The organism is Pseudomonas syringae KCTC 12500 (assembly GCF_000507185.2).
Classification (GTDB): Bacteria; Pseudomonadota; Gammaproteobacteria; order Pseudomonadales; family Pseudomonadaceae; genus Aquipseudomonas; species Aquipseudomonas syringae.
Genome location: NZ_AYTM02000002.1, coordinates 3,507,501 through 3,622,843, shown reverse-complemented (window position 1 = coordinate 3,622,843; position 115,343 = coordinate 3,507,501). Strand labels below are relative to the sequence as shown.

Here is a 115,343-nt window from a genome sequence, read left to right as displayed (position 1 = left end):
CCGACTCGCCCTCGGTAAACGCATGGCGCGCAGCGAATCGTCGAATAAGGACGCGCAATGAAGATCGCAGTCATTGGCAGCGGGATCGCTGGCCTGACCAGTGCCTACCTGCTCAACCGCGCGCATGAGGTGACCGTGTTCGAGTCTTCGGACTGGATCGGCGGGCACACTCACACGGTGGACGTGCAGGTCGAGGGCCGCGCCTACGCCATTGACACCGGTTTCATTGTCTTCAACGACTGGACCTACCCCAACTTCATTCGCCTGCTAGGCCAGCTGGGTGTCGGCTTCCAGCCTGCGGAAATGAGCTTTTCGGTGCATGATCCGCGCACTGGCGTGGAATATAACGGCAATAACCTCAACAGCCTGTTCGCCCAGCGCAGCAATCTGCTGTCGCCGCGGTTCTGGGGCATGCTGCGCGATATCCTGCGTTTCAATCGCCAATCGGTCGATGATCTGGAAAACCAGCGCATAGCGGCAGATACCACGCTGGGCGAGTACCTGAAGACCGGCGGTTATGGCCAGCGCTTCATCGATCATTACATCGTGCCCATGGGCGCGGCGATCTGGTCGATGTCGCTGGCCGACATGCTCGGCTTCCCGCTGCAGTTCTTCGTGCGCTTTTTCAAGAATCACGGTCTGCTCTCGGTCACGCATAGGCCGCAATGGTGCGTGATTCAGGGCGGCTCCCGCAGTTATGTGGAACCGCTGACAGCCTCGTTCCGCGAGCGCATTCGTCTGTCGTGCCCGGTCACACGTGTCGAGCGTGACCGCGAAGGTGTGACGCTGCACAGCACCATGGGCAGCGAACGTTTCGACAAGGTGGTGTTTGCCTGCCACAGCGATCAGGCCCTGGCCCTGCTGGCGCAGCCATCGAGTGCCGAGCAGTCGATTCTCGGCGCGCTGCGCTATGCCGAAAACGATGTGGTGATGCACACCGACGCGCGACTGCTGCCCAAGCGCAAACTGGCCTGGGCGAGCTGGAACTATCGCTTGGGCGGCGGCGAACAGCAGTCGGCCGCCGTCACCTATGACATGAACATTCTGCAAGGGATCGAGAGCGACACGACGTTCTGCGTCAGCCTCAACCAGACTGCGGCCATTGACCCGGCCAAAATCCTCGGCCGCTACCGCTACGCCCATCCGCAATACAGCCTCGATGCGATCGCTGCACAGGCGCGCTGGGAGGAAATCAATGGTGTGGATAACACCTGGTACTGCGGCGCCTACTGGGCCAATGGCTTTCACGAAGACGGCGTGGTCAGCGGCCTGCGTGTCGCCCAGGCCTTTGGTGAAACGCTGTGAACAGCGCCCTCTACAGTGGCTGGATCAGCCACCGGCGGTTTGCACCGCGCGCCCATGAGTTCACCTATCGGATAGGCCTGCTCTATCTGGATCTGGATGAACAGGACAGCGTGTTGGGGCTCTCCCCACTGGCAGGCCGGGGGCGTTTTGCGCCGTTCTCGTTTCGTGAGCGAGACTATCTGCCAGAGCTGACCGGGCAAGGGCTGACGCTCATCGAGGCGGTCCGCGAGCGGGTCAGCAAAGCATTGGGGCGCACTCCCTCGGGTCGCGTCTGCCTGCTGACCCAGGCACGCAGCTGGGGCCTGTCGTTCAACCCGGTGAGTTTTTTCTACTGCCATGAGGCCGACGGCACACTGGCCGGCATTCTGTGTGAAGTCACCAATACCCCGTGGGGCGAGCGCTACAGCTACGTGCTGCCCGCCACGGGTGAAGGCCATCAGCATTTTGCCGTGGCCAAGGCCTTTCATGTTTCACCGTTCCTGCCACGTGATCTCGAATACCGCATGAGCTTCAGCCAGCCCGCCGAACGGATCGGTGTGCACATGGCTGACTGGCAAGGCGAGTTGAAGATGTTTGACGCCACGCTCAATCTGACCCGCCAGAATCTGAACCGCAAGACGCTGCATCGCTATCTGATCGCTTATCCATGGATGACCGCGAAAACCTGTCTGGCCATTTATTGGCAGGCCATGCGCCTGTTGGTCAAACGCATACCGATCTTTTCCCATCAGGCCGCTGACGGCGAGTACCGTGCTGCCGCCGTGCAATCCAAGGACTCACTCCATGAAAAGCAGTAGCAGTAGTTTTTCTGCCAATCTGGGCACCAATGGTTTGACTGCCAACCTCCTGCGCCGAGGTGTGCTGCGGCAACTCGCAGGACTGCGCAACGGCCAGTTGGTGATTGTCGAACGGGGTGAGCGCCATGTGTTCGGCAAGAACGGCGCGCTGATTCAGGCTGAAATCCATATTCTGGACTCGGCAGCCTGGGGCATGGTCGCCAGCAACGGTTCCATCGGTGCGGGCGAGGCCTTCATTCACGGCTACTGGACGACACCAGACCTGACGGCGGTGGTCCGGGTGTTTGTCAGCAATCTGGATGTGCTGGATGCGATGGAGGGCGGAATGGCGCGCCTGACCCGCCCGCTGATTCACGCACTGCACTGGCTCAACCGCAACACACGCGAAGGCTCGCAGAAAAACATCGCGGCCCACTACGACCTGGGCAACACGTTGTTCGAGCAGTTTCTCGACCCGACGATGATGTACTCAGCTGCGCAGTTCCTCAGCGAAGACGACACGCTGGAGCAGGCGCAATTGAACAAGCTCGAGCGCATCTGTCAGAAACTCGCCCTGAAACCCACCGATCACCTGCTGGAAATCGGCACCGGCTGGGGCAGCATGGCTATTTACGCTGCGCAGCACTACGGCTGCCAGGTGACCACCACGACCCTGTCCAAGGAACAGTTCGCCTACACCGAGCGACGGTTGATCGAACTGGGCCTGCAGGATCGGGTGACGCTGATGCTGACCGACTACCGTGACCTGACCGGTGAGTACGACAAGCTGGTGTCCATCGAGATGATCGAGGCGGTCGGCCATCGCTTCCTGCCCACCTACTTCAAGCAATGCGCGAACCTGCTGAAAAGCAACGGCATGATGCTGCTGCAGGCGATCACCATCCGCGAGCAGCGTTACGCACAAGCCAAAAGCAATGTGGACTTCATCCAGCGTTACATTTTTCCCGGTGGCGCGCTGCCCTCGGTGGCGAAGATGCTCGACATCGTCGGCAGCGATACCGACATGAACCTGCTGCACATGGAAGATTTCGGCTTGCACTACGCGCGCACCCTGCGCCTGTGGCACGACAACTTCAAAGACGCTCACGGCAAACTCGCCGAACTGGGTTACGACGAGCATTTCCTGCGCCTGTGGGAGTTTTACCTGTGTTACTGCGAAGGCGGCTTCCTGGAGCGGACCATTGGCACCGCACAACTGCTGCTCGCCAAACCCGAAGCGCTGCGCGAACCCTTGCTTGGCCGCTTCAATGCTTAAATCTATCGCCAATGCGCTGTTGTTTCAGATCGGCTGGTTCGCCTGCGTATTGGGCGGCAACAGTTTCTGGCTGCTGATCGCTGTCGGCGTCCTGGCCGTGCATTTTCTGTGGATCAGCTCATGGGCAGCCGAAGGCCGGCTGATTCTGACCGTGACCTTGATCGGAATCGTGCTGGACAGTGCCTTGATGACACTCGGCGTTTTTGATTTCGGCACGGGCGGCTATCTCTTGCCACTGTGGCTGGCGCTGTTGTGGGCGGTGCTGGGCACCACGCTCAATCATTGCCTGGCCTGGACAGCGAAGCCGCTATGGCGCGCAGTCGTGCTGGGCGCTATTGGCGGTCCGATGTCGTACTATGCCGGCTCGCAATTGGCACAGGTCCACCTTCCCCTCGGAGTGTGGCCAGGCATGCTGGTGCTGGGCCTGGTCTGGGCGGGTGTATTTCCCCTGCTGCAATGGCTGGCAGCCCGCGCCGCCAGACACTCGGGAGAACCGCTCTGAACGCTACACTCATTCCGCTCGCAGTGATCCACGGCGAAGAACCGGCAGTCACTTGTTCGACCTGCGCAGCCTGCTGCTGCCAGCTGGAAGTGATGCTGATCACCGACACGGGCGTGCCTGAGCGTTACATCGATACCGATGAGTGGGGTGGCGAGGTCATGCTGCGTCTGGATGACGGCTGGTGCGCTGCGCTGGATCGCAACACGATGATGTGTACGATCTACGAGAAACGCCCGTTGATCTGTCGTGAATTCGAAGCGGGTGCGGAAGATTGCCTGAACGAGCGCAAAGGGATTGCGACGGCTTATCTTTGATTCATCACTATCGTCCCCACGCGCTGTGCTAAGCGTTATACACAAATCTGTTCTTGATTCTGGCCGAAGGCCGTAGGAGCGGACCGGGCGACGCTTCGCTTGTTCGCGAAGGCGTCAGTTCAGACGAAGTATTTTCGGTGAATATACCGGCCCTTTCGCGAACAAGTTCGCTCCTACGCCCTGCGGGCAGAAGCCTGAAAGCGCCGTCACCCGGGCTCTTCTGCGGGGGGGGGGGGGATGGTCCGGAGCGGAGCGTCACGAAATGCATGCCAACGCGGGGCGCTGGCATGAGAGGCAGCTGTTTTATCAGAACGGCATCTTGTAGTGCAGTGCGTAGCTTTCTATACCATCGTTCGGCTCTTTGATGCCGGCGTTGGAGTAGTGGGTCGCACGGATACCGACTTCATGCCCGCCCGCGAAGCGCAGACCAAAACCGATACGGTCTTCGAAGTTGAAGGCAGAGCCGAATTTGCGGTCTTCAACCTGAGTGTTGGAGAACACCGAGACGCCGATACCGGCTTCTAAGTATGGCTTGACGTTGCCGTTGCCGAACTCGTAGACCAGAACCGGGGAGAACGACAGGCTGTGGTTATCCTTGTAGTCCTTGCCATCCCAGTAGGTGTAAGCGCCATCCCAGTAGCCGGTCAGACGACCGATGTCGCTTTGTAGCCAGGTTTTATCCCAATCAAACTGCACGCCCAGACGATAAGTCATGGTCGACTCGCCGGTCTGACCGACCGAAAACTCAACACCATCAGCCTGCGCGATTGAAGCTTGCCCTGCCAAAGCGGCCGCAATCACGGCCAGGCAAAAGAGTCTCTTCATGAGAAACGTCCTAAATATATTAAATTGTACGAAAAGTGTTGGAATTCATCAGCCGCTTTTATAGAAGCCGCGGGGGCAACGTTAGTTCACCCTAAAAGCGCCTTTTTCACGTTTTTTTTACAAACGGAAGCTTCTCACATTGCCGACGCTTTGCGACAAAAAAGGTAGGATTTTTCTGAAATTGTCCGGTATGTCACTAGACCAATACACAGTATCTCGGGAGACACCACTGGCAAGCAGGCCGGACCGCGCCAAAAGACGCCGCAGTTGCCGCGCCACCGCGGCTCCGGTATCGATCAGGGTGACCGATTCGGGGAGCATTTCGCGCAGCAATGGCTTGAGAAACGGATAGTGCGTGCAGCCCAGAATGATCGTGTCACAGCGCGCTGCCAGTAATGGCTCGACATAGTGCTGCAGCAACTGACGGATTTGCGGGCTTAACAGGTCGCCGGTTTCGATCAGTTCGACCAGCCCGGGACACGGCTGGGTCACGACCCGCACATCGTTGGCAAAACGGTCCAGCAAGGCCGCAAAGCGGGCGCTTTGTAGCGTTCCGGTGGTCGCCAGCACACCGACAACGCCGCTGCGGGTCGCCTCGGCAGCCGGTTTGACCGCTGGCTCCATGCCGACAATCGGCCAATCCGGGTAGCGCTGACGTAGGTGCGACACACCTGCTGCCGTGGCCGTGTTGCAGGCGACGACCAGCGCCTTGGCACCCTGCTCGCGGAAAAACCCGGCAATCGTCAGGCACCGCTCGATGATGAATTCGGGAGTCTTTTCGCCGTAGGGAATGTGTCCGCAGTCCGCCAGATACAGGAGCGACTCACTGGGCAACAACTGACGGACTTCATTGAGCACTGACAGACCACCGACCCCGGAATCGAAGATTCCGACCGGTGCATCGCTGCCATGGCTCATATGCACGTCAAACATCCTCGTCCTGCACGCTGGCCGGACCGCAGACGCTGCACGCCGGGTCACGCTTGACCTTCAGTTCACGGAAACGCGTGCTCAAGGCGTCGATCAATAACAGCCGACCGACCATGGGCTCGCCGAAGCCGGCCAGCAGTTTCAACGCCTCCAGCGCCTGCAGGCTGCCAACCAGACCGACCAGCGGCCCGATGACACCGGCCTCGCTGCAGGTCAGTTCGGCTTCGCTGCCATGCCCGTACAGACAATGGTAACAAGGGCTGTCCGCACGACGCGGATCGAACACCGACAACTGCCCTTCGAGCTGGATGGCCGCCCCGCTGACCAACGGCTTGCCGGCAGCGACACAGGCGGCATTGACCGCTTCGCGGGTGGCGAAATTATCCGAGCAGTCCAGCACCAGATCGACAGCCTGCACCGCCGCGCCCAGTGAGTCGGTATCCAGCGCCGTACGATGAGCGACAAGGGTGATCTCGGGATTGATCGCGGTGAGCCGGGCGATGGCCGAGTCTACCTTGGCCTGTCCGATGCTCTGAGTGTCGTGGATGATCTGGCGTTGCAGGTTGGTCAGGTCGACGTGATCGAAATCCGCCAGATGCAGTTCGCCGACCCCTGCGGCGGCTAGATACAGAGCCACCGGCGAGCCAAGCCCGCCGACGCCCACGATCAGCGCACGACTTTGCTTGAGTCGCAGCTGGCCGTCGATATCAACGTGTTGCAGCAGAATCTGGCGACTGTAGCGCAGCAGCTCCTGGTCACTCAGCACGGCTTGCATCCGAAGGTGATGCGCTCATGCTCGCCCAGATCACGGCGGGTCTGAATGCGCTCGAAGCCCTGGCGAATCAGCAGCTCACGCACCGCAGGCCCCTGATCGTAGCCGTGCTCCAGCAGCAGCCAGCCATCCGCGTTGAGGTGTGCAGGCGCCTGTTCGATGATCGTGCGCAAGTCATCCAGCCCGTCGGAACCGGCCACCAGCGCACTGCTCGGCTCAAAACGCACGTCGCCAGCCGACAGATGCGGATCGGCGTCGGAGATGTACGGCGGGTTGCTGATGATCAGGTCGAACTGTCGACCTTGCAGGCCACTGAACCAGTGGCTTTCGAAGACTTCGGCGTTGTTCAGTTGCAAGCGCTGCCGATTGCGTTCGGCCAAGGCGACGGCCTCTGGCACACGGTCAACCGCGGTGACCTTCCATTGCTGGCGTTCGTTGGCCAACGCCAGCGCAATCGCGCCGGTGCCGGTGCCGAGGTCCAGCACCTGAGCCGGCGCGAAGGCAGGCACCAGTTCCAGTGCCGCCTCGACCAGCATTTCGGTCTCGGGGCGCGGGATCAACGTGTGCGGAGCGACTTCTAGGTCAAGTTTCCAGAAGCCCTGCTGGCCGAGGATGTAAGCGACCGGCTCGCCTTTGCGGCGGCGCTCCATGTAGCCGGCGAATGCCACTGCGGCTTCGGTGCTGACGATGCGCTCGGGCCAGGTGTGCAGGAAACTGCGCGGTTTGCCCAGCGCTGCCGCCAGCAGCAACTCGGCATCAAGCCGTGCAGTGGGTGAATCGGGAAGCTCGGCGCTTCTGAGTACACTTGCGATGATGGTCATTTACTCACCCAGTGCCGCAAGTTGATCAGCCTGATATTCAGCGAGTAGCGGCTCTATCACTGCATCGACTCCGCCCGCCAGAACTTCATCCAGCGAATACAAAGTCAGGTTCACGCGGTGATCCGTCACTCGCCCCTGAGGGAAGTTATACGTACGTATGCGCTCGGACCGATCGCCCGAGCCGACCAGCAGCTTGCGTTCGCTGGCAATGGCATTGGCCGCCGCGCTGGTCTGCTGATCATTCAGTTTGGCAGATAGCCAGGACATTGCCCGGGCTCTGTTCTTGTGCTGCGAACGCTCTTCCTGGCACTCGACGACAATACCCGACGGCAAGTGGGTGATGCGGATCGCCGAGTCGGTCTTGTTGACGTGCTGACCACCGGCACCCGAAGAACGATAGGTGTCGACCCGCAGGTCGGCAGGGTTGATCTCGATCGCCTGCTGCTCGTCAGGCTCCGGCAACACCGCCACCGTACAGGCAGAGGTATGGATGCGACCCTGGGATTCGGTCTCCGGAACACGCTGCACACGGTGCGCGCCGGACTCGAATTTCAGCTTGCCGTAGACGCTGTCACCCTCGACGCGCGCAATGACTTCCTTGTAGCCGCCATGCTCGCCTTCGTTTTCGGAAAGAATCTCGACCCGCCAGCCACGCCGCTCGGCGTAACGCGAATACATGCGGAACAGGTCGCCGGAGAAGATCGCCGCTTCGTCACCGCCGGTGCCCGCGCGGATTTCCAGAAACACGTTACGACCGTCATTCGGGTCCTTGGGCAGCAGCATGCGCTGCAATTGCGCTTCCAGCTCGACCAGTTGCTGCTTGGTTTCGCGAACTTCCTCGACGGCCATTTCGCGCATGTCCGGATCACTGTCCTTGAGCAGCGCCTGTGCGCCCTCCAGATCACCCTGCACCCTGAGCAACTGCGCATAGAGCGTAACGACCGGCTCCACTTCGGCGTATTCACGGGAATAGGCGCGAAAGCGTGTCTGATCGCTGATGACTTCCGCGTCGCCAAGCAGCGCGGTCAGTTCCTCGAAACGGTCGCTGAGCACATCCAGCTTATTGAGCAGTGAAGCTTTCATTGCGGGGTTTTATCCGTCGAGCCCTCACCGAGGGCAAATAGTTCCTGGGCCATGGCCAGCGCATCGACGCGGCCTTCGGCAGACAGCTTCTTGAGCTGCACGCTGGGTGCATGCAGCAATTTGTTGGTCAGGCCACGCGCCAGCTGGATCAGTACGTCCTCGGCATTGCTGCCGTTGGCCAGCATACGTTGCGCCTTGCTCAGCTCTTCGTCACGCAGCCGTTCGCTTTGCTGACGATAGGCGCGCAGCACGTCGACTGCAGCCAGTTCGCGCAGGCGCGACATGAAGTCCTCGGCACCCACGCTGACCAGTTGCTCGGCGGCCAGCGCCGCGCCCTGACGGCTCTTGAGATTCTCTGCCACCACTTCATGCAGGTCATCGACGCTGTACAGGTAAACATCGTCCAGCTCGCCGACTTCAGGCTCGATATCCCGCGGTACGGCGATATCGACCATGAAAATCGGTTTGTGCTTGCGCAGCTTCAGCGCACTTTCCACGGCGCCCTTGCCCAGAATCGGCAACTGGCTGGCCGTCGAGCTGATCACGATATCGCTGTTGACCAGTTCCGCCGGGATGTCCGACAACAGCACCGCGTGCGCACCGAACTCGGCGGCAAGCATGCTGGCGCGTTCCAGCGTACGGTTGGCAACCACGATACGCTTGACGCCCAGATCATGCAGATGCCGGGCGACCAGCGTAATGGTCTCGCCTGCACCGATCAACAAGGCCTGGCTGCGTTGCAAGTCACTGAAAATCTGTTTCGCCAGGCTGACTGCGGCAAAGGCCACAGAGACCGGGTTTTCGCCGATGGCGGTGTCGGTACGCACCTGTTTGGCGGCGCTGAACGTCGCCTGGAACAGTCGACCGAGCAATGGCCCGACCGTGCCAGCTTCGCGGGCAACGGCGTAGGCGGACTTCATCTGGCCGAGAATCTGCGGCTCGCCGAGCACCAGCGAATCGAGCCCCGAGGCTACACGCATCATGTGCCGCACGGCAGCGTCATCTTCATGCACGTAGGCACTGGCGCGCAGCTCTTCAAGGCTGAGGTGATGATAATTGGCGAGCCAGGCAAGAATACTGTCCGCGCCGAGGTGCTCGTGTTCGATGTACAACTCGCTGCGGTTGCAGGTCGAAAGGATCGCAGCCTCGCGGCTTTCCGTCAGTTGGCAGAGCTGCTGCAATGCCTCGACCAGCTGTTCCGGGGTAAATGCCACACGCTCGCGAACGTCGACCGAGGCGGTCTTATGGTTGATACCGAGTGCAAGGAAGGCCATTCAGGGTCGCAGGTGGTGACGTGAAGCCGGTAATTGTCCTACTTCGATAAGCTCAGAACAACCACCACATATTATTGTCCCACTACAATCGCTCGTCGCAGACCGTGCTTTTGGGTCCGCGACACTGCAAACACACGCATTGCATCAGTTTTTCCGACGGCTGTGGGTTTTGCCAACAGCCTTGTGTCATGATGCTCCCACCGCAGGTAAGCCGCCCTTCTTATATATGAATAGATCCTCCGCGTTGTTCCTTGCTCTTGCCTTTCTAGGCGGCTGTCAGTCCATGACCCCCGCCTCGTCACAGCCTGTGCCCGCTCAAAAGGACGCCCCGCCCGCGCCTGAAGCCAAGCCGCAGGTCTATGGCTCGTTCACTCAGGACACCCTGGTCAGCCTGTTGAGTGCGGAGCTGGCTGGCCAGCGCAACCGCTTCGACATCGCCCTGGACAACTACGTGACCCAGGCGATCAAGACTCAGGACCCGGGGGTCTCGGAGCGCGCTTATCAGATTGCCGAGTACATGGGTGCCGATCAGTCGGCGCTGGATACCGCACTGATCTGGGCGAGGAACGCACCGGGCAATCTTGAAGCGCAACGAGCCGCCGCCATCCAACTGGCGCGCGCCGGGCGTTACGACGACTCCCTTGTGTACATGGAGAGGGTCCTGCAAGGCCAGGGCGACACGCACTTCGATTTTCTGGCCCTGTCGGCGGCCGAAACAGATCCGGACACCCGCAATGGTCTGCTCAAGAGCTTTGACCGACTGCTGGGCAAATACCCGAACAACGGCCAGCTGATTTTCGGCAAGGCGCTGTTGCTACAACAGAACGGCGATTCCGAACAGTCGCTGAAACTGCTCGAAGACAACCCGCCCAAAGAAGGCGAAATCGCGCCGATCCTGCTCCACGCCCGTCTGCTGCAAAGCATGAACCGAGGCAAGGAAGCGGTGCCCCTGCTGGAAAAAAGCATCAAGAAATACCCCGACGACAAGCGTCTGCGCCTGACCTATGCGCGCATGCTCGTCGAGCAGAACCGTATGGAAGACGCCAAAGTGCAGTTTTCTGCGCTCTTGCAGCAGTATCCGGATGATGACGAACTGCGCTTCTCGCTGGCCCTGGTGTGCCTTGAAGCCAAGGCCTGGGACGAAGCGGCAGGTTATCTGGAGGAACTGATCGCCCGTGGCGCGCATGTCGATTCGGCGCACTTGAATCTGGGCCGCATCCACGAAGAGCGCGATGACCCGCAAAGCGCGCTCAACGAATACGCTCAGGTAGGCCCCGGCCCGGACTTCCTGGCAGCGCAATTGCGCCAGGCCGATATTCTGGTCAGCAACGGTAACGGTGCCGAAGCCGCCAAACGGCTGTCCGAAGCCCGCGCCGAAGAGCCCGATTATGCTGTGCAGTTGTACCTGATCGAAGCCGAAACACTGACCAGCAATGATCAGCTGGATCGTGGCTGGCAGGTATTGAATCAGGCGCTCAAGCAATACCCGGACGACGCCAACCTGCTGTACACCCGCGCCATGCTGGCTGAAAAACGCAATGATCTGGCGCAGATGGAAAAAGACCTGCGGACCATCATCAAGCGCGAACCGGAAAATGCCATGGCGCTGAATGCGCTGGGCTACACGCTTTCCGATCGGACCACGCGTTATACCGAAGCCCGCGAACTGATCGAAAAAGCCCACAAGATCAGCCCTGACGATCCGGCAGTGCTCGACAGCCTTGGCTGGGTGAACTACCGCCTGGGCAATCTGGACGATGCCGAGCGCTACCTGCGTCAGGCACTCGAGCGCTTCCCCGACCACGAAGTCGCCGCCCACCTGGGCGAAGTACTCTGGGCCAAGGGCGAGCAACGCGAAGCCAAAAAAGTCTGGGCCAAGGCCCTGGAACAACAACCCGACAGTACCGTCCTGCGCAGCACACTGCGACGCCTGACCGGATCAGAGACCCTTTGACGTTATGTTTTTGCGCCACGTATTAGTATTCAGCCTCATCGCCCTGCTCACCGGCTGCGCCGGCCTCACCTCCCGCGAAGCCGTTCAGGGCAAGGGTGACCCCGCGCAATGGCGCGAGCACAAACAACAACTGAGCAGCCTCGATGGCTGGCAGATCAACGGCAAGGTCGGTATCCGCGCCCCGAAAGACTCCGGCAGCGGCACCCTGTTCTGGCTGCAGCGCCAGGATTACTACGATATCCGCCTGTCCGGCCCGCTCGGTCGTGGCGCAGCGCGCCTGACCGGCAGGCCCGGCGCAGTGGTGCTCGAAGTCGCCAATCAGGGCCGTTACGAAGCCACCTCGCCAGAATCACTGCTGCAGGATCAACTGGGCTGGAAACTGCCCGTGTCTCACCTTGTATGGTGGGTACGCGGTCTGCCCGCACCGGATAGCAAAAGCAACCTGACACTCGATGGCGACAGCCGGCTGGCCAGCCTTGAACAGGATGGCTGGCAGGTGGAATACCTCAGCTATGTCGAGCAGAACGGTTATTGGCTGCCGGAGCGCGTCAAGCTGCACGGGCAGGACCTGGATGTCACGCTGGTCATCAAGGACTGGCAGCCTCGCAAACTGGGGCAATGAGCATGAGCACGCCACAACTGGTTTTGCCTGCCCCGGCAAAACTCAACCTCATGCTGCACATTCTGGGACGTCGTCCTGACGGTTATCACGAACTGCAGACCCTGTTTCAGTTTCTCGATTACGGCGACGAACTGGGTTTTACCGTTCGCGAAGATGGCGAGATCCGCCTGCAGACCGATGTTCCCGGCGTCCCGCACGACAGCAACCTGATCGTCAAAGCCGCCCGCGCCCTGCAAAAACAGTCCGGCTGCACACTGGGCATGGACATCTGGCTGGAAAAACGCCTGCCCATGGGTGGCGGCATCGGTGGCGGCAGCTCGGATGCAGCGACCACCCTGCTCGCCCTGAATCATTTATGGCAGCTCGGCTGGGATGAGGATCGTCTGGCGCAACTGGGGCTGACGCTGGGCGCCGATGTACCGGTTTTCGTGCGTGGACATGCCGCTTTTGCTGAGGGCGTCGGCGAAATTCTCACCCCGGTTGACCCGGAAGAACCCTGGTATTTGGTGCTCGTCCCGCAAGTATCTGTAAGTACAGCAGAAATTTTTTCAGATCCGTTGTTGACACGCGACACGCCGCCCATTAAAGTGCGCCCCGTTCCCAAGGGAAACAGTCGAAATGACTGTAAGGCGGTTGTAGAGAGGCGTTACCCAGAAGTACGTAACGCTTTGAATTTGTTAGGTAAATTTACCGAAGCAAAATTAACCGGAACTGGAAGTTGTGTGTTTGGGGCCTTCCCAAACAAAGCTGAAGCTGATAAAGTCTCGGCCCTTCTTACAGAGACCCTTACGGGGTTCGTAGCGAAAGGAAGCAACATCTCGATGTTGCATCGCAAGCTGCAAATTCTGTAGCAGGAATTGAGTGCCAGGCACTCGATTGATTCAATACAGGGGCGTCGCCAAGCGGTAAGGCAGCAGGTTTTGATCCTGCCATGCGTTGGTTCGAATCCAGCCGCCCCTGCCATTTTCTATACTCATCCAGGTTACCCTCAGCCTCTAGGTACTGCGCGTGTCCAAGATGATGGTCTTTACGGGGAATGCCAACCCCGATCTCGCTCGGCGTGTAGTACGTCAGCTGCATATCCCACTGGGTGATGTTTCTGTTGGAAAATTCTCCGACGGCGAAATCAGCACTGAGATTAATGAAAACGTCCGCGGTAAAGACGTCTTTATCATTCAGCCGACCTGCGCACCCACGAACGACAACCTGATGGAACTCGTCGTGATGGCTGATGCCTTCCGTCGCTCCTCAGCGTCCCGAATCACTGCTGTGATTCCCTACTTTGGTTATGCCCGCCAGGATCGCCGTCCGCGCTCCGCACGTGTGGCCATCAGCGCAAAAGTTGTCGCTGATATGCTGACCGTAGTGGGAATCGACCGTGTGCTCACGGTTGATCTTCATGCTGACCAGATTCAGGGCTTCTTCGACATTCCGGTAGATAACATCTACGGCTCCCCCGTTCTGGTGGATGACATCGAAGATCAGCGCTTTGAAAACCTGATGATCGTTTCCCCGGATATCGGCGGTGTCGTGCGTGCACGTGCTGTCGCCAAATCCCTGGGTGTCGATCTCGGTATCATCGACAAACGCCGTGAGAAAGCCAATCACTCCGAAGTGATGCATATCATTGGTGATGTCGAAGGGCGTACCTGCATTCTGGTCGATGACATGGTCGATACCGCCGGCACGCTGTGCCACGCGGCCAAGGCCCTGAAAGAGCATGGTGCTGCCAAGGTCTTCGCCTACTGCACACACCCTGTGCTGTCGGGTCGGGCGATCGAAAACATTGAAAATTCCGTGCTGGACGAACTGGTGGTGACCAACACCATCCCGCTGTCCGCTGCTGCTCAAGCCTGTGGCCGTATCCGTCAACTGGATATTGCCCCGGTAGTCGCCGAAGCGGTTCGCCGCATCAGCAACGAAGAATCGATCAGCGCGATGTTCCGTTAACTGACATCACGCAGACGAAAAGCGCCCCGCCCTGACATCCGGTCAGGGCGGGGCTTTTTTGCCCATACCATCCGAGCGCTGGTCGCAAACGCAACGGTGGATGTGGTTAATTTGGAGATACAACATGAACGAATTTACCCTGAATGCAGAACAGCGTTCCGACCTGGGGAAAGGTGCGAGCCGCCGCCTGCGTCGTCTCGCTAGCCTGGTTCCAGCTGTCGTCTACGGTGGCGACAAAGCCCCTGAGTCCATCAGCATGCTGGCCAAAGAAGTTGCCAAACTGCTCGAAAACGATGCGGCCTACAGCCACATCATCGAGCTGAACGTTGGTGGCAAGAAGCAAAACGTCATCATCAAGGCGCTGCAACGTCACCCGGCCAAAGGCCACGTGATGCACGCTGACTTCGTGCGCGTTATTGCCGGCCAGAAACTGACCGCAATCGTGCCGATCCACTTCCTGAACGAAGAAGCTCCGGTCAAGAAAGGCGGCGAGATCTCGCACACTACCACTGAACTGGAAGTGACCTGCCTGCCGAAAGACCTGCCTGAGTTCATCGAAGTTGATCTGGGCGCGCTGGAAGTAGGTGACAACGTTCACCTGTCCGAACTGAAAGCCCCTAAAGGCGTTGAGTTCGTCGCTTTGGCACACGGTACTGACCTGGCAATCGCCAACGTCCACGCACCGCGTATCGTCAAAGACGAAGAAGAAGGTGAAGCTGAAGAAGGCGCTGCCGAGTAATTCATTACTTGGTAACGTCGGAGTTGCTCAGGGAACATCGCGAGCGATAGCAGGCAAAGCGGGCGAGATCGCTGAGTTTACATCATGGTAAATGAGCAGTTTTCGTCCACATTGCCGCTGTCGCCAGCGGTTCAACCCTCAACTCCAAAGGAAGAGCCCCTGTCGTGACCGCCATACAACTGATCGTGGGCCTGGGAAATCCAGGCGCCGAATACGAACAGACCCGGCATAACGCAGGGGCTTTTTTTGTTGAGCGTATTGCTGCGGCGCAACGAGTCAACCTCGTTCCCGAGCGCAAATTCTTTGGCCTGACCGGGCGCTTCACGCACCAGGGTCAGGATGTTCGTCTGCTGATTCCCACCACGTACATGAACCGCAGCGGCCAGGCTGTCGCGGCACTCGCCGGCTTTTATCGCATCCCGGTCGAGTCGATTCTGGTGGCGCATGACGAACTTGACCTGCCTCCGGGCGTTGCCAAACTCAAAGTGGGCGGCGGCCATGGCGGTCATAACGGGCTGCGCGACATCATTGCGCAGCTCGGCAACCAGAACACATTTCATCGCTTGCGGCTTGGCATTGGCCACCCGGGCGATGCCAGCAAGGTATCCGGCTTTGTCTTGGGTCGAGCGCCACGCGCCGAACAGGAAAAACTGGACGCCAGTATCGACTTTGCCCTCGGCGTGCTGCCGGATATCTTCGCCGGTGAATGGAACCGGGCGATGAAAAACCTGCACAGCCAGAAGGCCTGACATCACTCGAGGGGAAACACCATGGGATTCAATTGCGGCATCGTCGGCCTGCCTAACGTCGGCAAGTCCACCCTGTTCAACGCCCTGACCAAATCTGGTATCGCGGCCGAGAACTTCCCCTTCTGCACCATCGAACCGAACAGCGGTATCGTGCCGATGCCCGATCCGCGCCTGGCGGCCCTGGCAGCCATCGTCAACCCGAAACGCATCCTGCCGACCACCATGGAGTTCGTCGACATCGCCGGCCTCGTGGCAGGCGCCTCGAAGGGCGAAGGCCTGGGCAACAAGTTTCTCGCCAACATCCGCGAGACCGATGCCATCGCCCACGTGGTGCGCTGCTTTGAAGACGAGAACGTGATTCACGTTTCCAACAGCGTCGACCCCAAGCGCGACATCGAGATCATCGATCTGGAACTGATCTTCGCCGACCTCGACAGCTGCGAGAAGCAACTGCAAAAGGTCACTCGCAACGCCAAGGGCGGCGACAAGGAAGCAGTGGTCCAGAAAGGCCTGCTGGAACAGTTGATTGCACACTTCAGCGAAGGCAAGCCTGCACGCAGCCTGATGAAGAGCATGAGCAACGACGAGAAAACCACCATCCGTGGCTTCCACCTGCTGACCACCAAGCCGGTCATGTACATCGCCAACGTCGCCGAAGACGGTTTCGAGAACAACCCGCTGCTGGACGTGGTCCGTGCCATCGCCGAAGAAGAAGGCGCAATGCTGGTGCCGGTCTGCAACAAGATCGAAGCCGAAATCGCCGAGCTCGATGACGGCGAAGAGAAGGACATGTTCCTCGAAGCCCTGGGCCTCGAAGAACCCGGCCTGAACCGCGTGATTCGCGCTGGCTACGAAATGCTCCACCTGCAGACCTACTTCACCGCAGGCGTCGAAGAAGTCCGCGCCTGGACCGTCCGCGTCGGTGCCACCGCACCACAAGCCGCAGGCGTGATCCACACCGACTTCGAAAAAGGCTTCATCCGCGCCGAAGTGGTGGCGTATGACGACTTCATCCAGTTCAAGGGTGAGTCAGGCGCCAAGGAAGCCGGCAAGTGGCGTCTGGAAGGCAAGGAATACATCGTTAAAGACGGTGATGTGATGCATTTCCGGTTTAACGTGTAAGCATCACGCACACCCAGGGGGCGCTCGGCAAGAGCGCGCTCCGATTACCGCGAAAGCCCCATTATCTGGGGCTTTCGCGTTTTTATGCACTGCCATGCTCAAACGCTCCACACTATCGCAGGCACCCTCAAATTTTTTGATGGGGATGTCTGTTTTTATATGTAAAATGTCGTTTTTTAACTGTCGCTCATCCACGTCATTTAAACATTCCTGTTTAACGCAGCAGATGTCTGAAAGACGGAGGCCGATCAGCGATTGTTTCCACGGACCGGGCAGAGCCTTGTCACAACTCAAGGTAGATACTCTTTTGAAGATCTTAGTAACAGGCGGTGCAGGCTTCATCGGTTCGGCGGTCATCCGGCACATCATTGCCAACACAACCGATTCCGTCGTTAACGTCGACAAGCTGACCTATGCAGGCAACCTTGAGTCACTGCAGTCGGCCGATCAAAGCGATCGCTACGCATTTGAGCATGTCGATATCTGCAACCGTGAGGACGTGGATCGGGTGTTCAAAGAACATCAGCCCGATGCCGTCATGCACCTGGCAGCTGAATCGCATGTCGATCGCTCGATCACCGGCCCTTCGGAGTTTATCCAGACCAACATCATCGGCACCTATACGCTGCTTGAAGCTGCGCGTGGCTACTGGAGCCAACTGGACGAAACACGCAAGGCCAACTTCCGCTTTCATCATATTTCCACCGATGAAGTGTACGGCGATCTGGAAGGTCCGGAAGATCTCTTCACCGAGACAACCCCTTACCAGCCAAGCTCACCCTACTCGGCCAGCAAGGCCAGCTCTGACCACCTGGTACGCGCCTGGAGCCGCACTTACGGCTTGCCCACGCTGGTAACCAACTGCTCCAACAATTACGGCCCGTGCCACTTCCCCGAGAAGCTGATCCCGCTGATCATTCTCAATGCACTGGAAGGCAAACCGCTGCCTATCTACGGCAAAGGCGATCAGGTTCGTGACTGGCTCTACGTAGAAGACCACGCCCGCGCATTGTACAAAGTCGTCACCGAAGGCGAGATCGGCGAGACCTATAACATCGGTGGTCACAACGAGAAGCAGAACCTCGAAGTGGTCAACACTGTCTGCGCCCTGCTGGACCAACTGCGTCCGGATTCAGCCCATCGCCCGCATGCCAGCCTGATCACTTATGTGCAGGACCGCCCGGGCCATGACCTGCGCTACGCTATCGATGCCAGCAAGATTCAGCGCGAACTGGGCTGGGTACCGGAAGAAAGCTTCGAATCCGGCATCCGCAAGACCGTGCAATGGTATCTCGATAACCCGGAATGGGTTGCTCACGTCAAGAGCGGAAGCTACCAGCAATGGATCGACAAGAACTACACAGCGCGCGCCGATAAATGATGAAAATTCTTCTGCTGGGCAAAAACGGCCAGGTAGGTTGGGAGCTGCAGCGCTCGCTCGCGGTATTGGGCGAAGTAGTGGCTCTTGACCGCCATAACGTATCAACAGCCTATGGCGACCTTTGTGGCGATCTGTCTGACCTGGAAAGCCTGCGCAATACCATTCGCAGCGTGAAACCTCAGGTTATCGTCAACGCCGCAGCCTATACCGCTGTCGACAAGGCCGAAACCGAGCGTGAGCTCGCGCACAGGGTCAATGCCCTGGCCAGCCAGGTCCTTGCAGAAGAAGCGCGCACGCTGGACGCGCTATTGGTTCATTACTCGACCGACTATGTGTTCGACGGTTCGGGCAACACCGCATGGAAAGAAAGCGATGCCGTGTCGCCGGTCAACTATTACGGCGCAACCAAACTTGAAGGCGAGCAACTTATCGCTGCCTCAGGCTGCAAGCACCTGATCTTCCGTACCAGCTGGGTTTATGCGGCACGGGGCAACAACTTTGCCAAAACCATGTTGCGCCTCGCAAAAGATCGCCCGACGCTCAATGTGATCGCCGATCAGATTGGAGCGCCTACAGGTGCGGAGCTGCTGGCCGACATAGCGACGGCTGCCCTGCTTCAAACGCTGGCGAAGCCGGAGTTGTGTGGCATTTACAACCTGGCACCGGCCGGCGAAGTGTCATGGCATGCCTACGCGCAGTATGTGATTGATTTCGCCCGCGCCAACGGGGAACCCCTGGCGGTAGAAACGATCAATCCCATCGGCACGATCGAATACCCTACACCCGCGCAACGCCCTCTGAATTCGCGTCTGAACACAGAAAAGCTGCGCCACAATTTTTCTCTGCACCTGCCTGACTGGCAAAGTGGTGTAGCCCGAATGCTCATGGAAACCTTGAACAAATGACCACCATTAATCGTAAAGGCATCATCCTGGCCGGCGGCTCGGGCACTCGTCTGCACCCGCTCACCCTTGGCGTATCCAAGCAGATGCTGCCTATCTACGACAAGCCGATGATTTTTTACCCTCTTTCAGTGCTGATGCTGGCGGGGATGCGTGAAGTCCTGATCATCTCGACACCAGAAGACTTGCCAAGCTTCCGTAAGCTGTTGGGCGATGGCAGCCAGTACGGTATTCAGCTGACTTATGCTGAACAACCTACACCTGACGGTCTGGCACAGGCGTTCATCATCGGCGAAGAGTTCATCGGTGAAGATCCTTGCTGCCTGATTCTGGGCGACAACATCTTTTACGGTCAGCACTTCTCCGACAACCTGCGCTCGGCCAGCCAGCAGACCCACGGTGCGACCGTCTTCGGTTACCACGTTTCCGATCCTGAGCGATTTGGCGTTGTCGAGTTCGACGAAACCGGCCGCGCCTTGAGCATCGAAGAGAAGCCTGAAGCACCGAAGTCGAGCTATGCAGTCACCGGCCTGTACTTCTACGACAATCAGGTCGTCGAAATCGCGAAGAATATCAAGCCTTCCGAGCGCGGCGAGCTGGAAATCACTGATGTAAACCGTGCTTACCTCGAGCAGAAGAGCCTGACCGTAGAAATTCTCGGTCGTGGCTTTGCGTGGCTGGACACGGGCACTCATGAGTCGCTGCTGGAAGCGAGCCATTTCGTGCACACCATCGAGCAGCGTCAGGGCTGGAAAGTTGCCTGCCTGGAAGAGATCGCCTACACCAACGGCTGGATCACCGCCGCTCAGTTGGGTGAACAGGCTAAGAAGCTGAAGAAGACCGGCTACGGCCAGTATCTGCAGAAGCTGCTGGATCTGGGCTCGTTCTAAGACTGCAAACCTCTATCCCATACCGCAAGGCTGCGAACAGTATGTCATCTGTTTTTCCCAAGGTAGCCGTGCTGTTGGCAGCCTATAACGGTATGGCGTGGATAGAGGCGCAACTTGATTCAATCCTGACGCAGACAAACGTCTGCGTCAGCGTGTTCATCAGTGTCGATACCTCCACGGACGGCACTGAAGCATGGTGTGCTGACTACGCGCAGCGTCATGCGAATATCACCCTGCTACCGCCTGCCGGACAATTTGGCGGAGCGTCACGCAACTTCTTTCGCTTGATCCGGGATGTCGATTTCTCGACATTCGATTACGTAGCGTTCTCAGATCAGGATGATATCTGGCATCCGGACAAGCTTCAGCGCGCCGTAGCGGCTTTGGCGCCGGGTCATCATGATGCCTATTCCAGCAATGTCACCGCATTCTGGCCGGATGGTCAGCGTGTCCTGCTGGACAAGGCTCAGCCTCAGGTCCAGTGGGACTATCTGTTCGAAGCTGCAGGCCCAGGCTGCACCTATGTGATGAATCGCCGGCTTGCAGATGCCTTCAAGTCATCCCTCCTTTCCCACTGGGATGCAGCTCAGGCCGTCAGCCTGCACGACTGGTACTGTTACGCATTTGCTCGCAGTCACGGCTTCCGATGGCTTATCGATCCGGTTCCCGGCATGGACTACCGTCAACACGCCAACAATCAGGTTGGCGCCAACACCGGGCTTGCCTCACTCATCAGTCGACTGAAAAAGATTGCTGACGGTTGGTGGGCCGGGCAGGTAGTGCTGATTGGCCGGTTGATCGGAGACAGCCAACTGCATCCTGCGGGGAAACACGTGAGTACGCGGCTGTCGTTCCTGAAGCTCGCGTTCAAGGCACCGCAATGCCGCAGGAGACCGAGAGACAAGATCTTCTTCATTATTGCCTGCCTTACAGCAATGCTAAGCAAGCGTTGACTGCCAGATAGCCACTCGCGCCCTTCTGGCCCAGCCACAGCGATGCTGCCTGATTAAACCGATGTTCAGGCATCGCAACCTTCTGAAAATACGGGTTTCCAACATCTGCGCCCAAAGCCACAGAGAACTTTAGCCGCCGCATGGCCGGGCATCGGTCACAGTACCGAAACCGCTTAATTTCGCAGGGCGCCGAATGTTCTCCGGCGGTGGCTTATGTTAATGTGCAGGCCTTTGTTTTCGGTATCAAAAGCGCAAAGAAGCCGGTGTAACCGGGGTGAGCGGAACCAGCCTCGGAAGGTGGGGTCACTTGTACCGCCCAACCAAGGATGACAAGGCTCGAGTCACCCATACGGCCATGAGCTCAGATACCGGACGCGCTTCAATTCGTAAAACCGTCCTGCAATGAAGACCTTGTGTTGCTCATCGTCGGAACCTACGTCGGAAAACTACAAATAGACGATGCATGCCCCGCGCCCCACAGTCATAACAGAACTACCCCCTTATCCAGCGCAGACATTTTCCGCCCAGGTGGACAGCCTATGGGGCACCCGACGCCCATGAGCCTCGATATCGTAAAACGCGTTTTAATGGCGCAATCAAATTCCATGGCGCAGGCTTTTTTCAACACACGCCTGCCCCAGCCAGGGCCTTATGAGCAGACCCTGATGAGCATCCCGGAGATACGTTACCTATGAATGCAACACGCCTCGCCATTCCAGACGTCATCGTATTCGAGCCCAAGACCTTCGGCGACGATCGCGGTTTTTTCTTTGAAAGCTTCAACCAGAAGGCATTCGAAGAGGTCGTTGGACGGCCTGTAACGTTCGTTCAGGACAACCACTCGCGTTCGGTGAAAGGCGTTCTTCGCGGTTTGCATTACCAAATTCAACAGCCACAGGGCAAGCTTGTCCGAGTCACCGTCGGAGAAGTCTTTGACGTTGCGGTCGACCTGCGCAAGAGCTCCCCGACCTTCGGCAAATGGGTGGGACTGCATCTCACCGCCGAAAACAAAAAACAACTGTGGATTCCGGAAGGCTTTGCGCACGGCTTCGTTGTTCTGTCCGAAAGCGCCGAGTTCCTTTACAAGACCACCGATTACTGGGCGCCGGAACATGAACGCAGCCTTGCCTGGAACGACGCCACCGTGGGCATCGACTGGCCATTCGGCGAAGCACCTTCCCTGTCTGCCAAAGATCAGAAAGCCGTCGTATTCGAAGACGCCGAGGTGTTCGCTTAATGAACCCTCATAAAACCCCCTCGGCGGGCCCTTTGCGGCTCGTCAGCAGCCTGTGGACCAATCGCTCATTGATCTCGCAAATGACCAAGCGAGAAGTCATCGGGCGCTACCGTGGCTCGGTGATGGGCCTGGCGTGGTCATTCTTCAACCCGGTGTTGATGCTGGCGGTATATACCTTCGTGTTCTCTGAAATCTTCAGCGCGCGTTGGGTCGGAGTCGACACTGGCAAAGGCGGCTTCGCTATTCTGCTGTTCGTCGGGATGATCGTGCATGGCTTGTTTGCAGAGTGTGCCAACAGAGCACCTTCTTTGGTGATGAGTAACAGCAACTACGTCAAGAAGGTGGTGTTTCCTCTGGAAATTCTGCCGGTTATCACCTTGGGTTCGGCGCTCTTCCACAGTTGCATCAGCCTGATAGTGCTGGTGATCGCACAACTGCTGATCTCGCATACGCTTTTCTGGACGGCGCTGTTGTTCCCGCTGATTCTGGTGCCGCTGATTTTGGGCACACTGGGTATCAGCTGGTTTCTCGCATCCCTGGGCGTTTACTTACGCGATGTCGGCCATGTCATTACGGTTCTGACCACTGTCCTGCTGTTTCTGTCGCCGGTTCTTTACCCGGTGGCGGCGCTTCCTGAGGTCTATCGCCCTTGGCTGCAGATGAACCCGCTTACCTACATTATCGAAGAGAGCCGTAGCGTACTGCTGTTCGGCAACCTCCCTCACTGGGACAGCCTGGGTATCGCCATTGTGATTGGCGCGGTCATTGCTGCCATGGGGTTCTGGTTTTTCCAAAAAACACGTAAAGGATTCGCTGATGTCATCTGATCAACCGGTTATCAGCGTACAAAACGTCTCGAAGTGTTTTTACACGTACGACAAACCACACGACCGCTTGAAGCAAGCACTTGTGCCCAGACTTCAGCGCTGGTCGGGGCAGGAAACCACTACCACCTATGGTAAAGAGTTTTGGGCGCTACGCGACGTCAGCTTCAATGTTGCCAAAGGCGAAACAGTCGGTATCGTCGGCCGTAATGGTTCGGGCAAGTCAACCTTGCTGCAGATCATCTGCGGAACATTGAGCCCGACTGTCGGCGAGATTCACACACGTGGCCGGGTAGCGGCCTTGCTGGAGCTGGGGTCTGGCTTCAACCCCGAGTTTACCGGCCGCGAAAACGTTTATCTGAACGCAGCTGTGCTTGGGCTGACGCGTGACGAAGTGGACGAGCGCTTTGACGCGATCGCCGGCTTTGCCGACATAGGCGAATTCCTCGATCAGCCGGTCAAGTCCTACTCGAGCGGCATGGCCGTACGCCTGGCGTTTGCAGTCCAGGCCCAGGTCGATCCGGAAATCCTTGTCGTGGATGAGGCACTTTCCGTTGGCGATGCACGATTCCAGGCCAAGTGCTTCGAACGCCTCAGGCAGCTAAAAGAAAATGGCACCAGCATCCTGCTGGTCACGCACTCCAGCGAACAAGTGGTCACCCACTGTAATCGCGCGATTTTGCTGGAAAAGAGCAGGATCGAAATGATTGGCGAATCACGCCCGGTCATCAACCGCTACACTGACCTTCTGTTCGGGCGTGAAAAGAGCGCTCTCACCGACAAGAGCCTGGACCTCGCCGAAGCAGAACGAGTGGAAACCGCCCCAGTCGAAACCGACAAGATAGCGCTGCGTTTTGATGAAGACGTATACGCCAGCAGGCCTGGTTACAACCCCCATGAGTACCGCTGGGGGGATGGAGCTGCAACACTGCTCGACTTCCATATGAATGCATCGGGTAGGGAGTTTCCCAACAGCGTTGAATCAGGCGAGGAAATCGTTCTTGATCTGGCCCTGCAATTCAATCGCACTGTGGTCAACCCGATTATCGGCTTTACGATCAAGACCAAAGAGGGTGTGACCGTTTATGGCACTAACTCTTACATGCAGGATTGCGAGGGCACAGGCCTGATAGGCAGCGCTGGCAAACAGGCAAAAGCGCGAGTGAAATTCAGAAACGCGCTGGCGACCGGTGATTACTTCATTTCCATCGGTATCGCCTCTCGGCAAAGTGAAGACATCGTGCCTCACGACCGGCGCTACGATTCGATACATTTCGTCGTAGAACCTACTCCGAAGCTTCTGGGCTTGATAGACCTGGGCGCCTCCATGGAAATTGAACCGGTACTTGTTGATGTTTGAGCTTGATAAATACGGCTATAACCTGGATGCGGACACAGGTGTCTGGGTGCGTTCCGATTACCAGGGCATCGCCTACAGCGATGGCGATAACTCCGAGAACGAACTGGCAAAAATCGTACGTGAGGCGAAGGATGTATCAGTACTGTCCAGCGAGCTTCCGCAATATTGCACCGATTGGCCGAAGCTTTATCACCTGACCTCCAGCCGTGGAAATATCTTTCGCCCCTTCGAGAGCCTTATCAAAGGCAAATCAATTCTTGAAATAGGTGCCGGATGCGGCGCAATCAGCCGTTACCTCGGCGAAGCAGGCGCCACGGTTCTGTCTTTAGAGGGTAGCCCGCGCCGCGCCGCGATTGCTTCCAGCAGAACCAGAGATCTGGATAACGTTACGGTACTGGCCGAACGTTTTGACGATTTCAAGCTTGATCAGCAGTTCGACGTCGTAACACTCATCGGCGTTCTTGAATACGCCAGTATGTTCAGCGCAGATGCCGACCCAGCCTTCGGCATGTTGAATCGCGTTCGAAAACTGCTGAAGCCCGACGGCCATTTGTTTATCGCCATCGAAAATCAGCTCGGCCTGAAATATTTTGCAGGCGCGCCGGAAGATCATGTCGGCGTCGCCATGTATGGCATCGAAGGACGATATGTAGATCGGCAGCCGAAAACATTTGGCCGTAAAGAGCTACAAGCGCTTATTGCCCGCGCAGGGTTCATGGCGTCGGACTTCCTATCGCCCTACCCCGATTACAAGATTCCGAACTCGATCATTACTGAAAGCGGCTTCAGGTCTCAAGACTTCGACGCGGCTGCGCTGGCCTGCCAGAACACTCGTAAAGATCCACAACTACCTGCTAGCACGACGTTCAACCTGGAAAGAGCCTGGCCCGTTGTCATTGATAACCATCTGGGTATGGACCTCGCCAACTCTTTCCTCGTCGTCGCTTCATGCAAGCCGGAACAGGTAGTGCCAGGTAATACCCTTGCGTACCACTACAGCACGGGGCGCAATGCCGAATATTGTAAAGCGACCGTGTTCGTCGAGACACCAGAAGGTATCGAGGTTCGCTACCACCGCCTTAGTGACAATCCGGTTCCGGAAAGCCCGGAAGATGCGCATCGGTTCATTCTGCCGGACGCTCATGGTTACGCCAAAGGCTCGCTGCTCAGCCTGAAATTCTATGAAGCTGCGTCAACTCACAACTGGGACGTGGCCACCTTCACACCGTATCTTTCACTGTATGTAAACAGCCTCAAACAGCTGCTTGCATCAGAAGGCCATGATCTTGCACTTGATCATGTAGACGAACGTCTGCCAGGCCACTATATCGATGCCGTTGCACAGAACATCATCCTTGATAGCGAAGGCCAGCCGCACCTGATAGACATCGAATGGGAAATGGTCGAAGGTGTGGAGCTGGGGCATTTGCTGATGCGTGGTTTGCTGCTGCTGATTGCCAGCGCAGTTCCGTTCCATCCCACAGCAACCATGATCAGCAGGCGCGACTTCATCATTCAATTGATGGCCAGCGTCGGCCTGACTGTGACGGATCAAGACCTCAATCGCTTTGCCGCGCTGGAAGCCATCTTCCAGGAAAGAGTCACCGGTCGTGAAGCTGCCAGCTTTCTGAATTGGGCGCCCGATGCGACGATCCAGAAAACAGGTTCGCAACCGAACGAAGTGCCTAAACGGGCGACGCTTTATCTGGGCGATGCTGCAGGCGCGTTCTCTGAAGACCGGACGAAAAACCAGCGTGTTCATGATGGTTTTCAGACGGTTATTTTCGACGTCCCCGCTTCAGCCCGGTGCGCCTCGTTACGTTTCGATCCAACGAACGTCAGACAGTCATTTTCGATCAGCGTCATCAAGGTCTATAGCGCGAACTCAGAACTGTGGGCGTGGCACGATAATACGCATGCCCCCCTTGCCGCCGCAGGTATCACAGCATTTTCCAGCGATGCCAATGGCACGTTGTTCATGGCGCTCAATGATGATCCGCACGTGATGTTACCTGCCGATCTCAATATGCTGATTACCGGTAAATCATTCAAAGTCCAGATATCGTTCACCTTGCTCACAGAAGGTCAGGTCGCTGAACGACTTCTTCAACAGGAAGAAGAGCTCAAACAGGCACTTGAAACGACGGCGGATCAGAACCTCAAGGAACACTCGGCGCTGGAAGCGATCGAGGCGGCAAATCTGGCCGAGCAAGAGAGCCATCGCCAGGCATTGGCTCACATAGAAAATGAAAACCTGTCCATTCAGGAAAGCCATCGCCTGGAAGTGATGGAGCTCGATGCCGCACACGCGACGCTTCAGGAAAGTTGTCGTCTGGCCGTCCAGGAACTCGAGGCTGCGAATGCTGCACTTCAGGAGAGTCATAGCCAGGTGCTGGCGACTCTTGAAGCTGAAAGGCTGGCTGCGCAAGAAGCTCACCAGCAAGAGCGGGAGGATCTGGAAGCTCAAAACCTCGCTCTGCAGGAAAATCTTCGATTCAAGTTAATCGAGGTCGAAGGCGAGCGTTTGGCAGCGCTGGACGCTCACCACACCGCGATCAGGGAGCTTGAAGCCGAAAATCTGTCCTTGAAAGAAAGCCATCACCGGGCACTGACAAGCCTTGAAACGGAAACGCTGGCTCTGAAACAGAACCAGCGCCGTGAACTGACGGGGCTTGAAAGCAAAAACCTGACGTTGTTGGAGAATCATCGGCTTGAGCTGGAAGCCAAAGATACTCATATTCATAACCTGAATCTGAATATCATCTCTATGCAGTCCTCTTATAGCTGGCTGGTAACAGCGCCACTCAGGAAAGTGACAAGGACGCTTTACAGAGCGAAAAGCAACATCACCTCGCTACCGATGATCATTCGACGCGGTGGTGGTTTGCTCAGCACCGCCAAGAAAGCCTACCAGGTATGGCAGGTGCGGGGGCTTGCTGGCGTCATTGCTCAAGCACGATGGGCCAAAGGTGACGCAGCGCAAGCGTTGCACGGCAACAGGCATGATTACGTACTCTGGGTTCAGAAGTACGACACCCTGGACGATGCAAAAATCAGTCGTATCAACGACGACATCGTTGGTTGGGGTGACGGGCCGGTTATCTCCATCATCATGCCCGTCTACAACCCGCCGCTGGAGTTACTGCGTGAAGCGGTAGAAAGTGTCTGCGCCCAGTTATATCCGCGTTGGGAGCTTTGCCTGGCTGACGACGCCTCGACTGATCAGGGCGTGATCGACTACCTGACGTCTCTGAGCGCTCAGGATGAGCGGATCAAAGTCGTCTTCCGCGAACACAACGGACATATATCCGCGGCCAGCAACTCGGCCCTGGAGGTCGCCACGGGCGAATTCGTCGCGTTGATGGATAACGATGACTTGCTGCCAAGGCATGCGCTCTACTGGGTGGCACGCACCATTCGCGAGAATCCGGACGCGGGGCTCATCTACTCCGATGAAGACAAGATCAGCACAGACGGTACGCGCAGCTCGCCTCACTTCAAGTCAGACTGGAATGAGTTCCTGTTCCGCTCACAGAATATGGTTTGCCACCTGGGCGCCTATCGTCGAGATCTTGTCAACGAAGTCGGGCAATTCCGGGTCGGCTTTGAAGGTGCACAGGATTATGACCTGGCATTGCGCTGCGTAGAAAAGCTTGAGCGAAACCAGATTATTCATATCCCGCGCGTGCTCTACCACTGGCGCATACACTCCGGCAGCACAGCCATGGCGGGTGACGAAAAGCCTTATGCAGCACTGGCCGGAGTCAAGGCACTGGATGAGCACCTGCAACGTCAAGGGGACGTCGGCGTTGCCGAGCTCTCCTCTCTGGGCATGTACCGTGTTCACTACAAGCTCCCGGCTTCCCAGCCGCTGGTCAGCCTGGTAATCCCGACTCGAAATGCCCATGCACTGGTCAAACAGTGCATCGACAGTATCAAGCGACTCACTACGTACACGCATTACGAAATCATTCTGATCGACAACGGCTCTGATGAGCCAGAATCGCTTGAGTATTTTGCTCTGCTTGATCAGGAAGAGAACATTCGCGTCATGCGCGATGAAGGTCCATTCAATTACTCTGCACTCAATAATGCGGCCGTACGCATTGCGAATGGCGAACTGATCGGACTTATCAATAACGATATTGAGGTCATCTCGCCGGAGTGGCTGAGCGAGATGGTATCGATAGCACTGCAACCGGGTGTGGGCGCCGTGGGTGCGCGTCTCTGGTATCCAGATGACCGCTTGCAGCACGGCGGCGTTATCACCGGCCTGGGTGGGGTAGCAGGTCATTCCCACAAGAATCTGCCTAAAGGCGCACCTGGCTATTTTTGCAGGGCGGAGCTGATTCAGGAGCTGTCAGCGGTGACGGCGGCCTGCCTGATTATCAGAAAATCGACTTTTGAACAGGTCGGTGGTCTGGAAGAGGAGCATTTGAAAATTGCCTTCAACGACGTGGACTTCTGCCTGAAAGTCAAAGAGGCAGGCTATGTAAACGTCTGGACGCCTTTTGCAGAGCTCTACCATCACGAGTCCGCCACGCGTGGGCTGGAAGACACACCGCAAAAACAGGCACGCTTCACGAAAGAAATCGAATACATCAAGTCGCGTTGGCCTGATATTCAAGCTGACTATGCCTATAGTCCGAACCTGACGCTGGATTATGAAGATTTTAGTATGGCGTGGCCTCCGAGGATCATTAATTGATCGACTTCAGGTGCACATTACTGAATCAAAAAACAAGGAAAACCAGAAGCCTAGGAGCTTTGCGTGCCTGAGAACACTATTCATCATAACGACACAGAAATATCAAAACCCCGCTACCAATTGATTTTAGCTGTCGTCTACTTTTTCGTCCTGATCCTATGGTCGATTGGTATCTCGTTCCACGGCGGACCTGATGAGTCAACGCACTTTTTTTTATTAGAATACCTCAAGACATTTCATGAGTTACCTAGCGCTGCGGAACCATTACAGCCATTTACCGGTAACCTTTCCGGTTATACATGGCACCCCGGAGAGTTCTGGTACCACGGCTTGCCCTTTCCTCATGTGATAGGCGCAATGATCAGCTCTTACGGACTAAGCTGGTTACTACCAGATGATTTGGCGTATCTTTCAGCACGGTGCTTCAACTGGATACTCGGCGCAGTATTTATCTGCGCATTGTACCGAATCGCGCACAGAGCTGGAATGACGGAAAAAAGTGCAGCTTTTTGCGCACTCATCATAGCCCTCATCCCTCAAGTATCTTTCGTATTCTCGTACTTCAATAGTGACGCCTATGGACTCACCAGTATTGCACTGCTTTTAAGCAGTCTTATGGGGTATGTAAAAAGGCCGACAAAGTACAGTGCGATTTGTTTCGGCATTGCACTCGGCCTGATGTTCCTGGCAAAACTTTACTTTCTTCCCGCCCTCGTTTTTGCTGGTGTTATGCTCATTGCCTATCGTTATAGCGGAGAGCGTAAAGTCACACAACTCCTTCCATTTGCGTCATTGATAGCTGTGCTTATCTCAGCCCCTATGCTTGTAATTACCTACATCAAGTACGGCGAAATTACCGGGATTTCAGGCCAATTAGAATTTGTCGCGATGCATAAGCTCAGCCCGGCACAAGGTTTTGGAACATGCTATATAAGGTGTCCGGATCACTTGTTCGACATGACGACGATCGTGCCATGGTTAAGCCTGGCTACGAAGAGTTATTTCTCGGTCACGGGCTGGATGAATGTATACATACCCGATTCCTATTACATGGGAGCTGCTTTCCTTCTGATATTAGTCACACTGACTGCAATCTTCCAGACGGCTCGCGCCTGCGCTTTGCCAGACAAGAAAAAACTTATACTGGACAAACTGCTTCCTCTGATCATGATTCTTGGCTTATTTCCATCAATCATAATCCTTAGCCTGATTGCCTCTCAAAACACCCTACCTCAGCCTCAGGGTCGATATCTCTTCGTCACCATACCTTTCCTCGCATTCATTATTGCGATCGCAACTACAACGTATACTAGCAACCTAACATCAGCCTCTTTAGCGCGAGCTGAAAAATCTCGTCAATTCCACATGAAGTGGCTGTTTTTAGTTACCGTATGGATGGCGTGGACTAATCTTGTTGCTTGGAGCGCAAATACCTTAAGCCAGCCTAATCTTCAGAAGTCAGCCATTGGTAGACCTTTGTCTGAAGCTGTACAAGAGACAAGCGGTTCAATCCATTCAACTGATGCTTTCATCAGGGCCCCCGAGTTGCCGAAACGTCTCTTTGTAGAGGGTGATGAGTTTTCTCTAAGAGCGCCTGTTTCGCCAGCGACTCCAAGGGGCAACATCGACGTTATACGCCAGACTTCAGACGGTTTATTCATAAGAGGCTGGAGCTATATTGAACCCCATGATGGAGTACCTCTATATATAATCGCCGTAAAAGGAGGTAAAATTGCAGGTGCTCTCAATATTGAAGGTAAAAGGCAGGATGTCGCCGAAGCCATTGGGGATAAATCAGCGCTCCGTACCGGTTACGAAGGGATCATTCTGCCGCCATCTCCAGCCGACAAGTGCGACCTGAAGCTATACACTGTCAGCTCTTCATTTAAAATTTTCGCAATGCCTGATGTATGCGAGTTCATCAGCCGTTCGTCTCATTGATCATGGAACCCCCAATGGAAAATATTCCGCTTTTCTCGGCCATCAAAGCTAACGCAGGACTTGATTTCGCGACTCCGTTGAAGGCCGTGCTGGACAGCCACTGGTACGTTTTAGGTAACGAAGTGAAGCTGTTCGAGGAAGAGTTTGCCGCCTACGTAGGTGTGCAGCATTGCATCAGCGTGGCTAACGGTTCGGACGCATTGGAACTCGCCCTCAAAGGCCTGGACGTTGTTGTAGGCGACCGGGTTGTCGCCGTGGCAAATGCAGGCTTCTATGGCAGTACAGCGATCCACGCAGTAGGCGCAACGCCTGTTTATGCAGATGTCGATCCTGGAACATTGACCCTTTGCAAAAACTCTCTGGAAACTGTAATTGCCAAGGAAAAGCCGGCGGCCATCATCGTTACGCACTTGTACGGTCAACTGGCGAACATCGAAGAGATCGTTCAGATCGCTTCCGCAGCAGGCATTCCGGTTCTTGAAGATTGCGCGCAATCCCACGGCGCTCGACGCAATGGCAAGCAAGCAGGCAGCTTTGGCACCATCGCCTGCTTCAGCTTCTACCCGACTAAAAACCTGGGCGCTCTCGGTGACGGCGGCGCAGTAGTTACCGGTGATGACGCTCTGGCCTCACGTATCCGCCAGCTTCGGCAGTATGGCTGGGACCAGAAATATCGCGTTGCAATCCCGGGTGGCCGCAACAGCCGCCTGGACGAGATGCAAGCGGCAATTCTGCGTATCAAATTGCCGCATCTGGACACCTGGAACGAACAGCGCCGCTCCATCGCCAAGCGCTATAACGAAGCGTTCGCGGGACTGGATATCGAGCTTCCATCCTCGGTTTCGGATGATTACGTCGCCCATCTATATGTGATTCGCGCGAAAGATCGGGCGGCTCTGGCTGCGGCACTCAAAGAGAAGTCAGTCAGTACGGATATTCACTACCCCATCGCCGACCATAAACAACCAGCGTACTCATCTGCGCCGTCCGTCGCTCTGGACGTGACCGAGCGTACATGTGATACCGTCATCTCCCTCCCCTGCTTCCCGGGCCTGAGTGACGACGAGGTTGAACGCGTCATCGCAGCGGTCACTGCGCACTTTTCCAAGGAGATATGACTTTGCTGACGTTGGTCATTCCCGTCTATCGCAACGAGAGCAATCTTCCCGACTTGCTCGTCGCTGTGACGGCGCTTGATAAGCAGCTCGGACACGACCTGGAAGTTGTGTTCGTTGTGGATGGCAGCCCTGACCGCTGTTACGAACTACTCAGGGAACAACTACCGGCACAATCGTTCAAGTCCAAGCTGATCCTGCTGTCCAGAAACTTCGGATCATTCATGGCGATCCGCACGGGCTTACAGCATGGCACTGGCGACCGTTTTGCGGTAATGGCTGCAGATCTTCAAGAGCCGCCGGAACTGGTTCTGGAAATGAATACGGTACTGATGCGCGGCGATATCGACGTTGTGGTTGGTGTACGTGAAGGTCGTCAGGACCCATGGGCAACGCGGACTGCTTCAAAGATTTTCTGGGGCTTTTACCGTCGCTATGTCATCCCTGAAATACCGCCAGGCGGCGTTGATATGTTCGCCTGCAACAAGGCTTTTCGGGATACTCTGCTGACTCTTGAAGAGCGTCACAGCTCTCTCATCGCGCAGATCTTCTGGATGGGCTATCGCCGCGAAGTAGTTACCTATACCCGGCAGGAACGGGTTCACGGTACGTCTGCATGGACGCTGCGTAAAAAAGTCAATTACCTGATGGACAGCGTATTCTCCTTCACGGATATGCCTATACGTATATTGACCCGCGTCGGCGCGTTCGGCTCTACATTTGCGGCGCTGTTCGGTGTGTTCACACTCATCGCCAAGCTCGAAGGCAGAATTGAAGTACCCGGCTACGCAATGATCATGCTGGCCATCACCTTCCTCGGCTGTTTGAACCTGCTGGGATTGGGCATCGTCGGTTCTTATGCATGGCGCACTTACGAAAATACAAAGAATAGACCCTTGGCCATCCCGATGCGGATCGAGGGATTTGGAGAAACACATGAGCAGCGCTAAGGATTTCTTTGTTCACAGCCATGCGCTGTGCGAGTCCGAGAATATCGGGAAAGATTCGCGTGTATGGGCGTTCGCGCATATCCTGCCAGGCGCACGCCTGGGCAGCGAGTGCAACGTGTGCGATAACGTTTTCATCGAAAACGACGTTATCATCGGCGATCGCGTGACGCTGAAATGCGGTGTACAGGTATGGGACGGCATTACCATTGAAGACGATGTCTTCATCGGTCCTAACGCCACATTTACCAATGACCTGTTCCCACGCAGCAAAGTCTATCCACAGAGTTTCGCGCGTACCATTATCAGAAAAGGCGCCTCACTGGGTGCTAACTGCACGATTCTTCCGGGCATTACCATCGGCATCAACGCCATGGTCGGCGCAGGTGCTGTCGTGACCCGCTCTGTACCGCCTAACGCTATAGTCGTAGGTAACCCGGCCAAGATCATTGGTTACGTGGACGCCAAGCCTGTCAACGCCAGTAGCGAGACACGCCCGGAAAAGGCTGCGCCAGGCGTAACCGCCACGTCAGTGAAGAACGTAACCTTGCACACCATGAATGAAGTCGCGGATATTCGCGGTAGTTTGTCGGCGGGCGAATTCGAGCGTTCGGTACCCTTCAAGTCCGAACGTTACTTCTTGGTCTACGACGTACCGACCGCCGAGACCCGGGGCGAACACGCGCACCGTATCTGTCACCAGTTTCTGGTGGCAGTGAAGGGCTCGGTTCATGTTGTAGCGGATGATGGTGTCAATCGTGAAGAGTTTATTCTCGACAAGCCGAATCAGGGCATCCACCTGCCACCGATGACCTGGGGTATTCAGTATCGCTATTCACAGGATGCCGTACTGTTGGTGTTTGCATCGCATTACTATGATGCCGGGGACTACATTCGTAACTACGAAGAATTCAAATCCCTGATCGCAAACGCTGAATAACGGCACCATGATGAATCGGGCTTTTTCAAAATTCTTAAAACAGGATTTTGCTCGATTCCTGATGTCAGGCGGTTTCAACACCGCCTTGACCTATGGAATCTATCTCATTCTGTTGATGTTCCTGTCCTATAAAATCAGTTACACGATTTCTTATGTGACCGGAATATTGCTGGCCTATGTTCTGAATCGATTCTTTGTCTTCAAGAGCCATCAGGGCCTGCGTTCTGTGATCCTGCTGCCGCTTATTTACGCGATTCAGTATTGCTTGAGTCTGGTCATACTCTGGTGCTGGGTCGAAAAGCTGCAGTTTGACGAAAGACTTGCGCCTTTGGCCGCTATTGCATTAACTCTGCCTGTGACGTTCATCCTGTCAAAACTTGCGTTCGCCGCCAAGGCCGAGAAGAGCCAGTAACCTGCATGGTTACGCGGGACAAACGTCTTGCTTGATCAGTATGAGGCAGGTGTCGGTGACCACCGACACCTGCCTCAACCATAGCTCTTAGCAGGCTACATGCCACCCGCCAAATCAGTAACACGTGGTGGGAACGCTACCGAAAAGTCTTCTGCAGATATAGTCAGGTTAGGGTTGTAGTAAGGGTCGTGCTTTATAATCGCACGCCACTTGTTCTGCATGTACTCGACTTCACTAATAAACCGCTTAATTTTTTCAGGCGTATCCTCAAAGCCACGCGTCGCCGACTCATGATGGTAAAGGTCTGCATTTGGGGTCCAGATATTCTGATACCCGGCCTGCATGATCTTCAGGCACAAGTCCACATCATTGAAGGCAATCTTCAGATCCTTGGCGTTGAGCCCGCCTACTTCCTGGAAGACTGATTTTTTAACGACCAAACACGCTGCTGTCACCGCAGACATCCCCTGAATCAGAGATGCCCTTCCGAAATAGCCGTGGTGCCCCCTGGGCAGCATTTTATGAGCGTGCCCGGCGAGAGTGAGTGGCCCCATGATGACGCCACCATGCTGTAGCCGCTCATCGGGATACCACAACCGTGCACCAATAGCTCCAGCGTTAGGCTGCAACGCCAGGGACACCATTTCATCCAGCCACTCAGGATTGATGACTTCGATATCGTTGTTGATCAACCCGATAAGCTCACCCTTGGCGTGCTCTACCGCGTTGTTATTCAGTGCGGAGTAGTTGAATTCACCATCGTCACGAAGCACGGTGACACCCGTCAGGCGTGAGAGCATCTCGAAATACTGCAGCGACTGCGGATCATCAGAACCGTTATCAACCAGAATGATTTCGTAGTTGGGATAAAGCGTCTTGTGACGAATACTCTCAATGCATTGCTTCACCAACGCGTAAGCGTTCCGCGTCGGAATGATCAAACTCACCAAAGGCTTCACAGCAGGCAAGTCGTAATGAACACGGTACATGCCAAAATCCAGTAGCTCGGCATGCCCGGCTATTCCAGATCTTTTCAGGTGTTCATCAAGTGCCTTTTGCCCGGCATTTTGTGCATAGGGCTTTTCATCGGTGGACATTGCAGTGCTGCCTGCATGCATGCGCCAATGATAAAGTACGCGAGGGATATGAATGATCTGGGCAGCCTCGACTTGCTCAACGCAACGAAGCGCCAGATCATAATCCTGGGATCCTTCCATACCGATCCGAAACCCCCCGACTCTATCAACGAGTTCTTTCCGGTACACGCCAAGATGGCTGATCATGTTGTGCGAGCGGAAGAGGTAAGGGTTCCAGTCGGTTTTAAAATAGGGAGCCGATCTGATGCCCTGCTCGTCTATCTTGTCTTCATCCGAATAAATTACAGCCGCATCAGGATGGTTATTGATTGTTTTGGCCACCCAGAACAAGGCGTGCTCAGGAAGCGTGTCATCGTTATCCATCAGGACAATGAACTCACCTGTTGCGACGTCGAGTGCAGAATTGCTGGCCTTCGAAATGTGACCATTCTGTTCACGATAGGTGACTTTTATCCGGTGGTCTGATTTGACACTCTGTTCAAGAAACAGCCGAACACGGTGATCGGTTGACGCATCGTCGGCTATGCACAATTCCCAGTTGAAATAAACTTGGGTTTTTATGCTTTCGATGGCTTCTCTCAGCATGTCGATAGGCGGATTGTAAACAGGCATGATGATCGACAGCAGCGGCTTGGTTTTCCAAGCTCCCATTTCCTCATACATGCAAAGGCGATCAATATCGTCAATGGTGTCAAACTCTTCGACCCATTGCGTGTACGTATTGACATGCTCTGGCACGTGTTCAGAGTGAATGAGCTCTGTCTCTTCTGGCTCCACGGTATGCGGAAGCGAGCCATGTGCAGGAAATGGCGCAGCTGCCTGCTCTCCGCCGCGCGCGCGTCGAATGGCAGCAACTATTTTTCTAAGCGGAGATGTTATCTTCCAGCTGGTCGAGCCTTGTAGCTCCATAATGGTCAGGTTCAAATTATGGATATGCGTATCTCGCTCGATCAAAGCCGCCGTGAACACTGCTTCCTTTCTTGCCAGTTTTTGCTGCTCTAAAACCAGCTCTCGCTGCAGCTTCTCTATGGCAGCAGAAGATTGCTTTTTCTGAAGCGAGTTCTCGTGGCGGAGACGCTTAAGCATGACTCGATGACCTCGTAATTTCTTTAAATTCTTCCGAATACACCACGTTGCTCTTACGGCAAGACGGTCACTCGCACTCCTTTCGACACTCCGTATATTACACGACTTGTCTGTGACGGTTTAGCTTCTGGCATCACTTCAACACTATGTCAACTATTCACAGGCGTCCTCATCAAGCCGGCACATGCTGACTTCGAAGACATGAGCCCTGAGGATTCGTAGGCATCTACCTCGTATTGCAGGCAGATTCGCCATCGCCAGCCCAAAATGACGCCCAATATCAAGCATAACCATGACAGGATACGTTTATGCAGGTGCAAAAAAAAGAAATTTGGGCGGCCGTCCGACGGAGTCATCTGCCTCACCACACAGAGCCCCGACATGCCATCCATCTAGATTTCAGCTCCTCCCATCTTGGACGGCGTGGGAGCTGGCGACTCCACTGCCCTTTAGGTATCGGACAGGAATTAGCTCCTTTGGCAAAAAAAATGACTTAGCAGTCTGATTTAGACCATGGATTACCCGAGAAGCTACATGTCTTTGGGAGACGCAAAAGTCGAAAACTGGAAAGAACCGAGTTACACGTGGAGCATGTTTATCGTCGATCGCCAGTGCGCAAGTGACAACAACGAAAAATCAGATTCGAGCATAGATATATGAACCCCAGACTGGACGACGATAAACTAGAGGTCAGAAAAAGTCCGCACCGTATACGGCCAAGATAAAAGGCTAATGACAATTGAGCTCATGATCATTGCAATACCTTCAAATTCTTCCCAGACCACGTCCAGAATGAGACTTAAACTTCCTAGCACTACTTACCTTTAGATACGAAATCTGCGAAGAATCAACAACCTTTTAACCCCAACCTGTCGACGGCGGTGATCAACATCCCTCAAAACAGCACGATTCCCATAGCGAGCAAACTGCACCCCACTCCGAATCGTCACGTTAACGTCGTTCCATTCTACAAATCGCCCTGAACGCATTTTTGCGAAAACACATCAGCCTGTCATGACCGATCAGCTGAGATCACTTAGGCAACCGAACTAATCGTGCACGAGCAGCCTGATTGACCAGCGTGGTATTGAGATCTGTCAGGTTTTGAAACAACTTTGCTCCATAAGACGAGATTTACTGTACAACGGTGAAACACCGATCATTTTCAGATCGGCATCTACCAGTAATATTTTGGAACAATAGAGCGCAGCTGTACCGGAGTCTGAAAAATCAAGACGAGAAATACTTCTTTCCAACTTGCCGCTGAAGCAGGCATTATCCACCCCATTGTACCGTGCACATTTCCGTCAGAGACCATGACTTGGTCAGCCAATGCGGCCGGATAGCTTGCTCGCCAACCTCTGTGAGCGAGGCGGACGAAGGGTACGTAACACTTTTGGATTTACTACGTTCGCGCATAATTAGGAAGTTTTCTGGCAGCGCCAGCTTTCGCATATTTAGCAGATCGTAGCCATCGTCAGATACCACTATAAAAAAAAACAACGGAGCCACATGAAACAACTCACTTACAGCAAGTCGTTTTTACAGCATGTTCGAGAAGGATTACTTGTCAGGCGTCAAGAAGTTGCTGCCTTTATGGCGATCGCTTTGACTTTCATGATTCTTCATAAAATCATGGGCGTGGCTGCATTCCCTTGGGACGCTGGTTATTATTGGAATTTGAGCAAAGTAGAACATCTGTTCAATTTTCCTCATACCATCCGGGGATACTTCTACCCAGCCTTGCTCGCACCAGCCAGATACCTCTCTGACACGTTTACGGTACTTGGATACAGTCCATTTAGAATTACCTCGTCTTTGGTATACGCCTATTTCTTTGCCATTCTTCTTCCAGGGTTTTATCTGAGGGTATTTGGTGGGCAGGTTTCGTTCCTGCGTCGAATGATCATCCCAATGCTCGTAGCAATTTTATTTCCTGGCGTAATCGCCTATCCCTTGAGCGATCTACCAGCATTGGCAATGATGGTCGGCTCATCGTTCTGCATGCTTTCTTCCGCTGCTACAACCTCTCGCTTGAAACGTTTCACATTATTAGTACTGTCAGGTTTCCTTGCATATGGGGCCTACAACACGCGTACCATTTATCTGTTCCCTGCTGCCCTATTGGCACTAGGCGCAGTATTCATTATTTATGACAAGCACTCAGTACCTACTAAGATCTCTGTACTCTTGATTTTTTTATCAGGCGCGTTGATCGCAGCCATACCACAGACGGCCATCAACTTAAAACACCACGAAATCCTAACCCCATTCGTTATAACTTCGCCCGCCGCATTAGTGAAAACCTCACCAACACAATCATTGTTCGTTAGCCAATTACTTTGGGGCATTACGCTGCAGCGTTACGAAACCTCGGTGGATACAGCATCGCCTGGCCCAGCCGTCTTTTATATGGACAGCGCTGGTGAGCGCTTCTTTGCCGACAAGAACATCGGTAGTGAACCGTTTGAACTGAGCACCTATTTCAAGCTACTTCTGCAAAACCCGCTGGACTTTTTAGGGATTTATGGTAGACACATCATCAATGGTCTCGATTTGCGCGACGGCGAAGTGTATACGATAGGGCAGTCAAGAGACAGGAACACCCTTGCCCTCTTCAACTTCCTCATTATATTTTCTGGCCTGCTAATCATCAGCATATCTATCGCGGCGCAACGTGCAACGACTGGCGAAAGGGTGAAAACTGTCTTTTGGGCGTTGACGTGTTTATTGCCGACAATTGCCATAATTCCATCGGCAGTGGAGACACGATTCTTCCTCGCACTGCACCTTGCCTTCTATTGTGCAATTGCGTTTACCAGCGACCTTGGCTCAGTAAAGAATTTGCTGCGCCAGCATGGGGTCTTAATCGGTGCCGCACTGGGAGTATCAGCAATTCTGTTTTTCTCTGTCACCACTACAACAATGACAGATCCGAAATATGTTTACTCCGATCTCTATAGAGGCAACTGGTAAAAAGAAACTGGACCAATATCCGGGCCAACGTGTCTGATGCAAGACACATTGGCCCATGTGCAAATAGTTCGAAATGATACATGGGGAGGAAACCTGTGTCAGCGGTGATGCTGGCTACACCCGCGTTGACAAGCGTGCGGAGCATCATGATGATCTAGTCGATCGCTGCACGGCATGGCGAGAAAAGTCTGATTATCTGATATGGCGGGCGCCTTTTGAAGTCCAGGCCGAGAGGGCATCAAAAATTGATGCATACTTCAGACCTTCTAAAGGAGCCCAATACAATCGAATGAATTATCTCGCTTAATCACATGCGACTCCACGCACCGTAAACTTTCTATTGAAGGTGCTTTGACGAATACCTTCCGTTTGATCATTATCAAGCGTCTTGCGTAAACAACGCAAAATTGATCGCCTGCTACACTCGCCCCACACATATTGCCAATATCAGACTTAGATTGCCCTGCACCGTCTGCCGGTAGATCCCGGCCTTTCGCAGAGTCAAGACGCGCTTTAAAAAAACTTCTCTTCGACCGGTGTCGAAATACGCCAGTACGCTCCTGCTTTCTTCAGTAAGCGCAGACTCCATCCCCTTCAGAATGGCCACGTTCGCATCGTTCCACTCTATAAATCGCCCCGAGAGCATTTTACGAAACCGTACCAGCCTTTCTCGAGTACTCGCATTGGCCCCGATCAAGTTTCCTCGGTGCTGGCGATAGTAGAGGCAGGGGTCGGCATCATAGAAAACCTGACCACCGCACCCCGTAACAAGAAGATAGGTCAGCCAGTCATGGGCGATCAGTGGGGCGTGTTCAGGCAATTTGACCAAAAGATCTCGCGCCGCCTGGTTGATCAGCATGGTATTGGCACCTGCCAGGCTCTGAACCAGGGCGTTTTTAAAAGACGGCTCTTTTTTGAACAGCGGAGAAACCCCGATTACCTTCAAGTCCGCATCGACCAGCCTGGTTCTGGAGCAGTAAAGCGCCGGTTTATCGGGCTTCAATAGCTCAAGGCGCCCCACGCTTCTCTCCAGCTTGTCGCTGAACCAGACGTCATCCTGATCACTGAACGCAAAATAGTCGGCGTCTATTTCAGGGCGTCGAACCAGCGAGACAAAGTTCTCCGCAAAGCCCTTGCAGGGGCCGCTGAAAATGACTAGTCGCTCCGCACCCCAGCGAACCTGGTATTCGGACAAAATGCGAAGAGTGTCATCGGTCGATGCATCATCGGAAACATAAAGAACCCAGTTGCGAAAGGTCTGAGCAAAAAACGATTCGAGCTGCTCACGAAGGTACACAGCCCCGTTATACGTGCACATCAAAATGGCGACGCGTGGGCGGCCGGACGCGTCGGATAAACCTCGACGCCGTAGCGGGCTGGCACCGTCTGCCCTGTGTTTTTCGGTGAGCTGCGTTCTCAAGAAACCTTTCGCCTGCAAAAACCGCGCATTTTACGCCTTGTGTCGACTCCCGTCAGTTATCAAATGATTGAATGTATATCCGTTGATCCAACTTTTACACGTCCTCCCACAAAAACGGACAGTCCGGCGGGTTTCACCACGCAGGTTCTTCGGTCTGATGCGGCAAACTGCCCAGTTATCCCAAGCGAAACCGCGCCGTATTGTCATTCAGCGCCCGACTGCCCTGACTCAAGGTATCCGCCGCCTGATTGACCGCACGGGCACCTTCCAGCAAACGCCCTGCGGCCTGATCGACCTGCTGGATGTTGCTGCTCACTTCATCAGCGGTCGTCGCCTGTTCTTCCACGGCGGTCGATATCTGCGCCAGCGTATCGGTCACACCCTGCACTGCTATGGCGATTTCGCCCAGGCGGACGCCCAGACCGGTCACCGACTGCGCATCGTTGACGGCTTGTCCACAGGCCGCCTCCATCAGGTTGACTGCCTGCGTCACGGTGGAGCGCAAGCTGTCGACCGTGCCGGCGATCTGGGCGGTCGAGGCCTGGGTGCGCTGGGACAGGCTGCGCACTTCATCGGCAACCACGGCGAACCCGCGGCCTTGCTCACCGGCGCGTGCCGCCTCGATGGCTGCGTTGAGGGCCAGCAGGTTGGTCTGTTCGGCGATACCGCGAATGGCATCCACCACCGATTGAATCTGCTGGCCCTGCTCGCTGACCCGGCCCAGCGCGGCGGCAGTTTCGGTCAGCCGCTGATTGAGTTGCTGAATGCTGTCAGTGGTGCGCTGGCTGTCCTGGCTGCTTTGCTGAGCAATCTGACGCGTCTGCCTGGCGCTCTCCGATGCCTGCTCACAGCTTCTGGCCACGCCCTGGGAAGTGGCAGCCAGTTCGGTGGCTGCTGCAGCGATCTGACTGATCTGCTGTTGCTGGTCCTCGACTTCGGTGAGCGTCCCGCTGGACTGAGCACTGAGCGTCAGCACGGCGTCGCCGACGCGAACCGTTTCCTGATTGACGCCCAGCAGGCTGGTGCGCAATTGCACCACCGCGACGTTCAGCGCGCGGCTGATGGCAGCCAGCTCGTCACGGCCCTGCACAGCCACTTCCACACACAGATTGCCGTCACGCAGGGATTCAGCCAGCGTGGTGATGCCTCTGGCGCTGTTGCGAATCGAGGATTGCAGACAGGCGAACAGATAGATCGCCATGATCACCAGAACACAGAAGACCAACGCCATCGGGATGAACTCCGTGTTGGAGCTCTCATGGTAGTAATCGAGGCGTCCGTTGAGCGCCTCAAGCGACTGCCTGCGCAACTCCGTCGTGCTGCCGGTCAGGGTGTCGATGCTCTTCTCGAACTCTTCCGGCTTGAGCTTGATACTGCCGCCGAAAACACCGTCATCAATCACCTTAACCTGTGCTTCCAGCACTTGCATTACTGCAGCGTACTTGTCGGCCCACGGCTGCAACTGCTCGGGAAGCTTGGACAGCAGCAGGCCGGCAGCCTTTTGCATCTGGTCCTTGGAGTCATCGATGCGACCACGCAGGTCGCGCATTTGCAGACGGCTCTGCAAGCTGAACTGACCCGATGCCACCGACGTCTGCCCCACACTCGACAGACGACCGATACGCTCGATCAGGTCCGGCACTTGCTGGGTGGAGAGCTGCATGAGCATGTAGGTTTCAAGCCAGGGATCGAGAATCAAACCGCTGTCCATCGCGATCTGCTCGCGCAGTGCCTGAACCAGGTTAAGCACCGTAGTGAATCGGTCGTAGCCATCAGGCCACCAGCCCACCGTGCGCAATGATGCCGTGTCCAGACCGGTGACGGCGGCTTGAAGCGCCTTGAAACGGTTCATGGTATCGGCAGGTGCTTTTTCTTCGACCAGTACCGCCTGAACGCCCTCAAGCGCCTTGGCAATGCGAGGGATGCCTGCATCGACGCTGGCCATGGCAGCCTTTGCAGCCGGAGTCGGCTCGCGCAGGATGTCGGCGGCTTTCCAGCGTGCGGCATGATCGCGCTGGGCGGACAACTCGATGTTCAGATCGTCGAGCGCCAGCAACTGACGCACGCCGGATTGCTCCCCGGAAATGACATCGAGCTTGTTGCTGTACTCCTTGGTGATGACCCATGCGCTGCCCGCCAGCGGCAACATGAACAGCAGGAACAAGACCTGAAACTTGCGAGCAAAACCAAAATGTCCCATCAGGCGCATGCCTGGTGACAAAAGACTGTTCATGTCCTGCGACTCCCGGTGAACACCTGCCAGATCTGCAAAAACAGAGGCGATGCCTTTTGTTGGAAAAACACTAACAGCAAAATGCCATGTTCTTGTTTCAATGGCGATACGCGTCGCCTCAGATTGGTACGCAAAGTGTCGCCATTCATTGTTTTTGGCGTCAAAAAGCTTCTCAAACGAGCTATCAGGCACATCCAAGCAAGAACCGGACCGCTCGGCAGACGAAAAGAGTGCTTTACGACAGCCATTTATTCATCCCGCAAAAAGGTCGAAAAAAGTAGACTGGAGAACGACAATCGACCACCACGCAGCAGTGCTCTCGCCATCAAGGAGGTCTTCATGACCACCCCACCCGCCTCGCCACGTATCGTCGCGCAACCGTCCAGGCCGCAATTGAGCGCCGGTCAGAAGAAATTCAACACGCTGATGGAAAAGCTCGAAACCAGGCGCAAGCTTTTGCAGCAGTGGCTCTCGATTTCAGCCACCTGCGAAAAGCTGTGGATCGAAGAACTGGTTCCGATGCTCAGTGAGCAGGCCGCGAACGAGATGAACAAGCTGCGCTTGCTTGACGTAGCTTTCGATCAGTTCCGCCTGGCCAAAAAAGACAGGCACACGCTGCTCGAGATTATCTGCGTCCTGACCACATCGCTCATTGGCGGCGAACACGATGAAGAACTGAAGCAGCTCTACCTCAAATACACCGGTAACGACTACGACGAGGAGGAGCGCCTGCAAAGACAGCGGTTCAAATCATCGCTGGAAGAAGATCTGGGCGTGGAACTGGACGACGATGTCGACCTGGACTCTCTCGAAGACGTGACCCGGCATGTTGAAGAGAAGCTGAGAGAACAGGCCGAGCAGGCGCAAGGCGCACAGAAGCCGAAAAAGCCGACGGCCAGCGAACTGCGTCGTGAGCAGGAAGAGGCTGAAGGCAGCCAGTCACTGCGCGAAATTTACCGCAAGCTGGCCAGCGCGCTGCACCCGGACCGTGAACAGGATGCCGATGAGCGCGAGCGGAAAACGGCGCTCATGCAACGGGTCAACGAGGCCTATGAAAATGACAACCTGCTGGCGCTGCTACAGATGCAAATGGAGATTGAGCAAATCGATCAGAGCCACATCGACAGCATCTCCGACAAGCGCCTCAAGCATTTCAACCGGATCCTGAGCGAACAGCTCAGAGAGCTGGAAGACGAGATCCACGATCGCAAGATGCTGATCCGGGAACAATTCCTGATGGACCCGTACGAGGACCTCAAACCCAAGACTGCCAACACAAAATGTGCCAGGCAGGTCAAAGCCATACGGGAGCATCTCGACGAGGAACAGGACGAACTGCAGTTACTGACCGACCCGAAAAGCCTTAAAGCCTGGCTCAGGGATCAACGGGGGATGGCCGAGATGCTGGAGAGAGTAGAAGAATTCGATGACCTGGAAATGCTGGAGACCCTGTTGCGCTGAAAGCCCGAAAAACCTGACTCCAACCCGGGCTTCGACCTAACCGGTTGATCGCACGCAATTATTTTTCACAACAACGCTTGACACATATGCGTTCTCCGAGAATAATGCGCGCCACTTGGCTACATAGCTCAGTTGGTTAGAGCATAGCATTCATAATGCTGGGGTCCGGGGTTCAAGTCCCTGTGTAGCCACCAAGTACCGATTCACAGTTTTCTTCTGATAACTGTGAATCAACAAGAAGCCCGCCTCGTGCGGGTTTTCTTGTTTCTGGCCTTCCCGTTTTGTCATCACTCTTATGCCTCCCTGCGCATGCTTCAATCATGCCTCCTGGATGATCCGCGCAAATTCAGGACGTCGTCGGAAGACGGGTTTCCCTGGCGAGGGTCAACCAGGCCTCGGCCGCAGGTGACAAGTGCGCGTTCTTGCGCCATGCCAACACCATATGCCAATCCGTATCCGGCTCGTTCAGCGCAACCAATCGAATCCCGTCGTGATAGTGCTTCTGCGCCAGCATTCTCGGCAAGAATGCGACACCCAACCCTGCCGAGACCAGATCTACAATAAAGTCGACCTGACCACTGCGTGCAGTCACTTTGGGCGTAACGCCCTTGCGGTCGCATGCCAGTTTAATCATGGTGTTCAGTGCAAACCCCGCCTCGAAGAGGATAAACGGCGTTTCGGCCAGGTCTTCAATGACGACTCGTTTGCGCTTGGCCAATGGATGGTTCGCTGCCATGACCACCACTACGGGCTCGATACGCACATCCTGGTAATCAAACTCTTCACTGAACGAGTTCATCTTCAGCAGTGCTGCCAGCTCTACTTCTCCCGAAGCCAGGCACTCATGCAGTTTGCTCGCGCCGTGTTCGGTGAGCTGAATATCGATATCCGGATAGCGGGCGCGGTATTGAGTGAACATGGCGGCGAAAAGCGCACCACTGCCCACGGGAGGCAGACCGATGCGCAACACGCCGCCCTTCAAACCACGCAGGTCGTTGAGCTCGGTCAGCAGATCGTTGCGCTCGGCCAACAGGGTCAAGGCGCGGCGGTAGACGATTTCGCCGGCGGCGGTCAGTTCGCTGCGGTGGCCAATACGGCTCAACAGCGGCGTGCCCAATTCGTCTTCAAGGGTCTTGACGGCCTTGCTGACGGTGGACTGGGTGAGCGATACCACATCAGCGGCCTGGGAGAAGCTACCCTGACGTACCACTTCGACAAAAGTGCGTAATGTTCGAAGGTTCACAAGTATTCGATTTCCGACTGAATTCAAGTTGTATTAGTTGTTTTGATCATAGTCGGTTTTTCCGTAATCTGAACCTGCCGCTCCCCCCTGGCGGCCTTGGTTCGTAGATTTATTCGCTCAGGAAAACGTCATGATTATTTCTTCGGCATCCGATTACCGTGCAGCGGCCAAACGCAAACTCCCGCGTTTTCTGTTTGATTACATTGACGGCGGTGCGTATGCAGAGCACACGCTGCGTGCCAATGGTTCGGACCTGGCCGATATCAGCCTGCGCCAGCGCGTCCTGAAAAATGTCGATAACGTGAGTCTTGAAACCAGGCTGTTTGGCGAATCCCTGGCCATGCCGATTGTCCTCAGCCCCGTGGGCCTGAGCGGAATGTATGCGCGCCGGGGTGAAGTGCAGGCAGCCAAGGCCGCGGCGAACAAGCGGATTCCATTCTGCCTGTCGACAGTGTCGGTGTGTTCGATTGAAGAGGTAGCGTCGCAGAGCAAGCAGGCGATCTGGTTTCAGCTCTACGTGCTCAAAGACCGTGGCTTTATGAAAAACGCTCTGGAGCGTGCCAAGGCGGCGGGCGTCACGACGCTGGTCTTTACCGTCGACATGCCAACGCCCGGCGCGCGTTATCGCGATGCGCACTCGGGCATGTCCGGGCCTTATGCCGCGCCTCGACGCATTCTGCAAGCCATGACCAAGCCGGACTGGGCGCTGAATGTCGGCCTGCTCGGTCGCCCTCATGATCTGGGCAATATCTCCAGATACCTGGGCAAGGCCACCACGCTGGAAGATTATGTGGGCTGGCTGGCGAATAACTTCGACCCGTCCATAAGCTGGAAGGATCTGGAGTGGATTCGTGAGTTCTGGCAAGGCCCGATGATCATCAAGGGCATTCTCGATCCGCAGGATGCCAGGGATGCGCTGAGTTTTGGCGCGGACGGCATTGTGGTATCCAACCACGGCGGACGCCAGCTGGATGGCGCGCTGTCCACCGCCAAGGCCTTGCCGCCTATTGTTCAGGCGGTCGGCAGTGACCTGACGGTGCTGGCCGACTCCGGCATTCGCTCGGGTCTTGATGTGGTGCGCATGCTCGCCCTCGGAGCCAAGGGCGTATTGCTCGGACGTTCGATGGCCTATGCGCTGGGCGCCGATGGGCAGCGTGGCGTCGAGAATATGCTGGATATTTTCGCCAGGGAAATGCATGTGGCGATGACGTTGACCGGGGTGACTTCGATTGAACAGATCGACGAAAGCATTCTGGTTAAATCAGCTGTTTGACAGCCGCGGCTGGACTTGATCGTGACTCGAGTCGGCCTTTCGACGAACTGCATTTTTCACTTTGAATGTCTGGTCTATGCTCGAAAATGATGGTTCAAGACGAGCCAGCATTTCTCATGACGGAGCAAAGCATGCGTAAACTTGTACTCTCAATGACTGCCGCCCTCTTCCTGACAGGTGCTGTAGCGCCAGTCGCCTTTGCAGAGAGTGAACTGGAAAAGGGTGTCCGGCACGATAACCGTGAGCTGGATAAAGGTGTCGATCATGACGCCAAGGAAGTGGACAAGGGCGTGAAGCACGACGCCGACGAAGTCGACAAAGGTGCGAAGCATGACGACAAAGAGCGTCACAAGGCCGACAAGCACATCGATAAAGAGGTTAAAAAGGATCTCTGACCAAAAAGCCTGCCACCGAGCAGGCTTTTTTCATGGGCGGATTGCGCTGGACGGTCCAGCAGGGCCGCTGAAACATCCACGCACTGGTGCTTTTACTCTTTCGCTTTTGAAGACCGGGCCAACTACCAAGTGTCAGTGGCCCGACCTCTGTTACTGGATATACGGTCAGATCTTGAAACTGTCGACCAGTTGTTTCAAACGCCCGGCTTGTTGCGAAAGCGCAGCACAATCCTTGAGCGTTTCATTAAGGTTGGCCACGCCTTGTTGATTAAGCGTGTTGATCTGATTGATATCGATATTGAGTGTTTCCACAACAGCAGTCTGCTCTTCTGTCGCAGCGGCGACCGATTGATTCATGCCATCAATATCGCCGATGCGCCGTGTTACCTCGCGCAGCCGACTGCCCGCCTGATTGGCAACTTCGACACTTTCCTGACTCGACGTCTGGCTTTCATTCATGTTGAGCACTGCATGCTGAGAACCGGTCTGCAGACCGCCAATCATCTTGTGAATCTCGTCGGCAGAGGTCTGGGTACGATGCGCGAGGTTGCGTACCTCGTCGGCAACTACCGCAAAACCGCGTCCGGCCTCACCCGCGCGGGCGGCTTCGATGGCGGCGTTAAGGGCCAGCAGGTTGGTCTGTTGCGAGATGCCTTTGATGACATCCAGAATATGGCCGATGTTTTCGGTGCTGGCGTTGAGTTGCTCGATCTGCGTGCAGGAATCACTGATCTTGGCCGACAGCGCGCTCATGGCGTGGATCGTTTTCTCGACCACTACCTGACCGTCTTCTGCCTGGTTGCGGGCCTCACTGGCCTGGATCGAGGCGTCAGATGCGTTGCGGGCAATCTCCTGGGTTGCAGCACCCAGCTCGTTGATCGCTGCAGCGACGTTGTTGGTTCGGGCACTCTGCTCATCGAAACCGACGATGGACGAGTTGGAGGAGTTGACCACCCGTTGCGACAGGTCATGCACCTGAAGCGTCGCGGAGGACACTTCTACGATGGACGCGTGCACGCGCTCCACGAACTGATTGAACGAACCGCCCAGTGCGGCGAACTCGTCCTTGCCCTGAATACTCAGGCGCCGAGTCAAATCACCCTCGCCCTGGGCGATGTCCTGCATCGCACGGCCCATGTCGGTCAGCGGGCGCATCAGCGCACGAATGAGCAGGCTCAACAGCAACGCAATCACGGCGACTGCAATCAGCACGGCAACCATCGCCGAGCTGCGAAACTGGCTTAACGGCGCATAGGCCTTTTCCTTGTCGATCGACAGACCAATGTACCAGTCAGCCGAGGGCAGCCCGGTGATGGGGGTGAATGACAGCAGCCTTTGCTGACCATTAAGGGTCACCTCACGCAGGCGCGCGTCCAGGCTAATGGTCTGGCCAGGGTAGACGTCCTTGAGGTTTTTCATTACCTGTTCCTTGTCCGGACTGACGATGATCTGTCCGTCGCCACTGACCAGAAAGGCATAACCCAGGCCGCCGAACTCGACCGAGTTGATGATCTTGACCAGCGTGTCGAGGCTCAGGTCGCCGCCGACGATACCCGTGACTTGACCTTCCGCCTTGACCGGGCTGGCGATCGTTACCACCAGGCCACCCACGGAAGCCAGATACGGCGCGCTGAGAATGGTCTTGCCTGCGTCGACGGTGGACTTGTACCACGGCCGCTGGCGAGGGTCGTAACCCGCAGGCATCTCCACATTGGGCCGTTGGGTGAACGCGCCTTTGCTGTCACCGACATAGGTGAACTGAAAGGTCGATACCAGCGCAGACTGCGATACCAGCCCGCTGAGGTCGGAATTGACGCCCTGAAAAGCTACGTTCTGGGTGAGATTTTCCAGCACCAGAATGCGCCCGCTGAGCCAGTTCTGGACGCTGCTGGCAGTCAGTTGACCCGCTTGGCCCACGGAAGACTCGAGGTTCTGGTTGATGGTCTTGCGTTGCAGGTAATCGTTGTAAAAGGTGAACAAGGCGAACGCCAGCACCACTACACCGGCCGCGGCCAGCAGAATCTTATGACGAAACTTCAAATTCATGACAAGGCATCTCAACAGGACTGCTGGAAGCAGGCTCGAATGTCAAAGCAAGTTACGACACAAAAAATGTCATGCCCTGCACCCACAATGAGCCTGCAACGGATAGGGTTTTAATCTCGCAAACACAGCCGACAGTGTGCCGCTCCTCCTGGAATGCGGCGTTTCTAATTCAATGACTTACGCGTTGCTTTATAACGCTGTGCCGGCGCAAATGATATGCCCGGGGAAAAATATTCGGAGCGTGTAGGAACTTTCTTTATTTTTTATTTCAGCTTGGCCATTCCCTGCCGATAGTGTCTGTGTACCTCACCTCACCCTGACCTGTATGCCGTGCCTTTCAGGGATAAAACCGTTTTAATGGCAGTTGTTGGAGAATTTAATGAGTAGCTGGTTTGCAAACATCAGCGTGAATATGAAACTGGCTCTTGGCTTCGGTCTGGTACTTGTTTTCACAGCCATTCTTGCACTGACTGGCTGGACCAGCATGGGCGGGCTGATCAATCGCAGCAACTGGATGAGTGACATTACTTCACTCAATGCACAGTTGACCAAACTGCGCGTAACGCGCCTGCAGTACATGGTGGCCGACGGCGACGAGAAGGTTGCAGAAACCGTGCAGACCTCGCTGGACAGCTTCAAGGCGTATCAGGAAAAACTGCGGGCCTCGTTCAAAAGTCCCGAAAACCTGAAAATGCTCGATCAGTTGGGCATCGTGATCGCTGACTACCAGAAGTCCCTCAACAACATGCGCAGTGGCTATAAGGCCAGCACCGCTGCACGCGATGAACTGACCACCCACGCGAGCAAAAGCCTCGCGGTGTTCGAGCAGCTCGTGACTGAAGTCAGAAACATGGACCCGGCTGACGCCAACCGATTCGAGCAGTACCGCCTCGTCACCGATGCCAAAGATGACTTGAGAGTCGCGCGCTATGAAGTGCGCGGCTACACCACCAATGCCACGCCCGAGACCGAGCAGGCAGCTGTTTCGAAACTGGATTCGGCCATCAAGGATCTGGACGCGCTCAAGACGACCTTCAGTGGCACTCAGGCCGATCAGCTCAGGCAGCTGGAAACCTCGTTGATGGCCTATCGGACGACCTTGCAAAGCTTCAAGGCGGCCACGGGCACGATTGTCCAGGCGCGCAAGGAAATGACCACGCAAGGGCAGGATATCGTCAAGATCAGCGAGGACATGTACAAGCTGCAACTGGATCGCCGCGATCAGGAAAGCGCACAGGCGCGTACCACGCAGATCGTCTGCACATTGCTGGCTATGATTCTGGGCATCATTGCCGCAGTGATCATCACCCGGCAGATTACCCGTCCCCTGCAGGAAACCCTGGCGGTGGTCGACCGTATTGCCTCCGGTGACCTGACCCAGACCCTGGCCGTGACGCGCCGTGATGAGCTCGGCGTTCTGCAGCAAGGCATCCAGCGCATGGGCAGCACCCTGCGCGAGCTGATTGGCGGTATTCGCGACAGCGTCGTACAGATCGCCAGTGCCGCCGAAGAACTGTCGGCGGTTACCGAACAGACCAGCGCTGGCGTCAACAGCCAGAAAGTCGAAACCGATCAGGTCGCCACCGCCATGCACGAGATGTCGGCGACGGTTGCAGAAGTGGCGCGCAACGCCGAACAGGCCTCGCAGGCCGCCTCCAACGCTGACCGCGAAGCGCGTGACGGTGACAAGGTGGTAGGTGAAGCGATCGCCCAGATCGAGCGTCTGGCCAACGAAGTGGGTCGCTCCGCCGATGCCATGACTCAGCTGGAGCAGGAAAGCGACAAGATCGGCAAGGTCATGGACGTCATCAAGGCGGTGGCCGAACAGACCAACCTGCTGGCGCTCAACGCCGCCATCGAAGCGGCCCGTGCGGGTGAAGCCGGACGTGGTTTTGCGGTGGTTGCCGACGAAGTCCGCGGCCTGGCACAACGTACGCAGCAATCCACCGTGGAGATCGAAACACTGGTCGCTGCGTTGCAGAGCGGTACGCGCCAGGTGTCCAGCATCATGCTTAACAGCCGCGAACTGACCGTCAGCAGCGTGACCCTTAGCCGTAAGGCTGGCACGTCGCTGGGCAGCATCACGCAAACGGTGTCGAGCATTCAGGCGATGAACCAGCAGATTGCCGCCGCCGCTGAAGAGCAAAGCGCGGTCGCTGAAGAAATCAGCCGCAGCATCGTCAACGTGCGCGATGTGTCCGAGCAGACCGCTTCGGCCAGCGAAGAAACCGCCGCGTCCAGCGTCGAGCTGGCGCGCCTGGGCGGGCAGTTGCAGACGATGGTCAGCCACTTCCGGATCTGATCACCCTGTGTTGACATCAAGCCCGGTCTTTACCGGGCTTGATTGTTTCTGCCCCCCCTGACAGTCACGCCTGTGGCGGCTGCCCGTTGGACGCCGACAGGCCACCGTCTACCGGCAGGTTGACGCCGGTCACGAAGCGCGCGTCATCGCTGGCCAGGAAGGCGATCACGTCGCCGACGTCTTCGGCTTCGCCCGGGCGACCCAATGGGATGCGCTCCATGAATTTGGCCATCAATGCTTTGTCACCCAGCATATCTTCAGTCAGCTCGCTGCGGGTCAGTGAGGGGCAGACGGCATTCACGCGCACGCCGTCAGCACCATGGTCCATGGCCAGCGAACGGGTGAAGTTGGTGATGGCGCCCTTGGCCGCGTTATAGAAGCTCATGCCCCAGTCGCCGCCCAGACCGGACACCGACGAGACATTGATGATGTTGCCTTGGCTGGCGATCAGTGCCGGCATGGCGGTGCGGGTGCAATAGAACACGCCGTCCAGGTCCACCGACATCAGCTCTTTCCAGTCCTCTATGCCCAGCTCGGTCACTTTGCCGGACTTGACGATGCCGGCATTGTTGACCAGCACATCCAGGCGCCCAAAGCGGGTCGCCACTTCCTTGAACAGCGCTTCCACGTCGCTCGGGTCGGCCACATCCGTAGCTCTGACCAAGTGCCCTTCGCCTTTCAGTTGTGCCGCCACCTTGGCCAGCTTGTCGTGATTGCGGCCGACCAGCACGACGCTTGCGCCTTCCTCGGCAAAACGTTTGGCGGTCGCTTCGCCGATTCCGGAACCGGCACCTGTGACGACGATGACTTTCTGGGTGAAACGATTCATTCGGCAGTCTCCAAAAAATGAACGGGATTACCGGGTGGACTGCACACCCGCCCGCAGCGTTCACTTGCATTTAATTTTGCTTTCAGGAGCGCGGTAAATGACCGGTGAATCGTTAAACCTCGACCATGGGTGCGTTGACAACGCGGCGATGGTCTGCAAATAATCCTCGAAGTTGTACGACAACCTATAACGCCAAAAATAAAAACAACACCGAGGCCAGTCCATCATGAACACTCACGCCGCGCCTGCCCGCTCGATCAGCAAGGGCTCAATCATCGAAGCCTTGATCAGTGACGCCTCGTTTACTGAACACTCTCACGACCAGACACCCTTCTCGATTCACAACATTCGCTGAAACACAGCGAACGGTACTCGGCCGCCTGCAGGTCGAGGCCATGCCTGGCGACAGGCATCACGTAATCCTCGAAGGTGTCGGCCGCCGCTCGCGCGCGGCCAGGAAAGGGGACGGTTTCACTAAACAAGGGAGCACAACAATAATGACATCTCACACTACCCGCTCACGCATCCTGCTGGGCGTCGGCGGCATGACGCTGATTTTCCCGATGCTCGGCATGGCCGAGGGTTTCGTCGACGACACCAAGGCCACGCTCAACCTGCGTAATGCCTACTTCAACCGCAACTTCACCAACCCGGCTTTCCCGAACAGTGCGGCCCCACAGAACAAGGCCGAGGAATGGACGCAAAGCTTCATTCTCGACGCCAAGTCGGGCTTCACCCAGGGTGTGGTGGGTTTCGGGGTTGACGTGCTGGGCCTGTATTCGCTCAAGCTCGATGGCGGCAAGGGTACGGGTGGCACTCAGTTGCTGCCGATCCACAGCGACGGTCGTCCGGCCGATGATTTCGGGCGTCTGGGCGTGGCGGGCAAGGCGCGGATTTCCAAGACCGAACTGAAGGTCGGCGAGTGGATGCCGGTGCTGCCGATCCTGCGCTCCGATGACGGTCGTTCGTTGCCGCAGACGTTTCGCGGCGGCCAGGTCACCTCCAAGGAAATCGACGGCCTGACGCTGTACGGCGGGCAATTCCGCGGCAACAGCCCACGCAACGATGCGAGCATGGAAGACATGTCGCTGAACGGGCGAGGCGCATTCACCTCGGATCGCTTCAACTTCGGCGGCGGCGAGTACGTCTTCAACGACAAGCGCACTCAGGTAGGCGTCTGGTACTCGGAACTGCAGGACATCTACCAACAGCAATTCTTCAACCTGCTGCACAGCCAGCCGCTCGGCGACTGGACCCTGGGCGCGAACCTGGGTTACTTCATCGGCAAGGAAGACGGCAACAAACTGGCCGGCGATCTGGATAACAAGACGGCCTACGCGCTGCTCTCTGCCCGCTACGGCGGCAGCACCTTCTATGTCGGTCTGCAGAAGCTGACGGGCGACACGGCGTGGATGCGCGTCAACGGCACCAGTGGCGGTACGCTGGCCAACGACAGTTACAACTCCAGCTACGACAACGCCAAAGAGAAATCCTGGCAGCTGCGTCATGACTACAACTTCGCGACGCTGGGCTTACCCGGTCTGACCCTGATGAACCGCTACATCAGCGGCGACAATGTACACACCGGCAACATCACTGACGGCAAGGAGTGGGGTCGGGAGTCTGAACTGGCCTATACCGTACAAAGCGGTGCGCTGAAGAATCTGAACGTCAAATGGCGCAACTCCAGCCTGCGTCGTGATTTCAGCACCAACGAATTCGACGAGAACCGCGTGTTCGCCAGCTACCCTATTTCGTTGCTCTGAAACCGGTGGTAGAGCCTGTCGGCAGCGGCAGGTTTTGCCTTGTTACAAATGTATCCGGCCAAGTGCGTGCCCAGCCCGTTTTTAGACCTTGGCCGCGTTGACAATCAGCGTATGCGGTGCCGATAATCCGGCAAGTCATACGACAACAGATGACAAAAATAACAATCGGGACTTCTCTCATGGCATCGGCTCATACCACTCAAACTCCCTTCAATCGCCTCCTGCTGACCGGCGCGGCAGGTGGCCTGGGCAAGGTATTGCGCGAAACACTGCGCCCTTACACCAACGTGCTGCGGCTTTCCGACATTGCCGAAATGGCGCCCGCTGTCGACGACCGTGAAGAAGTTCAGGTCTGCGACCTGGCCGACAAGGATGCCGTACACCAGTTGGTAGAAGGCGTCGACGCGATCGTGCATTTCGGCGGTGTATCGGTCGAGCGACCGTTCGAGGAGATCCTCGGCGCCAATATCTGCGGCGTGTTCCACATCTACGAAGCCGCCCGCCGGCACGGCGTGAAACGCGTGATCTTCGCCAGCTCCAACCACGTGATCGGTTTCTATAAGCAGACCGAGACCATCGACGCGCACTCCCCTCGCCGCCCGGACAGCTACTACGGTCTGTCCAAGTCCTACGGCGAAGACATGGCCAGCTTCTACTTCGATCGCTACGGCATCGAAACCGTGAGCATCCGCATTGGCTCGTCGTTTGCCGAACCGCAAAACCGCCGAATGATGAGCACCTGGCTGAGCTTTGCTGACCTGACCCAGTTGATCGAGCGCTCGCTGTACACGCCAGACGTGGGCCATACCGTGGTCTACGGCGTCTCGGACAACAAGACCGTCTGGTGGGACAACCGCCTGGCCAGCAAACTGGACTACACCCCGAAAGACAGCTCGGAAGTTTTTCGCGAGAAGGTCGAAGCACAGCCTCTGCCGGCAGCCGATGACCCGGCAATGCTGTACCAGGGCGGAGCCTTTGTGGCGTCAGGACCGTTCGGCGACCAATAAGCAGCGCTTTCCTCTCGCAGCACTCTGGAGACACGAACCGTCATGGATGCCGAACTGATTGTCGATGCACAGAACGCCACCGGCGAAAGCCCGGTCTGGAGCGTGCGTGATCAAGCGTTGTACTGGGTGGATATTCCCAAGGGCGAGTTGCATCGCTGGGATTTCAAGCAGAACAGCACACGCAGTTGGAAAGCGCCGCAAATGCTTGCCTGTATCGCCGCCGATAGCCGGGGCGGCTGGGTGGCGGGGATGGAGAACGGAATCTTTCATTTGCAGCCCTGCGAAGATGGCAGCCTGATCAGCACGCTTCTGGCCAGCGTCGAACACGCGCAGGCTGGCATGCGCTTCAATGACGGCCGCTGCGACCGACAGGGTCGTTTCTGGGCGGGTACCATGTTCATGGACATGGCCGCCGGTGCGAGGGTGGGGGCGTTATATCGCTACAGCGCCAGCCAGACCACGCTGGACGCGCAGCTCAAGGATTTCATCGTCCCCAACGGCCTGGCGTTCAGCCCCGACGGCAAGACCATGTACCTGTCCGACTCGCACCCCAGCGTGCAGCAGATCTGGGCGTTCGATTACGACACTGACAGCGGCACGCCGCGCAATCGCCGCCTGTTCGTCGACATGAACCAATACCTGGGTCGTCCCGACGGCGCGGCGATCGACACCGACGGCTGCTACTGGATCTGTGGCAACGACGAAGGTCTGGTTCATCGCTTCACCCCCGCCGGCAAACTCGACCACTCTCTGGTCGTGCCGGTGAAAAAGCCAGCCATGTGCGCCTTTGGCGGCCCTAACCTGGACACCCTGTTCGTGACGTCCATCCGCCCAGGTGGCGACATCGGCGATCAGCCGCTAGCCGGTGGCGTATTCGCCCTGCGACCTGGCGTCCAGGGCCTGGAGGAACCCACGTTTCAGGGCTGACAGCGCCCTACCGAAAATCCCGTAGCTCGACCAAAAATAACAAAATCGGAGATATCCATGGATTTCAAACGCACGCTTCTCATCGCAGCACTTCCGCTGGCCTTCTGTGTGTCAGGCATGGCCCAGGCAGACGTCAAAATCAAATTCGCCGAGGTTCACCCTGCTGGTTATGCGCCGGTCGTGGCAGAGCAGAACATGGGCAAGAAACTCGAAGAACAGTCCAAGGGCGAGATCAGTTTCAAGATGTACGCAGGCGGTGTGCTCGGCTCCGAGAAGGAGGTCGTCGAGCAGGTTCAGAGCGGCGCCGTGCAGATGACCCGCGTCAGCCTCGGCATCGTCGGCCCGGTAGTGCCGGACGTCAACGTCTTCAACCTGCCGTTCGTGTTCCGTGATCAGGCGCACATGCGCACCATCATCGATGGCGAGATCGGTCAGGAAATCCTCGACAAGATCACCAACTCCGAATTCAACATGGTCGCCCTGGCCTGGATGGATGGCGGCACCCGCAACCTGTACACCAAGAAGCCGGTACGCCAGATTTCCGACCTCAAAGGCATGAAAATCCGCGTTCAGGGCAACCCGGTGTTCATCGAAACCATCAACGACATGGGCGGCAACGGCATCGCCATGGCCACCGGCGAGATCTTCAGCGCCCTGCAGACCGGCGTCATTGACGGTGCGGAAAACAACCCGCCGACGTATTTCCAGCACAACCACTACCAGAACGCCAAGTTCTTCACCATGACCGAACACCTGATTCTGCCCGAGCCCATCGTGATGTCGAAAACCACGTGGCAAAAGCTCAATCCCGAGCAGCAGGCGCTGGTGAAAAAGCTGGCGCGTGAAGCGCAGATGGAAGAACGCGTGCTCTGGGACAAGTCGTCGGCCGAAGCCGAGACCAAGCTCAAGGCTGCTGGCGTGGAGTTCATCACGCTGACGCCTGAGCAGAAGAAAGCCTTCTACGACGCGACCCAGCCGGTACGCGACAAATTCGGCGCGCCTTACAAGGATCTGATCAGCCGCATCGAAGCGGTCCAGACCAATCCTGCACTGGCGGCGAGCACCCCCCAAGCGGCCCAATAAGCCTGTCCCGATCAAGCAGCGGGAACGAGCTGCAGCTCGTTCGCCGCCGCAGTGGTGAGCCTTATGAAAAATACGCTATTGCGCATCAACGACACGCTCTATCGGGTCTGCATCGGCATTGCCGGTCTGTCGGTGTTGATCATGACCCTGATCATCCCCTGGGGCATCTTTGCCCGCTACATACTTGGCAGCGGCTCCAGCTGGCCGGAACCCACCGCCATCCTGCTGATGGTGGTGTTTACCTTCTTCGGCGCAGCGGCCAGTTACCGTGCAGGTGCGCACATGGCCGTGTCGATGGCCGTGGACCGCATGCCGCTGCAGGTGCGCAGAGTCGCCAGTGTGGTGGTGCAGATTCTGATGGCGATCGTCGCCCTGTTCATGATCTTCAAGGGCTTCAAGCTGTGCGCCACCACCTGGAATCAATTCGTCGGCGAACTGCCGTTTCTGCGTGTCGGCATCTCTTATCTGCCGATTCCCCTCGGCGGCCTCGTAACCCTGGTCTTCGTCCTGGAAAGGTTATTGCTGGGTGACCAGAGTCATCGCGCGGTCATGCGTTTCGACGTTATTGAAGAAAGCGAAGGTGCCGCATAAATGGACGCTTTTATACTGTTGGGCAGCTTTATTGCGTTGATCCTGATCGGCATGCCGGTGGCCTACGCGCTGGGCCTTTCAGCCCTGATCGGTGCCTGGTGGATCGACATCCCGGCCGATGCACTGATGATCCAGATTGCGGGTGGCGTGAACAAATTCTCGCTGTTGGCGATTCCGTTCTTCGTGCTGGCCGGTGCGATCATGGCCGAAGGCGGCATGTCGCGACGCCTGGTCGCCTTTGCCGCGGTGCTAGTGGGCTTCGTGCGGGGCGGCCTGTCGCTGGTCAATATCGTGGCTTCGACCTTCTTCGGCGCGATTTCGGGTTCCTCGGTGGCCGACACGGCCTCGGTGGGCTCGGTGCTGATCCCGGAAATGGAACGCAACGGCTACCCGCGGGACTTCTCGACGGCAGTGACCGTCAGCGGCTCGGTGCAGGCGCTGCTGACGCCACCCAGTCACAACTCGGTGCTCTATTCGCTGGCGGCAGGTGGCACGGTGTCGATCGCGTCGCTGTTCATGGCCGGCATCCTCCCGGGCCTGCTGCTCAGCGCAGTGATGATGGGCCTGTGCATGATCTTCGCGCGCAGGCGCAATTATCCCAAGGGTGAAGTTATCCCACTGCGCCAGGCACTGAAAATTGCCGGTGAAGCGCTTTGGGGCATGATGGCCATGGTCATTATTCTCGGCGGCATTCTGTCGGGGATTTTCACGGCCACCGAGTCGGCGGCCATTGCCGTGCTCTGGTCGTTCTTCGTCACCATGTTCATCTACCGCGATTACAAATGGCGCGATCTGCCCAAACTGATGCACCGGGCGGCACGCACCATTTCCATCGTGATGATCCTGATCGGTTTTGCCGCCAGCTTCGGTTACATCCTGACGCTGATGGAAATCCCGATGAAGATCACCACCGCGTTCCTGACCCTGTCGGACAACCGCTACGTGATCCTGATGTGCATCAACGTGATGTTGCTGCTGCTCGGCACGGTCATGGACATGGCGCCGCTGATTCTGATCCTGACCCCGATTCTGTTGCCGGTCATCGTTGGCGTCGGTATCGATCCGGTGCACTTTGGCATGATCATGCTGGTCAATCTGGGGATCGGGCTGATTACCCCGCCAGTGGGCGCGGTGCTGTTTGTCGGTGCCGCGGTGGGTAAAGTCACCATCGAAGCCACGGTAAAAGCACTGGTGCCGTTCTATGTCGCGCTGTTCCTGGTGCTGATGCTGGTGACCTACATTCCTGCCATCTCGTTGTGGCTGCCGAGCGTCGTGCTCTGACGTCTCCCGTTGCAAGGCTGCCGGAGCGCTTGAAAGCGCTCCGGCATGCACCTCTGTTATCCAGCCAAGGAGGCTGGTTTGCGTATGTCCGCCCCTACCCTGTTTCCGCGCCACATCGCCGTGCTGATCCTCGCGCTGCTGGCCTGCTCGTTTGCCGGCAACCACATCGCGGCACGCATTGCCTTCGATCATGACACCGGCCTGCTGCTGGCTATTCTCTGTCGCTCCGGTGGGACCTTGCTGGTGCTGACCAGTCTGGTGCTCTGGCAGCGTGAAAGGCTCAGTCTGCCCGCCAGCACCTGGCGCTGGCAGCTGCTTCTGGGGTTGCTGATCGCCACTCAGAGCTTTTGCATCTACTCGGCGGTGGCGCGTATTCCGGTGGCTCTGGCCTTGCTGGTGGTCAATGTCTCGCCGATCCTGCTGGCGTTGCTGACCTGGGCGCTGGGCGGTGCCCGGCCAACGCGGCGTGCCGCAGGCCTGATGGGCCTGATTCTGTTTGGCCTGACGCTGGCGCTGGACGTGCCACAGCGCCTGTCGAACCCCGGCAGCAGCGAGCCGCAATGGCTGGAAGGTGTCGCCTACGCATCGACTGCTGCGGTGGTGTTCGCCTTTGCGCTGTGGATTACCGATAACAAACTGGCGGGCATGCGCGGCAGCGTGCGCAGCATGCTGACCATGGCCGTGGTGTTCGTCGTCGCGGCCATCGCCGGCAGCAGCGGCGTGCTGCCCGGCGGCGTGGGTCTGCCGACGAGTTCTGTCGGCTGGACCGCACTGGCCAGCCTGGTGGTTTTGTACGGGCTGGGTTTCTCGCTGCTGTTCATCTGCATGGCACGGCTGGACATCGCCCGCCACGCGCCAGTGATGAACATCGAACCGGTAGCGAGCCTGCTGTTTGGCTGGCTGATTCTCGATCAATTGCTCAGCAGCGGTCAGGTGGTCGGCGGGCTGATCGTCGTCAGCGGTATCGTGCTGTTGACCTGGCGTCGCGCCCAGTCGCCTGACTCTCAATCATCCAGAAAGGCTTTGAAGCATGTCCACGAACGTACTGACCCTTGAAGATGGCCTGACCCGTCTGACACTGGCCCCCGGCATCGGCGGCAGTATCGTCAACTGGACCGTCCTGGCCAGCGGGCAACCGCTGCTGCGCCCAAGTGACGAACAGGCTCTGGCGGCCGGGACGCCCCGTCGGCTGGCCTGCTATCCGCTGGCGCCGTGGTCGAACCGGATCGGCAACGGCGGTTTCGAGACACCAGACGGCTGGCTGGCTCTGGAGCCAAACAGCGCCAACGACCCGCTGCCGATCCATGGCAGCGCCTGGCAGCAAACATGGACCGTCATCGAACAGAGCGCAGAGCAGGTCTGCCTGCAACTCGACAGCCAGACGCCCTTCGCCTACCGCGCGCACCTGCGCTACACCCTGCGTGGGGGCACGCTGAGCATCGAACTGACCACCACCCATCAGGGCAGCCGCGCCGTCTGGCACGGGCTGGGCCTGCACCCGTACTTGCCGCGCACCTCCCACACTCGCTTGCAGGCCAAGGCTGCGCAGGTCTGGCTGTGCGACGAAGCCGGTTTGCCCAGCGCCTTGCAGGACCTGCCCGCCGAGTGGGACTTCCGTCACGGCAACGCTTTGCCCGACACACGTCTGGACAACGGTTTCACCGGCTGGGATGGCCAGAGCATCATCAGCCAGCCGGATCTGGGCTACGAATTGCACTGCCAGGCCACCGGCAGCGAATACTTTCTGGTGTTTTGCCCGCCGGGGCTGGATTTCTTTTGCTTCGAGCCGGTGAGCCACCCGGTCAACGCCCATCATTTGCCAGGACGGCCGGGGTTGAAGCTGTTGCGGCAGGGGGAGTCAGTGACGCTGGAGTTCAGTCTTCGTTACAAAGACCTGAAGCGGGGGTCATGAATAAGTGTCCTGGTGCCTCATTTCAAGTTACAGAACGGGCCGGGATATCCCGTTGACATATCCCAAAAAAACATATTCTTATTCATCCGATACATCAGCCAAGGATGAATCACTCATGGAACAATCCACAGTCTTCAAAAGCAATCGAAGCCAGGCTGTCCGACTGCCAAAAGCGGTGGCCTTGCCCGACGACGTGAAACGTGTCGATGTCGTAGCCGTGGGCAGAACCCGCATTATTTCCCCCGCTGGTGAAATGTGGAACAGCTGGTTCGATGGTGAAAGTGTCAGTGATGATTTCATGGCAGAGCGCGGACAACCAGCCGAACAGCAGCGCGAATCGCTCTGATGCTCAAGTACATGCTTGACACCAACATTTGCATTTTCACTATAAAGAACAAGCCAACTTCGGTGCGTGAAGCCTTCAACCTCCATCACGGACAGCTATGTATCAGCGCGATCACGTTGATGGAGCTTGTCTACGGCGCAGAAAAGTCTTTGAGCCCTGAAAGAAACCTTGCCGTTGTAGAGGGTTTCACAGCGCGTCTTGAAGTGCTCCCTTACGACAGCGACGCTGCGGCTCATACCGGCATGATCAGAGCCGAACTGGCTAGATCGGGCACACCGATCGACCCGTACGATCAAATGATTGCAGGGCACGCCCGCTCTCTAGGCCTGGTGGTGATCACTAATAATCAGCGTCAATTCCGACGCGTCGAGGGGCTGAGGGTAGAAGACTGGGTAAGCCAGTAACGCCGTCCATAAACGCAACATCTGCCACATCCTTCGCAACAGCCCCCCTGTGATCCACTCCCCATCCCGCTACGTAACACCTATGCATCGCGAACCAAACCCACACAATGGTGATCAGAAGGTGGATCATGCGCATAACTGCCAGTCTCAGGACCTTCTGTCACTTGTCCCCCTCTCACAGCGAATCGACAATCACCCGACTTTGGATCGATGAAGTCACCGCCGTGGCCCGCCAGAGGGACCGCGACAGCTTCATGCGCATTTACGATCACTTCGCTCCGCGCCTGTTGCGCTACCTCACCGGGCTGAATGTGCCAGAAGGTCAGGCCGAAGAGTTGGTGCAGGAGGTGCTGCTCAAACTGTGGCACAAGGCCGATTCGTTCGACCCGGCCAAGGCCAGCCTGGGGACATGGTTGTTTCGCATCGCACGCAACCTGTACATCGACAGTGTGCGCAAGGACCGTGGCTGGGTGCAGGTGCAGAACTCACTGGAACAACTCGAGCGTCTGGAAGCTCCGGTAGATCGAACACTCGATTACAGCCAGCGCCAGGAGCAACAACTCAACATCGCCATCCAGAACCTGCCCGCCGATCAGGCCCGAGTGTTGCGAATGTCGTATTTCGAAGCGCTCAGTCACCGGGAGATTTCCGAACGCCTGGGTATGCCGCTCGGCACGGTGAAGTCCTGCCTGCGACTGGCGTTTCAAAAATTGCGCTCGCGGATAGAGGAATCATGATGGGTCCACAACATCATCCGGACGACGCCACGCTGGTCAGTTATGCCGCAGGGGCGCTGTCGCAGGTCATCTCGTTAGTCACTGCCGCGCATCTGGAGCGCTGCGCCGAGTGCCGGGCGCGGCTCAGGCAGGCCGAGGCGATTGGCGGTGTGTTGATGCAGCAGCACACCAGCAGTGTGGTGCCGCTCAAGGGTAGATCGGCCATGCTGGCGCGGCTTGACGAGCAGCAAGCGGGGCTCGTGCCTGCCCTGCACTCGATGCCGGCGGCCAATCAGGACCCGGACCTGATGCCGGTCTGCATGCAGGCGCATTTTGGTCGACACCTGAGTACGTTGAAGTGGAAGACCCTGATCCCCGGCGTACAACGAGTACGCGCCGAAGGCATCGAACAGGGCAACCTGATGCTGCTGAAGATCGCCCCCGGCGTGAGCATGCCGGTCCACACCCACGAAAGCGGCGAGATGACCATGGTCCTCAAGGGTGCGTATTACGACGTACAGGGAGAGTTCGGACTCAACGATGTGGCCGACCTGGACAGCCATATCCATCACCAGCCCATCGCCTACCCTGACCGGGAATGCATTTGCGTACTGGCCACTGAATCGAAGCTGCGTTTTCAGGGACTGCTGGCGCGGATGATGCAGCCGTTTTTCGGGATTTGAAAAACGGCCGCTGCGCCTGCGGTCAACGCTGAACGGTGACGCCCAATGAGGCCAGCGCATCCCAGTAGCCCGGGTAGGTCTTGCCGACGCAATCAGGGTCGAGAATGCGGATGCCGGCGATCTTCAGGCCCGCCAGCGCAAAGCACATGGCGATACGATGGTCGGAGTGGGTGTCGATCAAGGCATCGACCGTAGTGCCTGCCAGCGCCGGGTTGGCGTTGACGATCAGATCGTCACCCTCTTCGACCGCCAGGCCGGGTGCGATGGCGCACAGGCCGTGGGACAGTGCCGAGATGCGGTCACACTCCTTGACCCGCAGGTTGGCGATGCCGACAAAGCGCACCGGTTGACGATTGAAGGCGGCCAGTACGGCCAGCGTCGGAATCGCGTCCTGCATCTGCGAACCGTCGATCACGGCCGGCATGTTCGGGAAGCTGGCGATGATCTGGCTGGCCAGCGCATCGGGCTGAGTGAACGCATCGCTGGCCACGCCCAGGTCGATAGCGCCCTCGGTCAGGGCCTGCGCAGCCCACAGGTAAGTGGCCGCCGAGGCATCCGGCTCGATGTGGAAATCCGTAGCGCGATAACCGCTAGCCGAGACTTTCCAGGCGGCGTCGCCGATGGCCTGAACCTCGGCACCGAACGCCTGCATCGCCGCCAGCGTGAGGTCGAGGTAACCACGCGCACCGATCTCGCTGCCTGTCAGTGCAACCTCCACAGGCCCCTTGCCACAGGCACCGGCCATCAGCAGTGCCGACACGTACTGGCTGGACAGGTTGCCGTCGATTTCGATACGACCGGCCTCAAGACCGCCCTTGCCCTTGATCGCCACCGGCGGGCAACCGCTGGGTGCGCTGACCTCCACGCCCATGCGCTGCAAGGCATCGACCAGCGGGCCGATCGGGCGCTTGCGCATGTATTCGTCGCCATCGACCACGAAGTCGCCTTCGAAGTTGGCCAGTGCCGCGGTCAGAAAGCGTGTCGCAGTTCCGGCATTGCCGAGGAACAGCGCCTGCTGTGGCGCCTGCCAATGCCCGCTGCTGGTGACCACGAAGGTGCTGTCATCCGGCTCGTCGACCTGCACGCCCATCAGTCGCAAGGCTTCGGACATCACGCGCGTGTCGTCACTCTTCAGCGCGCCGGTCAGGCGGCTGGTGCCTTTGGCCAGCCCGGCCAGCAACAATGCGCGGTTGGTGATCGACTTGGAGCCCGGCGGGCTGACACGCCCGACCAGCGGGCGCTCGACAGGCAAAACAGTGAGGGTGGCTTGAGGTCGCATGATGTCCCTGAGCGTCAGCGGAAAAATCGCGATCCTAGCACGAGCGGGATCAAGCCCGCAGTGCCGGTTTCATTCATCGCCGAGCCCGGGCGCGGGTCAGCTTTTCGCTGAGCCCGACAGTTGCTGCAGCTTGTCGTTGGCGGCCAGCAACTGATTGCGGTTGGCCGCCACGTCGGTGACGTCATAGATCACCAGACACACATGGCTGATCGCCCCGGTGGTCGAACGCAGCGGGAACAGGGTGGTGTTCTGATACATGAACTCCTCCTGCCCGGTAATCGGCTGATAGTTCTTGAAGCGCACCAGATACGGCCGCTGCTCCCAGATGGTGAACGCCGGCGTGCCGAGGGTCACGACATTGTCGATTTTCTTGCTGAACCACTTCGCGTTGACCTCCGGAAAAATCTCGAAAAAGGTCTTGTCGACTGCCACGTAGGGCACCACGCCGGAGCGGTTTTCCATGAAGGTATTCCAGACCGTCACGCGGTAGTTCAGGTCCAGCACCACGATGCCTACGTCAATGTTTTGCGTGACGGCCAGCAACCAATGAAGCTCGTTGATTTCAATAGCGTTGCTCATGGGTCAGCTCATCATGTAGGCGAGTTTTTTGGTAAGCAGCTCGACCGAATCTTCGGTGAACAGCATCAGCAGATCGAAATGCAGATTGTGGCCTTCCACGCTGTAACTGATTTCGACCGCCAGGGTCTTTTTCCAGCGCTGTTGATTGATGCGGATAAGCTCGTCGATGCCGCCCTGCGCACCCAGCAACTGTGGATGGCCCTGCGAAAAGGCAATGTCGATCTGTTCGGCAATGCCGCTCAGGCAGGCGCCGATCAGGATCGTGGACAGGTCGAGCAGCATCTCCATGTCGGAACTGTCGGAGTGATCGCCGCCCATCAGTTGCGAGATACCGGAAATTTCCGAGTCGTGGAAAATCAGCAACGCCTCACCTGCAATACCGCCACCGATGTAGCCCTGACACACCGCAGTCAGGCGCTGATCGCTGTGCGCATCGGCCAGCGCCATGTGCAGCTCGCCAACTTCAAGCATGTTGACGTTGGGCACCGGCAACTGCACGAACACACCCAGTACCTTGGCCAGCAACGCTGCTGCACGGCCCATGGCGACGTTGACGGTTTCGCGGAAGGCATCCTGAAAGCTGATCACCCCGCCCTTGTTGTTAAGAGCCGGCAGTGCAACCGGTGACGCCGCAGGCTTGCCCAGCAGGCCAAGGCGCTCCAGTGTGCTTTTCAGTTCGTCCGGGTCGGCAGGTTTTTTCAGAAACGCCAGCGCGCCCAGCTCCATGACCCGACGCACGGCTTCGTCCTGCACGTCGCCCGACACCACAATCACCTTGGCGTCGAGGTTTTCGGCCCGAATCGCCGTCAGCGTCTGGTAACCGTCCATCACCGGCATGGTCAGGTCGAGCAGGACCACCTGGCCCTGACCTTTACGAATCGCTTCCAGGCCTTCCTGCCCCTGGGTGGCCAGCGTGACCGACACATCCCAGTCTTCAGGTAGCGCTCGCAAAAGCTGCTTTCGCGCCATGTTCGAGTCATCGCATATCAATAGCGCAAGCGTGGACATCGTGTGGTTCTCACTGCAGGAAAATCAGGCTGACCACGGCGGACAGCACGTATACGTTTAGCGGCACCATCGGAAGCGACTGGCATCGAGCCTATAACGCGAGATCAGTAACATTCAAACTAAACCTATAGCCTAAGTCGGTGATTTTTGGAGTTTCTGTAGTTTTATTCGCTATCCGTTGCTGTAAATCACTGTCGCGACGTCGGAAACGTGCCTATTATCAAGTGATAGATTTAATAGTAATCACTCGATAGGCAGGTGTGCCATGTCTTTGCCCATAAGCGACTACCATCCGGCCGTGCCCCGGCAGGACGATTTCTGGCAACACCTGGGAATCCCTGCACGAGGTGCGCGGCTGTACTCGGCGCTGCATGACGGCTTGCCGTATGAAGTCTTCGAACGTCTGGCGCATTACACCGACCTGAACCGCTCGACCCTGGCCGAACATCTGGGCATCGCTCCGGCGACCTTGCAGCGACGCCTCAAGGTACGCCGCTTCAATGCCGAGGAAAGCGATCGGCTGTTCCGCCTGGCGGCGGTGTACAAGGCGACGCTGGACCTGTTCGAAAACGACGCCGAAGCGACTCGTCTGTGGCTGGCCAACCCGGTCTACGGGCTGGGCAATCGCAGGCCGCTGGAAATGCTCGCGACCTCGGCCGAGGCTCAGGCAGTGCTTGACCTGATCGGCCGCCTGGAGCACGGGGTCGTGGCGTGATAGCGGTCTATCGACTGGTCAAGCGCAAATGGCTGGCGCAGGCCTTCGACGGTGAAGGCGCCAAGCTCTACGGCGGCCGCTGGAACAGCAAGGGCAACGCCTGCGTGTACTGCGCGGGCAGCGAGTCACTGGCCCTGCTGGAAGTGCTGGTGCACCTGAACAACGCCACTGTGGCTCAGCACTACACGATGCTTGAACTGCAGATTGCCGAGGAGCACGTCCTCAATGCACGCCCGGACACCCTGCCCCGCGACTGGCGCGAAGAGCCCGCGCCACCGGCAACCGCCTCGTTCGGCGACGACTGGCTGGCCTCCGCTCAGAGCCTGGCGCTGGCGGTGCCCAGCGTGATCATCCCGCGCGAGTCCAACTACCTGCTCAACGTCCAGCACCCGGAATTCAGGGCGGTTGTGGCAACTGCCAAAGAGCTGGAGTTTGTGGTCGATCCGCGTTTGGGGTGAGTTGGCTGAACGGTTAGCTCGATTATGGGGGGCTCTTGCTGTCCCATGGGTTCAAAGCAACGTACGCCGCGACCAATGCATTCAGCACCAGAAGTAACGCCTTAACACTGCGATGGATTACAAAACCGGCAACACTACGTGCGGCCGCTGACCAGTCCTACACCAGCATGCGTTTCAATTGCGTGCCTGAAAGCCTGAACAAAAAAACAACTACCTATACCTATGTACCGCACTTCGCGACTATTAATACTACCTAATATCAAGGAGATATTATTCGGCGATTTAAACCTTAAGGATAAGCACATGCCGCAAAACGTCATTACTCTTCCACCCACAATCGTAACACCTGGCCAGCCGTTGCCCAGGCCATCAGGCCCGCTGTCAGGAGCCGGAGTAATCGCCAGACCGCTGCGATGGGACGGCACTATTCCTGCAAACCATGAGATGGATGCATTCTTCAGTAAAAGGGGTATAAGAAACGAGCAGTACACGATATCCATTATCGTGACGGCCTCTTCAACACAGCAAAATATCCATCAGTCTTACATAGACTTTTTGCCCCTCCTTCCGGCTGACGTTGACGCGGAAATTTCTGCCGGCGTAGGAGATTACCCCTTCTCTGAGTTAGAAAAGTCTACGATTGAAAAAAACGTGGTGGACAGCCTGATTTCACAGCGCGCTGCTGAGTTAGCCAACAGCAAAGAAGGCGCTCATGCTTTCTTTGGCAGGCATGCATTGGCGGTAGATATTAAAAAAAACGCTGTGGATTTTTTAAATATCTTTCAAACAAGAAGAGACCTGGGCTCTCCCCTTGACGTTTATAAAAGCTGGGAAGCCTCAGTTACAGCAGCCTACAGAGCAAAAATTCTTGAAGAGAAAATCAGGATTCTCACAGAGAGGTCTGTATCACTGAGCCATACTATTGCTGCAGCGCAGGCCAGGGAGGACGCACGTATCGCGGCAGAAACCGAGTCGACGAGGCTTGCCGTTGAAGCTGCAGAGCACGCTCGACTTGCTGCCGAAACCGCTGAACAAGCCCGAGTTGCAGTGGAGGCTGAAGCCAAGCGAGTAGCGGATGAGCAGGCTCTTCTTGCTGCCGAAGCAGAAGCTCGCCGAGTAGCTGCCGAAGCGGCTGAACAAGCTCGTATGGAGGCAGAGACGCAGGCCCAGCGTGACGCTGACGAGCACGCGCGCGTGACGGCAGAAGCTCAAGCGCTAGAAGCGGGCAAGACGCTCAGGCTCCCGGAAGCTGGTACACCGCAGTTGGGTGCAGTTGTAGGAGTCATTTCCGTTACAGCAGGATCCGGTCTCTTTCTGGACGCTACCATTCAAGCCGCTATCGAAATATTAACGGCTCTCGCAGGCACGGCTGTCAGCTCTACCACAGCCGTAGGCATCGGCACGTTGCTGTACTCCCCTTCGCTTGGCAATGGAGAGTTAACGGAAAGAATGCTGGACCTTCCGGCCAGAGTTCTGATGCCTGATCTGCCCGACGCCTTGAATGACGTGGCGGCAACGGGTGGAACGGTCGATATGCCCTATAGAATTTACGGCGATCAGTCGAAGTATTCAGTCGTGGCAACACAAGCCGAAGGCGGATTTTCTCCCAAGGTGCCTGTGAGGGCTCTGATACTGGACCCAGTGGCCAACGCCTACACCTTTACCACTTCGGACACCCCGCCCATCACCTTGACGTTTCCAATCGCAGCACCTGGAAACAGCTCAACGACGACGGTGGCGCAACCAGTCGAAACTCCGGCGTACGCTGGAATTACACTGGAGCCTATCGAGGTGAAGGCCGAACCTTTACCCGGCACCAGCCAGATGGATATTCGGGACGCCATTTACGTTTATCCGTTAAATTCGGGTCTGCCTCCGGTCTATGTGGTGTTCAACAGCCCCTATGAAGGGGCAACAACCAAAGGAGAGCATAGCGGTCGAATGTACGATCCTGAAAAAGCGGGCGGCCCCACCCAAAACCTTGACTGGACAACCGCCTCAGTCACTCAGGACGGCATTGATCTCGTTAAGCTGCACACAGGCCGATTCGGCTCATCAGATGCGAATACTATAATGATTGATCGTCTGGAAAAAATTTTGCGCGGCGAGTTAGCCGTGACGGATACTGATAAAAGATTTTACACCCACGAGCTCAGGGAATTAGAACGTTACAGGGCACTGGGGGTGGCTGATGGCGTGCAAGGTAACGTATGGAATAACGCTCATACGGCAGCCCTTGAGGATTATAGAATTAACGAAAATCGTGATTTTCTTTACACCGAAGCGGCTCAATCGGCTGGTGACAAACAAGATCATGCTGACGCATTGGGAGGCCAATGAAATGACCCACATCAGAGACATTATCATTAACGAAACCGTGGCAGATGTATTGGCAGTCCTGGCTCTAACTACGTCCCAACCACGGATAGACAGACTGTACACCACTTATAAATTTGAGGCACTTCAGTCCGGTGAGCTTTGGGGAACTTACACCCGACTTTTCCGTGAGGGCATTCTGGCTTTAGATGCAAATGGTCGCACGTCTAAAGGACCCAACTGGAAGGAGCCCGCTTTCATCGCTGAAAAAAATATTCTTTTGAATAAAAGTTACACTATCTAAAGAACGCCCGGCTTCAGCCGGGCGTTATTCCATCTGAGACTTGATAATCGTAACCCTGTCTCGAACAGGGTATGCCCGAGGTTTATTTTACAGTTACATCTAACTTGTCGATCCTCCCATAAATGGTCTGCAGATCCCGCTCGGGAATTTCCCATATGAGCAGTTTGGGCGGCGTCTGGCGGAAGGCCGGGTTGTCAAAGTAAAGGTTGGCAACGTTGCCAAGAGCTCGCCGCAGTCCTTGGCAACGTTGCCAATCGGGGCGCCGAGTGCGCGCTGTAGAAACCCGACAAAACCCGAATTGCGCGAGAACGACGTGCCGATCAGCGCGACGTTGGGCAGCTTGCTGTCTCCGTCGATTCATTGGCAAGCTCGGTGATCTGCGTGGCGGCCACGCTTTACGGCGCAGGTTGTAATGACGACGGCAACCAGTCGAGTCCGCCGGGGCACTCGGCAATGGGTAACGTCTAAATCTGGAATTGACGCTGTGAAGTGGCCTGAATGCCGGCTTTTTTCACCTGCAAACCGATGGCTCTGGCGGCGCTGTTGGCAGCACTCTCGCCCCATTGCATTTCGCTATCTCAGGCGTATTTGGAAGGAAAACGAGGGCATGAAGAAGATAGCTACCTATACATCGAGCAGGAAGGTAGCTATCGAGGTGAAGGGATTTCAGTGACTAGCGGCAGCCGAGGTTGTTGCAGGAACTGTTTCTGCGGACTGAGGCAACGGCATGCCCTTGGGCCATAACAGCCAGATATTACCTTTCTGCTTCATGTCGCCAGCCAGCTTGCCCGCCTCGTCGCCGGTCCCCCAGAACAGGTCGGCGCGTACTTCACCGGCAATCGCACCGCCCGTGTCCTGGGCAGCGACCGGACGCACCACGCTGCTGCCATCCGGCCGCGTGGTGGAGAGCCAGAGCAGACTGCCCAGCGGAATCACCTTGCGATCGATGGCCACGCTGTAGCCGGGGGTCAGCGGCACATTCAGCGAGCCGCGCGGGCCTTCGTTGCTGTCGGGGTTACGGGCAAAAAACACGTAGCTGGGATTGCTCGCCAGCAGCTCGCTGATCCGCTCCGGATGCGCCTTGGCCCAGGCCGCGATGCTGCCCATGGTCACGTCTTCCTTCTTCAACTGCCCCTGCTCTACCAGCCAGCGACCAATCGCGCGATACGGACGACCGTTCTGATCGGCATAGCCCAGACGCAGCTGCGAGCCATCCTCCAGACTCACGCGACCGGAGCCCTGAATCTGCAGGAACTGCAGATCCATCGGGTCGGTCAGCCAGGCAATCACCGGCGCGTTCAAGCCTTGCGCGCTGATCGTCGCAGCGTCGTCGTAAGGCTTGAGCACACGCCCCTCAAGCCGACCGCGCAGACGCTTGCCTTTGAGCTCGGGGTAAATGCTGTCCAGATTGACCACGATCAGATCGTCCGGAATGCCATACACCGGCACATTGGCCGTGGCGGTCTGCGTCAGGCTGCCCGGATAAACAGGCTCGTAGTAGCCGGTGATCAAACCATCGGCACTGCCCCCGTCGGCGCGCAGGCTGTAGACCTGCAGCTGCTCCTGCAAAAAGGTGCGGATCTGCGCAGCATCAGGCGCAGCCGCAAGACTCGCAGCCGCCGCACACGTTGGCCCCCACACCGCATCAGATTTCAAACGCACACACGCACTGCGCCAAGAGGCAAAACCGGCCTGCAAATCCGCGTCGGACACCGCAGGCAGCGCGTCCCAGCCAGCCTGGCTATACGTGGTGTGCGGCGGCGCAGACGGCGTCACCGGCTTGTCAGATTTGTCGGACTTGTCACACGCGGTCAGTAACGCAGCCAGTGGCAAAACCAGCGCCAGGCCCCGCAACCATGGCTTGAAAGAGAGCATCATCAGTAGCACCAATCCGTTTACAGCCCGCAGCAGGCTGGTGGGTGAAAGGCGTCATTGTGGCTGAAGCGGGCAGAGGGGCCTAGTGGTCAGGTGCATTCGGCTTACCCGGATGCGGTTCCGGGTAGTCGCGATTGATGTCGATGGGCTTGGCGTACGGCCCATCCCAAAGCTGCTCGTGCAGTTGGCCGATGCGTTTGGCCATCGAGCCGTCGTGCATCACCACTTCCAGATTGCGCGAGTTGTCGAGGTAGCCGCCCAGCCAGTTGCTGGTGCCTACCCAGGCAACCTGATCATCAATATCCATGGTCTTGCTGTGGATCACGCGTGCATAGGGGATAAAACCCTGAGCCGCCATCGGCAATGTGACGATGCGCACCTGCACGTTGGGCACCAGGGCCAGACTCTTGAGGTAGGCGACTTCGGGCATACCGGTGTTCCAGTCGGACACCATGAGTTTGATCGACACGCCGCGGGCGGCTGCGCTGCGCAGGGCATTATCGATGACCGCATAGTAAGGCCGGGTTTTGTCGGGCCCGTAGGACAGGGGCGCGTAGTCCAGCAACTGGACACGAACCTCGCTTTTGGCTTGCGCCAGCAACCGGGGCAGTTCGGTCTGGGAGTCGACGACCCCCGGCGGGTTATAGCGCTGCGGACTGGCGATCAGGTAATTGCCGTTGGGCAAAGTGCTATCGACGGGGCGCGGTACAGGAACCGGTTTGCCCTCGGTAATGGCGGCCTGGGCAAGCCAGTCCTGATCGAATATGGCCTGCGTCTGGCGTACGACGGTCGGCTCGTCAATGCGCAGGCCGGTTTCATGGATATGCTCCAGCGAGCGCCAATCGAAGTTCTGACTGCCGATGAACGCCTGTCGTCCATCCACGACCAGGAATTTGGCGTGAATGATGCCGCTGCCCGTGAGCTTTGCGTAGGGCAGTACGCGCAAGGTGAGGTTGGGGATGGCGCGCAGTCGCTCAAGGGTCTGCGGGTCGGAAAGTTTCAGGCCTTTTTCTTCCAGCAGAAAACGGATTTTCACTCTGCGCTGCCCGGCTGCCGTCAGGCTTTCAAGCACCTTGTCCATGACCGAGCCTGCGTGGTCGGCGACATAGAACTGTTCGATGTCGATACGCTGGCGAGCCCCGTCAAACAGCTCGCGCCAGACCTCGCCGGGCGCTCGCAGGTCAGGCGTCTGCAGGTCAGACCCGACCGGCACGGTGTGTACCAGTTCGAAACCCGGGATGGCGAAGTCTGCTTGCGCGCACGAACTGCCCAGCAGTAACGCTGCGATCACGGCGCGGGAGCTCAGGGACAATCGACGATACGAAGGGTAAAAGGGCATTGCGAGCCTCATCGCCAGACACAGACAAGATGGCGCATGCCAGAGCACGCGCCGTTCAGTGGATCAGGCCGTCCGGTATTTCGGTTGGGCCGACGCAACCGGATGCTCGGCCTCGTCATGCACACGTGCTCCGCTGGAAGCGCGGATCAGCAGGATCTTGAGTTGGTCATTGATGCGTTCCAGGCTGTCCTGAAAGTAGTTGTGAAAGACCACGCAGAACAAGGCGATGGCAATACCCAGCCCGGTCGCGAACAGCGCTGTACCGATACCGGCGGAAATCTGCCCGGGGTCGGACACCCCGGCACTGGCCAGGGCCTTGAAGGTATCGATGATGCCCAGAATCGTCCCCAACAAGCCCAACAGTGGCGCAGCGGTGGTGATGGTTTCGATCAGCCAGAGGCTGCGGGCCAGCGGTGCGCGAGTGCTCAGGTACTGGGTTTCGATGACGTCATCCAGATCCCTGCGCGAGCCCTGCGCATTTTTTTGCGCAAGCACCGGCAGGACCATTTCCAGTGGCAGGCTGGTCCGCCGTGTCAGCGTCTCCGGCAGATCCTTTTCACTGTGTACCGAAGCACCGAGTGCCGTTTGCAGCGCCCGCGACTGGCGACGCACGTAGGCGAAGTAGATGCCTCGTTCGATCGCGACAAAGATCGCTATCGCGATGGCGGCGTACATCACATAGAACGTGATGTCGTGGAGCTGATTCATGTCCATGGCAGGGACCTCTGGTCAATGAAGATTAGAAATTGGCTTCAAGAGAAACGGTGACCGTACGCTCGACCCCGACGATGTAGGCCGGGTCGCCATCGCGGAAACCGCTGTAAGTGCCCGCGTTGGTTTTGGTGGTGTACACGCCGTCCAGGTATTCCTTGTCGAACAGGTTGTCGACGTTCAGACGCAAGGTGGCGTCCTTGACGATTTTCTTGTCCACCGGCAGGTAGATCCCTGCGCCCAGATTGAAGATGGTGCGCCCCGGAATGCTTTCGTCGTTGGTCAGGTCGCCATACAGCTTGCTGGTGAGCTTGGCGCCAAAGGTCCCGTAATAACTGCCGTCGTCGTAGCCGATGTTGGCGGCCAGCATGTTCTTCGGCACGTTGGTAAATTGCTTGCCACTGGTGGGCAACTCGATGGCGGCGCCGTTATTGAAGACGGTCAGGTCATCTTTCTGTTTGGCGCGGGTATAGGTGTACGAGGTGTAGTAATTGAAATGGTGCGGCAGCAGGCCACTCCATTCCAGTTCCAGACCGCTGTTGTCGACTGCACCGGCGTTGATGTCGGCAAAGTCGCCATTGACGTCTTTTGATGACACCTGACGGTCTTTGAACTGCAGGTAGAACAGCGTGGCCGCCAGCGTCATGTCCTGTTCGGTGTAGCGCCAGCCCAGTTCGTGGTTCCAGCTGGTTTCCGGCTTGCTGTCGATGGAGCCGGTGCCCGGGTCATACAGAACGTAGTTCTGCGGCACGCGCATGTTGCGTGACAGGCTGTAGAACAACTGGTCGCGCTCATCCAGCTGGTATTTGAGGCCGACGTTCGGCAACAGCTTGTTGTAGGTCTGGTCCCGTTTTTCCGGCCGCTCGGTCAGGCTGCCGTGGTTGGTGCCTTCGCGTTCGACGTTCATGAAGGCCAGGCCGCCGACCAGCGTCCAGTCCGGGGCGAAATACCAGGTGTCCTGAGCCCAGACTTTTTGTGCAGGCGTCACGGTATAGCGGTCACGGCCCTGGATCTCATTGCCGTTGGCATCGACCATGTAGTCCGAATCCGGCTGGATGCTTTCAGGCTTACCATTGCTCTTCAGGCGGATGAAGGGCTGAGTCTGCGACTGACGCGCGCGTTCATACCAGTAGCCGACCTGTACGCTGTGTTCGTCGTTGACGTCCCAGTTCAACTTGGTGGTGATCCCCGGACGCCAGGTCTGGGTGCGCGAAGGACGGTAATACACGCCAGTGGTCGATGACCCGTCTGCGTTATAAGCCGCCGCCGTCGGCAGGTTGCTCAGGTCGAATACGCCGTTCTGATTCGAGCCGCGGTTGAGCGCATAGGAAGAACTGTTCACGCCGCTGCCGTTACCCCAGAAATAATAGGGGATGACGGAAAGAGACAGGTTGTCGGCCAGTTTGAATTGGGTATTGAGCACGCCGGTGAACGTCTGGAACGGGTTCTGCGCCAGCTCGTAGTAGCTGGACAATTTACCGTTGCTGCCCAGCGCTGGCGTCGAAGGATAAGGGTCAAACTTGCGCCCGTTCTGCTGGAACTGACTCTTGGTGAGCTGGCTGTAACTGTTGTTGTCCTGTTCGTGGTACTTGAGGATCAGGTTGGCGGTATTGCCCGAGCCCATGTCGAAGAAGCTGTTCCACTCCACCTTGTCGGCACGCACCGCGCCATCGCCGCGCCATTTCTGACCTTCGGTGTGAGACATCGACAGCCAGTTGCTCAGCCCGTTGATTTCTCCGGTGTTGAGTCGCGCGAAGGTCTTGTAAGTGCCGTTGCTGCCCGCCACCTGCTTGACGAATGCGCCGGTTTCCTTGGTGGGCCGGATGGTGACGATACCGATGTTGCCACCGCTGGAACCGATATGCGGGCCGTCACTTTCGGCAGAGCCTTGCGTCACGAAAATCTGATCGATGTTTTCCGGGTCCCCCAGCAGGTTGGAGTACAGCGCGTAGTTGCCGGAGTCGTTGATCGGCATCCCGTCTACCGACATGCCGACCTGATCGGAGTTGAGCCCGCGCATGGTGAACTTGAAACCGGAAAGACCGGTGGCGTCTTCGCTGGAGATGTTCAGGCCCGGTGTGTACTTGAGCTTGTCGATCGCATTCCCGGTTGCCGTCTGCTTATCGAGCGCTTCTTTGGTGACAGTGGAACGCGCCTTGATGCTCTCCTCCTGCACCATATAGCCACCGCCAACCGTCGCCCTGCCTTGCACGCCAATGGTGCCGACATCACTGGCACTCGTGTCGGCCATAACCATGCCGTGACTCATGCCCGCGGCGACCAACGCAAGGTGAATTCTGGAAAACTTCATCACTTTGTTCCTTGTCAGTGCTATTGCACGCTGTAGTTGAAGGTGGCGGTGAAGCGCTGTTCGTTGCGTCCACCAAAGGCTTGCTCGGGAAATGGCTTGACCTGCTTGATGCGTCGCAGGCTGTTGGCGGCTGCGCGGTTGAGCAGCATGCTGGAGGCCTGGGTCTGAATGCCGGAGTCCAGCACTCGCCCCTGGCGGTCGACCAATAACCACACCACAACCTCGCCACTCGGGCGCTCCAGTGAGGCCTGACGGCCGGTCGGGTATTGTTTGTAACCGTCCAGTTCGCTGCGCAGCCCTTTGAGGTAGCCACCTTCCATACCCTGGGTGTCGACCTTCGGCGTTGCGGGTGGCGCAGGCGGTGACGGCGGCGCAACCGGGGCGCTGGCGATCGGCTTGCTGGGTGCCTGAACCGGCTCGGCGGGTTTTGCCACTGCCGGTTTGGGCAAGGGTTTAGGCCGTGGTTCTGGCTTGATCTCCGGCTTGGGTTTTGGCTTGGGAGCGGGCTTGGGCGGCGGTGGTGGTGGCGCCGGCTCGGCTTCTTCGCTTTCGACTACAGGCGGCGGAGGTGGCGGCTCGTCAGGTTGTACCGCAGGCGCCTCGGGCTGCACGACGGGCTCGGGCGCGGGCTGCTCGGGCTCGATCAGCGCCAGCTCCACGGCCGACTCGTCGTAGACCGGCTCCATTTTCAGCGGACGCGTCTGCACACCGATCACGATTGCGATAAGCGCCACCAGCGCGGGCAAGCCTCCCAGCCACTGACGTACACGAAACAGGAAATACATGGTCAGGATTTGCGCGTGGCGATGGAGACCGACGTGAAACCACCCAGACGCAGGGTGTCCATGATCTCGACCAGACGGGCGACTTCCACGCCTTTGTCACTGTTAACGATGATCGTGGTTTTGCTGTCGGGTTTTTCCAGCGCCTTCAAGGCAGGCACCAGGGCATCGACCGTGGTCGCCTTGCCGTCGAGCTGTAATTCGCCGTTGAGCCCCAGCGTCAGGATCGATTTGTTCTGCGGCTTGAGCTGCTGTGAACTGCTGGCACTCGGCAACTGGGTTTTCATACCCAACGCCGGAATCACGTTCAGGCTTACCAATACGAAAAAAACCAGCAGGAACATCATCACGTCGATCATGGGGATCAGTTCGATGTGCGCCTTGCGCTTTTTAGGTTCGTCCCACGTTCTCATGCCAGCCTCTCGCTTTCTTGTTAGAGGCCGAGAATCTAGCAACCGAACATGACCGATCGGCTGGTTTTACAAGACCGATACATGACCGTTACATGGCGGTTACCTGTACATCTCATGGCACTTAAATGATTCTTCAGGCCGTCACGGAAATGCCATAACAACGCGCCAGCGTTTGAGCATTCAACCCGACGGAAAATACGGATGAGCCACCCGCTGCCCATTATCAGAACCTCGCGTCTGCTGCTCGCCGCGTTGCAGCCTGAACAGGCGCTTACCTTGTCACGCCTGGCCGACGAGCCGACCATTGCGGCCACGACCGCGGCACTGCCCAGCCCCTACACCCTTGAGCATGCGCAGGTATTCATCGCACAGACCCACGACCAATACGCCGCCGGTCAGACGGTGAGCCTCGGGGTTCACATCCAGGCAACCGGAGAGTTGACCGGGATCGTCTCGCTGCGCCTTTCGATATCGCATAGCAGCGGCCATCTGGGTTACTGGACAGGAACGCGATACCAAAATCAGGGTTATGCCTGCGAAGCGGCTAAAGGCTTGCTGAGGCATGGCTTCACGGACATGAACCTCAACCGCATCGCCGGCCAGTGCTTCAGCGACAACCCGGCCAGCGCCAGGGTCCTGGAGAAGTGCGGGTTATCGTATGAGGGCTGCACCAGAGAGGCATTTCTGAAAAACGGTGTGTTCAAAAACATGCTGCTGTTCAGCCTGTTGCGCTCGGAATACGCATCGTCAGAGGCCACGTCATGACAGATTTCAACCCCGACCGTCGACGCATCATCACCGGAGTGGCCGGTGCAACATTGCTGTCGATCCTCAGCCCGTTTGCGCGCAGCGCGGGGGTCGATTATCCATTCACGCTCGGCGTGGCATCTGGGGATCCGTTGCCGGACGGCTTCGTGATATGGACACGTCTGGCGCCCAAGGTGATGACGCCCTCGGGCGATGGCGGGCTGAGCAAACCCGCTGAGGTGCGCTGGAAGATCGCCAGCGATGCGGCCATGGTTCACGTAGTCCGCACAGGACAGGCCACCGCCCACCCGCGCCTTGCCCATTCGGTGCATGTCGAAGTGAGCGGCTTGCAGCCTGGGCGTCCTTATTGGTATCAGTTCGAGAGCCTGGGGGCGCAAAGCGCTGTCGGGCAGGCCTGCACGGCACCGCTGGCCAGCGCCATGGTCTCGGCGCGGTTCGGCTTCGTGTCGTGCTCGCACTGGGAGGCCGGGTACTTCAGCGCCTATCGACACCTGGCGGCGGAGCGCCCGGACCTGGTGTTCTTCCTTGGCGACTACATCTATGAGATGAACGTGTCCGCGGAAAACCCTCGGTTCCCGCGTCACCACGCTACACCTGACCCCATGGACCTGGCGGGCTATCGCAATCGATACGCGCAGTACAAGACCGATCCCGACCTGCAAGCGCTGCATGCCTGTGCGCCGAGCGTCGCCACCTGGGACGACCACGAAGTGCAAAATGACTACGCCGCCCAGTGGTCACAGGACCCCAACGTGCCGGTGGACAGTTTCCTGCGCCGCAGGACCGCCGCTTATCAGGCCTTTTACGAACATATGCCGTTGCGCGCCAGCAGCCTGCCCAAAGGACAGGAAATGCGTATTTACCGCAACCTCGACTATGGGCGTCTGGCACGTTTTCACGTGCTGGACGGTCGACAGTACCGTTCCGAGCAACCCTGCATCCAGGCCAACGGCAGCCGTCGAGGTCATGTCGCGCCCAGCGACTGCCCGGATCTGCGTGACCCGAAACGCACCATGCTCGGTTGGGAACAGGAAGCCTGGCTGGACCGCAGCTTCGCCGAGTCTCCCGGACAGTGGAATGTCATTGCCCAGGATTTGCTGGTCGCGCCACTGGAACAGCGCGATCTCAAGACACAGGCGCAGGGCCACTGGACCGACGGCTGGGACGGCTACATGACCACCCGCGAGCGCGTGCTGGCCTCCCTGCAACGCCACCAGACTCGCAACCCGGTGTTCTGGGGTGGCGATATCCATTCGTTCTGGACCACCGACCTGCACGCCGACGCGGGCAATCCGGATTCAGCCATCGTCGCCACCGAATTCGTCGGCACTTCGGTAACCTCCAGCGGGCCACCGTTCGAAGCCTTCAACAGCATTCTTGGCCTCAACCCACACGTGAAGTTCTTCGACAGCCGTCAACGCGGTTATGTGGCAGTGGACCTGAGCGAGCAGCACATGCAGACCCGCTTTCAAGTGGTGTCGGATGTGCTGGATCCTGCGGCGAGCGTGTCGACGCTCAAGGGTTTTGTGGTGGAGGCTGGCAAAGCGGGGGCTGTTGCCGGGTAATCGCTCGCTTACCCGTTGCGCAAAATGTCACATACGATTAGGCAACGTGGTGGCTTTGGTCAGCCTTGGCTCATCAAGCAATCTGGCTTTGTAAGCCATCAGCTCATCCTCTTCGATATCGAAGCGTTTGAGCCATTGCTCGGCTGCCCAGCCGACGATGCGTGGTTCGCCGTCCCTGGAGGCGTAGTGCAGGCTGAACTTTGGGGAACGAATTTCTTTGAATAATCTGTTCGGCAATACCAATCGTGCGGGCTTTGGTTGATCGGTCGGCGCGGCTTCAGGTGTAGGCCCGGACTGGATCACCAGCCCTGAGCCGTAGTCATAGACCGCAAACCAGTCCATCGGCAGTTCGGCCTGAATTTCACCTATCCCACCTATTTTTTCTACCAGCTCATGGTTCAAGGCCGTCAGCCATGAGACGGTTTTGATGCCTTTGTGGGCATGAGTAGACCCGGCAACAGGATGACCCACATCAAGCCCGTGTAGCTTTTCGGCCAGAAAAGCCTCGTAAGGCTGATTGTCACTCATGCGCACGGCAGACAGCACCAGGCCATGACCGCCATAGCCATGAATAGCCTTCAAGCGCTGTGCAAAACTCACGAACATCGCTTGAAAAGCAGCCGGATGTTCTTCGACGTAAAGCAACGGCATGCTGAAGCGCATAGCTGAAGTGCCGCGCACGATCATTTTCGCCTCCCAGCCGCGCATGCCGAAAACCTTGAACTCCCAGTCACCGGCGTCATGAGCCTGCTTACCGCTGATGTAGGTAAAGCTGACCAAGTCGTCCTCATGCATGCGTTTCATCATGGTCCGCATTGCCGGAGCTTTGGAGTAGGCAAACTTGTCCGGCCCCTCTGGTGGCTCCTCACGCCACAACCAGGTCAGGTGTTCCTTGGCGAGGGCTTCATATTCGTCGAAGCATAAACAGATAGCCTCGCGCACTTCAGGCAGATGAGCGTCATTGAAGAACAACGTACCGGTGATCGCAGGCACACTGCCGATGTAATCTTGCGGCCCTTGTTTGGTCAACAACCCTCCTGGGACACGCATCTTCTCGGGATGTTCGCGCATCAACTGAACCGGATCGGACAGAAGATCAATCATATCGAGTCCTTGCCGTCCTGCACCAAGAGATAATGAGCAGGTGACATCACAAGCGATCCGGCAAAGTGGTGGCTTTAGTCAACTTCGGCTCATCAAGTAGTCTGGCTTTGTAAGCCATCAGCTCATCCTCTTCGATATCGAAGCGTTTGAGCCATTGCTCGGCAGACCAGCCGGTGATGCGCGGTTCGCCAACACTGGAGTTACGATGCAAACTACCTATCTGCGGCATCCTGACATTTTTAAACATCATGTTTGGGAGAACCAATCGAGCAGGCTTCGGCTGATCAATGGGCGCTGCTTGAGGTTTTGGCCCAGCCTGAATGACCAATCCCGAGCCATAGTCATAAAGCGCGAACCAGTCTATAGGTAGCTCGGCTTGTATTTCATCTACCCCGCCCACTTTTTCAATCATTTTGTAGTTGAGCGCAGTAAGCCAGGATACGGTCTTTATACCGCTTGCGGCCGCTCGGCAAATATCAATTGGTCCTCCAACATCGAGTCCATTTAATCGCTCCGAGAGATACGCCTCAAAGGGCTCGTTGTTGTCGCTACGCACTAGAGAGAGAACAAGCCCAAGTCCGCCGTAGCCGTGAACAGCTTTTAATCTTGCGGCGAAGCTCACAAACATAGCCTGAAAAGAAGTTGGGTTATTTTCGACGTGGAGCATCGGCATACTGAAACGTAGAGAGCATAGCCCCCAAGTTCCCATCCTAGCTTTCCAGCCACGCAGTCCATAGACTTGAAACTCCCAATCGCCAGCGTCGTGTGGTTGCTCGCCGCTGGTATAACCAAAACTGAAAAGATCGTTTTCAGTCATGCGCTTCACCATATCGCGCATAGGTTTGGCCTTGGCCTTGGCTATCTTATTCGGTCCCTCAGGTGGCTCTTCGCGCCACAGCCAACTTAGATGTTCCTTGGCGAGGGCCTCATATTCGTCGAAGCATGAACAGATGGCCTCGCGTACTTCAGGCAGGTGAGCATCATTGAAGAACAACGTACCGGTGATCGCAGGCACGCTGCCGATGTAATCTTGCGGCCCTTGTTTGGTCAGCAACCCTCCAGGGACACGCATCTTTTCGGGATGCTCGCGCATCAACTGAATCGGGTCGGACAGAAGATCAATCATATCGAGCCCTTGCCGTCGTGCACCAAGTAATAAGGTGCAAGTGACATCACAAGCGATCCGGCAACGTAGTGGCCTTGGTCAGCCTGGGCTCATCTAACAGTCTGGCTTTATAAGCCATCAGCTCATCCTCTTCGATATCGAAGCGTTTGAGCCATTGCTCGGCTGCCCAGCCGATGATGCGTGGCTCGCCATTCTTGGAAGCATTGTGCAGACGGACCTTTGGTGCACGAATGCTCTTTAATAGTCGGTTCGGCAGCACTAGACGGGCAGGCTTTGGCTGGTCGGTCGGCGCAGCTTCAGGTATCGGCCCGGATTGGATGACCAGCCCTAAGCCGTAGTCATAGAGCGCAAACCAGTCCATCGGCAGTTCGGCCTGAATCTCACCTATCCCGCCTACTTTTTCTACCAGTTCATGGTTCAAGGCCGTCAGCCATGAGACGGTTTTAATACCCTTGTTGGCTGCATCGGATGCACCAAGTGGTCGCCCTACATCCAAGCCATTTAACTTATCCGCAAGCATTGCTTCGAAAGGCTGGTTGTCGCTCACGCGTACTGCAGACAATACGAGCCCATGACCACCGTAGCCATGGATAGCCTTCAAGCGTCTGGCAAAACTTACGAACATCGCTTGAAAAGCGATTGGGTTCTCTTCGACGTACAGTAATGGAACACTGAAGCGCAAAACGGATGCGCCCCAACTACCCATCTTCGCTTCCCAGCCACGAAGCCCAGAAATATAAAACTCCCAGTCACCAGCGTCATGAGCTTGTTTTCCGCTGGTGTAACAGAACGCCATCAGATCGTTCTCTTTCATGCGCTTCACCATTGTGCGCATGGACGGCGCCTTGGCATAAGCGAATTTGTCTGGCCCCTCTGGCGGCTCCTCGCGCCACAGCCAGGTCATGTGCTCCTTGGCGAGGGCCTCATATTCGTCAAAACATGAACAGATGGCCTCACGCACTTCAGGCAGGTGAGCGTCATTGAAAAATAACGTGCCGGTGATCGCGGGCACGCTACCGACATAGTCTTGCGAACCTTGCTTGGTCAGCAGCCCTCCAGGGACACGCATTTTTTCCGGATGCTCCCGCATCAGCTGAATAGGGTCGAACGGTAAGTCGGTCATATCAAGTCCTTAAAGCGCAGGCACCATTCCGGGCGGCGGACGCTTGGTCAGCAGCATGTACAAGATACCGGCAAGCAACGCTGCCGGGCCGAGTTGCTCAACAGGTATTTTGGAAGAGTTGGGCTCAGATTGATTACAGTCACAGTCCCCCGGCCCCATCTCAACCAGCTTGGTTTCGTCACCAGCTATCCTTATGTAAGCCAACTCCTGCCTTTCATCCATCTTGTCCGGCGGAAACTTTATCTCCACAACCTGCTTGATGTTGTCCTGCGTTGGAGGCTTGGTCGGATCGTTGACGATCACCACGTCAGGCCGGCGAACCATGCCTTCACCGGCGGTGAATGGCGGTCGCCGGGAGCCCTGATCATCCGGCGCATCCCACCATTTTTTTATCCAGCCGGGCAGCCAGTCGTGCCCCTTGGTTTCCACGTTCCGGTCCATGATCGGCGCTGGCGGTTGTCGGGTCATGTCGTAGTTGACCTCCGGCTTGTAAGGGCTGCGGTGCTGGAGGATACCGTCGAGCGCTTTGAGCTGTCCGGAGACGCAGGACTGTTTGAGCGAGCGTCCATCCTTGCCGATGCCGGGCGTGCTTTTGCATTTGCAAATTGCCGAACACAGTACTTTCTTGTCAGCGAAGTCCAGTTCGGGCTTGCTGAGCTTCACCGGCGTGGTGCTGCCCTCTGGGGACATTCCACCATTGGCCAACGGCGCACCGGGCTTTATGGGCTCGCTCATGATTGGCCGGGTTCATCAATGAGGTCAAACGCCAGCGCTTCGTCGGTGTCGCGTTCGACCCATTGGGTGAAACCTTCGTCATCGGTGCTGCCGGTCAGGTACTGGCCGTCGGACGAGCGCACGCGCACTGGCTGACCGGCGATGGGCTTGCCAGTCGCTGCATCCAGCACTTGAAAGCGACCGCGAAAGATCTTCGCGGATGAATCCAGCGGCTCATCCTGATAACCCGCCATCAGGCCGGGACTGATGCGGCCAAATCCATCGATCAAGCCGCCCTGGACACCCGACGCCGCGCCGCTGGAAGGATAGGTCATGGTGCTGACCTGGCTGGAATAGAGCATCGCGCCACAGGTAGTCCGGCAGCCGTGATAGGCAATGGCTTTACCGTCTTCGATCAGGCTGGGGTCGCCCTCGGCGATCGGGAACACGCCTTTACAACGCGGGCACGTCACCATGTCGCCTATACGCGCGCACCCCTTGCCATCAATCAACATAGTGGCGGCGCCTGATACAACGACGCCACCGTGGGAAGTCATATCGCCAATCACTATAAGGGGCAGCATCAGTATGCTCCCGTTGGCGAAACAGGATCGTGCAGGCCTGGAGCCGCCGACTCGTCGGCATACTCCACGACGACCATACCGCTGTGATCGGGACCGGTGATGACGTCGCCATTTTCAAAAACGCTACCGACCAAAGCGACTTGATGACCTTCATGGTGCATTGCAGGGCCAACACCAGACACAATGCGTGACTGGCTGCCATCGGGGTAATGCGCAAGGTCTCCCACCAGCGCCACGCGCCCGCCCGTCGTGTGCATGTTGCTGGTGGCGACGATGCGGCCACCACGTTGCGTGGTAGAGCTTTCGCTTGCGACCGGAAAGCGCTTTTTAACGGGTTTGATCGCGACTTTCGCTATGTACTCGTCGGCCAGGCGTTTTCCATCGATTTCCATGCCGTTCATGGTTGCTCCCTGCAGTTATGGTCTGTGCAGGGGATTTTGCCAAGCAAACAGGCATCACGCCAGCGGTTTGGCGTCAGATGAGAACGTGTCGTGCTGAGCGAAATAACTGTAGGAAAATCCCGACACAACGGAAAAGGCTTTTCCGCCGGGTGGAGAAAAAGCCTTTTCGTCCATTCAATACGCAACCATTGAAATGAAGTCTCGGTGCTCAGAGGGCGCTACTTCAACTGATTGGCAAACCGCCCCACGGCACCCACCACCTGTTTGGCCCCCTCCTGAATCTCGACGATCACCGCACCGGCCTCGTTGGCCAGTACCAGTCCCTGTTCCGCCTGGGTGCGGCTGTTGGCCATACCGCGTACCGCCTCATCGGCCAGCGCCTGGTTTTGCTGCACGACGCTGACGATTTCTTCGGTTGCGGCACTTGTGCGGCCTGCCAGTTGGCGGACTTCGTCAGCCACCACGGCAAAGCCCCGGCCCTGCTCACCGGCACGTGCGGCCTCGATGGCCGCGTTGAGTGCCAGCAGGTTGGTTTGCTGGGCAATGCCACCAATGGTCTGCACGATGGAATTGATCAGCAATGACTGTTTGCCCAGCGCTTCAATGCCCGAGGAGGCCGTCTGCATTTCTTCGGAAATCTTGCGCATGGTCTGGACAGTGTTTTGCACCACGTCCGCGCCGCGCTGGGCGCTGACGTCGGTCTGTTGGGAGATTTCAAACGCTACGCTGGCGGCCTGACTGACTTCTTCTTCGCGGGCCACCTGGTCGGTCACCATAGTGGCGAACTTGACCACTTTGTAGAGCCTGCCATGAGCATCGTGGACCGGGTTGTAGGTTGCTTCCAGCCAGACCTCACGCCCGTTGCTATCGATACGCTTGAAGCGTCCGGCCACGAACTCGCCACGGTTAAGCATCGCCCAGAATTCCCGGTACGACGCTTGAGAGGTTTCTGCCGGATCACAGAATATACTGTGATGCTTACCCTTGATCTGCGCCAGGCTGTAACCCATGCCGCGCAGGAACTGATCGTTGGCAGTCAGTACCTGGCCGCTCAGGTTGAACTCGATCACGGCGGTGGAGCGCAACAATGCCTGAATAAACGCAGAGTTCTCGGCAGCCGTTTCGACGATCTGGGTGATGTCCGATCCGTAGCATTGCAACGTCATCAGCCTGCCCTGCTCATCCAGCACCGGCTGCCAGAGGGCGCGAATCCAAACCAGCCTGCCGTCTGCATGCAGAAAACGGTACCTGTCGATGACCGACTCACCCTTCTGCACCGCCACTTTGAGACTGCGGTAGCAATCAAGCTGTTTGACGTAAGTGGGCACCAAGTGGTCCAGGTCCTTACCCAGCAATTGCTCGAGCGAGTAGCCAAGCGTATTGAGAAAGTTCTCGTTGGCGTGGACGATGTGGTGGTTGGCGTCCAGAGTCAGACAGACCATTTGCGCATCCATCCCTTTCTGCATCTGCCGGTACATGGATAACTCGGCCTTTTGTGCCTGTAATTCCTTTTTCAAGCGAGCGTTGAACATGACGGCACCCATAGTGAGGTTTGTACGTATATATCGACACAAGCGTAGACGAAATTAAGGCATTTCGTCTGATGGTGGCAGATTGGGTTGGTGTATGTTGTCCCCAGCGCCTGCGGTGCTTTAAATGCAAAATTCTTGAATTTACCAGCCTGCTGAAGGGCGCCTCTAAAGCGAAACAAAGGGCATGCGCAGAGGGTCAGACAGATCGACCCACCATTGCTAAACTCACTTACTTGCAGCACGCGCCACGAGGAGGCCACACGATGCAACGCATTCTGATCACTGGTGCAAACGGTTTCGTCGGGCAGATGCTGTGTCGAAAGCTACAGCAGGCAGGACATCATGTAGCTGCATTGGTGAGCCCTGGGTCTCCGAGGTCCAGTCATGCTGCCGAATCGCTGCATTGTGACATTCGCGATGCTTCTGGCTTAGAACAGGCAGTATCCCAATCAAACCCCACTCATGTTGTCCATTTGGCCGCAATCACTCACGTACCCGCCAGTTTCGAGGACCCGTTGACGACATGGCAAACCAATGTCATGGGAAGCATGAACCTTCTGCAGGCACTACAACGCCAGAATCCACAGGCATTTGTGCTGTTTGTGAGCTCATCGGAGGTTTATGGCGAGGCGTTCAAGCAGGGTATTGCCCTCGACGAAAACAGCATATGCAGGCCGATGAACCCGTATGCCGCCAGCAAACTCGCTGCTGAAACGGCCTTCCACGAGAACTTTCGTCGCGGACAGAGAGGTATCGTCGTACGCCCTTTCAATCATATTGGTGCAGGGCAATCAGCTGACTTCGCAACGGCCTCATTTGCTCGTCAGATAGCCTTGATAGAATCAGGCAGGCAGGCACCACAGTTGAAAGTTGGCAACCTGCAAGCAGAGCGAGACTTTCTCGATGTAAGTGATGTGTGCGATGCGTATATCGCCCTGTTGAAAATGGCCGACACGCGCCAAGCTCATCCTCGTTGTATGAATATTTGCCGTGGCGAGCCCATGCGTATGGAGGCCATACTTACTCAACTCACGGCACTGAGCTCAAGCACGATAGAGGTTGTCAACGATCCAGACCGAATGCGGCCGTCCGACATACCCAGCGCGTTCGGCGATAACTCCGCTATCCGCACAGTGACTGACTGGGAGCCCACGACGAAGCTGCAGGATACGCTCGCAACGCTTTTGAATTACTGGCGCGATGAGGTAGCTGAAATGGTTTGAGTCATAACGCCGCAGTGCAAACGGCGTTGTGATCATTAGCACCTGAGGCTCACGTCGGACAGTCAAGTCCGATAGTAGGAAAGGGTTGCTCAAAACGATGTCCCTTGCCGATTACGCTTCAAATCTGCGTCCACCATCAAACGACAGAGTTGTTCAAGACTAGTACTTGCTTCCCAACCAAGCACCCGCTTGGCTTTTTCAGGATTGCCAATTAGCAACTCGACTTCAGAGGGGCGGTAGAACTTGGGATTGACCTGAACGAGTGTCTCGCCCGTCGCCACATTGATACCCCGCTCGTTCTCCGCGCTGCCTTTCCATTCCAGATCTATGTCGACAGCCTTGAACGCCATGGCCACAAAGTCACGAACCGTTTCGGATCTGTGGGTCGCCAGTACAAATGAGTCGGGCTCGTCGGCTTGCAACATGCGCCACATGCCTTCCACGTACTCTTTGGCAAACCCCCAGTCACGCTTGGCATCCAGATTGCCTAACTCCAGAAGTTGCGACATACCCAGTGAAATACGTGCTGCAGAATCAGTTATTTTGCGGGTGACGAACTCTTTGCCGCGCAGCGGAGACTCATGGTTGAACAAAATGCCGCTGGCACCAAAAATCCCGTAGGACTCCCGATAGTTGACCGTCATCCAGTGCGCATAAAGCTTGGCGACGCCATAAGGGCTGCGCGGATAGAACGACGTGCTTTCGACCTGTGGAACTTCTTGTACCTTGCCGAACATTTCGGAGGTCGACGCCTGATAAAAACGTATCTTGGGGTTTACGATGCGTATCGCTTCGAGCAGGTTGACTGCACCCAAGCCGGTAATTTCGGCAGTCGTTATCGGTTGATCGAAGGAAACACCGACAAAACTTTGCGCCGCCAGGTTGTAAATCTGAGTGGGTTCGGCTTTTTGCAACAAGCGGATGCTGGCACTCAAATCAGTCAGGTCATGTTCAACCAGGTGCAGATTCGGATGGCTGGCTACGCCAAGCTCTTCGAGACGCCAGAAATTGACCGAACTGGTACGGCGATAGGTGCCGTAAACCTTATGACCTTTCTCCAGTAGAAGTTGAGTCAGATACGCGCCGTCCTGGCCAGTGATACCTGTGATCATTACAGAGTCTTGAGGTGTATTCATAAATAGGAGCTCGGTCTGGGTTCGCTTGGCTTCATTTATTATGCCGAGATAAATTCATGAATCCCGGCGCGGTCGCTTCGAAAGCAGCCCACATTGTTTGAGTCGAAGCATAGGACCACTATAGATGGGGATCTGAAGTGCAAGCAGTCATTTTTCAGATACGTCTGCATCGCGCAGCTGACGGCCGATGTTGCATCGAGAAACTCACCATCGTCCTGCACGATAGCCAGGACGTCGGTGACCAAAGGTACAGGACACCGGTTGAAGCCTTATGCTTACGGGCAGCGGCCACCACCGGTCGACTTTGGGCTGGTCACACGATACATTGATAGCACTAAGACATCATCCGTGATGTCCTATGTTTCTCGATGTTAATGTCCCGGTGTCACATGCTCGTTTCTGCCCTTGAACGTCCCAGCCTTGAAGATGCGCAACTCCTTGCCGAGGTCGAGCAGACGATCACTTCAGGTGTCGGCTCGTTGCGCTTCAGCCGTGTTCTTGAGAAACGCTACCAGGAAGAAACCCGGCTGCCGCGGCGCGAATTCCTGACGGCTGTAGGGATTGGCGGCTGTCTGATCTACAACCTGTTCCTGATCAGCGACTGGCTGATACTGCGGGATGTATTTTTCTATGTAGCCGTGGGCCGTCTGTGCCTGATAACGCCGATGTTTATCGCGCTGTTGATGCTGGCCCAACGGGTTTCCACGCGATGGGCGTTGGAAACCATCGCTGCATTCGCCACGGTAGCGTGCTCGCTCATGCCACTGCTGGTGATGATTCACAGCAACAGCCCTTATCAAATCTTTTATCAACTCGGCATGCTGTTGATCATGGTCTACTGCACCATGATCCAGCAATTGCCGTTGCGCCATGCCGCTGTCGCCATGTCCTGCATGCTGATCATCCAGTTGGCGACTACCTACATTGCCAGCTTCGCCGACTTTGTGATCTGGCAGGCCAACGCTGTGTTGTTCGTCTCGACCGTGGCATTGCTGCTGATGGCCTCCTACTTTCTGGAGCGGGCAGGCCGTATGAGCTACCTGTTTGCGCTTCGCGGACGCCTGCTTCAAGTGCAACTGATGGAGTTCGCGCGTACCGATGGGTTGACCCGGCTGTTCAACCGACGCTACCAGGACGAAGTGATGACCTCCGTCTGGGAACACGCTCGTAATACGCCGGCGAACGTAGCCATCATCCTGTTGGACATCGACCACTTCAAATCCTACAACGACAACTACGGGCATCCGCAAGGGGATACCTGCCTCAGATTGCTCTGTCAGAAAGTCCAGCAAAGCGCGCATGAGCATGGTGCTGTGGCGTTCCGGTTCGGCGGCGAAGAGGTGCTGGTGTTGATGATCGGCAATCCCCTGCAGGCCAGAGAAGTAGCCGAGGCCCTGCAGACCTCGGTTGCCGAACTCAAGTTGCCGCACCCGGTGCTCGGCGAAAACGCGCTGGTCACCGTCAGCCTCGGTGTGGCGTGTGCGACAGCGCCTATGACCAGTGCCGAGAACCTGATTGGCGCGGCTGACAATGCCCTCTATGCAGCCAAGCGTGCCGGACGTAATTGCGTGTGCTCCGCGTGAAATGACATCCCGCAGGATCCTGCTTTACGCCATGCCCCTGCCACTTTAATCTCGGTGCACACCCAGGCTGGGAGCCATCGCATGAGCGTTCACATTGACGTCAATACCAACCCTACGGAAGAGGATCGTCTGGCGATTCTGGAACCACTGAAACGTTTCAACGCCGAGCAGGCGGGCGACGGCAAGTCCGAGAAAGTGGCGATGTTCATTCGCGATGATCAAACCCGGGAAGTACTCGGCGGGCTGCACGCTCGCATTTTTTATGAGTGGCTGTTCATCGAGCTGCTGGTCGTGCCGGAACAAGCCCGTGGGCAAGGCATGGGCTCGCGTTTGATGCAGATGGCCGAGGATCTGGCGGTTGAAAAGGGCTGCACGGGAATCTGGCTGGATACCTTCGACTTCCAGGCCCCCGATTTCTATCGCCGCCACGGTTACACCGAGTTTGGCCAGATTGAAGACTATCCGTCCGGCAACAAGCGCTTCTTTTTTCAGAAGCGCCTGCCGAACACAACGGCCTGAGCCGTGCGTCAGACCTTGAACTTGCCCACCAGGTTGTTGAAGGAAATCGCCAGACGCGACAGTTCCTGGCTTGAAGCACTGGTCTGATTGGCACCTGCGGCGGTCTGGGCGGAGAGATCCTGAATGTTGACCAGGTTGCGATCAACCTCACGCGCAACGTGGGACTGCTCTTCAGAGGCCGTCGCTATCAGCATGTTGCGGTCGTTGATCTCGGCGACGCTCTGCGCAATGCGCTCCAGCGACTGCCCTGTGGCTTGAGCCAGGGTTTGCGTGTTGCTGGCCAGGGTGCGACTGTTGCCCATGGCCCGCACGGCCTGATCGGCACTGGCCTGGACACTGCCGATCATGGTTTCGATTTCGCCGGTGGACGCCTGGGTTCGGGCAGCCAGCGCCCGCACTTCGTCCGCCACTACAGCAAAACCGCGCCCCTGCTCGCCTGCACGTGCGGCCTCGATGGCAGCGTTGAGGGCCAGCAAGTTGGTCTGCTCGGCGATCCCACGGATCACGTCCAGTACCTGCCCGATCTCACGGACGCGCCCGGCGAGCTCTTCGACCATGGTGGTCGAACTGCTGATCTCGGCACTGACGGTATTGATCGCATTCACGGCATCGCGGGCCTGATCACGACCGGCAGCCGCGTCGGTGCTGGTCTGTCGGGACGCTTCCGACGTCGACATGGCGTTACGCGCGACCTCTTCGACCGCAGCGGTCATCTCGTTCACAGCCGTAGCGGCCTGCTGAATCTCATCGTTCTGACGTATCAGACCGCGACTGCTTTCTTCAGTCACGGCATTCAGCTCTTCAGCAGCCGAGGCCAACTGGTCGGCAGCGCTGGATATTTGCCCGATCGTGCTTTTCAGGTTGTCCTGCATATCGCTCAGGGCAACCAGCATCATGCCGGCTTCGTCGTGATACTGGCTGACAATCGGCAGGGTCAGGTCACCGCTTGCAATTCGCCGGGCATTGGTCACTGCAGTATTGATTGGCGTGCTGATGGCGCGACTGATGAACAGGCCCATCACAAACGCAGCAAAGAATGACAAACCTATGCCGATGTACAGATTTCGTTGCGCAGCGTCCTGTGTCTGGTCGGAAGCTACAGCAGCCTCCCCTGCCTGACGATTATTGGAATTGACGATGGTGCTCAGCTGATCCATGACCTTCAGGTAACCGCTGCGTACATCACCGTCGATGATCGCTCTTGCCCCCGCAATATCTCCGGACAGGGCAACACCTTTGGCTTGCTCGATGAGTGCCTGATAGCCAGGCCAGTCTCTGTCCATCTGATCACCGGCAGCGCGCTCATCATCTTCAAGCGGCGTAGCCCGGTAGGTGGCGTAGCTTTTTTCAGCCTGAGCCCTGTTAACGGTCATGCTCGCGAGAATATCGTCCTTGACGCTTTGTGGCGCATTGCCTGCCATGGCAGCCAATAAACGATAGAGATCACGGTTCTGAGCAATGACCGAGGCCTTGACCTCGCCTGTTTTTGTAACCGACAGCAGGCTGTTGGTAAACACGTTATCAAGGCTGACGGACAAGGCACTGATGCCGCGACTGCCTATTACGCCCACCCCAAGGGTGAAAAGCGCGCACAGAGCAAAAGCCATAAACAACTTGGCGGACAGCCTTGCGTTGTAAAACCATTTCATAGCCGGATTCCTTATGAGCAAATATGGCATAACGCCATAAAAACTTTATGGAATTCTGATGCCCTCTGCATAGGTGTATATCGGCATTTTCAGCGCACTCTGCAGGCGGTTAACAAAGTCTTCATATGAGCACGGTTGAGCCGGGCGTTTCGCATTGCCTGCACTGTCCGGAAACATGCAGTCACGTGGCGTAACAAGAACTTTCCAGGCCTGTTGCGTTACCATCCCGGCCTGTGTCCCCCAGAGCCGTGAGTCAGGATGTCCGCTTCTTCCATCGAACCATTCACTTCGCTGCCGTCCATCCTTGCCGGCCCGCTGTTGCGCCGTCAGGAAGCTGACCGCCTGGTGTTGTGGCTGGTGGGGTCTCGTCCGTTGCGCCTGACCGTGCGCCTGCGTCATGCCGCTACTGATGACGCCACTGCGGGCTTCAACGATTACGTACTCGACGACAGTCAATGTCAGGTCATCGCAATTGGGCGCCATGCGTTCATTCACCTGATCGACCTGCAACTCGACGCCGAACTGCCCCGCGACACCTGGATCGATTACGACCTGCTGGTGGACGGCGAAGGCGGTATTGCCGAATGGGCGCCGCACCTGCTGTACGAGGGCCACCGTTACCCGAACTTCGTGGTGCGCAGCAGCATCGATCATCTGCTGCATGGCTCGTGCCGCAAGCCGCACCACAGCGCGGCCGAAGGTCTGCTTTGCGTGGACCGCCTGCTGGCCGATATCCAGGAGCCGCTGCAACGCCCTGCGCTGTTGATGATGAGCGGCGATCAGATCTACGCCGACGATGTCGCCGGACCGATGTTGCGCGCCATCCATGTATTGATCGAACGGCTGGGGTTGTTCGACGAGCGACTTGACGGTGCCATCGTCGATGACAGCCCTCGTCTTTATGCGCATCCGGCCAGCTATTACCAGCGTGCCGACCTGTTGCCGGCCCTGAAAAGCAACGACACGCTGCGCGAGCGCTTCTTCGGCGGCACCAGCAAACCGGTATTCACCAGCAGCACAGCGGATAACCATCTGGTCAACCTGGCGGAAGTCATGGCGATGTACCTGCTGGTCTGGTCACCTACGCCCTGGACCCTGATCGAGCCCGGCAGGCCGCAACTGGAAGACGGGGAAGTCGAGCGCTACGCCAAGGAGCAGCACTTAGTCGAGGCGTTTGCCGAGGGACTGGGCGGCGTAGCACGGGCGATGGCGCATCTGCCGTGCATGATGATTTTCGATGACCACGACATCACCGATGACTGGAACCTGTCGGCGAACTGGGAGCAAACGGCGTACGGCCATCCATTCTCCAAACGCATCATCGGTAACGCCCTGCTTGCCTATCTGCTGTGTCAGGGCTGGGGCAATAACCCGGATGCGCTCAACGGGCTGGTCAAACAGGCTTATGCCCTGAGCAGCGAGGCCGTGTCGAACGACAACTGGCTGGACAGCCAGGCCCAGGACCAGTTGATTGATCAGTTGTTGAAGTTTCAGCAATGGCATTACGTGCTACCGACCAGCCCGGCGCTGGTGGTACTGGATACCCGCACCCGACGCTGGCGCAGCGAGTCGAACTTCAATCACCCGTCCGGGCTGCTCGACTGGGAAGCGCTCAGTGAGCTGCAACAGGAGCTGATCGACCATAAATCGGCGATTATCGTCTCACCTGCTCCTGTGTTCGGCGTCAAGTTGATCGAGGCAATACAACGTATCTTCAGCTGGTGTGGCTATCCGTTGCTGGTCGATGCGGAGAACTGGATGGCGCACCGTGGTGCTGCCAACGTGATTCTGAACATCTTTCGCCACTCCAGAACCCCGGGCAATTATGTGATCCTGTCGGGCGATGTGCATTACTCGTTCGTCTACGAAATCCTGATCCGCCAGCGCAGCGGCGGGCCTCACATCTGGCAAATCACCAGCAGTGGCATCAAGAATGAATTCCCCCGTCGTCTACTCGACACTTTTGATCGGCTGAATCGCTGGTTATACTCTCCCCGCTCACCTCTTAACTGGTTCACCAAGCGCCGCCTGATGAAGGTTGTTCCGCGCACGCCCGAGCACAGCAAGGCCGGTGAACGCTTATGGAACTCGGCAGGTGTCGGGCAGGTACTGTTCAATGAACAGGGCCAGCCGACCCTGATCAACCAACTCAATGCCAACGGTGACGCGCCTACCTGTTTCGTCGAACCGGAAGAATACAGAGACCAGCGATCAGACGAAGAGCGTGGCTTTCTGGAAAACAACCGGGAAACAAGGGATAGTCACCGCTAAACTTATCGGCAATTGCCGGGTCGATAGTTGCTACCGGTCAGGTTGCGGCACACCCTGGCAAGCATTACTTCCTGGAGAGCGCCCCCGTGATAACCAATCAACGCATAGCCAGACTCAACGCATGGGGGGCACATGGCTTCACCGCCACCGGCGTAGTCCTTGCGTTCCTGGCGACCATTGCCTTGTTCAACAACGAACCCAAAGCCTGCCTGTTGTGGCTGGGCGCGGCCCTGATCGTGGATGGAGTCGACGGCTCACTGGCTCGCAAGGTCAACACCACGTCGGTACTGCCGCACTTCGACGGCTCAGTGCTGGATCTGGTCATCGACTACCTGACCTACGTGTTCATCCCGGCATTGTTCATCTACCGCTACATACCGGTGCCGGATTACACGCTGCTGCTGAGCATCTCGGTCATTCTGGTTTCGTCGCTGTTCTGTTTCTGCAACGTCGACATGAAAAGCAAGGACAACTACTTTCAGGGCTTCCCCGCCGCCTGGAACGTCGTTGCACTGTGCCTCTACATTCTGTCACCGGCGCCATGGCTGACGTTCATCACCATCATCGCCCTGGCGCTGCTGACCATGACCCGCATGAAGTTCCTGCACCCGTTCCGCGTGCGCCGCTTCATGCCGCTCAATATCGCGGTGACCACCGTATGGTTGCTGTCCAGCGCACTGCTGATCATCAACCATCCGCACAACGGCCCGGTGGTCATGGGGCTGTGGCTGGCAATGTCGGCGTATTTCCTGGGGATTTGTATCTGGAGAACGTCGCTGGAGTGGCTCGGTCGGCTTAAAGCCTGACCTGCAAGTCAGACCAAAAAGCTCGCTGAACGCCTTGCGCGGTCAGCGAGCTTTTTTATGCGCGCCCTATTTGCTCTCGGCCTGCATCTCGGCAGCAGGCCGGACCTTGCCGAAGTGATGCGTGGTATAGCAGCACAAACCCAACCCACCGAGGGCCAGCAGGCCGCCGACGATGCCGACATTGGCAACCCCGAGATGGCTGCTGACGACGCTGCCGAGCAGCGCGCCGCCGCCAATCCCGATATTGAAGATGCCCGAGAACAGCGCCATCGCCACATCGGTCGCATCAGGTGCCAGCGACAGCACGCGCGCCTGCAAGGTCAGGCCGAAGCACATGATCGCCATGCCCCAGATAATGGTCAGCGTGCCGAGCGTCGTAGCATCGCCGGAGAGCGGCAACAGCATCAGCAGGCACAGGGTCAGCGTGCCAATGGCGGTGATCAACAGCCCATTGGGGAAGCGATCGCTGAACAGGCTGAAGATGATCGAGCCCATGATCCCGGCCCCGCCAAAGACCAGCAGCAGAATTGTGGTCATTTCGCCGCTGAGCCGGGACACGGTCTGGGTGAACGGTTCGATGTAGCTGTAGGCGGTGAAATGAGCGGTCACCACGATGGCGGTCAGCAGGTAGATCGCCATCAGCCGTGGGCGTTTGAACAGGATCGGCAGGCTGCGCAATGAGCCGGAGTTCTGACTGGGCAGTAAAGGCAGCGCGCGGACCAGCAGGAAGACTACCAGCGCAGCGATGCCGGCGATGCCCAAAAAGGTGGTCCGCCAGCCCAGGGCTTCACCCAGCACGCGGCCCAGCGGAATACCCAATACCATCGCCAACGACGTACCGGTCGCCAGCAGGCCCAGCGCCTGAACCTGCTTGCCGGGCGGTGCGATGCGTACGGCCAGCGACGCCGTAACCGACCAGAACACCGCATGTGCAAACGCGATACCGACCCGGCTCACCAGCAGGATCGCAAAGCTGGGGGCGATCGCGGAGAGGACGTGGCTGACCACAAACAGGCCGAACACGAACATCAGCAGCTTGCGGCGCTCGATGTTGCGCGTCGCCAGCATCATCGGCAACGACATCAGCGACACGACCCAGGCATAGATCGTGAGCATCAGCCCGACCTGGGCCGGGGTCATCTCGAAGCTCTGACCGATGTTACTCAGCAGACCGATCGGCACGAACTCGGTGGTATTGAAAATGAAGGCCGCCAAGGCCAGCGCGAATACGCCAAGCCAGCTACCTGCCTGCTCGTTTGGAGGTGAAGTTATCAAGAATCACAACGCCCTGAAAATATTCCGACCCGAAGGCCGACCGCCACGCGTGTACATCCACGCCTGACACCTGTATGGAAAACCGCGGCTCGCTCCCCTGAAAAACCAACGCAAAAACGCTCCGCTCGACCTTCAGGATCGGGCGCAGTGTGCAAAGTGGATTATTGTGGATATGGGGAGTGAAGCCAGATGACACGAATTCTACGGACCGCCAGAGTGGATCACAACCCGTGTGCACATAACCGACTTTGCAATTGACCGCCGGTCGTCAGCCATCGAGGAAGCGCTGCCGATGCTCGGGCGACGGCAACAGGCAGTGATCATAGCGCCCGAACAGGCGATATCGGTTGAGCGCGATACGGTTGTAGGCCCAGTCCCGCAGGAAGCGTGGAAAAATCCCCAGCACTTTGAGCAGAGGCCACGGCGCAGGCAACAACCCCATGATGTGCAGAAAGGCATCCGAACGCACGAATACCCGATTGTTGACGATAACCGCGATGGTATGAAAATCGTCGAGCGGCAGCCCGGCCCATTTCAGCAACGCCTGCCCTTGCTCCGACTGCACGGCGGCCAAGCGCAGACGCCGATGCGGATCATGGCGAATCAGAAACTTCACCACGCCATTGCACAGCTTGCAGACGCCATCGAACAGCACGACACATTCATCAGGTTTCAGATACGGGGCGGGAGTGTTCGACACGGTATTCACCTGTTCAGGAAAAACAGCCCTGGCGCGCCCGGAAACATGAACGCCCCGCCAATCAAAGGACCGGCGAGGCGTTCAGGCTAAAGCCATTACCCGGCAGAATCAAACCTTGCGGACGAACTCCGACTTCAGTTTCATCGCGCCGATGCCGTCGATCTTGCAATCGATGTCATGGTCGCCATCGACCAGGCGGATGTTCTTGACCTTGGTGCCGACCTTGACCACCAGCGAGGAGCCTTTGACTTTCAAGTCCTTGATCACCGTGATGGTGTCGCCGTCCTGCAGCACGTTGCCCGTTGAGTCCTTAATGACTTTCACGTCATCGGACGCATCGGCGCCAACGGCGTCGGCAGACCATTCATGGGCGCATTCCGGGCAGATCAGCAGGCTGCCGTCTTCGTAGGTGTATTCGGAATTGCATTTCGGGCAGGACGGTAAGCTCACAATGGTTCTCGCATCGAGGAGGGGTAAAACCATGCATTATAAAGGGCTTTTCCTGTTTCAGGTGGGAAGTGACTGATCTGCCGTCATAAACCTGCTTCCGTCATTGGACAGAAGCGAAGACCTGAACTAAAAAATACAGCACTCTCTTTCCGATAACTCCCCATCTTCCTCTCCCTACACGCCCCTGCGCTTCGCGTTGGCGGTAGCTATTGCAGCGTGCATTTACCGTCTCTTGCCACTTACTGCATCGAGCACATCACATGGGCATCCCTCATAACCCGGCACTCGGCTATCGACCCGAGATCGATGGTCTGCGAGCGCTCGCGGTCATTCCGGTCATTCTGTTCCACGCGGGCTTGCCGCTGTTCAGCGGCGGATTCGTGGGCGTCGATATCTTCTTCGTGATCTCCGGCTATCTGATCACTTCGATCATCATCGCGGAGAAGATCAGAGGCCGGTTCTCGCTGATCAACTTTTACGAACGACGCGCGCGGCGCATCCTGCCTGCACTGTTCGTGATGATGCTGATCTGCCTGCCTGTCGCGTGGTTGACGCTCGATCCATCTGACCTGAAGTACTTTGCCAAGAGTCTGGTGGCGGTGCCGACTTTTTCATCCAACGTGCTGTTCTGGCTGGAAAGCGGCTATTTCGACGCCACGGCAGAACTCAAACCGTTGTTGCACACCTGGACGCTCGCGGTGGAAGAACAGTACTACCTGTTCTTCCCGCTGCTCTTGATGCTGGCCTGGGGCCTGGGCCGCAAGTGGCTGATCGTGCTACTGATAGTCGCTGCCCTGGCCAGCCTGGCGCTGGCGCAACTGGGCGCCCATCAAGCCACCAGCAACGCTTTTTATCTGCTGCCGGCACGTGCCTGGGAATTGCTGGCGGGCTCGTTCATCGCCTTCTACTTTGCATGGCGACCGCGCAGCATCGGGCGCGCGAGCGTTGTCGATCAGGCGGCGACTTTACTGGGGATTTTGCTGATCGGTTATGCCGTGGTCGGTTTCGACAGCAGCACGCCCTTCCCCGGTCTTAATGCGCTGGTGCCGGTACTGGGTGCGGTGTTGATCATCGTCTTCGCCCATGGCAAGACCTGGGTTGGAAGCGCCCTGAGTTCACGTGCGCCCGTCGCGATCGGCATGCTCAGCTACAGCGCTTACCTGTGGCATCAGCCCGTCTTTGCCTTTGCCCGCCAGTACAACCTGAATGAGCCAGGCCTGCCACTCATGCTGGCGCTTACCCTTGTTTCTTTGGTGCTGGCCTGGCTGAGCTGGCGTTTCGTCGAGCAGCCGTTTCGCAAGGCCGGCACCTTCAATCGCCGTCAGATTTTCACCACGGCAGGCGCTGCCTCGGCGCTTTTTATCGCGCTGGGGCTGGTTGGCTATGTGAATAACGGCTTTCCCCAGCGCTTCGCTGTCGACCCGGAGCTGCATCAAGCATTCGCCGACCCGTTGATACGCGACAAATGCGACCAGCCTCTGGACGGCAAGAGCGGCAACGTCGATTTTTGCCTGTTCGGCCTTGCTGACGATCAGGCAACGCCGGACATGGCGCTGTTCGGCGACAGCCATGCCGAAGCGCTGTTATCGACGTTCGACGCCGCCGCCCGGGATCAGGGCAGAACCCTCGCGCACATCGGCCTGGGCGGCTGCCTGCCCTTGCTCGGCGTGGACGTGGCCAACGGCAACTACGCTGCCGGGGTCTGCGAAGCGCTGGCCGATCGGGAATTCGACTACGTGAAGCGGCAGCGCATCAAAAAGGTCGTGCTCGTAGCGCGCTGGACGCTGTATACCGGCGACGATTACAGCGAGAGGACGATGAGCACGTATTTCCTGACCTCGCGCGCCGATCCGCAGAAAAGCCGCGAAACCTCGCGCAGGGTATTCAGCCAGGCCCTTGAACACACGATCGAGGCCTACCGCAGTATCGGCGCCGAGGTGTTCATCATCGCGCAGGTGCCGCAGCAAATGATCAACCCTGAAAGTCTCTACTATCGCTTGGCGCGGGACGCTTCGGAAGACGATGCGCAAGCCTTGCAGCGGGTCAGCGAACTGTCGGTGCCGGTGGAAAAACACGACCTGTTGCAGCGTTTCACCCGCCAGTTGTTCCTGCGTGCCAGCCAGTCAAAACACATCAGCCTGATCACGCTGGATGACGCCTTCTGCAAGGACAGGCAATGCCTGATCGGCGACCTGCATTCGTACTACAAGGACTTCAACCACCTCAACGCCAGAGGTGCGGGGCTGCTTGCCGGCCAGATCAGCCATATTCTTGACCAGTGACAGGGTTTTATCAGGCGGCATTGTCTGTAATGCTGATGCCTGCCCAGCCTCCGAGGACCACCGCATGACCGCCGCCAGCTTCACCCCCTTCGAGGATCTGGCCAACCTGCTGATACCCCACACCCACGCAGAGAAAATCGACGACTCGCACGATGTCTCGCACTTGCTGCGTGTCTGGAAGAACGTCTGCGCCATTCGTGACCGTGAAGGCGGCGATGCCCGTGTGCTGATTGCGGCAACGCTGCTGCATGACTGCGTTTCGGTCGAGAAAGACTCGCCGTTTCGCGCCAGCGCATCGCGACTGGCGGCGGCGCGGGCCAGCGAATTGTTGACCGAGATGGGGTGGGATGAGCAGAGCATCGCCTCCGTCGCCCACGCCATCGAAGCGCACAGTTTCTCGGCGGCGATCACGCCGTTGACCCTCGAGGCCAGAATACTGCAGGACGCCGACCGGCTGGACTCGCTGGGCATGATCGGTGTGGCCCGCACCTTCTACGTGTCAGGGCGTCTCGGCAGAGCGCTCTACGACCCGAATGATCCGTATGCCAGCCAGCGCCCCTATGACGACCTGAATTTCGCCGTCGACCACTTCCACACCAAGCTGCTGCAACTGGCTGACGGTTTTCAGACCGCTACCGGCGCACAACTGGCGAAAGCCCGGCACCATCGGGTCAAGCGCTTTCTGGATGAACTGATGGAGGAAATTGCTCCCCTGCAGCCATGAGTCATTGGCTGCACATCCATCATTCAGCAGATGTCATAAAGACATCACACAATTGCCCTATAAACGGCTCTCCGAGAAGGTCCGTGTGTTTATAGGGGTTGTGTGCCGTGAAAAGATTGATGCCTCGTTTCCTACGTCGGCAAGCCACAACGACAACACTCTTGCGCCGCTTCAAAATCACCCTGCGCCTGGTCATCTGCTTTGCCATAACCTCCCTGTTGATGGTAGCGCTTGGCGCGTTCTGCCTGTTGCAGATGCAGGCGATCCGCACCCAGGGCGAGGCAGTCGAGAGCGGCGCCCTGCCCAGTATCGCCACCGCCGATGCCATCGCCATCGGTCTGGTCAAACTGCGCAGCGAAACCACCCGTCTGATCGCCAACGCCGACGATCCGGGCGCCGTCATCAACAGCAAGATCAATGTCGAGCAACTCAGGAACGAGGTCGAGAAAGGCTTCTCGGAATACCTGGCGCGTGTCCAGTCGGGCACTGAGCATGACTCCATTGTCGCGTTGCAGGATGCCTACAAGGCCTTCATGCCCGGTTTGCAGGATCAGATCGCGCTGATCGAGCAGAACAAGCTGGACGAGGCCAGGATGCTGGCCAACACCATGCTCTCGCTGCAAGGCGACCTGATGGACATGCAGGTGCAGCTGTTGCGGGAGCTGAACAAACAGAGTGCGTCCGCCGCCGTAGAGGCCGCAGGTGCCAGCTACGAGCAAACGCGGATCATTGCGCTGAGCGCCATTGGCCTGGTTCTGGCACTGACCCTGTTGTTGGCCTGGCGCCTGAGCGTCAGCATCATCCACCCGATGCGGCAGGCTTTACACATCGCCAGCACCATTGCCGATGGCGACCTGAGCGAGCACCCGATACCGGACGGCAAGGACGAGACCGCGCAATTGCTGATCACCCTCGGGCGCATGCGCACCAACCTGCACAGTACGATCGACCAGATCTACGCAGCGGCGACGCAGTTGTCGCAGTCGGTTCAGGAGATGGGCAGCATCGCCGAAGCCAGTGCGCTCAATCTGCAATTGCAGAACACTGAAATCGAACAGGCCGCTGTCGCGGTCAATCAGATGAGCCAGGCGGCCATCGAAGTGGCAGGTAATGCCAGCAATACCGTGACCGAATCGGAGGCATCGACCCGGGCGGCAGCACAAGGGCAGGACAAGCTGTCGGCGACCATTCTGTCGATCAAGGAGCTGACCGAAAATGTGCTGGACTCGTCGCATCAGGCGCAAGGGCTGGCCGAACGCACCCAGAGCATCAGCAGCATCCTCGATGTGATTCGCGCAATCGCCAATCAGACCAATTTACTGGCCCTGAACGCGGCTATCGAAGCGGCTCGTGCAGGCGAAGCCGGACGCGGTTTTGCCGTGGTGGCCGATGAAGTCCGCTCACTGGCGCAACGCACCAGTGCATCCACCGCGGAAATCGAAGGGCTGATCAGCGGCGTGCAGCAAAGCACCCAGCAAACCGCCAGCTCGCTGCGCCACACGGCGACGCAGGCCAACCTGACGATGGAACAGGCCGCCTCGACCGGCGAAGCCCTGCAAGTGATCATTCATTCAACCGCCACCATCAACGACCGCAACCTGCTGATTGCCAGTGCCGCCGAGCAGCAGGCCCAGGTGGCAACCGAAGTGGACCGCAACCTGAGCAGTATTCGCGACCTGTCCAGCCAGACCGCATCAGGCGCGCAGCAGACCACCGTCGCGAGTAACGCACTGTCGATGCTGGCGAATGATCTGAACCTGATGGTGCAGCGTTTCGTGTTGTGATGGGTTAACTCGCCAGCCAGCCTGCAACAAGAGGCTGGCTGGCGATCAACGGCTATCAGTCCTGCGGACGCAGGCGGTACTGCGGCGGCAGTTGCTCGAAGCCGCTGATGGTCACGTCGAGGCTTTTCCAGCGGCCATCCTTGATGCCGTAGATGCAGCCATGCACAGACAGGCTCTGCCCACGGTGCCAGGCGTTCTGCACAATGCTGGTGTGACCGACGTTGGCCACTTGCTGAATCACATTCAATTCACACAGGCGGTCGACGCGCTCTTCCTCGGTCGGCAGCTTGGCCAGCAACTCGCGGTTTTCGTAATACAGGTCACGAATCGTGCGCAACCAGCCGTCGATCAGGCCGAACTGGCGGTCCTGCATGGACGCACGCACGCCACCGCAACCGTAGTGGCCTGTGACCAGAATGTGTTTGACCTTCAACACGTCCACTGCGTACTGAATCACTGACAGGCAGTTAAGGTCGGTGTGCAGTACGACGTTGGCCACGTTGCGGTGAACGAACAGATCACCCGGCAGCATGCCGACGATTTCGTTGGCCGGCACGCGTGCGTCGGAGCAACCGATCCACAGGAACTCAGGGGTTTGCTGGCGGGCCAGTTTGGCGAAGAACTCAGGATCTTCCTGCTTTATCGCATCGGCCCAGCGTGCATTGTTATCAATCAGGTCTTGTAGCTCGTTCATGCTTTGACGCCTCGATCTCGATAATGATGCCCAGCCTTGGACTGGTGTCCGATCCTTCAAGTCACGCTGTGATGCCACTCGTTGCGAATGCCTGTCGTCAACAAAAAGGAATCTTCAAAGTCACGGTCGGTCCACTTTTTACGACCACCTGAAATGAGGATTTCTCATGAACGATTCACGCCGTCCGTTTGGTGCCACCGAACCGGAACCTATCGACGATAACGAAGACCGCATGGGCTCCATGGAAACACTCGATTTCGACGAGGAAGAACCGGGCCGTATCGGCGATCTTATCCCTGAAGGCGAGCTGCAACATGAAATTCCGGATCAGCGAGTGCGCGAAGCAGGCCTCACGGGGGCTTCTACTGATGACCATCATTCGACCGACGATGATCTGTCTCCGGAAACCCTGATCCATGAAGACGGCGCCCGCTCCCCCAACGAGCCAGGCGAAGACCTCCCGGCCGACCTAGATGTTACGGTCGTCGATGGAGATGACATTGGCGGTGGCAACGGCCTGGACGAAGAAGAACTGGCACTCGTCGACCCGCTGGACGGCAACCAGCGCTGATCCGGACACTCAGTCCAGCAGCGTGCAGGCCATGACCACTGCGTCTTCACGGCCGCCGTCGGATGCCGGGTAGTAGTCACGACGCCGGCCTATCTCATTGAAACCGTAGTTTTCATACAGACGATAGGCTGGGCGGTTGCTGTCACGCAGCTCCAGAAAGCATTCTCGTGCATTGAGCTGGTAAGCGCGCTTCATCAGGTGGTCGAGCAGTAACAGGCCAAGACCCCGCCCCTGATTTTCAGGTTTGACCGTAATGTTGAGCAGGTGCGCTTCGTCGATGATGACCTGAATGACACCGTGTCCGACCTGCTGCGCGCCCTCGAACATCAACCAGATCTCATAGGACTTGAGCCCGTCGAGAAAGATGCCGCGTGTCCAGGGATGACTGAACGCCGCGTATTCGATTTTCAGCACTGCGTCCATGTCGGCTTCGGTCATGCGGCGGAAGGTTACGGCATCACTCATCGATCGATTTCCAGCGCGTCATCAGCCGACGCATGGCTTTCCAGACATCCGCCTTGCGCTCAGGCTCGTCCATCAGTAATTCAAGACCTGGCAGCGCCCAGGCCGTACCCAGACCTTCAATCTGCAGTTCACGGTGGTAAGACTCGGCATCGGCTTCACCGGCGTACTTCATCGACGGCAGACCGATCAGCCACAGGCAGGCGCAGGGCTCGTCCTCGAGCCGCGCGCCCACGAAACCCTGCACGAAATCTCGCGCAGCTTCCGGGCCCTGGTCCATCTGGCCGCGGACCAGCAACGGCCAGCGCACGGGCTCGCCGATGATCTGCGGGCTGTCGGGCAGACCGGCGGCGCGCAGCATGTCCTTGAGCAGCAGGTAGGAAGGATCACGGCTCTGAAACGGCTGACCCGTGGTGAGTTCGACCAGTAACAGGCAGCGTCCGGCGCGCAACAATTGCAGGGCAAAGCGCGGTGGCGGTACCACCGGCGCCTTCGGCGGCGCCGGCTCGGCCTCTTCGGCGGCCGGGGTCGCTGTGCGCGTGCTGGCCAGGGAGGGGCGCGGCACCTCGACCCTCGGGCGCTCGGGCTGGCGGGCAACCGGCTCGACATTCGACGTTTCGGCAGGCGCAGCGTGCTCCGCTGGCGAAGCAGCAGGCGCGACACGTTGCACCTCGACCGGCGGCGGCAACGGCACAAGCAGTTGCGGACGTGACGGCGCGGCGAATGGCAGTTCTGTGCGCGGCAGCCAGTTGACCACCTGCATGGCAGTCAAATAAGCGCGGCGACGGGACTCGTTGAGCAAGGGTCAGCCACCTGTGGATAAGTTAAGCGCGCAATTCTAGCGTTGTTCGCCTTTTTGCGCTGCAGCATATCGCCCGCAGGTGAAATATCAGTCGACTGATGCAGTACAATTGCCGCTTTTCACTTGCCAACAGTCGGCCTAACGATGATCGAACCCAAGCGCGTTCTGCGCGCCCTTGCCGAGCACTGGGCGCTCCTTGAGCCCTTATGCGAACATTTCGACCAGGGTACGTTGAGCCTGAGCGAGCTGCGCCTGCAACTGGGCGCTCAGCAGCAGGACAGCACTCCGCAAGACATCACCAATCTGCTGGACGTGTGGATCCGTCTGGACATTCTGGTGCCCGTCGCGAAAAGCCCGAACCGTTTCGAGCTCAACGCACAGATCCATGACTTCCTGTCGTACCTGCGCCGCGAGCACCGTCTGGGCCTGTGTCTGGAAATCGAGGCCTACCTGCGCCATCTGGAGCGACTGGCCGGCTACATTCAGGACGCGTTCGAGGTTCGCGACGCCAACGACCTGGCCAGACAGCTGCGCCTGCTAGACATGCGCGTGCGCGACGTACTCAAGAAGCTCGCCAACGACGAACAGGCGCTGGTCGCCGTGGCCGACCGGGCCAAGACCAGTGACCGGCAGATCCCGTTGCGCCAGCGTTATGCCGAAGTGCTGGCGACGTGGGACGAATACGTCGAGCCGATGATTCAACTGGTCAACGCAGACGGTGCGTTCGAGCAGGGCGTGCGCAAGGTCGAGAACGTCCTGCTGCGCCTGCTGACCGAGCAACAACGTCTCGGTCATCTGGTCGACGACGACATGCTGCTGCGTACCCATGCGCGCATTCTGGAAATGCAGACCAGTGCCCAGCTGACCTTGCGCCATGCACGCGAACTGCTGCTGCCACTGCGTGAAGAAGCGCGGCGCCATAACGCCGTGACCCGCGGCGCAGCGCTGGCCTTGTCTGCCATTCGCCGCAAGGGGCTGGATGCGGTGCCTCAGGCTGCCATGCCGATGTTCACCCGTCCGCAAAGTACGTTTCTGGGCAGTGCGAGTCAGGTCGAGGCCTACGTGTATGCCCTGGCGCGCTTCGAACCCAAACCCGCCAGATTCCCCAAGGCCAGTGGCACCCGCAAGGGTCAGGCGCCACGCGCACCGCGTACGGTCAAAGAGATGCTCGAGCGCTGCGAAGATGCCTTGCCGATGCCTGACCTGATGGTCTGGTTGCTGGAGCAGGAGCCAACCGGCGAAACCGACGAGTTGCTCTACTGGTTCTCGCGCCTGTCGCGCGACAAGCGCTTCGCCCGTGAACGCCTCGAGCGTCGCGAATATTTCACCCGGGAGCACCGCGTCAGCCTGCGCTCCTTTGCCCTGCTCGCTGCAAAAGACGAGCAGGCCGAGCATTCCGAGAGCACCGTTCATGCATCTTGATCTATCCGAAATGTCCCAGCTCGCGCCGATCTTTCGCGAGCTGTTCAAGGGCTATCACATCAGCCGCCGCGACCCGGAGCTGTACGCTCAGCTCTCCAACTGCCAGGACCAGTACCGCACGCTGTTCAAGGCACTGGGCTTCGAACTGGTCTGCGATACGCGTGGCTTTTATTATTTCGTGCCTGAACTGGCCGCTGCGCAGGTCAACAAGACCGCCCAGCGCCTGGCACTGTTCACCTTCATCCTCGTTGAACATCTGGCAGATCAGGGCCGTGATCCCATGTCAGTGCTCGACGGTGGCAGCCTGGGCCGCGACGAGCTGCCTTCGATGCTGGAAAAGTACCGCGACCTGTTTCTCCAGGCTGAAGTACAGACCCCGGAAGAGCTCGAAGAAAAGATCATGCGGCGCATGACGCAGTTGGGCTTTGCCAGTGAGGAAGTGGGTATCTACCGCTTCCTGCCGCCGATGCACCGTTTTCTCGATGTGTGCCTGTCGGTGCAACAGGACCGCGATCTGGCCGCCAGCCTGCATAGCGCCCTGCCCCTGCCGACGCCTGTGCTCATCGATGACGACAGCGACGAAAAGCTGCTGGAAACCGATGACCCGCTGGACCTGGCTGAATTCGGCGAAGAGACCGAGGAAGAGGCGCTGGCCCGGGCAATCGCCGATGAGCAACGACAGGAGATGGACACATGAGCCAGGAACGTTATGGCATCCGCCGCTTTGCCCTGTTGAACACTGCCGGTTACAGCCTTGGCCTGTTCCCGCTGGAAAATCCGCTGTCGGTATACGGCGCGAACAACCTCGGTAAAAGCGCCTCGATCAACGCCCTGCAATTCCCGATTCTGGCGCGCATGTCGGACATGAGCTTCGGCAAGTACAGTCTGGAACAGTCACGACGCTTCTACTTTGCTTCCGACACCAGTTACATTCTGGTGGAAGTTTCCCTGCCTCACGGCCCGCATGTCATCGGCGTCGTGGGTCGCGGTCCGGGCGGCGGCTTCGGCCACCAGTTCTTCGCCTATGCCGGCGAGCTGGATCTGGGTCATTACCAGAAGAACGACACCTGCCTGCGTCAGAAAGAGCTGTTCAGCAACCTGGAAAGCCAGGGCCTGAAAGCCTACGAGCTCAAGCCTGACGAACTGCGCCGTCTGCTGGTCGGCGGGCACACGTCGATTCCGCTGGACCTGACCTTGATCCCGCTGCGCTCCACCAGCGAGCAGAGCCTAAAGACCTTCCGCGCACTGTTCATCAACCTGCTGCACATGCGTGAAATCACCGCCGCCAAACTCAAGCAGCTGTTTCTGGATGCTTTCGAGCACAGCCTGCGTTCGGGCAGCGTCGACTATATTGCCGCCTGTGAAGAAGCCTTCCGCGATGTGCGGCGTATGGAACAGGACTACAACTCGCTGGTGCTGGCGGGTCCACTGGTCGAGGCGCTGGCCGCTGGCGTCAAGCAGCGCGATGTGTTGCGCGGCAAGCTTCATCGTCTGTCACCGATCCTCGATTCACTGCTCGGCACCTGGTCGGACTACTCCGGTGCGCGCAAGGAAGAGTTGGTCATTCAGGCCGAGCATTACCGTGCCCAGCAGGATGAGATGCAGAACGATCAGCGCAGCAGCACTCAGGAGCTGATGCGCCTGGAGCGCGAGATCAGCAGCATCCAGCGCTGGGTCGGCGAGCTGTCGGTACTGAAAAACCGTTTTGCGCTGGTCGATGACGTCAAGGTGCTGGAGCAACAGCTGCTCGCCGCCAAGGACGCTCACGATGAGCTGGCCGGTGCGCTGGCCCAGTCCCGCCAGTTCAGCGCCGAAGACCTGGACGAGCGCCTGCGCGATCTGGAAAAACGCCTCAAGTCGGTCAAGCAGCAGCTTGATCATGCGGACAACAACAGTTATGCCCGTCTGCGTGAAGAGTTTTCCCAGCCGGACGTAGAACGTCTGATGCGTCTGTTCAACAGCGCGCTGTTCAGCCTGCCGTTGGGTGAGCAAGGCATTGCGCTGGATGATGGCGATGCGTGGGTCAAATCGCTGGAGACCATTCTGGACGGCTTCAAGGGCGATCAGTTCGCGGTACCGGGGCTGACGATCAACCTGTCGAGCATCGAGCCTCCTGCCCTGCAGGCGCTGGCCGATCGTGCCGCGTTGCGCGATCAGAAAGAGCGACTGGAGAAAGAACTCAAACAACTGAAAACCCAGCAGGCTGTCGCCGCCGACCGTTCGGCGAGCAAGACCCAGACCGAAGCGCTGTATCAGCAGGTGCTGGATGCTCAAAAGGCGCTTGAAGACTTCCGCCGCTGCCAGACCTTGAGCGCGGAGGAATCCACCAAGCTGGAAGAACTGGCGCAGATGGAAGCCGCTCAGGATGAACTGAAACGCTCCAGCGACGCGTTCACCGAGCGCGTGCAGCAACTGTCCGCCAAGCTGCAATTGATCGCACGTCAGATCGGCGATATGGAATCCAAGCAACGTACGCTGGACGATGCGCTACGTCGCCGTCAGTTGCTGCCTGCGGATCTTCCGTTCGGCACACCGTTCATGGACCCGATCGACGATTCCATGGATAACCTGTTGCCGCTGCTCAACGACTATCAGGACAGCTGGCAGGGTCTGTTGCGCAGCGATGGACAGATCGAGGCGCTGTACGCACAGGTTCGCCTCAAGGGTGTGGCCAAGTTCGACAGCGAGGACGACATGGAGCGTCGCCTGCAGCTATTGATCAATGCCTACGCGCACCGTACCGACGAAGCACTTACGCTGGGCAAGGCTCGTCGCGCTGCGGTCACGGATATCGCACGTACCCTGCGCAATATCCGTAGCGACTATGACAGCCTTGAGCATCAACTGGCGCTGTTCAACCGCGAGATCAACAAGCGTCAGGTCTCGAACCTGGCAAGCTTCCGTATTGTGCTCGCCCCTAACAAGGAAGCGCTCAAGCACATCGATCAGATCATCCACAGCGCAGGGCAGTACGAAGAAGGCGAGACGCTGTCGGTCTTCGACCTGAGCCAGAGCGCAGAGCAGGACAACAAGAACGAAGAAGCCAAGGAATATCTGGCCCGGCTTGTGGCTGCCAACCACAACCAGTTGGGCTTGAAGGACCTGTTCGAGCTGGCATTCGAAATCACCAAGGTCAACGGTCAGCCGGTTATCCACACCGATATCGATGGGGCTGCCTCCAACGGCACCACGATGACCATCAAGGCATTGACCAACATGTACCTGCTGTTGCACTTGATGGATCGCGACCAGGCCGGTCGGGTGCGTTTGCCTTACTACCTCGACGAAGCCGCAGACATCGACGAGAAGAATCAGGCAGCCCTGCTGGAAACCAGCCTGCAACTGGGCTTCGTTCCAATTCTGGCCAGTGTGAAGCCACAGGTCTCGGCTCACGTTGCCATCGACCTGGAAGGCGGCAGCGGACCCAATGGCATCTACATTGATGAAGCGGACTGGAAATACATTCAGCGTCGTGACGATGTGAAACCAGAAGTTCCTGAACTGGCCTCGTAAGCGCTGTAAGTTGTTGTCAGAAGGCCGCATGAGAATGCGGCCTTTTTTATTGTCTTTGAATTGAGTGAGGCCCTGTTGCAGGCCTCCGGCGGACAGACTCTTTATTCATCGAATTCATAATGAGGTGCAGCGAACACGCATACGATTACACCAGGCAAGCTTGGAGTGACCCCATGAGAACGATATTGCTGACGGTCTTGCTGGTCGTTGCTGCAACAGCGCATGCAACTGACTACTACGTGGCCCCCAATGGCGATGATCACGCTGCGGGTACCAAAGGTGCACCGTTGCGCACCATCATGCGCGCGCAGCAAGCCGCAATAGCCGGCGACACGGTTTACTTTCGCGGCGGCGTCTATACCTACACAGCAGGCATCAACCGCTGCGCTACCCGTACAGACACCGTGAATGCCATCACCCTGAACAACAGCGGCAGCGAAAACAAACCCATACGCTACTGGGCCTATCCGGGCGAAACACCGGTTTTCGATTTCTCGGCCATGAAAGACGATTGTCGCGTCAAAGGCTTCAACGTTACCGGTAGTTGGTTACACCTGAAGGGGCTGGAGGTGAAAGGCGTGCCGCAACAGCCGGAAAACCATCTCAACCACGAGTCCTGGGGGATCTGGAACAGCGGCAGCCACAATACCTTCGAGCAACTCAATCTGCATCACAATATGGGACCCGGCCTGTTCATTCAGAACGGCGGTTATAACCTGGTACTGAATTCCGACTCTCACCACAACTACGATCCTTACACCTCAAACGGCGCAGGTCAGAGTGCAGACGGCTTCGGTGCACATATCAAGGCGGGCCATCCAGGTAATGTATTCCGCGGTTGCAGAGCGTGGGCCAATTCCGACGACGGCTTTGACCTGATCAATGCCTTTTCGCCAGTGACCATCGAAAGCTCATGGGCATGGCAGCAAGGTTACCTGCCTGGCACGCGCACAAAACTTGAAGCCGGCAATGGTAATGGCATCAAAGCGGGCGGATACGGTGGCAAATATGTGCCTGACGGCGTGAAGCATATCGTCCGTAATTCCGTTGCCTTCGACAATAAGTCCGCTGGTTTCTATGCCAATCACCATACCCTGGCACTGGACTTCACCAACAACACGGCTTTTTCCAATGGCGTGAACTACAACATGGCAGGTATCGCCCCGGATGGTTCGCTGATCCCTCTCGGCAACCTGTCCAACAACATCGCTTACAAGGGACGCTTGACCGTCAACACCGAAGGACTGGATATGGCACACAACTCCTGGACATTGCCAACGCCGGTAACCGACGCAGACTTTGAGGATGTCTCGGATACGGGGTGGGATGCGCCACGTCAGCCGGACGGAAGTCTGCCGGTGCTGCGCAGCTTCCACCTGCGAGCGGGCGGCAGACTGGCAGGGATGGGGGCGTTTCACTAAACCTTGGGGGTCTCTGGCGCCAATGCGGCTGCATTGCAATGAGATGAGCCAGATAGAGAATGCAGAGGTTTCCGGAACCCCAGACAAACAAAAACCCTCAACGCGTAAGCGATGAGGGTTTCTGGAATTTAATCTTGACGATGACCTACTCTCACATGGGGAAACCCCACACTACCATCGGCGATACATCGTTTCACTACTGAGTTCGGGATGGGATCAGGTGGTTCCAATGCTCTATGGTCGTCAAGAAATTCGGGTACCGAATCGTGCCCTGCGGCGCGCTTCAGCAAATCGGGTATGTGATAGCAAGCTGGTTCAGGTGTCGTTCGTGACGCAAACTTTCGGTTCGTGTCATCTTCACAGTCACCGCAATCTGGTCGTTCGACGCAAATTGCTTGGGTGTTATATGGTCAAGCCTCACGGGCAATTAGTATTGGTTAGCTCAACGCCTCACAGCGCTTACACACCCAACCTATCAACGTCGTAGTCTTCGACGGCCCTTTAGGGAACTCAAGGTTCCAGTGAGATCTCATCTTGAGGCAAGTTTCCCGCTTAGATGCTTTCAGCGGTTATCTTTTCCGAACATAGCTACCCGGCAATGCCACTGGCGTGACAACCGGAACACCAGAGGTTCGTCCACTCCGGTCCTCTCGTACTAGGAGCAGCCCCTCTCAAATCTCAAACGTCCACGGCAGATAGGGACCGAACTGTCTCACGACGTTCTAAACCCAGCTCGCGTACCACTTTAAATGGCGAACAGCCATACCCTTGGGACCGGCTTCAGCCCCAGGATGTGATGAGCCGACATCGAGGTGCCAAACACCGCCGTCGATATGAACTCTTGGGCGGTATCAGCCTGTTATCCCCGGAGTACCTTTTATCCGTTGAGCGATGGCCCTTCCATACAGAACCACCGGATCACTAAGACCTACTTTCGTACCTGCTCGACGTGTCTGTCTCGCAGTCAAGCGCGCTTTTGCCTTTATACTCTACGACCGATTTCCGACCGGTCTGAGCGCACCTTCGTACTCCTCCGTTACTCTTTAGGAGGAGACCGCCCCAGTCAAACTACCCACCATACACTGTCCTCGATCCGGATAACGGACCTGAGTTAGAACCTCAAAGTTGCCAGGGTGGTATTTCAAGGTTGGCTCCACGCAGACTGGCGTCCACGCTTCAAAGCCTCCCACCTATCCTACACAAGCAAATTCAAAGTCCAGTGCAAAGCTATAGTAAAGGTTCACGGGGTCTTTCCGTCTAGCCGCGGATACACTGCATCTTCACAGCGATTTCAATTTCACTGAGTCTCGGGTGGAGACAGCGCCGCCATCGTTACGCCATTCGTGCAGGTCGGAACTTACCCGACAAGGAATTTCGCTACCTTAGGACCGTTATAGTTACGGCCGCCGTTTACCGGGGCTTCGATCAAGAGCTTCGCTTGCGCTAACCCCATCAATTAACCTTCCGGCACCGGGCAGGCGTCACACCCTATACGTCCACTTTCGTGTTTGCAGAGTGCTGTGTTTTTAATAAACAGTCGCAGCGGCCTGGTATCTTCGACCGGCAGGGGCTTACGCAGTAAATGCTTCACCTCCACCGGCGCACCTTCTCCCGAAGTTACGGTGCCATTTTGCCTAGTTCCTTCACCCGAGTTCTCTCAAGCGCCTTGGTATTCTCTACCCAACCACCTGTGTCGGTTTGGGGTACGGTTCCTGGTTACCTGAAGCTTAGAAGCTTTTCTTGGAAGCATGGCATCAACCACTTCATGTTCTAAAAGAACACTCGTCATCAGCTCTCGGCCTTAAGATCCCGGATTTACCTAAGATCTCAGCCTACCACCTTAAACCTGGACTACCAACGCCAGGCTGGCCTAGCCTTCTCCGTCCCTCCATCGCAATAACCAGAAGTACAGGAATATTAACCTGTTTTCCATCGACTACGCTTTTCAGCCTCGCCTTAGGGACCGACTAACCCTGCGTCGATTAACGTTGCGCAGGAAACCTTGGTCTTTCGGCGTGGGTGTTTTTCACACCCATTGTCGTTACTCATGTCAGCATTCGCACTTCTGATACCTCCAGCAAGCTTCTCAACTCACCTTCACAGGCTTACAGAACGCTCCTCTACCGCATCATCAAAAGATGATACCCGTAGCTTCGGTGCATGGTTTGAGCCCCGTTACATCTTCCGCGCAGGCCGACTCGACTAGTGAGCTATTACGCTTTCTTTAAAGGGTGGCTGCTTCTAAGCCAACCTCCTAGCTGTCTAAGCCTTCCCACATCGTTTCCCACTTAACCATGACTTTGGGACCTTAGCTGACGGTCTGGGTTGTTTCCCTTTTCACGACGGACGTTAGCACCCGCCGTGTGTCTCCCATGCTCGGCACTTGTAGGTATTCGGAGTTTGCATCGGTTTGGTAAGTCGGGATGACCCCCTAGCCGAAACAGTGCTCTACCCCCTACAGTGATACATGAGGCGCTACCTAAATAGCTTTCGAGGAGAACCAGCTATCTCCGAGCTTGATTAGCCTTTCACTCCGATCCACAGGTCATCCGCTAACTTTTCAACGGTAGTCGGTTCGGTCCTCCAGTTAGTGTTACCCAACCTTCAACCTGCCCATGGATAGATCGCCCGGTTTCGGGTCTATTCCCAGCGACTAGACGCCCTATTAAGACTCGCTTTCGCTACGCCTCCCCTATTCGGTTAAGCTCGCCACTGAAAATAAGTCGCTGACCCATTATACAAAAGGTACGCAGTCACCCAACAAAGTGGGCTCCCACTGCTTGTACGCATACGGTTTCAGGATCTATTTCACTCCGCTCTCCGCGGTTCTTTTCGCCTTTCCCTCACGGTACTGGTTCACTATCGGTCAGTCAGTAGTATTTAGCCTTGGAGGATGGTCCCCCCATATTCAGACAAGGTTTCTCGTGCCCCGTCCTACTCGATTTCATTGCAAAGGGATTTTCGCGTACAGGGCTATCACCCACTATGGCCGTCCTTTCCAGAACGTTCCGCTAATCTCAATACAACTTAAGGGCTGGTCCCCGTTCGCTCGCCACTACTAAGGGAATCTCGGTTGATTTCTTTTCCTCAGGGTACTTAGATGTTTCAGTTCCCCTGGTTCGCCTCTTGCACCTATGTATTCAGTACAAGATAACCATCTTATGATGGCTGGGTTCCCCCATTCAGACATCTCCGGATCACAGTCTGTTTGCCGACTCCCCGAAGCTTTTCGCAGGCTACCACGTCTTTCATCGCCTCTGACTGCCAAGGCATCCACCGTATGCGCTTCTTCACTTGACCATATAACCCCAAGCAATCTGGTTATACTGTGAAGACGACATTCGCCGA

The 115,343-nt window shown here is 57.2% G+C and carries 98 protein-coding genes, 2 tRNA genes, 2 rRNA genes and 6 pseudogenes (1 of these 108 only partly in view); 67 read left to right on the top strand and 41 right to left on the bottom strand.

What is annotated here, in order from left to right:
* The 6 genes in view from V476_RS16475 to V476_RS16450 are tightly spaced (each overlapping or abutting the next) and all read left to right on the top strand, a layout consistent with a single transcriptional unit that may run on beyond the window.
* Positions 1-61: the 3' portion of an SDR family NAD(P)-dependent oxidoreductase gene (locus V476_RS16475; RefSeq protein ID WP_024959472.1), read on the top strand. It extends 728 nt beyond the left edge of the window; the window shows 61 of its 789 coding nt (coding positions 729-789); its start codon lies off the left edge, out of view; it ends in the stop codon at positions 59-61.
* Positions 58-1,305, top strand: coding sequence for an NAD(P)/FAD-dependent oxidoreductase (locus V476_RS16470; RefSeq protein WP_024959471.1), 1,248 nt, complete (start codon positions 58-60; stop codon positions 1,303-1,305). Before V476_RS16475 ends, V476_RS16470 begins: the two co-directional genes overlap by 4 nt.
* Positions 1,302-2,102, top strand: coding sequence for a DUF1365 domain-containing protein (locus V476_RS16465; protein WP_024959470.1), 801 nt, complete (start codon positions 1,302-1,304; stop codon positions 2,100-2,102). The genes V476_RS16470 and V476_RS16465 overlap by 4 nt, the downstream gene beginning before the upstream one ends.
* Positions 2,089-3,357, top strand: a complete 1,269-nt coding sequence (locus V476_RS16460) for an SAM-dependent methyltransferase (protein WP_017277944.1) — start codon at positions 2,089-2,091, stop codon at positions 3,355-3,357. The genes V476_RS16465 and V476_RS16460 overlap by 14 nt, the downstream gene beginning before the upstream one ends.
* A complete protein-coding gene (locus V476_RS16455) occupies positions 3,350-3,859 on the top strand; it encodes a DUF2878 domain-containing protein (RefSeq protein ID WP_003318232.1) in 510 nt (169 codons plus the stop codon). The genes V476_RS16460 and V476_RS16455 overlap by 8 nt, the downstream gene beginning before the upstream one ends.
* Complete coding sequence (locus V476_RS16450; RefSeq protein ID WP_373365891.1) at positions 3,814-4,173, top strand: YkgJ family cysteine cluster protein; 360 nt, start codon at positions 3,814-3,816, stop codon at positions 4,171-4,173. Before V476_RS16455 ends, V476_RS16450 begins: the two co-directional genes overlap by 46 nt.
* Before the next feature lie 306 nt (positions 4,174-4,479).
* Here the strand turns inward: V476_RS16450 and V476_RS16445 are convergent, their stop codons facing one another.
* The 6 genes from V476_RS16445 to hemA form a co-directional block, all read right to left on the bottom strand.
* Positions 4,480-4,998 (bottom strand): acyloxyacyl hydrolase, encoded by a 519-nt coding sequence (locus V476_RS16445; protein ID WP_011266736.1) that lies wholly within the window; start codon positions 4,996-4,998, stop codon positions 4,480-4,482.
* A gap of 117 nt (positions 4,999-5,115) precedes the next feature.
* Positions 5,116-5,931: a glutamate racemase gene (gene murI, locus V476_RS16440; protein WP_024959469.1), complete on the bottom strand. Its 816-nt coding sequence runs from the start codon at positions 5,929-5,931 to the stop codon at positions 5,116-5,118.
* Positions 5,924-6,694, bottom strand: a complete 771-nt coding sequence (locus V476_RS16435; RefSeq protein WP_161780146.1) for a molybdopterin-synthase adenylyltransferase MoeB — start codon at positions 6,692-6,694, stop codon at positions 5,924-5,926. Before V476_RS16435 ends, murI begins: the two co-directional genes overlap by 8 nt.
* Positions 6,688-7,521, bottom strand: a complete 834-nt coding sequence (gene prmC / locus V476_RS16430) for a peptide chain release factor N(5)-glutamine methyltransferase (protein WP_003408643.1) — start codon at positions 7,519-7,521, stop codon at positions 6,688-6,690. Before prmC ends, V476_RS16435 begins: the two co-directional genes overlap by 7 nt.
* Complete coding sequence (gene prfA, locus V476_RS16425) at positions 7,522-8,604, bottom strand: peptide chain release factor 1 (protein WP_003317120.1); 1,083 nt, start codon at positions 8,602-8,604, stop codon at positions 7,522-7,524.
* A complete protein-coding gene (gene hemA / locus V476_RS16420; RefSeq protein WP_003317121.1) occupies positions 8,601-9,878 on the bottom strand; it encodes a glutamyl-tRNA reductase in 1,278 nt (425 codons plus the stop codon). Before hemA ends, prfA begins: the two co-directional genes overlap by 4 nt.
* 226 nt (positions 9,879-10,104) lie before the next feature.
* On the opposite strand from hemA, the gene V476_RS16415 reads away from it, so the two are divergent.
* The 21 genes from V476_RS16415 (at position 10,105) to V476_RS16315 (ending at position 34,624) form a co-directional block, all read left to right on the top strand.
* Positions 10,105-11,832 (top strand): tetratricopeptide repeat protein, encoded by a 1,728-nt coding sequence (locus V476_RS16415; protein ID WP_074907579.1) that lies wholly within the window; start codon positions 10,105-10,107, stop codon positions 11,830-11,832.
* A 4-nt stretch (positions 11,833-11,836) separates the two neighbouring features.
* On the top strand, positions 11,837-12,454 hold the full coding sequence (gene lolB, locus V476_RS16410; protein WP_003345270.1) for a lipoprotein insertase outer membrane protein LolB: 618 nt from the start codon (positions 11,837-11,839) through the stop codon (positions 12,452-12,454).
* 2 nt (positions 12,455-12,456) lie between these two features.
* Positions 12,457-13,305, top strand: a complete 849-nt coding sequence (ispE, locus tag V476_RS16405) for a 4-(cytidine 5'-diphospho)-2-C-methyl-D-erythritol kinase (RefSeq protein WP_003421686.1) — start codon at positions 12,457-12,459, stop codon at positions 13,303-13,305.
* A gap of 37 nt (positions 13,306-13,342) precedes the next feature.
* Positions 13,343-13,417 (top strand) — tRNA-Gln (locus V476_RS16400).
* A 45-nt stretch (positions 13,418-13,462) separates the two neighbouring features.
* Positions 13,463-14,404 carry a ribose-phosphate pyrophosphokinase gene (locus tag V476_RS16395; RefSeq protein ID WP_003317125.1) on the top strand — a complete coding sequence of 314 codons (942 nt, stop codon included), beginning with the start codon at positions 13,463-13,465 and terminating at the stop codon, positions 14,402-14,404.
* A 124-nt stretch (positions 14,405-14,528) separates the two neighbouring features.
* Positions 14,529-15,143: a 50S ribosomal protein L25/general stress protein Ctc gene (locus V476_RS16390; RefSeq protein ID WP_003317126.1), complete on the top strand. Its 615-nt coding sequence runs from the start codon at positions 14,529-14,531 to the stop codon at positions 15,141-15,143.
* Between the two features lie 164 nt (positions 15,144-15,307).
* Positions 15,308-15,892 carry an aminoacyl-tRNA hydrolase gene (gene pth / locus V476_RS16385; protein WP_003317127.1) on the top strand — a complete coding sequence of 195 codons (585 nt, stop codon included), beginning with the start codon at positions 15,308-15,310 and terminating at the stop codon, positions 15,890-15,892.
* Positions 15,893-15,913: 21 nt separating this feature from the next.
* A complete protein-coding gene (gene ychF / locus V476_RS16380; RefSeq protein WP_024959467.1) occupies positions 15,914-17,014 on the top strand; it encodes a redox-regulated ATPase YchF in 1,101 nt (366 codons plus the stop codon).
* A 307-nt stretch (positions 17,015-17,321) separates the two neighbouring features.
* Positions 17,322-18,395: a dTDP-glucose 4,6-dehydratase gene (gene rfbB / locus V476_RS16375; RefSeq protein WP_024959466.1), complete on the top strand. Its 1,074-nt coding sequence runs from the start codon at positions 17,322-17,324 to the stop codon at positions 18,393-18,395.
* A complete protein-coding gene (rfbD, locus tag V476_RS16370; protein WP_003421682.1) occupies positions 18,395-19,300 on the top strand; it encodes a dTDP-4-dehydrorhamnose reductase in 906 nt (301 codons plus the stop codon). Before rfbB ends, rfbD begins: the two co-directional genes overlap by 1 nt.
* Positions 19,297-20,187, top strand: a complete 891-nt coding sequence (gene rfbA, locus V476_RS16365) for a glucose-1-phosphate thymidylyltransferase RfbA (protein ID WP_024959465.1) — start codon at positions 19,297-19,299, stop codon at positions 20,185-20,187. Before rfbD ends, rfbA begins: the two co-directional genes overlap by 4 nt.
* 41 nt (positions 20,188-20,228) lie before the next feature.
* A complete protein-coding gene (locus tag V476_RS16360; RefSeq protein WP_024959464.1) occupies positions 20,229-21,140 on the top strand; it encodes a glycosyltransferase family 2 protein in 912 nt (303 codons plus the stop codon).
* Between the two features lie 691 nt (positions 21,141-21,831).
* Positions 21,832-22,377, top strand: coding sequence for a dTDP-4-dehydrorhamnose 3,5-epimerase (gene rfbC / locus V476_RS16355; RefSeq protein WP_024652611.1), 546 nt, complete (start codon positions 21,832-21,834; stop codon positions 22,375-22,377).
* Positions 22,377-23,204 carry an ABC transporter permease gene (locus V476_RS16350; protein WP_003404908.1) on the top strand — a complete coding sequence of 276 codons (828 nt, stop codon included), beginning with the start codon at positions 22,377-22,379 and terminating at the stop codon, positions 23,202-23,204. Before rfbC ends, V476_RS16350 begins: the two co-directional genes overlap by 1 nt.
* Entirely contained in the window at positions 23,194-24,561 is a 1,368-nt protein-coding gene (locus V476_RS16345) for an ABC transporter ATP-binding protein (protein WP_003421678.1), read from the top strand. Before V476_RS16350 ends, V476_RS16345 begins: the two co-directional genes overlap by 11 nt.
* Entirely contained in the window at positions 24,554-29,269 is a 4,716-nt protein-coding gene (locus V476_RS16340) for a glycosyltransferase (RefSeq protein ID WP_024959463.1), read from the top strand. Before V476_RS16345 ends, V476_RS16340 begins: the two co-directional genes overlap by 8 nt.
* A 63-nt stretch (positions 29,270-29,332) precedes the next feature.
* The gene (locus V476_RS16335) at positions 29,333-31,210 is read left to right on the top strand and encodes a glycosyltransferase family protein (RefSeq protein WP_024959462.1); all 1,878 of its coding nucleotides are present in this window, start codon (positions 29,333-29,335) and stop codon (positions 31,208-31,210) included.
* 14 nt (positions 31,211-31,224) lie between these two features.
* On the top strand, positions 31,225-32,328 hold the full coding sequence (locus tag V476_RS16330) for a DegT/DnrJ/EryC1/StrS family aminotransferase (RefSeq protein WP_024959461.1): 1,104 nt from the start codon (positions 31,225-31,227) through the stop codon (positions 32,326-32,328).
* The gene (locus V476_RS16325; protein ID WP_024652606.1) at positions 32,325-33,275 is read left to right on the top strand and encodes a glycosyltransferase family 2 protein; all 951 of its coding nucleotides are present in this window, start codon (positions 32,325-32,327) and stop codon (positions 33,273-33,275) included. The genes V476_RS16330 and V476_RS16325 overlap by 4 nt, the downstream gene beginning before the upstream one ends.
* Entirely contained in the window at positions 33,262-34,212 is a 951-nt protein-coding gene (locus V476_RS29090; protein ID WP_024660555.1) for a WxcM-like domain-containing protein, read from the top strand. Before V476_RS16325 ends, V476_RS29090 begins: the two co-directional genes overlap by 14 nt.
* A 7-nt stretch (positions 34,213-34,219) precedes the next feature.
* The gene (locus V476_RS16315) at positions 34,220-34,624 is read left to right on the top strand and encodes a GtrA family protein (protein WP_024652604.1); all 405 of its coding nucleotides are present in this window, start codon (positions 34,220-34,222) and stop codon (positions 34,622-34,624) included.
* Positions 34,625-34,719: 95 nt separating this feature from the next.
* Here the strand turns inward: V476_RS16315 and V476_RS16310 are convergent, their stop codons facing one another.
* Positions 34,720-36,807 (bottom strand): glycosyltransferase family 2 protein, encoded by a 2,088-nt coding sequence (locus V476_RS16310; RefSeq protein ID WP_024959460.1) that lies wholly within the window; start codon positions 36,805-36,807, stop codon positions 34,720-34,722.
* Between the two features lie 1,512 nt (positions 36,808-38,319).
* Between V476_RS16310 and V476_RS16305 the strand changes: the two genes are divergently transcribed.
* The gene (locus V476_RS16305) at positions 38,320-39,783 is read left to right on the top strand and encodes a hypothetical protein (protein ID WP_024959459.1); all 1,464 of its coding nucleotides are present in this window, start codon (positions 38,320-38,322) and stop codon (positions 39,781-39,783) included.
* Between the two features lie 70 nt (positions 39,784-39,853).
* Positions 39,854-39,977: pseudogene (locus tag V476_RS29390) on the top strand (IS5/IS1182 family transposase); the annotation flags it as partial.
* A 224-nt stretch (positions 39,978-40,201) separates the two neighbouring features.
* Here the strand turns inward: V476_RS29390 and V476_RS16300 are convergent.
* Complete coding sequence (locus V476_RS16300) at positions 40,202-41,203, bottom strand: glycosyltransferase family 2 protein (protein WP_080278453.1); 1,002 nt, start codon at positions 41,201-41,203, stop codon at positions 40,202-40,204.
* A 175-nt stretch (positions 41,204-41,378) separates the two neighbouring features.
* Positions 41,379-42,404, bottom strand: coding sequence for a methyl-accepting chemotaxis protein (locus tag V476_RS29385; protein ID WP_371834269.1), 1,026 nt, complete (start codon positions 42,402-42,404; stop codon positions 41,379-41,381).
* Positions 42,405-43,775: 1,371 nt separating this feature from the next.
* On the opposite strand from V476_RS29385, the gene V476_RS16290 reads away from it, so the two are divergent.
* A complete protein-coding gene (locus V476_RS16290; RefSeq protein WP_004389957.1) occupies positions 43,776-44,897 on the top strand; it encodes a J domain-containing protein in 1,122 nt (373 codons plus the stop codon).
* A 117-nt stretch (positions 44,898-45,014) separates the two neighbouring features.
* Positions 45,015-45,091: transfer RNA gene (locus V476_RS16285), tRNA-Met, on the top strand.
* 152 nt (positions 45,092-45,243) lie between these two features.
* Here the strand turns inward: V476_RS16285 and V476_RS16280 are convergent.
* Complete coding sequence (locus V476_RS16280; protein WP_024959456.1) at positions 45,244-46,140, bottom strand: LysR family transcriptional regulator; 897 nt, start codon at positions 46,138-46,140, stop codon at positions 45,244-45,246.
* A 130-nt stretch (positions 46,141-46,270) separates the two neighbouring features.
* On the opposite strand from V476_RS16280, the gene lldD reads away from it, so the two are divergent.
* Together lldD and V476_RS16270 are read left to right on the top strand one after the other, a co-directional pair.
* Complete coding sequence (lldD, locus tag V476_RS16275; RefSeq protein ID WP_024959455.1) at positions 46,271-47,413, top strand: FMN-dependent L-lactate dehydrogenase LldD; 1,143 nt, start codon at positions 46,271-46,273, stop codon at positions 47,411-47,413.
* A gap of 131 nt (positions 47,414-47,544) precedes the next feature.
* Positions 47,545-47,808 (top strand): hypothetical protein, encoded by a 264-nt coding sequence (locus V476_RS16270; RefSeq protein ID WP_024662822.1) that lies wholly within the window; start codon positions 47,545-47,547, stop codon positions 47,806-47,808.
* 165 nt (positions 47,809-47,973) lie between these two features.
* Here the strand turns inward: V476_RS16270 and V476_RS29380 are convergent, their stop codons facing one another.
* Together V476_RS29380 and V476_RS29375 are read right to left on the bottom strand one after the other, a co-directional pair.
* On the bottom strand, positions 47,974-48,762 hold the full coding sequence (locus V476_RS29380) for a methyl-accepting chemotaxis protein (protein ID WP_370683524.1): 789 nt from the start codon (positions 48,760-48,762) through the stop codon (positions 47,974-47,976).
* Positions 48,763-48,879: 117 nt separating this feature from the next.
* A pseudogene (locus V476_RS29375) lies at positions 48,880-49,854 on the bottom strand (cache domain-containing protein); the annotation flags it as partial.
* A gap of 379 nt (positions 49,855-50,233) precedes the next feature.
* Here V476_RS29375 and V476_RS29370 point away from each other — a divergent pair.
* A pseudogene (locus V476_RS29370) lies at positions 50,234-51,253 on the top strand (methyl-accepting chemotaxis protein); the annotation flags it as partial.
* Between the two features lie 39 nt (positions 51,254-51,292).
* A complete protein-coding gene (locus tag V476_RS29365) occupies positions 51,293-52,156 on the top strand; it encodes a methyl-accepting chemotaxis protein (protein WP_370683523.1) in 864 nt (287 codons plus the stop codon).
* A gap of 64 nt (positions 52,157-52,220) precedes the next feature.
* Here the strand turns inward: V476_RS29365 and budC are convergent, their stop codons facing one another.
* Positions 52,221-52,985 (bottom strand): meso-2,3-butanediol dehydrogenase, encoded by a 765-nt coding sequence (gene budC, locus V476_RS16255; RefSeq protein ID WP_010424878.1) that lies wholly within the window; start codon positions 52,983-52,985, stop codon positions 52,221-52,223.
* 226 nt (positions 52,986-53,211) lie between these two features.
* Here budC and V476_RS29085 point away from each other — a divergent pair, with 226 nt between their 5' ends.
* The 13 genes from V476_RS29085 to V476_RS16195 all read left to right on the top strand — a co-directional run bounded on the left by V476_RS29085 (position 53,212) and on the right by V476_RS16195 (position 63,701).
* Positions 53,212-53,340 carry a hypothetical protein gene (locus tag V476_RS29085; RefSeq protein WP_258043948.1) on the top strand — a complete coding sequence of 43 codons (129 nt, stop codon included), beginning with the start codon at positions 53,212-53,214 and terminating at the stop codon, positions 53,338-53,340.
* A gap of 142 nt (positions 53,341-53,482) precedes the next feature.
* Complete coding sequence (locus V476_RS16250) at positions 53,483-54,751, top strand: OprD family porin (RefSeq protein ID WP_024959452.1); 1,269 nt, start codon at positions 53,483-53,485, stop codon at positions 54,749-54,751.
* 179 nt (positions 54,752-54,930) lie between these two features.
* Positions 54,931-55,758 (top strand): NAD-dependent epimerase/dehydratase family protein, encoded by an 828-nt coding sequence (locus V476_RS16245; protein WP_003346007.1) that lies wholly within the window; start codon positions 54,931-54,933, stop codon positions 55,756-55,758.
* Between the two features lie 42 nt (positions 55,759-55,800).
* Entirely contained in the window at positions 55,801-56,685 is an 885-nt protein-coding gene (locus tag V476_RS16240) for a glucurono-1,5-lactonase (RefSeq protein WP_024959451.1), read from the top strand.
* Positions 56,686-56,742: 57 nt separating this feature from the next.
* Positions 56,743-57,768, top strand: a complete 1,026-nt coding sequence (locus V476_RS16235) for a TRAP transporter substrate-binding protein (RefSeq protein WP_024959450.1) — start codon at positions 56,743-56,745, stop codon at positions 57,766-57,768.
* Between the two features lie 63 nt (positions 57,769-57,831).
* Positions 57,832-58,359, top strand: a complete 528-nt coding sequence (locus V476_RS16230; protein ID WP_004389991.1) for a TRAP transporter small permease — start codon at positions 57,832-57,834, stop codon at positions 58,357-58,359.
* Positions 58,360-59,640: a TRAP transporter large permease gene (locus tag V476_RS16225; protein ID WP_024959449.1), complete on the top strand. Its 1,281-nt coding sequence runs from the start codon at positions 58,360-58,362 to the stop codon at positions 59,638-59,640.
* An 84-nt stretch (positions 59,641-59,724) separates the two neighbouring features.
* Positions 59,725-60,696 (top strand): EamA family transporter, encoded by a 972-nt coding sequence (locus V476_RS16220; protein WP_024959448.1) that lies wholly within the window; start codon positions 59,725-59,727, stop codon positions 60,694-60,696.
* Complete coding sequence (locus V476_RS16215) at positions 60,671-61,552, top strand: aldose 1-epimerase (RefSeq protein ID WP_024959447.1); 882 nt, start codon at positions 60,671-60,673, stop codon at positions 61,550-61,552. Before V476_RS16220 ends, V476_RS16215 begins: the two co-directional genes overlap by 26 nt.
* Before the next feature lie 115 nt (positions 61,553-61,667).
* Positions 61,668-61,898, top strand: coding sequence for a type II toxin-antitoxin system VapB family antitoxin (gene vapB / locus V476_RS16210; RefSeq protein ID WP_003421652.1), 231 nt, complete (start codon positions 61,668-61,670; stop codon positions 61,896-61,898).
* The gene (gene vapC, locus V476_RS16205; protein WP_024959446.1) at positions 61,898-62,302 is read left to right on the top strand and encodes a type II toxin-antitoxin system tRNA(fMet)-specific endonuclease VapC; all 405 of its coding nucleotides are present in this window, start codon (positions 61,898-61,900) and stop codon (positions 62,300-62,302) included. The genes vapB and vapC overlap by 1 nt, the downstream gene beginning before the upstream one ends.
* A gap of 224 nt (positions 62,303-62,526) precedes the next feature.
* Positions 62,527-63,039, top strand: coding sequence for a sigma-70 family RNA polymerase sigma factor (locus tag V476_RS16200; protein ID WP_003345995.1), 513 nt, complete (start codon positions 62,527-62,529; stop codon positions 63,037-63,039).
* Entirely contained in the window at positions 63,039-63,701 is a 663-nt protein-coding gene (locus tag V476_RS16195; protein WP_024959445.1) for a ChrR family anti-sigma-E factor, read from the top strand. Before V476_RS16200 ends, V476_RS16195 begins: the two co-directional genes overlap by 1 nt.
* 22 nt (positions 63,702-63,723) lie before the next feature.
* Here the strand turns inward: V476_RS16195 and V476_RS16190 are convergent, their stop codons facing one another.
* From V476_RS16190 to V476_RS16180, 3 genes are all read right to left on the bottom strand, one after another.
* Complete coding sequence (locus tag V476_RS16190) at positions 63,724-64,980, bottom strand: 3-phosphoshikimate 1-carboxyvinyltransferase (protein WP_004402530.1); 1,257 nt, start codon at positions 64,978-64,980, stop codon at positions 63,724-63,726.
* A 96-nt stretch (positions 64,981-65,076) separates the two neighbouring features.
* Complete coding sequence (locus tag V476_RS16185) at positions 65,077-65,559, bottom strand: PAS domain-containing protein (protein ID WP_003345989.1); 483 nt, start codon at positions 65,557-65,559, stop codon at positions 65,077-65,079.
* Between the two features lie 3 nt (positions 65,560-65,562).
* The gene (locus V476_RS16180; RefSeq protein ID WP_004419200.1) at positions 65,563-66,567 is read right to left on the bottom strand and encodes a response regulator; all 1,005 of its coding nucleotides are present in this window, start codon (positions 66,565-66,567) and stop codon (positions 65,563-65,565) included.
* A gap of 265 nt (positions 66,568-66,832) precedes the next feature.
* Between V476_RS16180 and V476_RS16175 the strand changes: the two genes are divergently transcribed.
* From V476_RS16175 to V476_RS16160, 4 genes are all read left to right on the top strand, one after another.
* Positions 66,833-67,282 carry a DUF2384 domain-containing protein gene (locus tag V476_RS16175; protein ID WP_003345986.1) on the top strand — a complete coding sequence of 150 codons (450 nt, stop codon included), beginning with the start codon at positions 66,833-66,835 and terminating at the stop codon, positions 67,280-67,282.
* The gene (locus tag V476_RS16170; protein WP_003345984.1) at positions 67,279-67,740 is read left to right on the top strand and encodes an RES family NAD+ phosphorylase; all 462 of its coding nucleotides are present in this window, start codon (positions 67,279-67,281) and stop codon (positions 67,738-67,740) included. The genes V476_RS16175 and V476_RS16170 overlap by 4 nt, the downstream gene beginning before the upstream one ends.
* 303 nt (positions 67,741-68,043) lie before the next feature.
* Positions 68,044-70,080, top strand: coding sequence for an S-type pyocin domain-containing protein (locus tag V476_RS16165; RefSeq protein ID WP_024959444.1), 2,037 nt, complete (start codon positions 68,044-68,046; stop codon positions 70,078-70,080).
* A 1-nt stretch (position 70,081) separates the two neighbouring features.
* Positions 70,082-70,360, top strand: coding sequence for a hypothetical protein (locus tag V476_RS16160; protein WP_024665474.1), 279 nt, complete (start codon positions 70,082-70,084; stop codon positions 70,358-70,360).
* A gap of 82 nt (positions 70,361-70,442) precedes the next feature.
* Here V476_RS16160 and V476_RS27380 read toward each other — a convergent pair.
* The 7 genes and pseudogenes from V476_RS27380 to V476_RS16130 form a co-directional block, all read right to left on the bottom strand.
* Positions 70,443-70,935 (bottom strand): annotated as a pseudogene (locus tag V476_RS27380) (alginate O-acetyltransferase AlgX-related protein); the annotation flags it as partial.
* Positions 70,936-71,026: 91 nt separating this feature from the next.
* On the bottom strand, positions 71,027-72,238 hold the full coding sequence (gene mltA, locus V476_RS16155) for a murein transglycosylase A (RefSeq protein WP_032628881.1): 1,212 nt from the start codon (positions 72,236-72,238) through the stop codon (positions 71,027-71,029).
* Positions 72,239-72,317: 79 nt separating this feature from the next.
* The gene (locus tag V476_RS16150; protein ID WP_024959442.1) at positions 72,318-73,574 is read right to left on the bottom strand and encodes a phospholipase D-like domain-containing protein; all 1,257 of its coding nucleotides are present in this window, start codon (positions 73,572-73,574) and stop codon (positions 72,318-72,320) included.
* A 63-nt stretch (positions 73,575-73,637) separates the two neighbouring features.
* On the bottom strand, positions 73,638-74,288 hold the full coding sequence (locus V476_RS16145) for a MotA/TolQ/ExbB proton channel family protein (RefSeq protein WP_024649231.1): 651 nt from the start codon (positions 74,286-74,288) through the stop codon (positions 73,638-73,640).
* Between the two features lie 25 nt (positions 74,289-74,313).
* Positions 74,314-76,596 carry a TonB-dependent receptor gene (locus tag V476_RS16140; protein WP_024959441.1) on the bottom strand — a complete coding sequence of 761 codons (2,283 nt, stop codon included), beginning with the start codon at positions 76,594-76,596 and terminating at the stop codon, positions 74,314-74,316.
* 20 nt (positions 76,597-76,616) lie between these two features.
* A complete protein-coding gene (locus tag V476_RS16135) occupies positions 76,617-77,381 on the bottom strand; it encodes an energy transducer TonB family protein (RefSeq protein ID WP_024959440.1) in 765 nt (254 codons plus the stop codon).
* A 2-nt stretch (positions 77,382-77,383) separates the two neighbouring features.
* Positions 77,384-77,791: an ExbD/TolR family protein gene (locus tag V476_RS16130; protein ID WP_003345964.1), complete on the bottom strand. Its 408-nt coding sequence runs from the start codon at positions 77,789-77,791 to the stop codon at positions 77,384-77,386.
* 201 nt (positions 77,792-77,992) lie between these two features.
* Between V476_RS16130 and V476_RS16125 the strand changes: the two genes are divergently transcribed.
* Together V476_RS16125 and V476_RS16120 are read left to right on the top strand one after the other, a co-directional pair.
* The gene (locus tag V476_RS16125; RefSeq protein WP_024959439.1) at positions 77,993-78,556 is read left to right on the top strand and encodes a GNAT family N-acetyltransferase; all 564 of its coding nucleotides are present in this window, start codon (positions 77,993-77,995) and stop codon (positions 78,554-78,556) included.
* A complete protein-coding gene (locus V476_RS16120) occupies positions 78,553-80,124 on the top strand; it encodes an alkaline phosphatase D family protein (RefSeq protein WP_024959438.1) in 1,572 nt (523 codons plus the stop codon). The genes V476_RS16125 and V476_RS16120 overlap by 4 nt, the downstream gene beginning before the upstream one ends.
* A gap of 27 nt (positions 80,125-80,151) precedes the next feature.
* On the opposite strand, the gene V476_RS16115 is transcribed toward V476_RS16120, so the two are convergent.
* The 8 genes and pseudogenes from V476_RS16115 to V476_RS29355 all read right to left on the bottom strand — a co-directional run.
* On the bottom strand, positions 80,152-81,228 hold the full coding sequence (locus tag V476_RS16115; protein ID WP_024959437.1) for a type VI immunity family protein: 1,077 nt from the start codon (positions 81,226-81,228) through the stop codon (positions 80,152-80,154).
* 46 nt (positions 81,229-81,274) lie between these two features.
* On the bottom strand, positions 81,275-82,354 hold the full coding sequence (locus V476_RS16110; protein ID WP_024959436.1) for a type VI immunity family protein: 1,080 nt from the start codon (positions 82,352-82,354) through the stop codon (positions 81,275-81,277).
* Positions 82,355-82,400: 46 nt separating this feature from the next.
* Positions 82,401-83,477 carry a type VI immunity family protein gene (locus tag V476_RS16105; RefSeq protein ID WP_024959435.1) on the bottom strand — a complete coding sequence of 359 codons (1,077 nt, stop codon included), beginning with the start codon at positions 83,475-83,477 and terminating at the stop codon, positions 82,401-82,403.
* 9 nt (positions 83,478-83,486) lie between these two features.
* A complete protein-coding gene (locus V476_RS16100; protein WP_024959434.1) occupies positions 83,487-84,212 on the bottom strand; it encodes a VRR-NUC domain-containing protein in 726 nt (241 codons plus the stop codon).
* Positions 84,209-84,775, bottom strand: a complete 567-nt coding sequence (locus tag V476_RS16095) for a PAAR domain-containing protein (RefSeq protein ID WP_024959433.1) — start codon at positions 84,773-84,775, stop codon at positions 84,209-84,211. Before V476_RS16095 ends, V476_RS16100 begins: the two co-directional genes overlap by 4 nt.
* Positions 84,775-85,167 (bottom strand): PAAR domain-containing protein, encoded by a 393-nt coding sequence (locus V476_RS16090; protein WP_373365892.1) that lies wholly within the window; start codon positions 85,165-85,167, stop codon positions 84,775-84,777. Before V476_RS16090 ends, V476_RS16095 begins: the two co-directional genes overlap by 1 nt.
* Before the next feature lie 227 nt (positions 85,168-85,394).
* A pseudogene (locus V476_RS29360) lies at positions 85,395-85,829 on the bottom strand (methyl-accepting chemotaxis protein); the annotation flags it as partial.
* Between the two features lie 150 nt (positions 85,830-85,979).
* A pseudogene (locus V476_RS29355) lies at positions 85,980-86,618 on the bottom strand (PAS domain-containing protein); the annotation flags it as partial.
* Between the two features lie 353 nt (positions 86,619-86,971).
* Between V476_RS29355 and V476_RS16080 the strand changes: the two are divergent.
* Complete coding sequence (locus V476_RS16080; protein ID WP_024959430.1) at positions 86,972-87,931, top strand: GDP-mannose 4,6-dehydratase; 960 nt, start codon at positions 86,972-86,974, stop codon at positions 87,929-87,931.
* An 89-nt stretch (positions 87,932-88,020) separates the two neighbouring features.
* Here V476_RS16080 and gmd read toward each other — a convergent pair whose 3' ends face one another.
* Complete coding sequence (gmd, locus tag V476_RS16075) at positions 88,021-89,067, bottom strand: GDP-mannose 4,6-dehydratase (RefSeq protein WP_024959429.1); 1,047 nt, start codon at positions 89,065-89,067, stop codon at positions 88,021-88,023.
* Between the two features lie 389 nt (positions 89,068-89,456).
* On the opposite strand from gmd, the gene V476_RS16070 reads away from it, so the two are divergent.
* The gene (locus V476_RS16070) at positions 89,457-90,650 is read left to right on the top strand and encodes a GGDEF domain-containing protein (protein ID WP_024959428.1); all 1,194 of its coding nucleotides are present in this window, start codon (positions 89,457-89,459) and stop codon (positions 90,648-90,650) included.
* 81 nt (positions 90,651-90,731) lie between these two features.
* A complete protein-coding gene (locus V476_RS16065) occupies positions 90,732-91,169 on the top strand; it encodes a GNAT family N-acetyltransferase (RefSeq protein ID WP_024959427.1) in 438 nt (145 codons plus the stop codon).
* Positions 91,170-91,177: 8 nt separating this feature from the next.
* Here the strand turns inward: V476_RS16065 and V476_RS16060 are convergent, their stop codons facing one another.
* Positions 91,178-92,818, bottom strand: coding sequence for a methyl-accepting chemotaxis protein (locus tag V476_RS16060; protein ID WP_024959426.1), 1,641 nt, complete (start codon positions 92,816-92,818; stop codon positions 91,178-91,180).
* A gap of 258 nt (positions 92,819-93,076) precedes the next feature.
* On the opposite strand from V476_RS16060, the gene V476_RS16055 reads away from it, so the two are divergent.
* Together V476_RS16055 and pcsA are read left to right on the top strand one after the other, a co-directional pair.
* Complete coding sequence (locus V476_RS16055; RefSeq protein WP_024959425.1) at positions 93,077-95,089, top strand: alkaline phosphatase D family protein; 2,013 nt, start codon at positions 93,077-93,079, stop codon at positions 95,087-95,089.
* Between the two features lie 86 nt (positions 95,090-95,175).
* The gene (pcsA, locus tag V476_RS16050) at positions 95,176-95,895 is read left to right on the top strand and encodes a phosphatidylcholine synthase (protein ID WP_003421621.1); all 720 of its coding nucleotides are present in this window, start codon (positions 95,176-95,178) and stop codon (positions 95,893-95,895) included.
* Between the two features lie 66 nt (positions 95,896-95,961).
* Here the strand turns inward: pcsA and V476_RS16045 are convergent, their stop codons facing one another.
* From V476_RS16045 to V476_RS16035, 3 genes are all read right to left on the bottom strand, one after another.
* Positions 95,962-97,170 carry a sugar transporter gene (locus V476_RS16045; RefSeq protein ID WP_024959424.1) on the bottom strand — a complete coding sequence of 403 codons (1,209 nt, stop codon included), beginning with the start codon at positions 97,168-97,170 and terminating at the stop codon, positions 95,962-95,964.
* 268 nt (positions 97,171-97,438) lie between these two features.
* On the bottom strand, positions 97,439-97,870 hold the full coding sequence (locus V476_RS16040; protein ID WP_004390040.1) for a thiol-disulfide oxidoreductase DCC family protein: 432 nt from the start codon (positions 97,868-97,870) through the stop codon (positions 97,439-97,441).
* Positions 97,871-97,978: 108 nt separating this feature from the next.
* The gene (locus V476_RS16035) at positions 97,979-98,323 is read right to left on the bottom strand and encodes a zinc ribbon domain-containing protein YjdM (protein WP_032623634.1); all 345 of its coding nucleotides are present in this window, start codon (positions 98,321-98,323) and stop codon (positions 97,979-97,981) included.
* A gap of 257 nt (positions 98,324-98,580) precedes the next feature.
* Between V476_RS16035 and V476_RS16030 the strand changes: the two genes are divergently transcribed.
* From V476_RS16030 to V476_RS16020, 3 genes are all read left to right on the top strand, one after another.
* Positions 98,581-100,602, top strand: a complete 2,022-nt coding sequence (locus tag V476_RS16030; protein WP_024959423.1) for an acyltransferase family protein — start codon at positions 98,581-98,583, stop codon at positions 100,600-100,602.
* Positions 100,603-100,666: 64 nt separating this feature from the next.
* Positions 100,667-101,326, top strand: a complete 660-nt coding sequence (locus tag V476_RS16025) for an HD domain-containing protein (RefSeq protein ID WP_017277987.1) — start codon at positions 100,667-100,669, stop codon at positions 101,324-101,326.
* Positions 101,327-101,445: 119 nt separating this feature from the next.
* The gene (locus V476_RS16020) at positions 101,446-103,110 is read left to right on the top strand and encodes a methyl-accepting chemotaxis protein (RefSeq protein ID WP_050428318.1); all 1,665 of its coding nucleotides are present in this window, start codon (positions 101,446-101,448) and stop codon (positions 103,108-103,110) included.
* Between the two features lie 55 nt (positions 103,111-103,165).
* Here the strand turns inward: V476_RS16020 and can are convergent, their stop codons facing one another.
* Positions 103,166-103,804: a carbonate dehydratase gene (gene can / locus V476_RS16015; protein WP_003345939.1), complete on the bottom strand. Its 639-nt coding sequence runs from the start codon at positions 103,802-103,804 to the stop codon at positions 103,166-103,168.
* Between the two features lie 166 nt (positions 103,805-103,970).
* Between can and V476_RS16010 the strand changes: the two genes are divergently transcribed.
* Entirely contained in the window at positions 103,971-104,375 is a 405-nt protein-coding gene (locus V476_RS16010; protein ID WP_024959421.1) for a hypothetical protein, read from the top strand.
* A gap of 9 nt (positions 104,376-104,384) precedes the next feature.
* Here the strand turns inward: V476_RS16010 and rimI are convergent, their stop codons facing one another.
* Positions 104,385-104,840: a ribosomal protein S18-alanine N-acetyltransferase gene (gene rimI / locus V476_RS16005; protein WP_003345934.1), complete on the bottom strand. Its 456-nt coding sequence runs from the start codon at positions 104,838-104,840 to the stop codon at positions 104,385-104,387.
* A complete protein-coding gene (locus V476_RS16000; protein ID WP_003391221.1) occupies positions 104,833-105,639 on the bottom strand; it encodes a hypothetical protein in 807 nt (268 codons plus the stop codon). Before V476_RS16000 ends, rimI begins: the two co-directional genes overlap by 8 nt.
* A 144-nt stretch (positions 105,640-105,783) precedes the next feature.
* On the opposite strand from V476_RS16000, the gene mksB reads away from it, so the two are divergent.
* From mksB to V476_RS15980, 4 genes are all read left to right on the top strand, one after another.
* The gene (gene mksB, locus V476_RS15995; protein ID WP_003404706.1) at positions 105,784-107,061 is read left to right on the top strand and encodes an Mks condensin complex protein MksB; all 1,278 of its coding nucleotides are present in this window, start codon (positions 105,784-105,786) and stop codon (positions 107,059-107,061) included.
* A complete protein-coding gene (mksE, locus tag V476_RS15990) occupies positions 107,051-107,758 on the top strand; it encodes an Mks condensin complex protein MksE (RefSeq protein ID WP_003319438.1) in 708 nt (235 codons plus the stop codon). The genes mksB and mksE overlap by 11 nt, the downstream gene beginning before the upstream one ends.
* Positions 107,755-110,574 carry an Mks condensin complex protein MksF gene (gene mksF / locus V476_RS15985; protein ID WP_003391215.1) on the top strand — a complete coding sequence of 940 codons (2,820 nt, stop codon included), beginning with the start codon at positions 107,755-107,757 and terminating at the stop codon, positions 110,572-110,574. The genes mksE and mksF overlap by 4 nt, the downstream gene beginning before the upstream one ends.
* Positions 110,575-110,747: 173 nt before the next feature.
* Entirely contained in the window at positions 110,748-111,995 is a 1,248-nt protein-coding gene (locus tag V476_RS15980; RefSeq protein ID WP_024959420.1) for a right-handed parallel beta-helix repeat-containing protein, read from the top strand.
* A gap of 132 nt (positions 111,996-112,127) precedes the next feature.
* On the opposite strand, the gene rrf is transcribed toward V476_RS15980, so the two are convergent.
* Positions 112,128-112,243: ribosomal RNA gene (gene rrf / locus V476_RS15975) — 5S ribosomal RNA — on the bottom strand.
* A 158-nt stretch (positions 112,244-112,401) separates the two neighbouring features.
* Positions 112,402-115,295, bottom strand: a 23S ribosomal RNA gene (locus tag V476_RS15970).
* Positions 115,296-115,343 lie beyond the last annotated feature (48 nt).

Bases quoted from the DNA above. Each gene is read 5' to 3' on its own strand.
- V476_RS16315 (WP_024652604.1), top strand. From the start codon at position 34,220: ATGATGAATCGGGCTTTTTCAAAATTCTTAAAACAGGATTTTGCTCGA.
- mksB (WP_003404706.1), top strand. From the start codon at position 105,784: ATGATCGAACCCAAGCGCGTTCTGCGCGCCCTTGCCGAGCACTGGGCG.
- V476_RS16470 (WP_024959471.1), top strand. From the start codon at position 58: ATGAAGATCGCAGTCATTGGCAGCGGGATCGCTGGCCTGACCAGTGCC.
- mksF (WP_003391215.1), top strand. From the start codon at position 107,755: ATGAGCCAGGAACGTTATGGCATCCGCCGCTTTGCCCTGTTGAACACT.
- can (WP_003345939.1), bottom strand. From the start codon at position 103,804: ATGAACGAGCTACAAGACCTGATTGATAACAATGCACGCTGGGCCGAT.
- V476_RS16185 (WP_003345989.1), bottom strand. From the start codon at position 65,559: ATGAGCAACGCTATTGAAATCAACGAGCTTCATTGGTTGCTGGCCGTC.
- rfbC (WP_024652611.1), top strand. From the start codon at position 21,832: ATGAATGCAACACGCCTCGCCATTCCAGACGTCATCGTATTCGAGCCC.
- V476_RS16445 (WP_011266736.1), bottom strand. From the start codon at position 4,998: ATGAAGAGACTCTTTTGCCTGGCCGTGATTGCGGCCGCTTTGGCAGGG.
- V476_RS16030 (WP_024959423.1), top strand. From the start codon at position 98,581: ATGGGCATCCCTCATAACCCGGCACTCGGCTATCGACCCGAGATCGAT.
- V476_RS16235 (WP_024959450.1), top strand. From the start codon at position 56,743: ATGGATTTCAAACGCACGCTTCTCATCGCAGCACTTCCGCTGGCCTTC.
- V476_RS16345 (WP_003421678.1), top strand. From the start codon at position 23,194: ATGTCATCTGATCAACCGGTTATCAGCGTACAAAACGTCTCGAAGTGT.
- V476_RS16120 (WP_024959438.1), top strand. From the start codon at position 78,553: ATGACAGATTTCAACCCCGACCGTCGACGCATCATCACCGGAGTGGCC.
- V476_RS16415 (WP_074907579.1), top strand. From the start codon at position 10,105: ATGAATAGATCCTCCGCGTTGTTCCTTGCTCTTGCCTTTCTAGGCGGC.
- V476_RS29085 (WP_258043948.1), top strand. From the start codon at position 53,212: ATGAACACTCACGCCGCGCCTGCCCGCTCGATCAGCAAGGGCTCAATC.
- V476_RS16305 (WP_024959459.1), top strand. From the start codon at position 38,320: ATGAAACAACTCACTTACAGCAAGTCGTTTTTACAGCATGTTCGAGAA.
- vapB (WP_003421652.1), top strand. From the start codon at position 61,668: ATGGAACAATCCACAGTCTTCAAAAGCAATCGAAGCCAGGCTGTCCGA.
- rimI (WP_003345934.1), bottom strand. From the start codon at position 104,840: ATGAGTGATGCCGTAACCTTCCGCCGCATGACCGAAGCCGACATGGAC.
- ispE (WP_003421686.1), top strand. From the start codon at position 12,457: ATGAGCACGCCACAACTGGTTTTGCCTGCCCCGGCAAAACTCAACCTC.
- hemA (WP_003317121.1), bottom strand. From the start codon at position 9,878: ATGGCCTTCCTTGCACTCGGTATCAACCATAAGACCGCCTCGGTCGAC.
- V476_RS16145 (WP_024649231.1), bottom strand. From the start codon at position 74,288: ATGGACATGAATCAGCTCCACGACATCACGTTCTATGTGATGTACGCC.
- V476_RS16125 (WP_024959439.1), top strand. From the start codon at position 77,993: ATGAGCCACCCGCTGCCCATTATCAGAACCTCGCGTCTGCTGCTCGCC.
- gmd (WP_024959429.1), bottom strand. From the start codon at position 89,067: ATGAATACACCTCAAGACTCTGTAATGATCACAGGTATCACTGGCCAG.
- V476_RS16250 (WP_024959452.1), top strand. From the start codon at position 53,483: ATGACATCTCACACTACCCGCTCACGCATCCTGCTGGGCGTCGGCGGC.
- rfbA (WP_024959465.1), top strand. From the start codon at position 19,297: ATGACCACCATTAATCGTAAAGGCATCATCCTGGCCGGCGGCTCGGGC.
- V476_RS29385 (WP_371834269.1), bottom strand. From the start codon at position 42,404: ATGGCGATCTATCTGTTCGCCTGTCTGCAATCCTCGATTCGCAACAGC.
- V476_RS16270 (WP_024662822.1), top strand. From the start codon at position 47,545: ATGCGTAAACTTGTACTCTCAATGACTGCCGCCCTCTTCCTGACAGGT.
- V476_RS16225 (WP_024959449.1), top strand. From the start codon at position 58,360: ATGGACGCTTTTATACTGTTGGGCAGCTTTATTGCGTTGATCCTGATC.
- V476_RS16390 (WP_003317126.1), top strand. From the start codon at position 14,529: ATGAACGAATTTACCCTGAATGCAGAACAGCGTTCCGACCTGGGGAAA.
- V476_RS16165 (WP_024959444.1), top strand. From the start codon at position 68,044: ATGCCGCAAAACGTCATTACTCTTCCACCCACAATCGTAACACCTGGC.
- V476_RS16070 (WP_024959428.1), top strand. From the start codon at position 89,457: ATGCTCGTTTCTGCCCTTGAACGTCCCAGCCTTGAAGATGCGCAACTC.
- V476_RS16060 (WP_024959426.1), bottom strand. From the start codon at position 92,818: ATGAAATGGTTTTACAACGCAAGGCTGTCCGCCAAGTTGTTTATGGCT.
- lldD (WP_024959455.1), top strand. From the start codon at position 46,271: ATGATTATTTCTTCGGCATCCGATTACCGTGCAGCGGCCAAACGCAAA.
- V476_RS16325 (WP_024652606.1), top strand. From the start codon at position 32,325: ATGACTTTGCTGACGTTGGTCATTCCCGTCTATCGCAACGAGAGCAAT.
- ychF (WP_024959467.1), top strand. From the start codon at position 15,914: ATGGGATTCAATTGCGGCATCGTCGGCCTGCCTAACGTCGGCAAGTCC.
- V476_RS29365 (WP_370683523.1), top strand. From the start codon at position 51,293: ATGGGCAGCACCCTGCGCGAGCTGATTGGCGGTATTCGCGACAGCGTC.
- V476_RS16460 (WP_017277944.1), top strand. From the start codon at position 2,089: ATGAAAAGCAGTAGCAGTAGTTTTTCTGCCAATCTGGGCACCAATGGT.
- V476_RS16130 (WP_003345964.1), bottom strand. From the start codon at position 77,791: ATGAGAACGTGGGACGAACCTAAAAAGCGCAAGGCGCACATCGAACTG.
- V476_RS16160 (WP_024665474.1), top strand. From the start codon at position 70,082: ATGACCCACATCAGAGACATTATCATTAACGAAACCGTGGCAGATGTA.
- V476_RS16220 (WP_024959448.1), top strand. From the start codon at position 59,725: ATGTCCGCCCCTACCCTGTTTCCGCGCCACATCGCCGTGCTGATCCTC.
- vapC (WP_024959446.1), top strand. From the start codon at position 61,898: ATGCTCAAGTACATGCTTGACACCAACATTTGCATTTTCACTATAAAG.
- prmC (WP_003408643.1), bottom strand. From the start codon at position 7,521: ATGACCATCATCGCAAGTGTACTCAGAAGCGCCGAGCTTCCCGATTCA.
- murI (WP_024959469.1), bottom strand. From the start codon at position 5,931: ATGTTTGACGTGCATATGAGCCATGGCAGCGATGCACCGGTCGGAATC.
- V476_RS16110 (WP_024959436.1), bottom strand. From the start codon at position 82,354: ATGATTGATCTTCTGTCCGACCCGATTCAGTTGATGCGCGAGCATCCC.
- V476_RS16065 (WP_024959427.1), top strand. From the start codon at position 90,732: ATGAGCGTTCACATTGACGTCAATACCAACCCTACGGAAGAGGATCGT.
- V476_RS16025 (WP_017277987.1), top strand. From the start codon at position 100,667: ATGACCGCCGCCAGCTTCACCCCCTTCGAGGATCTGGCCAACCTGCTG.
- V476_RS16105 (WP_024959435.1), bottom strand. From the start codon at position 83,477: ATGACCGACTTACCGTTCGACCCTATTCAGCTGATGCGGGAGCATCCG.
- V476_RS16215 (WP_024959447.1), top strand. From the start codon at position 60,671: ATGTCCACGAACGTACTGACCCTTGAAGATGGCCTGACCCGTCTGACA.
- rfbD (WP_003421682.1), top strand. From the start codon at position 18,395: ATGAAAATTCTTCTGCTGGGCAAAAACGGCCAGGTAGGTTGGGAGCTG.
- V476_RS16100 (WP_024959434.1), bottom strand. From the start codon at position 84,212: ATGAGCGAGCCCATAAAGCCCGGTGCGCCGTTGGCCAATGGTGGAATG.
- V476_RS16140 (WP_024959441.1), bottom strand. From the start codon at position 76,596: ATGAAGTTTTCCAGAATTCACCTTGCGTTGGTCGCCGCGGGCATGAGT.
- V476_RS16450 (WP_373365891.1), top strand. From the start codon at position 3,814: ATGGCTGGCAGCCCGCGCCGCCAGACACTCGGGAGAACCGCTCTGAAC.
- V476_RS16350 (WP_003404908.1), top strand. From the start codon at position 22,377: ATGAACCCTCATAAAACCCCCTCGGCGGGCCCTTTGCGGCTCGTCAGC.
- V476_RS16175 (WP_003345986.1), top strand. From the start codon at position 66,833: ATGTCTTTGCCCATAAGCGACTACCATCCGGCCGTGCCCCGGCAGGAC.
- prfA (WP_003317120.1), bottom strand. From the start codon at position 8,604: ATGAAAGCTTCACTGCTCAATAAGCTGGATGTGCTCAGCGACCGTTTC.
- V476_RS16080 (WP_024959430.1), top strand. From the start codon at position 86,972: ATGCAACGCATTCTGATCACTGGTGCAAACGGTTTCGTCGGGCAGATG.
- V476_RS16115 (WP_024959437.1), bottom strand. From the start codon at position 81,228: ATGATTGATCTTCTGTCCGATCCGGTTCAGTTGATGCGCGAACATCCC.
- V476_RS16095 (WP_024959433.1), bottom strand. From the start codon at position 84,775: ATGCTGCCCCTTATAGTGATTGGCGATATGACTTCCCACGGTGGCGTC.
- mksE (WP_003319438.1), top strand. From the start codon at position 107,051: ATGCATCTTGATCTATCCGAAATGTCCCAGCTCGCGCCGATCTTTCGC.
- V476_RS16310 (WP_024959460.1), bottom strand. From the start codon at position 36,807: ATGCTTAAGCGTCTCCGCCACGAGAACTCGCTTCAGAAAAAGCAATCT.
- lolB (WP_003345270.1), top strand. From the start codon at position 11,837: ATGTTTTTGCGCCACGTATTAGTATTCAGCCTCATCGCCCTGCTCACC.
- V476_RS16290 (WP_004389957.1), top strand. From the start codon at position 43,776: ATGACCACCCCACCCGCCTCGCCACGTATCGTCGCGCAACCGTCCAGG.
- V476_RS16340 (WP_024959463.1), top strand. From the start codon at position 24,554: ATGTTTGAGCTTGATAAATACGGCTATAACCTGGATGCGGACACAGGT.
- V476_RS16245 (WP_003346007.1), top strand. From the start codon at position 54,931: ATGGCATCGGCTCATACCACTCAAACTCCCTTCAATCGCCTCCTGCTG.
- budC (WP_010424878.1), bottom strand. From the start codon at position 52,985: ATGAATCGTTTCACCCAGAAAGTCATCGTCGTCACAGGTGCCGGTTCC.
- V476_RS16360 (WP_024959464.1), top strand. From the start codon at position 20,229: ATGTCATCTGTTTTTCCCAAGGTAGCCGTGCTGTTGGCAGCCTATAAC.
- V476_RS16240 (WP_024959451.1), top strand. From the start codon at position 55,801: ATGGATGCCGAACTGATTGTCGATGCACAGAACGCCACCGGCGAAAGC.
- V476_RS16010 (WP_024959421.1), top strand. From the start codon at position 103,971: ATGAACGATTCACGCCGTCCGTTTGGTGCCACCGAACCGGAACCTATC.
- V476_RS15980 (WP_024959420.1), top strand. From the start codon at position 110,748: ATGAGAACGATATTGCTGACGGTCTTGCTGGTCGTTGCTGCAACAGCG.
- V476_RS16190 (WP_004402530.1), bottom strand. From the start codon at position 64,980: ATGCGACCTCAAGCCACCCTCACTGTTTTGCCTGTCGAGCGCCCGCTG.
- V476_RS29090 (WP_024660555.1), top strand. From the start codon at position 33,262: ATGAGCAGCGCTAAGGATTTCTTTGTTCACAGCCATGCGCTGTGCGAG.
- V476_RS16230 (WP_004389991.1), top strand. From the start codon at position 57,832: ATGAAAAATACGCTATTGCGCATCAACGACACGCTCTATCGGGTCTGC.
- mltA (WP_032628881.1), bottom strand. From the start codon at position 72,238: ATGATGCTCTCTTTCAAGCCATGGTTGCGGGGCCTGGCGCTGGTTTTG.
- V476_RS16135 (WP_024959440.1), bottom strand. From the start codon at position 77,381: ATGTATTTCCTGTTTCGTGTACGTCAGTGGCTGGGAGGCTTGCCCGCG.
- V476_RS16330 (WP_024959461.1), top strand. From the start codon at position 31,225: ATGGAAAATATTCCGCTTTTCTCGGCCATCAAAGCTAACGCAGGACTT.
- V476_RS16180 (WP_004419200.1), bottom strand. From the start codon at position 66,567: ATGTCCACGCTTGCGCTATTGATATGCGATGACTCGAACATGGCGCGA.
- V476_RS16455 (WP_003318232.1), top strand. From the start codon at position 3,350: ATGCTTAAATCTATCGCCAATGCGCTGTTGTTTCAGATCGGCTGGTTC.
- V476_RS16195 (WP_024959445.1), top strand. From the start codon at position 63,039: ATGGGTCCACAACATCATCCGGACGACGCCACGCTGGTCAGTTATGCC.
- V476_RS16055 (WP_024959425.1), top strand. From the start codon at position 93,077: ATGTCCGCTTCTTCCATCGAACCATTCACTTCGCTGCCGTCCATCCTT.
- V476_RS16150 (WP_024959442.1), bottom strand. From the start codon at position 73,574: ATGCCCTTTTACCCTTCGTATCGTCGATTGTCCCTGAGCTCCCGCGCC.
- V476_RS16020 (WP_050428318.1), top strand. From the start codon at position 101,446: ATGCCTCGTTTCCTACGTCGGCAAGCCACAACGACAACACTCTTGCGC.
- V476_RS16090 (WP_373365892.1), bottom strand. From the start codon at position 85,167: ATGGAAATCGATGGAAAACGCCTGGCCGACGAGTACATAGCGAAAGTC.